Source organism: Shewanella sp. NKUCC06_TVS, from assembly GCF_019345515.1.
GTDB lineage: Bacteria > Pseudomonadota > Gammaproteobacteria > Enterobacterales > Shewanellaceae > Shewanella > Shewanella oncorhynchi.
This window is the reverse complement of record NZ_JAHKQX010000016.1, coordinates 57,672-154,417: the sequence shown is the minus strand read 5'-3', so window position 1 is coordinate 154,417 and position 96,746 is coordinate 57,672. Positions and strand designations below refer to the sequence as shown.

At 45.3% G+C, this 96,746-nt stretch carries 86 protein-coding genes, 1 rRNA gene and 1 other RNA gene (1 of these 88 only partly in view); 58 read left to right on the top strand and 30 right to left on the bottom strand.

Going from position 1 to position 96,746, the window contains the following annotated elements:
- Together rrf and KO531_RS17535 are read left to right on the top strand one after the other, a co-directional pair.
- A 5S ribosomal RNA gene (rrf, locus tag KO531_RS17540) occupies positions 1-85 on the top strand; the annotation flags it as partial.
- Positions 86-397: 312 nt separating this feature from the next.
- Positions 398-1,672 (top strand): CinA family nicotinamide mononucleotide deamidase-related protein, encoded by a 1,275-nt coding sequence (locus KO531_RS17535; protein ID WP_219251827.1) that lies wholly within the window; start codon positions 398-400, stop codon positions 1,670-1,672.
- Positions 1,673-1,763: 91 nt separating this feature from the next.
- Here KO531_RS17535 and KO531_RS17530 read toward each other — a convergent pair whose 3' ends face one another.
- Positions 1,764-2,309, bottom strand: a complete 546-nt coding sequence (locus tag KO531_RS17530; protein WP_219251826.1) for a DUF1439 domain-containing protein — start codon at positions 2,307-2,309, stop codon at positions 1,764-1,766.
- Positions 2,309-4,978 carry a phosphoenolpyruvate carboxylase gene (ppc, locus tag KO531_RS17525; RefSeq protein ID WP_219251825.1) on the bottom strand — a complete coding sequence of 890 codons (2,670 nt, stop codon included), beginning with the start codon at positions 4,976-4,978 and terminating at the stop codon, positions 2,309-2,311. Before ppc ends, KO531_RS17530 begins: the two co-directional genes overlap by 1 nt.
- Positions 4,979-5,608: 630 nt before the next feature.
- Between ppc and argC the strand changes: the two genes are divergently transcribed.
- The 5 genes from argC (at position 5,609) to argH (ending at position 11,095) form a co-directional block, all read left to right on the top strand.
- On the top strand, positions 5,609-6,589 hold the full coding sequence (gene argC, locus KO531_RS17520) for an N-acetyl-gamma-glutamyl-phosphate reductase (protein ID WP_219251824.1): 981 nt from the start codon (positions 5,609-5,611) through the stop codon (positions 6,587-6,589).
- 31 nt (positions 6,590-6,620) lie between these two features.
- Positions 6,621-7,403, top strand: a complete 783-nt coding sequence (argB, locus tag KO531_RS17515) for an acetylglutamate kinase (protein ID WP_106649098.1) — start codon at positions 6,621-6,623, stop codon at positions 7,401-7,403.
- A gap of 12 nt (positions 7,404-7,415) precedes the next feature.
- Complete coding sequence (locus KO531_RS17510) at positions 7,416-8,321, top strand: ornithine carbamoyltransferase (protein WP_219251823.1); 906 nt, start codon at positions 7,416-7,418, stop codon at positions 8,319-8,321.
- 59 nt (positions 8,322-8,380) lie between these two features.
- Positions 8,381-9,619: an argininosuccinate synthase gene (locus KO531_RS17505; protein ID WP_105250542.1), complete on the top strand. Its 1,239-nt coding sequence runs from the start codon at positions 8,381-8,383 to the stop codon at positions 9,617-9,619.
- A gap of 108 nt (positions 9,620-9,727) precedes the next feature.
- A complete protein-coding gene (gene argH, locus KO531_RS17500) occupies positions 9,728-11,095 on the top strand; it encodes an argininosuccinate lyase (protein ID WP_219251822.1) in 1,368 nt (455 codons plus the stop codon).
- A 100-nt stretch (positions 11,096-11,195) separates the two neighbouring features.
- On the opposite strand, the gene KO531_RS17495 is transcribed toward argH, so the two are convergent.
- On the bottom strand, positions 11,196-13,718 hold the full coding sequence (locus KO531_RS17495) for a PBP1A family penicillin-binding protein (RefSeq protein WP_219251821.1): 2,523 nt from the start codon (positions 13,716-13,718) through the stop codon (positions 11,196-11,198).
- 188 nt (positions 13,719-13,906) lie between these two features.
- Here KO531_RS17495 and KO531_RS17490 point away from each other — a divergent pair, with 188 nt between their 5' ends.
- From KO531_RS17490 to KO531_RS17450, 9 genes are all read left to right on the top strand, one after another.
- Positions 13,907-14,986: a pilus assembly protein PilM gene (locus KO531_RS17490; RefSeq protein WP_219251820.1), complete on the top strand. Its 1,080-nt coding sequence runs from the start codon at positions 13,907-13,909 to the stop codon at positions 14,984-14,986.
- A complete protein-coding gene (locus KO531_RS17485) occupies positions 14,974-15,558 on the top strand; it encodes a PilN domain-containing protein (protein WP_105250539.1) in 585 nt (194 codons plus the stop codon). The genes KO531_RS17490 and KO531_RS17485 overlap by 13 nt, the downstream gene beginning before the upstream one ends.
- On the top strand, positions 15,555-16,178 hold the full coding sequence (locus tag KO531_RS17480) for a type 4a pilus biogenesis protein PilO (RefSeq protein WP_219251819.1): 624 nt from the start codon (positions 15,555-15,557) through the stop codon (positions 16,176-16,178). Before KO531_RS17485 ends, KO531_RS17480 begins: the two co-directional genes overlap by 4 nt.
- Positions 16,178-16,693: a pilus assembly protein PilP gene (locus KO531_RS17475; RefSeq protein ID WP_105250537.1), complete on the top strand. Its 516-nt coding sequence runs from the start codon at positions 16,178-16,180 to the stop codon at positions 16,691-16,693. Before KO531_RS17480 ends, KO531_RS17475 begins: the two co-directional genes overlap by 1 nt.
- 21 nt (positions 16,694-16,714) lie before the next feature.
- Positions 16,715-18,766 carry a type IV pilus secretin PilQ family protein gene (locus KO531_RS17470; protein WP_113941458.1) on the top strand — a complete coding sequence of 684 codons (2,052 nt, stop codon included), beginning with the start codon at positions 16,715-16,717 and terminating at the stop codon, positions 18,764-18,766.
- 216 nt (positions 18,767-18,982) lie between these two features.
- Positions 18,983-19,498 (top strand): shikimate kinase AroK, encoded by a 516-nt coding sequence (aroK, locus tag KO531_RS17465; protein ID WP_006083542.1) that lies wholly within the window; start codon positions 18,983-18,985, stop codon positions 19,496-19,498.
- Between the two features lie 9 nt (positions 19,499-19,507).
- Complete coding sequence (aroB, locus tag KO531_RS17460) at positions 19,508-20,584, top strand: 3-dehydroquinate synthase (protein WP_113941457.1); 1,077 nt, start codon at positions 19,508-19,510, stop codon at positions 20,582-20,584.
- A gap of 18 nt (positions 20,585-20,602) precedes the next feature.
- Positions 20,603-22,039 carry an AAA family ATPase gene (locus KO531_RS17455; protein ID WP_219251818.1) on the top strand — a complete coding sequence of 479 codons (1,437 nt, stop codon included), beginning with the start codon at positions 20,603-20,605 and terminating at the stop codon, positions 22,037-22,039.
- Positions 22,040-22,087: 48 nt separating this feature from the next.
- Entirely contained in the window at positions 22,088-22,927 is an 840-nt protein-coding gene (locus KO531_RS17450) for a Dam family site-specific DNA-(adenine-N6)-methyltransferase (protein WP_131525404.1), read from the top strand.
- Between the two features lie 18 nt (positions 22,928-22,945).
- On the opposite strand, the gene KO531_RS17445 is transcribed toward KO531_RS17450, so the two are convergent.
- Both KO531_RS17445 and KO531_RS17440 read right to left on the bottom strand, forming a co-directional pair.
- On the bottom strand, positions 22,946-23,131 hold the full coding sequence (locus KO531_RS17445; RefSeq protein ID WP_219251817.1) for a DUF2970 domain-containing protein: 186 nt from the start codon (positions 23,129-23,131) through the stop codon (positions 22,946-22,948).
- Positions 23,131-23,496, bottom strand: a complete 366-nt coding sequence (locus tag KO531_RS17440; protein WP_105250531.1) for a hypothetical protein — start codon at positions 23,494-23,496, stop codon at positions 23,131-23,133. The genes KO531_RS17445 and KO531_RS17440 overlap by 1 nt, the downstream gene beginning before the upstream one ends.
- 276 nt (positions 23,497-23,772) lie before the next feature.
- Here KO531_RS17440 and rpe point away from each other — a divergent pair, with 276 nt between their 5' ends.
- The 3 genes from rpe (at position 23,773) to trpS (ending at position 26,195) form a co-directional block, all read left to right on the top strand.
- Positions 23,773-24,447, top strand: a complete 675-nt coding sequence (gene rpe / locus KO531_RS17435) for a ribulose-phosphate 3-epimerase (protein ID WP_012090481.1) — start codon at positions 23,773-23,775, stop codon at positions 24,445-24,447.
- Between the two features lie 2 nt (positions 24,448-24,449).
- On the top strand, positions 24,450-25,127 hold the full coding sequence (locus KO531_RS17430; RefSeq protein ID WP_219251816.1) for a phosphoglycolate phosphatase: 678 nt from the start codon (positions 24,450-24,452) through the stop codon (positions 25,125-25,127).
- A gap of 69 nt (positions 25,128-25,196) precedes the next feature.
- A complete protein-coding gene (gene trpS / locus KO531_RS17425) occupies positions 25,197-26,195 on the top strand; it encodes a tryptophan--tRNA ligase (protein ID WP_113941452.1) in 999 nt (332 codons plus the stop codon).
- Positions 26,196-26,256: 61 nt separating this feature from the next.
- On the opposite strand, the gene KO531_RS17420 is transcribed toward trpS, so the two are convergent.
- On the bottom strand, positions 26,257-27,129 hold the full coding sequence (locus tag KO531_RS17420) for a LysR substrate-binding domain-containing protein (RefSeq protein ID WP_219251815.1): 873 nt from the start codon (positions 27,127-27,129) through the stop codon (positions 26,257-26,259).
- Positions 27,130-27,249: 120 nt separating this feature from the next.
- Between KO531_RS17420 and KO531_RS17415 the strand changes: the two genes are divergently transcribed.
- On the top strand, positions 27,250-28,134 hold the full coding sequence (locus KO531_RS17415; protein ID WP_219251814.1) for a DMT family transporter: 885 nt from the start codon (positions 27,250-27,252) through the stop codon (positions 28,132-28,134).
- A gap of 75 nt (positions 28,135-28,209) precedes the next feature.
- Here KO531_RS17415 and dolP read toward each other — a convergent pair whose 3' ends face one another.
- From dolP to KO531_RS17395, 4 genes are all read right to left on the bottom strand, one after another.
- On the bottom strand, positions 28,210-28,776 hold the full coding sequence (gene dolP / locus KO531_RS17410) for a division/outer membrane stress-associated lipid-binding lipoprotein (protein ID WP_105250526.1): 567 nt from the start codon (positions 28,774-28,776) through the stop codon (positions 28,210-28,212).
- Positions 28,773-29,366 carry a phosphoheptose isomerase gene (locus KO531_RS17405; RefSeq protein ID WP_105250525.1) on the bottom strand — a complete coding sequence of 198 codons (594 nt, stop codon included), beginning with the start codon at positions 29,364-29,366 and terminating at the stop codon, positions 28,773-28,775. The genes dolP and KO531_RS17405 overlap by 4 nt, the downstream gene beginning before the upstream one ends.
- Before the next feature lie 94 nt (positions 29,367-29,460).
- Positions 29,461-29,787 (bottom strand): YraN family protein, encoded by a 327-nt coding sequence (locus KO531_RS17400; protein WP_219251813.1) that lies wholly within the window; start codon positions 29,785-29,787, stop codon positions 29,461-29,463.
- A complete protein-coding gene (locus KO531_RS17395) occupies positions 29,784-31,679 on the bottom strand; it encodes a penicillin-binding protein activator (protein ID WP_219251812.1) in 1,896 nt (631 codons plus the stop codon). Before KO531_RS17395 ends, KO531_RS17400 begins: the two co-directional genes overlap by 4 nt.
- 88 nt (positions 31,680-31,767) lie before the next feature.
- Between KO531_RS17395 and rsmI the strand changes: the two genes are divergently transcribed.
- From rsmI to KO531_RS17370, 5 genes are all read left to right on the top strand, one after another.
- Positions 31,768-32,610 carry a 16S rRNA (cytidine(1402)-2'-O)-methyltransferase gene (gene rsmI / locus KO531_RS17390; RefSeq protein ID WP_105250522.1) on the top strand — a complete coding sequence of 281 codons (843 nt, stop codon included), beginning with the start codon at positions 31,768-31,770 and terminating at the stop codon, positions 32,608-32,610.
- A 65-nt stretch (positions 32,611-32,675) separates the two neighbouring features.
- An RNA gene (gene rnpB, locus KO531_RS17385) (RNase P RNA component class A) lies at positions 32,676-33,027 on the top strand.
- A gap of 372 nt (positions 33,028-33,399) precedes the next feature.
- Positions 33,400-33,723 (top strand): DUF883 C-terminal domain-containing protein, encoded by a 324-nt coding sequence (locus tag KO531_RS17380; RefSeq protein WP_219251811.1) that lies wholly within the window; start codon positions 33,400-33,402, stop codon positions 33,721-33,723.
- A gap of 9 nt (positions 33,724-33,732) precedes the next feature.
- On the top strand, positions 33,733-34,236 hold the full coding sequence (locus KO531_RS17375; RefSeq protein ID WP_219251810.1) for a hypothetical protein: 504 nt from the start codon (positions 33,733-33,735) through the stop codon (positions 34,234-34,236).
- An 11-nt stretch (positions 34,237-34,247) separates the two neighbouring features.
- On the top strand, positions 34,248-34,502 hold the full coding sequence (locus KO531_RS17370) for a hypothetical protein (RefSeq protein ID WP_113941445.1): 255 nt from the start codon (positions 34,248-34,250) through the stop codon (positions 34,500-34,502).
- A 28-nt stretch (positions 34,503-34,530) separates the two neighbouring features.
- Here KO531_RS17370 and KO531_RS17365 read toward each other — a convergent pair whose 3' ends face one another.
- A complete protein-coding gene (locus KO531_RS17365; RefSeq protein WP_219251809.1) occupies positions 34,531-35,163 on the bottom strand; it encodes a TetR/AcrR family transcriptional regulator in 633 nt (210 codons plus the stop codon).
- Positions 35,164-35,401: 238 nt separating this feature from the next.
- Between KO531_RS17365 and KO531_RS17360 the strand changes: the two genes are divergently transcribed.
- Positions 35,402-36,106, top strand: a complete 705-nt coding sequence (locus tag KO531_RS17360; RefSeq protein WP_219251808.1) for a DJ-1/PfpI family protein — start codon at positions 35,402-35,404, stop codon at positions 36,104-36,106.
- Positions 36,107-36,171: 65 nt separating this feature from the next.
- Here the strand turns inward: KO531_RS17360 and KO531_RS17355 are convergent, their stop codons facing one another.
- Entirely contained in the window at positions 36,172-37,818 is a 1,647-nt protein-coding gene (locus KO531_RS17355) for a hypothetical protein (RefSeq protein WP_219251807.1), read from the bottom strand.
- A 191-nt stretch (positions 37,819-38,009) separates the two neighbouring features.
- Positions 38,010-39,230, bottom strand: coding sequence for a threonine/serine exporter family protein (locus KO531_RS17350; RefSeq protein ID WP_219251806.1), 1,221 nt, complete (start codon positions 39,228-39,230; stop codon positions 38,010-38,012).
- A gap of 157 nt (positions 39,231-39,387) precedes the next feature.
- On the opposite strand from KO531_RS17350, the gene KO531_RS17345 reads away from it, so the two are divergent.
- The 3 genes from KO531_RS17345 to gntR all read left to right on the top strand — a co-directional run bounded on the left by KO531_RS17345 (position 39,388) and on the right by gntR (position 43,673).
- The gene (locus tag KO531_RS17345) at positions 39,388-39,798 is read left to right on the top strand and encodes an MAPEG family protein (RefSeq protein WP_219251805.1); all 411 of its coding nucleotides are present in this window, start codon (positions 39,388-39,390) and stop codon (positions 39,796-39,798) included.
- A 215-nt stretch (positions 39,799-40,013) separates the two neighbouring features.
- A complete protein-coding gene (locus tag KO531_RS17340; RefSeq protein ID WP_219251804.1) occupies positions 40,014-42,452 on the top strand; it encodes a YgiQ family radical SAM protein in 2,439 nt (812 codons plus the stop codon).
- Between the two features lie 222 nt (positions 42,453-42,674).
- Positions 42,675-43,673, top strand: coding sequence for a gluconate operon transcriptional repressor GntR (gene gntR / locus KO531_RS17335; protein WP_219251803.1), 999 nt, complete (start codon positions 42,675-42,677; stop codon positions 43,671-43,673).
- A 53-nt stretch (positions 43,674-43,726) separates the two neighbouring features.
- Here gntR and gntU read toward each other — a convergent pair whose 3' ends face one another.
- Complete coding sequence (gene gntU / locus KO531_RS17330) at positions 43,727-45,070, bottom strand: gluconate transporter (RefSeq protein ID WP_105250511.1); 1,344 nt, start codon at positions 45,068-45,070, stop codon at positions 43,727-43,729.
- 85 nt (positions 45,071-45,155) lie between these two features.
- Between gntU and KO531_RS17325 the strand changes: the two genes are divergently transcribed.
- Positions 45,156-45,716 carry a gluconokinase gene (locus tag KO531_RS17325; protein WP_219251802.1) on the top strand — a complete coding sequence of 187 codons (561 nt, stop codon included), beginning with the start codon at positions 45,156-45,158 and terminating at the stop codon, positions 45,714-45,716.
- Positions 45,717-46,090: 374 nt separating this feature from the next.
- Here KO531_RS17325 and KO531_RS17320 read toward each other — a convergent pair whose 3' ends face one another.
- From KO531_RS17320 to speF, 3 genes are all read right to left on the bottom strand, one after another.
- Positions 46,091-47,245, bottom strand: coding sequence for a porin (locus tag KO531_RS17320; protein WP_219251801.1), 1,155 nt, complete (start codon positions 47,243-47,245; stop codon positions 46,091-46,093).
- Between the two features lie 124 nt (positions 47,246-47,369).
- Complete coding sequence (potE, locus tag KO531_RS17315) at positions 47,370-48,689, bottom strand: putrescine-ornithine antiporter (RefSeq protein WP_105250509.1); 1,320 nt, start codon at positions 48,687-48,689, stop codon at positions 47,370-47,372.
- Positions 48,690-48,775: 86 nt separating this feature from the next.
- The gene (gene speF / locus KO531_RS17310) at positions 48,776-50,938 is read right to left on the bottom strand and encodes an ornithine decarboxylase SpeF (RefSeq protein WP_105250508.1); all 2,163 of its coding nucleotides are present in this window, start codon (positions 50,936-50,938) and stop codon (positions 48,776-48,778) included.
- 908 nt (positions 50,939-51,846) lie between these two features.
- Here speF and KO531_RS17300 point away from each other — a divergent pair.
- The 10 genes from KO531_RS17300 to KO531_RS17255 all read left to right on the top strand — a co-directional run bounded on the left by KO531_RS17300 (position 51,847) and on the right by KO531_RS17255 (position 66,034).
- Positions 51,847-52,389: a YbhB/YbcL family Raf kinase inhibitor-like protein gene (locus KO531_RS17300; protein WP_131525388.1), complete on the top strand. Its 543-nt coding sequence runs from the start codon at positions 51,847-51,849 to the stop codon at positions 52,387-52,389.
- 24 nt (positions 52,390-52,413) lie between these two features.
- The gene (locus KO531_RS17295; protein ID WP_212600604.1) at positions 52,414-53,172 is read left to right on the top strand and encodes a helix-turn-helix transcriptional regulator; all 759 of its coding nucleotides are present in this window, start codon (positions 52,414-52,416) and stop codon (positions 53,170-53,172) included.
- A 49-nt stretch (positions 53,173-53,221) separates the two neighbouring features.
- On the top strand, positions 53,222-53,572 hold the full coding sequence (locus tag KO531_RS17290; protein ID WP_113941434.1) for a YkvA family protein: 351 nt from the start codon (positions 53,222-53,224) through the stop codon (positions 53,570-53,572).
- Between the two features lie 193 nt (positions 53,573-53,765).
- Positions 53,766-55,163, top strand: a complete 1,398-nt coding sequence (locus KO531_RS17285; protein ID WP_105250504.1) for a hypothetical protein — start codon at positions 53,766-53,768, stop codon at positions 55,161-55,163.
- 2 nt (positions 55,164-55,165) lie between these two features.
- Positions 55,166-56,203 carry an acyltransferase gene (locus KO531_RS17280; protein WP_113941433.1) on the top strand — a complete coding sequence of 346 codons (1,038 nt, stop codon included), beginning with the start codon at positions 55,166-55,168 and terminating at the stop codon, positions 56,201-56,203.
- A 96-nt stretch (positions 56,204-56,299) separates the two neighbouring features.
- On the top strand, positions 56,300-56,905 hold the full coding sequence (locus KO531_RS17275; RefSeq protein WP_219251800.1) for a hypothetical protein: 606 nt from the start codon (positions 56,300-56,302) through the stop codon (positions 56,903-56,905).
- A 567-nt stretch (positions 56,906-57,472) separates the two neighbouring features.
- Entirely contained in the window at positions 57,473-58,693 is a 1,221-nt protein-coding gene (locus tag KO531_RS17270) for an HDOD domain-containing protein (protein ID WP_219251799.1), read from the top strand.
- A 32-nt stretch (positions 58,694-58,725) separates the two neighbouring features.
- Positions 58,726-61,395, top strand: coding sequence for an ATP-binding protein (locus KO531_RS17265; protein WP_219251798.1), 2,670 nt, complete (start codon positions 58,726-58,728; stop codon positions 61,393-61,395).
- The gene (locus KO531_RS22600; protein ID WP_219251797.1) at positions 61,388-62,638 is read left to right on the top strand and encodes a response regulator; all 1,251 of its coding nucleotides are present in this window, start codon (positions 61,388-61,390) and stop codon (positions 62,636-62,638) included. Before KO531_RS17265 ends, KO531_RS22600 begins: the two co-directional genes overlap by 8 nt.
- Before the next feature lie 288 nt (positions 62,639-62,926).
- Complete coding sequence (locus tag KO531_RS17255; protein ID WP_219251796.1) at positions 62,927-66,034, top strand: EAL domain-containing protein; 3,108 nt, start codon at positions 62,927-62,929, stop codon at positions 66,032-66,034.
- A 158-nt stretch (positions 66,035-66,192) separates the two neighbouring features.
- Here the strand turns inward: KO531_RS17255 and arsH are convergent, their stop codons facing one another.
- From arsH to KO531_RS17240, 3 genes are all read right to left on the bottom strand, one after another.
- The gene (gene arsH / locus KO531_RS17250) at positions 66,193-66,894 is read right to left on the bottom strand and encodes an arsenical resistance protein ArsH (RefSeq protein ID WP_105253012.1); all 702 of its coding nucleotides are present in this window, start codon (positions 66,892-66,894) and stop codon (positions 66,193-66,195) included.
- 17 nt (positions 66,895-66,911) lie between these two features.
- The gene (gene arsC, locus KO531_RS17245) at positions 66,912-67,346 is read right to left on the bottom strand and encodes a glutaredoxin-dependent arsenate reductase (RefSeq protein WP_219251832.1); all 435 of its coding nucleotides are present in this window, start codon (positions 67,344-67,346) and stop codon (positions 66,912-66,914) included.
- A gap of 87 nt (positions 67,347-67,433) precedes the next feature.
- Positions 67,434-68,717 (bottom strand): arsenic transporter, encoded by a 1,284-nt coding sequence (locus tag KO531_RS17240; RefSeq protein ID WP_219251795.1) that lies wholly within the window; start codon positions 68,715-68,717, stop codon positions 67,434-67,436.
- Between the two features lie 357 nt (positions 68,718-69,074).
- On the opposite strand from KO531_RS17240, the gene KO531_RS17235 reads away from it, so the two are divergent.
- The 8 genes from KO531_RS17235 (at position 69,075) to KO531_RS17200 (ending at position 76,415) form a co-directional block, all read left to right on the top strand.
- Positions 69,075-69,422, top strand: a complete 348-nt coding sequence (locus tag KO531_RS17235) for a metalloregulator ArsR/SmtB family transcription factor (protein ID WP_105250495.1) — start codon at positions 69,075-69,077, stop codon at positions 69,420-69,422.
- Between the two features lie 90 nt (positions 69,423-69,512).
- Positions 69,513-70,511 carry a permease gene (locus KO531_RS17230; RefSeq protein ID WP_219251794.1) on the top strand — a complete coding sequence of 333 codons (999 nt, stop codon included), beginning with the start codon at positions 69,513-69,515 and terminating at the stop codon, positions 70,509-70,511.
- Between the two features lie 11 nt (positions 70,512-70,522).
- Complete coding sequence (locus tag KO531_RS17225; RefSeq protein WP_219251793.1) at positions 70,523-70,759, top strand: thioredoxin family protein; 237 nt, start codon at positions 70,523-70,525, stop codon at positions 70,757-70,759.
- 7 nt (positions 70,760-70,766) lie between these two features.
- The gene (locus tag KO531_RS17220; protein WP_219251792.1) at positions 70,767-71,258 is read left to right on the top strand and encodes a protein phosphatase; all 492 of its coding nucleotides are present in this window, start codon (positions 70,767-70,769) and stop codon (positions 71,256-71,258) included.
- 56 nt (positions 71,259-71,314) lie between these two features.
- Positions 71,315-72,325, top strand: coding sequence for an ArsJ-associated glyceraldehyde-3-phosphate dehydrogenase (locus KO531_RS17215; protein ID WP_219251791.1), 1,011 nt, complete (start codon positions 71,315-71,317; stop codon positions 72,323-72,325).
- 5 nt (positions 72,326-72,330) lie between these two features.
- Positions 72,331-73,581 (top strand): organoarsenical effux MFS transporter ArsJ, encoded by a 1,251-nt coding sequence (arsJ, locus tag KO531_RS17210; RefSeq protein WP_219251790.1) that lies wholly within the window; start codon positions 72,331-72,333, stop codon positions 73,579-73,581.
- Between the two features lie 456 nt (positions 73,582-74,037).
- Positions 74,038-75,528, top strand: coding sequence for a SulP family inorganic anion transporter (locus tag KO531_RS17205; protein ID WP_219251789.1), 1,491 nt, complete (start codon positions 74,038-74,040; stop codon positions 75,526-75,528).
- Positions 75,529-75,560: 32 nt separating this feature from the next.
- Positions 75,561-76,415, top strand: a complete 855-nt coding sequence (locus KO531_RS17200; RefSeq protein WP_219251788.1) for a universal stress protein — start codon at positions 75,561-75,563, stop codon at positions 76,413-76,415.
- A 147-nt stretch (positions 76,416-76,562) separates the two neighbouring features.
- On the opposite strand, the gene KO531_RS17195 is transcribed toward KO531_RS17200, so the two are convergent.
- The 4 genes from KO531_RS17195 to KO531_RS17180 all read right to left on the bottom strand — a co-directional run bounded on the left by KO531_RS17195 (position 76,563) and on the right by KO531_RS17180 (position 79,177).
- Entirely contained in the window at positions 76,563-77,147 is a 585-nt protein-coding gene (locus tag KO531_RS17195) for a YSC84-related protein (protein ID WP_219251787.1), read from the bottom strand.
- Positions 77,148-77,299: 152 nt separating this feature from the next.
- Positions 77,300-78,214, bottom strand: a complete 915-nt coding sequence (locus KO531_RS17190; protein WP_219251786.1) for a hypothetical protein — start codon at positions 78,212-78,214, stop codon at positions 77,300-77,302.
- 57 nt (positions 78,215-78,271) lie between these two features.
- On the bottom strand, positions 78,272-78,670 hold the full coding sequence (locus KO531_RS17185) for a nitrous oxide-stimulated promoter family protein (protein ID WP_071940633.1): 399 nt from the start codon (positions 78,668-78,670) through the stop codon (positions 78,272-78,274).
- A 147-nt stretch (positions 78,671-78,817) separates the two neighbouring features.
- Complete coding sequence (locus KO531_RS17180; RefSeq protein WP_006083495.1) at positions 78,818-79,177, bottom strand: DsrE family protein; 360 nt, start codon at positions 79,175-79,177, stop codon at positions 78,818-78,820.
- 273 nt (positions 79,178-79,450) lie between these two features.
- Between KO531_RS17180 and KO531_RS17175 the strand changes: the two genes are divergently transcribed.
- From KO531_RS17175 to KO531_RS17145, 7 genes are all read left to right on the top strand, one after another.
- On the top strand, positions 79,451-80,287 hold the full coding sequence (locus tag KO531_RS17175; RefSeq protein WP_198573246.1) for a hypothetical protein: 837 nt from the start codon (positions 79,451-79,453) through the stop codon (positions 80,285-80,287).
- A gap of 143 nt (positions 80,288-80,430) precedes the next feature.
- The gene (locus KO531_RS17170) at positions 80,431-80,742 is read left to right on the top strand and encodes a hypothetical protein (RefSeq protein ID WP_113941607.1); all 312 of its coding nucleotides are present in this window, start codon (positions 80,431-80,433) and stop codon (positions 80,740-80,742) included.
- Between the two features lie 9 nt (positions 80,743-80,751).
- Positions 80,752-82,206, top strand: coding sequence for a protein adenylyltransferase SelO (locus KO531_RS17165; RefSeq protein ID WP_219251785.1), 1,455 nt, complete (start codon positions 80,752-80,754; stop codon positions 82,204-82,206).
- Positions 82,207-82,219: 13 nt separating this feature from the next.
- Positions 82,220-82,552, top strand: a complete 333-nt coding sequence (locus KO531_RS17160) for a DUF3630 family protein (protein ID WP_219251784.1) — start codon at positions 82,220-82,222, stop codon at positions 82,550-82,552.
- Positions 82,553-82,554: 2 nt separating this feature from the next.
- A complete protein-coding gene (locus KO531_RS17155) occupies positions 82,555-83,577 on the top strand; it encodes a serine/threonine protein kinase (protein ID WP_219251783.1) in 1,023 nt (340 codons plus the stop codon).
- A 129-nt stretch (positions 83,578-83,706) separates the two neighbouring features.
- Positions 83,707-84,315, top strand: a complete 609-nt coding sequence (locus tag KO531_RS17150; RefSeq protein WP_131524948.1) for a thiol:disulfide interchange protein DsbA/DsbL — start codon at positions 83,707-83,709, stop codon at positions 84,313-84,315.
- A 505-nt stretch (positions 84,316-84,820) separates the two neighbouring features.
- Positions 84,821-85,033: a DUF1107 domain-containing protein gene (locus KO531_RS17145; protein WP_006083486.1), complete on the top strand. Its 213-nt coding sequence runs from the start codon at positions 84,821-84,823 to the stop codon at positions 85,031-85,033.
- On the opposite strand, the gene KO531_RS17140 is transcribed toward KO531_RS17145, so the two are convergent.
- Positions 85,030-85,251 carry a cell division protein ZapB gene (locus KO531_RS17140; protein ID WP_131524947.1) on the bottom strand — a complete coding sequence of 74 codons (222 nt, stop codon included), beginning with the start codon at positions 85,249-85,251 and terminating at the stop codon, positions 85,030-85,032. The two genes, KO531_RS17145 and KO531_RS17140, sit on opposite strands and share 4 nt — an antisense overlap.
- 179 nt (positions 85,252-85,430) lie before the next feature.
- Here KO531_RS17140 and KO531_RS17135 point away from each other — a divergent pair, with 179 nt between their 5' ends.
- Both KO531_RS17135 and KO531_RS17130 read left to right on the top strand, forming a co-directional pair.
- Positions 85,431-86,924 (top strand): Na+/H+ antiporter NhaC family protein, encoded by a 1,494-nt coding sequence (locus KO531_RS17135; protein ID WP_219251782.1) that lies wholly within the window; start codon positions 85,431-85,433, stop codon positions 86,922-86,924.
- Positions 86,925-87,005: 81 nt separating this feature from the next.
- A complete protein-coding gene (locus tag KO531_RS17130; RefSeq protein ID WP_173248029.1) occupies positions 87,006-87,359 on the top strand; it encodes a RidA family protein in 354 nt (117 codons plus the stop codon).
- 162 nt (positions 87,360-87,521) lie between these two features.
- On the opposite strand, the gene KO531_RS17125 is transcribed toward KO531_RS17130, so the two are convergent.
- Both KO531_RS17125 and KO531_RS17120 read right to left on the bottom strand, forming a co-directional pair.
- Entirely contained in the window at positions 87,522-87,863 is a 342-nt protein-coding gene (locus KO531_RS17125; protein ID WP_219251781.1) for a hypothetical protein, read from the bottom strand.
- Between the two features lies 1 nt (position 87,864).
- On the bottom strand, positions 87,865-88,140 hold the full coding sequence (locus KO531_RS17120) for a Rho-binding antiterminator (protein ID WP_219251780.1): 276 nt from the start codon (positions 88,138-88,140) through the stop codon (positions 87,865-87,867).
- A 230-nt stretch (positions 88,141-88,370) separates the two neighbouring features.
- Between KO531_RS17120 and KO531_RS17115 the strand changes: the two genes are divergently transcribed.
- On the top strand, positions 88,371-89,462 hold the full coding sequence (locus KO531_RS17115; RefSeq protein WP_131524942.1) for a branched-chain amino acid aminotransferase: 1,092 nt from the start codon (positions 88,371-88,373) through the stop codon (positions 89,460-89,462).
- Positions 89,463-89,534: 72 nt separating this feature from the next.
- On the opposite strand, the gene KO531_RS17110 is transcribed toward KO531_RS17115, so the two are convergent.
- The 3 genes from KO531_RS17110 to acnD form a co-directional block, all read right to left on the bottom strand.
- Positions 89,535-94,061 (bottom strand): EAL domain-containing protein, encoded by a 4,527-nt coding sequence (locus tag KO531_RS17110; RefSeq protein ID WP_219251831.1) that lies wholly within the window; start codon positions 94,059-94,061, stop codon positions 89,535-89,537.
- A 370-nt stretch (positions 94,062-94,431) separates the two neighbouring features.
- Complete coding sequence (gene prpF, locus KO531_RS17105) at positions 94,432-95,637, bottom strand: 2-methylaconitate cis-trans isomerase PrpF (RefSeq protein WP_219251779.1); 1,206 nt, start codon at positions 95,635-95,637, stop codon at positions 94,432-94,434.
- Between the two features lie 139 nt (positions 95,638-95,776).
- Positions 95,777-96,746, bottom strand: the 3' portion of a protein-coding gene (gene acnD / locus KO531_RS17100; RefSeq protein WP_219251778.1) for a Fe/S-dependent 2-methylisocitrate dehydratase AcnD. Its footprint extends 1,634 nt past the window's final position; only the last 970 of its 2,604 coding nucleotides appear in the window; its start codon lies beyond the right edge, outside the window — the gene reads right to left on this strand; it ends in the stop codon at positions 95,777-95,779.

Here is a 96,746-nt window from a genome sequence, read left to right as displayed (position 1 = left end):
ATCCCATCCCGAACTCAGAAGTGAAACGCAAACGCGCCGATGGTAGTGTGGGGTCTCCCCATGTGAGAGTAGGTCATCGCCAAGCGCCTAATTATCTCATTGAGATGTAACTAAGCCAGCTGAATAAGCTGGCTTTTTTGCGTCTGTAATTTGTGAAATCCAGCCTAGTGTCTATTTAATTAGTCAGTTTTCCTCCCATTTTTCTCTCCTTAACACATTCTTTCATTCTTCATGACATCAATAGTAAGTAATGGTTGTCGATTGTTTGTTCGTTTATTTTGTCAATGCTCCGATTTTGCTACAGCTATCTTAGTTTTCGATCGAGCCTAGCTATTGCTATTAGTTAAGCGGTTACTTACCTTATGTTTTAATTTATTGGGGTAGATAAGGATCTGAGATGAAGTTAGAGATGATTTGCACTGGGGAAGAGGTGTTGGCGGGACAGATTGTTGATACCAACGCCGCTTGGTTTGCCAGTACTATGATGGAGCATGGTGTCGAGATCCAGCGTCGAGTAACCGTCGGCGATCGCCTCGAGGATCTGATTGCGGTTTTCCAAGAACGTAGCTTACATGCCGATGTGATTCTCGTTAATGGTGGTCTCGGGCCGACGAGTGATGATATGTCTGCTTTAGCGATGGCGAAGGCGAAGGGCGAACCATTGGTTGAGAATGCGGAGTGGCGTGAGCGTTTAGAGGAGTGGTTTACCCGTAATAACCGTGAAATGCCTTTAAGTAATCTCAAGCAAGCTATGCTTCCAGCCTCAGCTGTGATGGTTGATAACCCAGTGGGAACCGCTTGTGGTTTTAGAGTTAAGCTTAACCGCGCTTGGTTATTCTTTACGCCTGGTGTGCCTTTTGAGCTGAAGCACATGGTTACAGAGCAGTTTGTGCCCTTTATTCGCGAAGAGTTTAACCTTGATGCTAAGGTCGCCTTAAAGAAACTATTGACCATAGGCCAAGGTGAGTCTGCTTTGGCAGATAAGTTAGAACCGCTAGAGCTGCCAGAAGGCATTACTATTGGTTACCGTTCTTCTATGCCGCATATTGAGATTAAGATTTTCGCCCGTGGCGAGAAAGCGATTGCGGTATTACCTCGCGTCGCTGGGCACATCAAAATGGTGCTGGGTACTGCGGTTGTCGCGGAAGATAAAGCCACCCTTGCCGAAGAAATTCATTATAAGTTACTTAACTCAGGCTTGACCTTAAGCGTTGCCGAGTCTTGCACTGGCGGCATGATCACCAGTCAGTTAGTTGATTTCCCTGGCAGTTCATCTTACTTACAGCACGGATTAGTGACTTACAGTAATGAATCTAAAGTGCGCGTGTTAGGTGTTAATCCTTCAACCTTAGATGATCATGGTGCAGTCTCTATTGCGACTGTGGAAGAAATGGCTAAGGGGGCAAGGCAAATTTTAGACAGTGATTATGCGCTGGCAACCAGTGGAATTGCGGGGCCCGATGGTGGCACAGATGAGAAACCTGTGGGGACTGTGGCGATCGCTTTAGCAACTCGCGGCGGTGTTTATAGTCAGATGATTAAACTACCGAGACGTTCACGGGATCTGGTACGCAGTTTAAGTGCTGCTGTGGCTTACGATATGCTAAGACGTGAGCTTTTAGCTGAAGCTGTGATCGTCGATTATCAGTCGATTGGGCGATTCAGTAAGTAACTCTTATACGGGTATATATCCATTTATGCCCGCCAACAAAAATGCTCCCGAGGGAGCATTTTAACTTCTACAGAGATACAAAAATGGCAGATTATTTAGTGAACTTAAGCACTAATTTGCCTGGGGCAACTTGAATGCTTTCGGTCATTTTTGCCATCAGTGCTTGGTTACTGTCCTTGGTATCTAGTACATACACAGGCTGGTTTTCTAAGAATTGCCTTAGATAACCCATCACCTGCGGCGTGGCACTGCTAATCGCTTTTTCAATATCCTTGGGCGTTGACTCCACTTTGACTAATTCGAGTTGGCGCAGATAGACACTGTGCGTTGCGGTGTCATACCAAGGCTTGGCTTCGAAAGTCGTAGTGAGTTTGGCACTCAATGGAAAGATCGGATTCTTAATTGATACTTGAGTTGCGGCACTTACGCTCATAGTGTCAGGTTTTGCACCTAGCTTGACACTGATGTCGTTAATGCGTACTTCTGCGCCAACTAATTGATTGCCTTGTTTAATCTCAAAATGGATCTCTTTACTGAGGTACTGCTCCATTTCATGCTCGCTGATACTGTACTGCGAGACGCAGCCGCCAAGCAGTACAGTCAGTCCCAAGCAAATCGTGCGGGAAAGTTTTTTCATTAACCAGTGTTTCTCATACCCGCGGCCACACCTGCAATAGTCAGCATTAGCGCTAATTGCACATGTTCAGACGCAGGAGTTTCGGTTGTTTCCTTACGTGTCCGCGCTAATAGCTCGGTTTGTAAGAAGTTTAATGGATCGATATACGGATTTCGCAGTTTAACTGATTCGCGATTCCACGGCGTATGCGCCATTAAGCTATCTGATTTTGTCAGTTCAAGCACGACTTTAATACCCAGATCTAAGCGTTGGCGCAAGGTTTCGCCTAAGTGATGCAATTCCTTAGGTACTAAACAGGTTTCGTAGTAGCGGGCTAAATTAGGTTCCGCCTTGGCGTAGACCATTTCCAGCATTGAAATGCGAGTGCTGAAGAAAGGCCATTCCCGTTCCATATCTTGCAGTAAGCCCATCTCACCGCGTTCACTGGCGGCTTGTAGTGCTTCACCTGCGCCGAGCCATGCAGGTAACATCAAGCGGTTTTGCGACCAAGCAAAAATCCATGGAATGGCTCGCAGACTTTCTATTCCACCATCGACACGACGTTTGGCTGGACGGCTGCCGAGTGGCAGTTTTCCTAATTCCACTTCTGGCGTTGCCGCGCGGAAATAAGCCACAAAATCAGGTTCATCACGCACTATACCACGGTAAGCACCCACTGATTCTTCAGCGATACGTTGCATGCAATTGCGCCATTCTTGCTTCGGCTCTGGCGGTGGTAATAGGGTTGCTTCCAATACGGCCGAGGTATACAGGGCCAAGCTTTGAACCGCGAGTTTTGGCAAGCCAAACTTGAAGCGGATCATTTCGCCCTGCTCAGTCACACGAATGCGGCCATCTACCGAACCAGGTGGTTGCGATAGGATTGCTTTGTGTGCAGGACCACCCCCGCGACCAATGCTGCCACCACGGCCATGGAATAGCGTAAGCTTGACGCCTGCTTGTTTACAGACCGCCACTAACTGCTCTTGAGCGTAATACTGAGCCCAAGCCGCCGCCATGACACCGGCATCTTTAGCTGAGTCAGAGTAGCCAATCATGACCTCTTGCATGCCTTTGGTATAGCCACGATACCAGTCGATATCGAGCAAATCGGTAATACAGGCCGCGGCGTTGTTTAAGTCACTTAAGGTTTCAAACAGCGGTACCACACGCATTGGGTGCGAACAGCCCGTTTCTTTGAGTAGCAGTAAAACCGTTAAGACATCCGATGGTTTACCCGCCATCGAAATCACATAGGATCCGAGTGCTTTAGCCGGATGTTTAGCAATCAAACGACAGGTATTAAGCACTTCGGCCACATCGGCCGAGGGTTGCCAGTTACTTGGGATCAGTGGACGACGGTTGCTGAGTTCGCGTAATAAGAAGGCTTGCTTCTCGGTTTCATCCCAATGGTTGAAATCACCCATGCCGAGATAGCGAGTTAACTCGGCGAGCACATCGCTGTGACGGCTGGCGTCTTGGCGAATGTCGAGCCTGAGCATATGAATGCCAAAGCAGGCGAGACGGCGGAGAATGTCGAGCAATAAACCGTTGGCAATTAAGCGCATACCGCAGTCGGTCAAACTCTTATAGAGCATTTCTAACGGTGCTTTGAGATCGCTTTCTTGCCAAATCAGGCTCGACTTATCGACTTCAGGATTGTGGCCTTCGATGCGCGCATTTAAATAATCTATGGTGTCACGCAGTCTTTGACGAATAGATCGCAGCACGTGGCGGTAAGGTTCGCAGCTGTTATTGGTATAAGCCTTTAACTCATCATTGGCTTCTTCCATCGACAGTTCGCCGACCAGCAGCACGATATCTTTTAAGAATAATCTGGCGGCGGCATGGCGGTTGCGATCGAGCACCTCTTGGGTGACCTTCGCGGTAACAAAGGGGTTGCCGTCGCGATCGCCGCCCATCCAGCTTGAAAAGCGCACTGGCGCTATATCAATCGGTAATTGCTGCCCTGTGCGTTGCTGCACCCGATCGTTAAGTTGTCTTAAGAAGTCAGGCACCGCATGCCAGAGTGACTCTTCAATGGTGGATAATCCCCAGCGAGCCTCATCTACTGGAGTTGGGCGCTCGCGGCGGATCTCATTGGTGTGCCATATTTGCGCGATTAATTGGCGTAGGCGCAGATTGATCTGTTGACGTTCTCTATCCGACAGTTGGTCGTTTTCTTGCTCTGTTAAGCAGTCGACAATGGCGGCGTATTTTTGGATCAGGGTGCGACGGGATATTTCAGTGGGGTGCGCTGTTAGCACCAGATCAATATCCAGTGTTTTTAGACAGTCGAGCATTTTAGCTTGGTCGACACGACCATTGAGCATGCGGCCTAGGAGTTGTTCCACTGGGTCTGGCACGCAGACAAGTTCGTCGCAATTACGACTGATAGTATGAAATTGCTCGGATAAGTTAGCTAAGTTAAGAAATTGGTTAAAAGCTTTTGCAAAAGGGACTAATTCTTCGTCTGGCAAAGCTGTCAGTAACTCGAGCATTTGCTCTCTGGCGGCTTGATCGCCTCGGCGTGAGTCTTTGGCAAGCTTACGGATCTGTTCAACCTTCTCAAGAAAAGAGTCCCCAAGATGGGTACGCATAGTATCACCAAGGATTTGGCCTAACATACTCACGTTCGATCTTAATGACGCATACATATCTGTCATATTGTCTGCCATGGTTACTGACATAGTTACTCCGAATAGAAAAACATGAAAATTCCGCTGTGCATTTAGCCCGTTAGCACAATACCTATCACTTGGGGCTATGGTCAACAGCAGAACTTATAACTTATACGACTGGCTTATCCGATATGCAACCAATCACGGTATTTGATGAAGAATATTCAATAGAAATGCGAAGTCACGCAATATTTTTTGATGATTAGTGCAAGTGAATATGAAGTGCATCATTTTATGCTTTGCAGACATGTATCTTAGCTGTTAATGAAAAGGACTGATTTTGACTCATGTTGACCCTGGATAACAGTGTTATTAACGAGTTAGCTGAATGGGAACTGTGTCTTCGATATCCTAATTTGAGCTTAAAAGATGAAAATAAATTAAAAATATATATTCACATATATTGCATAAGTAGATCTTTGTGGTAGTCTAGCCATCAGTTGAGATGAGTCACCCCCTGTGACCTGTAGAGTGAATATCATGATGCACAGTATTAGCCTGACAGTGAATAAAATAACAACCTATTACGATTTCCTGCGACGATAGTCTTGTCATCATTCATCATAGATATGCGCGGTTGCGTGTAAGCTATTCATCTACTCTTTAAGTTTCTTTGATTCGGTTAATAAGACAAAAAACATGAAAAATATCGCCATTATTGGTGCCAGTGGTTACACAGGCGCGCAACTGACCGCTTTAATCCATGCAGAAGCAGATCTGATGATTCAGGGTTTGTATGTTTCTGAAAACAGTTTAGATAAAGGTAAACCTTTAGCGGATTTGTATCCTAGCTACAGCCATATCGCATTAACGCTGTCGCCATTGTCCGATGAAGCTAAGGCAAAAATCGTTGCCGAAGCCGATGCTGTGGTGCTCGCGACTGAGCACTCGGTGAGCCTGCATTTAGCGGCTTGGTTTTATAGCCAAGGGTTAGCGGTATTCGATTTAAGCGGTGCCTATCGTTTCAGTGATGTGGCGCAATATCCGAAGTGGTATGGCTTTGAGCATGAATATCCTGAAGTTTTAGCCAAAGCCGTGTATGGCCTTGCCGAATGGAATGCTAAAGAAATCGCTGCGACTAAGATGATTGCCGTGCCAGGTTGTTACCCGACCGCATCATTGACAGCGTTAAAGCCGCTAGTGAGTTTACTGACATCGGCTTATCCGGTTATCAATGCCGTGAGCGGCGTAACAGGGGCGGGCCGTAAAGCGCAGTTACACACCAGTTTTTGTGAAGTGAGCCTGACACCTTACGGCGTATTAGGCCATAGACATCAACCCGAGATCGCAACTCAACTTGGCCAAGAAGTGATATTTACCCCGCACCTTGGCAACTTTAAGCGTGGCATTTTAGCGACCATTACTGTGCAGCTAAAACCAGACACTACGACTGCCGATGTGGCAGCGGCCTATAGCGTATATGACCAGGCGCCATTGGTAACCGTAAAGCACAATCAGTTCCCGAAAGTGGACGATGTGGTGCTGACACCTAACTGTCACTTAGGTTGGAAGTTTGATGAGAATAGTGGTTACTTAGTGGTAGCCAGTGCCATCGATAACTTGATGAAAGGTGCTGCCAGCCAAGCGCTGCAATGCATAAAGATTCATTTTAACCTTTAATTGTTCATCCTTATTTAAGAGAGTCGTCAAGATGTCTACAAACAACTCAGTATTAGTGCTTAAAGTGGGCGGCGCGCTGCTGCAATGTGAAATGGGGATGGCGCGATTGATGGATACGGCTGCGGCTATGTTAGCCAATGGTCAGCAAGTGTTGATGGTGCATGGCGGCGGCTGTCTGGTGGATGAGCAGCTAGCAGCGAATGGTATGGAAACCGTCAAGTTAGAAGGTTTGCGTGTGACTCCGCCCGAGCAAATGCCGATTATTGCCGGCGCACTTGCGGGGACTTCGAACAAAATTCTTCAAGGCGCAGCGACTAAGGCTGGCATTGTGAGTGTGGGCATGAGCCTCGCCGATGGCAATACTGTTTCGGCTAAGATTAAAGATGAGCGTTTAGGCCTAGTGGGCGAAGTCACGCCAAACGATGGCACTTATCTTAAGTTTATCCTCGCCCAAGGTTGGATGCCGATTTGTAGCTCTATCGCCATGATGGACGATGGCCAAATGCTTAACGTCAATGCTGATCAAGCTGCGACGGCCTTAGCCAAATTAGTGGGCGGCAAGTTAGTGCTACTGTCGGATGTTTCTGGGGTGCTCGATGGTAAAGGCCAGCTCATCCACAGTTTAAATGGCAAGCAGATAGCAGACCTTGTTAAGCAAGGTGTGATCGAAAAAGGAATGAAGGTCAAAGTTGAAGCTGCGCTCGAAGTCGCACAGTGGATGGGGCAGGCGGTACAAGTTGCCTCGTGGCGTGATGCAAGCCAATTAATCGCATTAGCAAAAGGTGAAGCCGTAGGAACACAAATCCAACCATAAGTGGAGTAGGTTATGAAGCATTTACTATCGATAAAAGACTTAACCCAGAAGCAGTTACAGGATCTAATTGCCTTGGCAAAAACGATTAAAGCCAATCCGGCTGAGTATCGTCATGCGCTGGATGGCAAGAGTGTGGTGATGTTATTTGAAAAGCCCTCACTCAGAACACGCGTTAGCTTTGATATCGGTATTAATAAGCTCGGGGGCCACTGTTTATACCTAGACCAGCAAAATGGTGAACTGGGAAAACGGGAATCGGTTGCTGACTTTGCTTCTAACCTGTCATGTTGGGCCGACGCAATTGTGGCGAGAACCTATTCACACACCACTATCGAACAATTAGCCGAGTTCGGCTCAGTGCCCGTGATCAATGCGCTGTCGGATCTTTATCATCCTTGCCAAGCCTTAGCTGACTTTTTAACACTGGCAGAGCAGTTTGAGGATGTCAGTAAAGCTAAATTAGCTTATGTTGGTGATGGTAATAATGTCACTAACTCGCTGATGTACTGTGCGGCTATTCTCGGTGCCACCATGACAGTGATCTGCCCAGCGGGTCACTTTCCTGATGGCTACGTAGTGGCAGAAGTGCAAGAGCTCGCCAAACGATATGGCGGCAAGATAGTGCTGACTTCAGATATCGATGCGATTGAAGGTCACGACGCTATTTATACTGATACTTGGATTTCAATGGGCGATCCAACGCCTTTGTCTGATATCAAAGCGAAGTTTGCACCATACCAAGTAAACAAAGCTTTGATGGCGAAAGCGGGCGCTAACTTCTTTATGCATTGTTTGCCCGCCCACCGTGGTGTAGAAGTAACAGATGAAGTGATGGACGGTGCAGGCTCCTTAATTCTGCAACAAGCCGAAAATCGGATGCATGCCCAAAATGCGGTACTGGTAACCTTATTTAGTTAAATTAACCCTGTTTAGCAGCCTGTTTTCTCCTTGAGAGAAACGAGTCATAGGAATTTAAGATGTCTATCGAGAACAAAAATACTGGCGTGAAAAAAGTGGTTTTAGCCTATTCAGGTGGTCTAGATACCTCGGCCATTATTCCTTGGTTAAAAGAAAACTACGATAACTGTGAAATCATCGCATTCTGCGCCGACGTTGGCCAAGGCGAAGAAGAGCTGGTTGGCTTGACTGAAAAAGCTTTAGCTTCAGGTGCTTCTGAATGTCATATCGTCGATCTAAAAGAAGAATTCGTTAAAGACTATATCTACCCAACGATTGCGAGCGGTGCGATTTACGAAGGCACTTATTTACTCGGTACGTCAATGGCGCGTCCTATTATTGCCAAAGCGCAGGTTGAAGTGGCTCGTAAAGTGGGCGCCGATGCTCTGTGTCACGGTTGTACCGGCAAAGGTAACGACCAAGTGCGTTTCGAAGGTTGCTTCGCCGCATTAGCACCTGATTTAAAAGTGATTGCCCCATGGCGTGAATGGACTATGCAGAGCCGTGAAGATCTACTGGCCTATTTAGCTGAACGTGACATCAAGACGTCAGCGTCAGCGACTAAAATCTATAGCCGTGATGCCAACGCTTTCCATATTTCCCATGAAGGTGGTGAGTTAGAAGATCCATGGAACGAGCCAAGCAAAGGCGTATGGACACTGACTGCCGATCCTGAAGATGCACCGAACAAGCCTGAATATGTGTCGCTAGAAGTAGAACATGGCCGTATCACTAAAGTGAATGGTGAAGCCCTAACGCCTTATGCTGCGCTGATGACATTAAACGCCATTGCTGCGCCACACGGTGTGGGTCGTATCGACATTACTGAAAACCGTTTAGTCGGCATGAAGTCTCGTGGCTGTTATGAAACACCCGGCGGCACTGTGATGTTCGCAGCACTACGTGCAATTGAAGAGCTTGTTCTCGACAAGACTAGCCGTAACTGGCGTGAGCAAGTTGCCGCACAAATGGCGCATTTAGTGTATGACGGCCGTTGGTTCACGCCACTGTGTAAGTCATTGCTGGCAGCATCTGAGTCACTGGCTGAATCAGTTAACGGTGAAGTTGTGGTTAAACTCTACAAAGGCCAAGCGAGCGCAGTGAAGAAACGTTCACCTAACAGCTTGTACTCTGAAGCGTTTGCGACTTTCGGTGAAGATCAAGTGTACGATCAAAAACATGCAGAAGGCTTTATCCGCCTGTACTCATTAGCGAGCCGCATCCGCGCACTCAACGCTAACGATGTAAAGTCTAAGTAAGAGGTCGTGTAAAAGGGCGCCTAGCGCCCTTTTTTGTTTTTAGGTTTTGATTGAGTTTTTGATTCAGATGAGTCGATTTTAAATAAGTAGTGAGTAAGGGGAGTTAGCATGGCTTTATGGGGTGGAAGATTTCAGGGCGAAACGAGCGCGCTATTCAAATTATTCAACGATTCGTTGCCTGTGGATTATCGCTTGTTCGAACAGGATGTGGTCGGCTCCATTGCTTGGGCGGATGCGATTGCCAGCGTGGGAATTATCTCGGCAACTGAATGCCGAGACTTGAAAAAAGCACTCAATGACTTGCTGGTGGAAGTGCAGGGCGATCCGGCGATTATTCTTGCCTCGGGCGCCGAAGATATTCACAGTTTCGTCGAGTCGGCTTTGATTGCCAAAGTGGGCGATCTCGGTAAGAAATTGCACACCGGTCGTAGCCGTAACGATCAAGTTGCCACCGATTTAAAGCTTTGGTGTCAATCCGAAGGCAAAGCATTACTCGCGCGCCTTCAAGGCTTACATGCTGAATTACTGGCGTTGGCTGAGCGTGAATTTGATGCGGTAATGCCGGGTTATACTCACTTGCAGCGCGCGCAACCTGTGACATTTGGCCACTGGTGTTTAGCGTATGTGGAAATGACTGAGCGGGATATCAGCCGTTTAGCCGATGCGTTAACCCGCGCGAATACCTGTCCATTAGGTTCTGGTGCCCTTGCGGGCACAGCTTATAAAATAGATAGACATGCACTGGCTGCTGCGCTGAATTTTGCCTCGCCAACGCTGAATAGCTTAGATAGTGTATCAGACAGAGATCACGTGGTAGAGCTTTGTTCAACCGCATCGATCAGCATGATGCACTTAAGCCGTATGGCTGAAGATTTGATTTTCTTTAACTCAGGTGAAGCGAACTTTATTTCCCTGAGTGATGAAGTGACCTCGGGTTCATCCCTGATGCCACAGAAGAAAAATCCAGACGCATTAGAGCTTATCCGTGGCAAAACCGGCCGGGTGTATGGCAGCTTAGTGGGCATTCTCACGACGATGAAAGCACTGCCTTTGGCGTACAACAAAGATATGCAGGAAGATAAAGAAGGCCTGTTTGACGTAGTTGATAGCTGGGCAATTTGCCTCGATATGGTGGCGTTAGTGTTGTCAGGTTTGAAGGTCAATCGTCCTAATGCACTGTTAGCCGCACAGCAAGGTTATGCAAATTCTACTGAGCTTGCGGATTATCTCGTGTCTAAAGGTATGCCTTTCCGTGAGGCGCACCATGTTGTGGGTGAAGTCGTGGTTGCTGCGATAGCGAAGCAAATTCCGCTCGAGGATTTCTCCTTGGCCGAATTAAAAACTTTTGCCGCTATCATTGAAGATGATGTCTATCCAAACCTGACTATTGAAGCTTGTTTAGCGAAACGCGACGTGCTCGGTGGTACTGCATTGCCACAAATTCAGCAGGCGATTGCGGCCAAGAAAGTTCGTTAAGCGAGTTATTCAAATCCACAATTCAAGCCAATAAAAAACGCGACATTAGGTCGCGTTTTTATTGGGCCACAATTAGTGGTAATGACTTTTTAGCATTTGTTTATTGGAATAAATCATCGGTTGGTGCATCGATGAATAAATTGTTTTCATCCTGAGTTTCGCTGATGTATTCCTTCGGCTCCGTACCTGAAATAAAGTACTCGAACGCACTGGTATAGTCGGTTTTTCGGGTAAGTTTACCCGTCGCTAAATCGATGCGTACCGAAACTATGCCTTCTGGCGGAATCGAGGTTGTCTCTGGTGTGCCTTGTAAGACACTGTTCATAAACTCGTTCCAGCCCGGACCTGCTGTTTTCGCTCCCGCTTCGGCGCCAGTTATCTGATCTTTTTCGCCGTTTGCATTCCATGCGGTTCTGCCCAGTTGGCGACCGTGATCGTCGAAACCGACCCAGAAAGTGCTAGTGATGACTGGGCTAAAACCACTGAACCAAGTGTCGCGCGATTCGTTGGTTGTACCCGTTTTACCTGCAATATCATGGCGCTTAATCAATTTTGCCGCGCGCCAAGCCGTACCTTGCCAACCCGTGCCTTTACTCCAATCGCCCCCACCCCAGATCACGCTCTTCAGTGCTTCGGTAATGAGGAATGCCGTTTGCTCTGAAATAATTTGCGGAGCGTAGCGACCGGTTTGATTGAAACACTGCGCAACAGGTGCACTACGCTCAGCACCAGAGTCTCCACTTACGCTGAACGCTATAGAGTCGCTCGGTGTAACTGGTTGGCTAGGCTTACAGGCCAATGTAGGGTTCGCTTTTTCGATAACATTGCCGTAAGCATCTTCTACGCGATCAATATAGAAAGGTTCGAGTAAGAAACCGCCGTTAGCAAATACGTTAAATGCAGTAACTACTTGCAATGGCGTGACTGAAGACGAACCTAATGCAATCGATTCGTTGCGAGGTAAGTCGTTAGGATCAAAACCAAATTCAACGAGTTGAGCAATGGTTTCGTCGAGTCCGACATGACGCATTGCACGCACAGACATAACGTTAATAGATTGCGCTAAACCCACACGTAAACGAGTGGGGCCGCCATAGATATCGGGTGAGTTTTTAGGGCGCCATGCTGTGCCTTGGCTGATATCGGGTTTATTAATTGGCGCATTGTCTATGAGGGTCGCTAAGGTAAAGCCTTTCTCTAATGCTGCGGCATAGATGAAAGGTTTTATATTCGAACCTAATTGACGCTTCGCTTGAGTCACTCGGTTGTATTGGCTTTGGCTAAAGCTATAACCACCAACTAAAGTGCGAATAGCACCATTTTTGGGGTCGAGTGATACTGTTGCGCTGGCGACTTCTGGTACTTGCGATAGTTGCAAATATTGGCCGTTATCACGGATCCAAATACGCTCGCCGACCTTGAGTATGTCAGAAGCTGATTTCGGTACACTACTTTGACGCTTATCAGTAATAAACTTACGTGCCCACTTCAATCCATCCCAAGTAATAACTTTAGTTTCGCCCTTGGCGGTCATTATACTGGCTTGCTGATCTGCAATGCTGATGACTGCGGCGGGTTGCAATTCTTGTACTGAAGCAATCTTGGCTAGTTCAGTTTTGATTTGAGCAGATTCAGGTTTTTCGTCCGTCCACAACACGGCAGCAGGACCACGGTAGCCATGGCGTTCATCATAGGCATAGACGTTATTACGCAGTGCCTGTTGAGCTTTAAGTTGTAGATCCGATGAGATAGTCGTATAGACGTTGTAGCCATTGGTATAGGCCTCTTCTTCACCGTACTTCTGTACCATGTAATCCCGAGCCATTTCAGAAATGTAAGGGGCATACAGATCAATTTCAGCGCCATGATATCTGGCCACCAATGGCTCTTGTAGTGCCATTTGGTATTCGGTTTGGCTGATGTAGCCGACTTCATTCATCCGCATGAGGACGACATTACGGCGAGCCAATGCACGCGAAGGTGACGTGATTGGATTGAGTGTAGAGGGCGCCTTGGGTAGGCCTGCAATAACGGCCAGTTCAGATAAGCTGAGTTCCTGCACGTTTTTACCGAAATACACTTGCGCAGCAGCCCCAACACCGTAGGCCCGTTGGCCTAAGTAAATGCGGTTTACGTAGAGCTCTAAAATTTCATCTTTGGTGAGTAACTCTTCAATATGATAGGAGATAAAAATCTCCTTCACTTTACGAATAATAGTCTTATCTCGGGTTAAGAAGAAGTTACGTGCGACCTGCATGGTAATCGTACTCGCACCTTGCTTTTTCTCACCAGTGGTCAACATCACTAATGCGGCGCGAAGCACGCCAACAGGGTCTATACCACCATGTTCATAAAAGCGGGCATCTTCGGTTGCGATAAACGCCTGTAGCAGAGGTTTTGGCACTTCGTCTAACGTTAGTGGAATGCGACGTTTCTCACCGAATTGAGAAATAAGTTTGCCGTCACTACTGTAAATACGTAAAGGTGTTTGAAGTTGCACATTTTTTAGTGTTGAAACATCCGGTAAATCCGGCAAAACATAAAAGTATGCTGCCACAATGGCGCCTACGCCCAAAAGGGCTAGACTGAATAGTGCTATAACAATACGTTTTAACCACTTCACCAAAATTTATCCTAATGTTCTGTTAAGTGCGACAGTATATAAGGCGCACACGTCTTGGTGAAGTAAAAACGTGAGACTCACAAAATAGCATTTGTAAAATGATGAAACATTCGATACAAGTAAGTATAACAAGTTGATTTTGTGCTAATCTCTTTTACTGAAATATAAATAAAAAAGTGACAATGGATATGCTTTCAAATTTATGGAAGCGTCAGGCTCCGCAGATGGTGGGAATCGATATCGGTTCCCATGAAGTTAAGGCCATTTTGTTGAGTAAGACTGCTGACGGATACAAAATATTGAGTCATGCCGCGGTACCCATTAAGAAGGGGGCCGTTAACGATCATGATATTCGTGATGCTGATGCCGTTGTTGAATGCCTTAAGCAAATAAAACGTAGCCTGCCTAAATCCGTTAAATATGCCGCTGTTTCTGTTTCGGGTTCTGCTGTGATGACGAAAGTGATCTACATGGATGCCTCTCTTAGTGAGGAAGAAATGGAGGCACAGATAGAAATTGAAGCCGATAACCTTATTCCGTATTCACTCGATGAAGTTAGCATAGATTTTGAAACGCTAAACGTAAACAGTACCGATCCTACTAAAGTTGATGTGCTGTTGAGCGCATGCCGCACTGACAATATTGATGTCAGAGTCGATGCGCTGGATAGCGTGGAACTTGAGGCTAAAGTGGTGGATGTTGAAGGTTACGCTCTAGGTAGAGCTGCAGAGTTAATTCTGGCCCAGCTTCCAGAAGGAGCGAAACATAAAGCCGTCGCTATGGTTGATATCGGCGCGAATATGACGACTTTCTCTGTGGTTGAATCGGGTGAGACGACTTTTATTCGTGAGCAAGCTTTCGGTGGTGAGCAATTTACTCAGTCAATATTATCCTTCTATGGCATGTCTTATGATCAAGCTGAGAAAGCAAAGATTGAAGGCGACTTACCCCGAAATTATATGTTTGAAGTTTTGTCACCTTTTCAAACTCAGCTATTACAACAAATAAAACGTACGCTGCAGATTTATTGCACTTCCAGCGGTAAAGATAAAGTCGACTACCTCGTATTATGCGGTGGAACATCTAAATTAGAAGGTATGGCTAATTTACTGACGAATGAATTGGGTGTTTATACTATTATCGCCGATCCTTTTCAAGGGTGTTTGCATGCCGATGAGTCGGTTAAAAGTGCGCTGCAACCTACAATCAGCAAATATATGGTTGCTTGTGGCTTAGCATTGAGGAGTTACGGTCAATGGCGAACATAAACCTACTCCCTTGGCGAGAAGAGGCGAGAGAAAAACAAAAGCGCGACTATATTGGTATTTTAGCGGCAGTATTTTTAGCGTCGGCGATTTTAGTCTATGTCGCAGTATCTTTATTAGATGTTATGACCGATGAGCAAAAAGCACGTAACGCTTATTTGCAATCGGAAATCAGTCTGCTTGAAACACAAATTTCTGAGATCAAGAAAATTACAGAACGTAAGAAAGACATTGAGCGGCGTACAGAAATTATTCTTAATCTACAGCAATCCCGTAATTTGCCTACTCACGTGTTAGATGAGCTGGTTCGAATAGTACCTCCAGGAATATATCTGTCTAGCCTAGAGAAAAAGGGCAGTTTATTGCTGATTGAAGGGCGTAGTGAATCGAACAATAACGTCGCCAACATGATGCGAAAGGTGAAAACTTCCGAATGGTTAACCGATCCTAATATGCAGTCGATCGTGACCCAAAATGAAGAGTTACGGCAATTACAGCGTTTTAGTTTGAGAGTCACTATTAAAGGCGCGAGTGTAGATGAGCCTGAGAAAATGACAAAAGGAGCGAGTAAATGAAACTCGATCTAAGTCAATTTAATGATATCGACTTTGAAAATATTGGTGGTTGGCCAAATCAAGTTAAAACTTTTTTCGCGATCCTTTTAGCACTCAGTGTTTTTGCTGCGGGATATTTTTTGGTCGTCTCCGATTCAGTAGATATTTATACCGCAGAGCAAGATAAAGAAGTGCAGCTCAGAGATGATTTCAAGAATAAGTATCAACTTGCGGCAAATTTAAAACTTTACCGAGAGCAGCTAGCGACGATGGAAGTGCAGTTTGCAGAGTTACTGAAGATGCTGCCCTCTGAAAATGAAATGCCAGGTTTGCTAGACGATTTAACTTTTGTGGCAACGGATGCAGGACTCAAAATTAATAGTTTGAATTGGGAGGCCGAAATCCAGCGGGATTTCTATATTGAGTTTCCAATTAAAATGTCTGTGACGGGAGATTACCATCAGCTAGGTAGTATGGTGAGTGGTGTCGCTAAGCTGCCGCGTATCGTTAGCCTCCATGATTTCACCATTAAGCGAGATGAAGCCGGCAACTTAGCAATGGATATCTTAGCCAAGACATACCGCTTTAAAGAAGGGGCTGAATTACCGCCTGAAAAACCTGCTAATAAGGGGAAGAAATAATGAAATTCTTACCTTTGTTAGCCTTGAGTCTTTTTTTAATGGGTTGTGTTGGCGATCGTAGTGATTTAGAGCTATTTGTTACTACAACCAAAGCGCAACACGTTGCTCATATCCCGCCCTTGAAAGAGCCGCCAAGATTTGAGCACTTTGCCTATCAAGCCGAGTTAATGCGTAGCCCTTTTGTACCACCTTCGCGTGAGTTAACGGAAGAAGTTGTTGATACCAGCAAAGATTGTTTACAACCGGACTTAAAGCGTCGAAAAGGACGATTAGAAACTTATCCTTTAGATAATTTAAAAATGCGTGGCACCTTAAGTGAAGCCGATACAACTTGGGCGTTAGTTGAAACAAATGACGGCAGTGTTTATCGGATGGGCGTTGGTGAGTATTTAGGTCTGTTTAATGGACGCATTTCTAAAGTTACTTCACAAAATGTCGAAGTAGTAGAATTAATTCCAGATGGTTCAGGTTGTTGGTCCGAAAGGACGAGCAATTTAGAACTTTCTGGAGAATAACGAGCGAAGGATGAGGGAATAATGAAATCTTCTGCCGCGATAAAAGTCCCGTTAATTTCTTCAGGCTTAATCAAGTCTGTTATTGGGATCGCATTGGTATTTGGAATTTTGCCATCGAGTTATGCTGCAAACCGATTAATGGATGTTAAGTACCATGCCTTGGTTGACCACCAGTTAGAGCTAGAGTTGGTATTTGAAGAAGCGGTCACTCCGCCAGTTATTGACTCTAATGCCTCGCCTGCAGAGCTCGTATTAACCTTTGATAATAGTATTTCTGGTTTATCTAAGGATCGCTTACCCATTAATCAAGTCGGTGTAACTGACATGATGACTGAGCAGCAAGATACTCGTCTTAAAGTCACCTTAGGTATGTCCAAAGTGAAACCTTACCAAGGTTCAGTCATGGGTAACTCATATCGACTCACTATTAATGATGAGGTTGCAGGCGCTCAGACTCAGGCAGAAAATCCCTTCGTTAACAGCATTAAAAATATCGATTTTCGTCGTAATGAAAATGGTGGCGGTGAGTTATTAGTCTATTTGAATAACCGCTCGGTTGCCGTTAACGTTGAGCAAGTGGGCGCTAAACTCGAAGTTAAGTTATATAACACTGATATTAATAGTGATCTGCTTTATGTTATGGATGTGAAAGATTTTTCAACACCAGTAAAAAGCTTCGAGACATTTAAAGAAGATCTAACAACGCGCATTTTAGTTGATATTGCTGGGGAATATGAGTTCAGTTATAAGCAAGAGGATAATCTCTTTAGACTCTCGATGAATAAAGTTGAGAGAGTTGCCGCCAAGAAAGATGTTAAAAAATACAATGGCCGTACTTTGTCGCTTAACTTTCAAAATATCCCTGTACGTACTGTTTTGCAGATCATTGCTGACTATAACAATTTTAACTTAGTCACGAGTGATACTGTTGAAGGCAACATCACCTTGAGATTGGATGATGTGCCCTGGGACCAAGCATTAGATTTGATTCTACAAACCAAAGGCCTAGATAAACGTATCGAAGGCAACATCTTAATGGTGGCACCGAGCGAAGAGTTGGCTATTCGTGAAAGCCAAAATCTCAAAAATAGGCAAGAAGTTAAAGAGCTAGCACCTTTGTATTCTGAGTACTTGCAAATTAACTATGCCAAAGCGATCGATATTGCTGAGCTCCTTAAAAGTGCAGATTCTAGTTTACTCTCGCCACGCGGCTCAGTCGCGGTCGATGAACGTACCAACACAGTACTCGTGAAAGATACGGCAGAAACGATTGAGAACATCCATCGTTTAGTCGAAGTACTCGATATCCCTATTCGTCAAGTACTGATCGAGTCACGTATGGTAACGGTCAAAGATGATGTCTCTGAAGACTTAGGCATACGTTGGGGCGTAACGGATCAGCAGGGCAGTAAGGGAACCTCAGGTACATTAGAAGGTGCTCAGAGTATTGCCAACGGCATCATTCCAACTCCTGACCAACGTTTGAACGTTAATTTGCCTGCGGCAGTGACCAATCCAACAAGTATCGCATTCCACGTTGCTAAGTTGGCAGATGGTACTATTCTTGATTTGGAATTGAGTGCGTTAGAGCAAGAAAATAAAGGTGAAATTATCGCCAGCCCTCGTATTACCACCTCTAACCAAAAGGCGGCTTATATTGAGCAGGGTGTGGAGATCCCTTATGTGCAGTCGACTTCAAGCGGTGCAACCTCGGTCACTTTTAAGAAAGCCGTGTTGTCCTTGCGAGTTACACCACAAATTACACCTGATAACCGCGTTATTTTAGATTTGGAAATCACCCAAGACTCTCAGGGCAAGACGGTTGACACACCAACGGGCCCCGCTGTCGCCATCGATACCCAGCGTATTGGCACTCAAGTGCTAGTTGATAACGGTGAAACCATAGTCCTTGGTGGTATTTATCAGCAAAACTTGATCAGCCGTGTGAGTAAAGTCCCTATTCTCGGTGACATTCCCTTAGTCGGTTTCCTGTTTAGGAACACAACAGACAAAAATGAGCGCCAAGAGCTACTTATTTTCGTAACCCCCAAAATAGTCGGTGAGAAGATCTAAGCACTTGCTATGTATCGACTAAAGCCAGCAGTGATTGCTGGCTTTATTATTACTGGAATACAATTCTTTGCATAAATAGCGCACATGGCTTGCCATAGTAGACCCTAAGCTGAGATAATCCTCGGTCAAGTCTCATAAGAGCAAGGTAACATATAGGTCGGCTTGATGTTGAGTCGATATAGGCATACTTTTCAATAAGATTCAGACGTACAAGAAATGGCTGAAAAACGTAATATTTTTCTGGTAGGCCCTATGGGCGCAGGTAAAAGCACAATTGGTCGCCATCTGGCGCAAATGCTGCATTTAGAATTCCACGATTCGGATCAAGAGATTGAACAACGCACAGGCGCTGATATTGCTTGGGTGTTTGACGTCGAAGGTGAAGAAGGCTTCCGTCGTCGTGAAGCTCAGGTTATTGCTGATTTGTCTGAGAAACAAGGTATCGTCCTTGCCACCGGTGGTGGTTCAGTACAAAGCAAAGATATCCGTAATCATCTGTCTGCTCGTGGCATTGTGGTTTACCTGGAAACCACTATCGACAAACAGGTCGCTCGTACTCAAAGAGACAAGCGACGCCCATTATTGCAAGTGGATGATCCTCGAGAAGTGTTGGAGAATCTTGCAGAGATCCGTAATCCATTGTACGAAGAAATTGCCGATGTGATTGTCAAAACCGATGATCAAAGCGCAAAGATCGTCGCAAATCAGATCATTGAGCAATTAGGTTTTTAGGCAGAATTTATGAAGCAAATTCAGGTTGATTTAGGTGTACGTAGTTATCCCATTTACATTGGCCAGAATTTGATGAGTGATGGCGAGACTTTGTCTCGCTACCTGCTTAAAAAACGTATTCTTATCGTCACCAATGAAACTGTCGCGCCTTTGTATCTTAAACAGATACAAGAGACGATGGCTTCGTTTGGTGAGGTAGAGAGTGTTATCCTTCCTGATGGCGAACAATTCAAAGACTTAGCACATCTAGATACTATTTTTACTGCATTGCTGCAGCAAAACTATGGTCGAGATTCTGTGCTGGTGGCTTTGGGTGGTGGCGTGATTGGTGATATGACGGGCTTTGCCGCGGCATGTTATCAACGTGGGATCGATTTTATTCAAATTCCGACAACTTTATTGTCGCAGGTGGATTCTTCCGTCGGCGGTAAAACGGCTGTTAACCATCCTCTTGGTAAAAACATGATTGGGGCCTTTTATCAGCCACAAATCGTGCTTATCGATACTTTATGTTTACATACGCTTCCAGCGCGCGAGTTTGCGGCGGGAATGGCGGAAGTCATCAAGTATGGCATCATGTGGGATGCTGATTTTTTTCAATGGCTTGAAGATAATGTAACGGCGCTAAAAACCTTAGATGCCGAAGCATTAGTTTATGCTATCTCTCGTTGCTGTGAGATTAAAGCCGATGTGGTTAGCCAAGATGAAACTGAGCAGGGCGTGCGTGCTTTGTTGAATCTGGGTCATACCTTTGGTCACGCGATTGAAGCCGAAATGGGCTACGGTAATTGGCTGCATGGTGAAGCCGTGTCAGCTGGCACAGTCCTTGCTGCTAAAACAGCTAAGGCACTGGGGCTTATCGATGAGTCAATCGTTTGTCGTATCATACAGTTACTACAAGCTTTTGATCTTCCAGTGAGTGCGCCGGAATCTATGGATTTCGACAGTTTCATTCAACATATGCGACGCGATAAAAAAGTTTTAGGCGGTCAGATTCGACTGGTGCTCCCAACGGCAATAGGCCGCGCGGATGTGTTTAGTCAAGTCACAGAATCTACCCTTGAACAGGTTATTCGCTGCGCATAAAAACTGTGTGGTGGGCGAGTGACGTTTCAGGGTTCTGTCTTGCTTCCTTCTCAGGAAGCCCTCATACAAAGAATGCATCATGTTGCCAGTTATAGCGATCAGCTGCTGGTGCTTTCTGGTGTCAGCGGTTCAGGAAAAACGACCTTAGTTACCGGATTAGCGACCGATTTTGACGAGTCAAATGCGGCATTTGTGATTTGTCCTATGCATGCAGATAACGCTGAGATACGCCGCAAAATTCTAGTCCAGCTAATTTCATCCCCTATTTTTGACGACGACATTCCCCTCGCCGATACCCTGTTGCGGCTTGCGAGCACGCAAACTAAACCCCTACATATCATTATCGATGATGCGCATTTATTGCCTAAGGCGCTCTGGGCTGAGTGTATTATTCTCAATCAGATCCAGTGTGCGGGTAAGAATATTGCCGTCACGCTCACGGTTCCACCGGCATTCTTAGCGGACCTATTGCCACAATTACCCGAGCAATTGCGGCGGCAAATATTGCCTATCAGTATTGAGCCGTTAACCATGCCAGAGCGTGAAGCTTTGTATCAAACATTGCTGAGATACAGCGATCAAAACCCTTTTACGCCAAGGGAAATCGTACGCAGTCAGCTTGAGAAGCAAACGGGTACGCCGCAAGAAGTGGTCAATCTGTTAGATAAAGCCTTGCATAGCCCGCAAGAGAAAACATCTTCTTGGATGAAATATAAAGCTGTGATGGTGACAGCTGTGAGCATGTTGTTAGCGCTAGGTATTTGGCTTGGTGTTACTCAACCATTTTCTGAAGAGCAAGCCCTAGAGACTGCGACTTTTCCTGCGATAGATTCACCCGCTTTCTTGTCCTATGGGCAAAAAATCTTAGCCCCCTATTTTGCTCTGCGCGCTGAACAATTAAAGTTTGCCACCGTAACCGTGAAAGTTAACGAACTAGATACATCCAAAGCCAAAACAGAACAGGCTGTCGATCCATTAAGTGAATTCCATGGTGAGGCACCACATCCTGAGCCTGATGATGCAGCCTTAGTGATCGTTGGTGAAGTGAGTAGCAAGTCTTTTGGTGGTGATGAGCCAACTGTGGATGCAGAACCTCAAGCTAAAACGGTAGATGTTCAGTCCCCAGCGCCAGAGGCTGCAAAGGTTGATAAAACAGTTTTGGAACCGCAAAAGCCACTCAAAGGTTATACCGTACAAATAGCGAGTGTTGCTCAGTTAGAGACCTTGCGTTCGACATTAAAGAGTCTTGAGAATGTCGAGGGCGTTCGAGTCGCAAAGTATAAACAGCGGTGGGTTGTCCTCGTTGGTCACTATAGCAGTAGCAAATTGGCTTCGAATGCGGCGGCTCAATTGGTTAAGGAGTATCGTTTTGAGCAACCTTGGGTCAGAAAATGGGCCGATTTGAAAGATTATCAAGTAGAAGAAAGTCTCTCAAATCGTGAAATTTCAGAATAAACAGAGTACAATCATGACCTTTATTTTTGTCGGCATTCATCAAGTTAAATGATAAAAAAACACAGAGCCTTCCTTAAGTGGGCTGGCGGTAAATTTAAATTGGTGGATGATTTAGCCAGTTATTTACCCGCAGGAGACCGTTTGGTCGAGCCGTTTGTGGGTGCAGGATCCGTTTTCTTGAATACGGATTATCCTAGCTACCTGCTCTGTGACATTAATCAGGACTTGATCGAGTTATATCAGATAGTGAAGCATCAACCAGAAGCATACATTGCCGCAGCTAAAGCATTGTTTGTCGACGAGATGAATCAAAAGGAAGCTTACTATCAGGTGCGGACCGACTTTAATAAATGTCGCGACCCTTTCCAGCGTTCTGTGTATTTTCTTTATTTAAATCGCCATGGTTTTAATGGCTTATGCCGTTATAACCGTAAGGGTGGCTTCAATGTGCCCTTTGGCTCCTATAAAAAACCTTATTTCCCCGAAAAGGAAATCTGGGCCTTTTCTGAAAAAGCGCAACGTGCTGAGTTTAAATGCATTGGTTACGAAAAAGCCTTTGAGCAGACACGCAGTGGCGATGTTATCTATTGCGATCCACCTTACGCACCGTTATCTACTACATCCAGTTTCACGACATATGTTGGTGCAGGTTTTAGTTTAGACGATCAAGCACTGCTGGCTCGTCATTCGCGCCATACCGCGTTAGAGCGTGGTATTCCGGTATTGATTAGTAATCACGATATTCCATTAACTCGCGAGTTATATCGCGGCGCGCATTTAGCGAAAATTCAAGTGCAACGCAACATTAGCCAAAATGGCAGTGGTCGTAACAAAGTGGATGAGTTGATGGCGCTATATGATGAAAACTACGATCCAAAAGACGACTAGTTTCAACATAAATAACGTTTAGCTAAGCACTTGTCCTACGAGAAACATCAGACTTGCCACTAGGATGACAGTTAACACAATGCCCATCACTATATAGGGCAATGGGGAACTGGTTTGAAAATCTTTTTTACGATTTTCGCTAGTTTGTACCCCGAAAAAGGCGGCAACGGTACTGTGGAATACTTGCCAAATGCGGCTAAGCATTAATAGGCGAGATGCGACGTAGTGGGCTTGAGATCATCCATAGGTTTATCTTGATGACCATGTAATAGTTCAAGTAGATCGACAAAGTGGAACTGACTCGAACGGTTTTTACCTGTAAGCCACGTTTTCCAGCTTAAGGTTTGTGCTTGATCGGCGCAGCGATTATTAGGGTGACTACTGGGCAGTGCATTGTTGTAACGAGTGTCATTGCTACAAGCGCAAGATGCAGTTTCGGTATTTTCCGTAAGTTTTTCAACGCCAAAAGCTAGCGTGGCCACTACAACTGCAGTAAATGCCAACATCATAGATGACTTAAATGTCACCGACCTAACATAGTGTGAAAACTGACTAAACCGCTCCATCATAACGCTTCCTTTGGAATGAACCAGCACTGCGCCTCGAGTATAACAAACTCGCTTAGTTTATGAACAAAAAATTATCAATTCCAGCCAAAATGCTCGGAAATATTAGCTTATTTTACCGAATCTAAGCCCCAATTTACTGCGATAGCTGCAGAGTGTGCTGCTTTACTGACATAGGCATAGCGGATCAATTGCCAGAAATGTGGCTTTAGCTATAGAGGCTTAGCTTGGCTCAGGGTAAAATAAGGCACTTTTTATCCAAATAGCAGCGAGTGTTTTATGCGTCCATTCTTGATTGCTCCATCAATTTTATCTGCCGATTTTGCCCGTTTGGGTGACGATGTAAAAGCTGTGTTAGATGCGGGAACCGACGTAGTACATTTTGATGTGATGGATAATCACTATGTTCCTAACTTAACGATTGGCCCTATGGTGTGCCAAGCACTGCGTAACTATGGGATTACCGCTGATATTGATGTGCATTTGATGGTTAAGCCAGTTGATCGTATCGTGCCTGATTTTGCTAAAGCGGGCGCGTCTATTATTACTTTCCACCCTGAAGCCTCTGAGCACGTCGATCGCACTCTTCAGCTCATCAAAGAGTGCGGTTGTAAGGCGGGTCTCGTGTTTAATCCTGCGACACCACTGCATTATCTTGACCATGTGATGGATAAACTCGACGTGATCCTATTGATGTCAGTGAACCCTGGTTTTGGTGGTCAATCCTTTATTCCATCAACCTTAGATAAGCTGCGCCAAGTGCGTGCGCGTATTGATGCCAGTGGTTTTGATATTCGTTTAGAAGTCGATGGCGGCGTTAAGGTCGACAATATCGCCGAAATCGCGGCCGCCGGTGCGGACATGTTTGTTGCGGGCTCGGCTATTTTCGGCAAGCCCGATTATAAGGCCGTTGTTGATGAGATGCGTGCCGAACTTGCTAAAGTTGGGGCATAGCCATGTGGGATAAGATTAAAGCGATTGCGTTTGATCTAGATGGCACGCTGATTGACAGTGTGCCGGATCTAACCGTTGCTACGCAGGAAGCCTTGACTGAGTTAGGTTTGAAGAGCTGCTCTGAAGCGCAAGTTCGTACTTGGGTCGGTAACGGTGCAGAGATGTTGATGCGCCGTGCTATGAGTCATGCTTTGGGAACGGATGTTGAGCAATCAACCCTTGATGCGGCTATGCCGATTTTTATGCATCATTACCAAGAGAATCTTGAAAAGCACAGTGCGCTGTATAGCGACGTGCATCAAGTGCTGCAAACTTTGTTTGATGCAGGCTTTAAGTTAGCGGTTGTCACCAATAAACCCTATCGTTTTACCATGCCATTACTCAATGCCTTTGGGATTAACGACTTTTTCAGCTTAGTGTTAGGTGGCGATACCTTAGCGAAGATGAAGCCTGACCCTTTGCCGCTGCAGCATTTATTGCATGAGTGGCAATTGGAGAAAACTGAGTTATTGATGGTCGGCGATTCTAAAAACGACATTTTAGCGGCGAAAGCGGCTGGGATAGCGTCAATCGGCTTGACCTACGGCTACAACTACGGTGAAGATATTGGGCTCAGTGGCCCAGATGCCGTATGTGGGCAATTTAGTGAGATTCTGAACTGGGTAAAACCTACCAAGTAATGGGGGTTACCTGTTCTTTAGTCGATTTTTTTTAGTCTTTTTATATATAGATAGTGGAGCAATGACGTAATGACCAAACCCATAGTACTCAGCGGTGCACAGCCGTCCGGCGAATTAACCATAGGTAACTACATGGGTGCATTGCGTCAATGGGTTGCGATGCAAGATAGCCACGACTGCCTGTATTGTGTAGTTGATTTGCATGCCATTACCGTGCGCCAAGATCCTAAAGCGTTGCGCGAAGCGTGTTTAGATACCTTAGCCCTGTATTTGGCCTGTGGCGTCGATCCTAAAAAGAGTACAGTGTTTATCCAGTCACAGGTGCCACAACATACGCAATTGGGTTGGGCATTAAACTGCTATACCCAAATGGGCGAGTTGAGCCGCATGACTCAGTTTAAAGATAAATCACAAAAGCACGCTAACAACATCAACGTGGGTTTATTTGGCTACCCAGTGTTGATGGCGGCGGATATTCTGATTTATCAAGCGAACGAAATCCCCGTTGGTCAAGATCAGAAGCAACACCTTGAGTTAACGCGTGATATCGCTACTCGTTTTAACAATGCCTATGGTGATACTTTCACCATTCCTGAGCCGTTTATTCCTGAGCTTGGCGCTAAAGTTATGTCACTGCAGGAGCCGCTAAAGAAGATGTCTAAGTCAGACGATAACCGTAATAACGTTATCGGCCTGCTAGAAGATCCGAAATCAGTGCTGAAGAAGCTGAAAAAAGCCATGACAGACAGTGATGAGCCGCCAGTCGTGCGTTTTGATGTGGATAATAAACCGGGTGTTTCTAACCTGCTGAGTCTCATGTCGGGTGTGACAGGGCAAAGCATTGCGAGCCTAGAAGCCGAGTTTGAAGGCAAGATGTATGGCCATTTGAAAGGTGCAGCAGGTGAAGCGGTTGTGAGCATGTTAGAGCCACTACAAGAGCGTTACCGCGCGATTCGTAGCGATCGCGCATACTTAGACCAAGTGATGAAAGCTGGTGCACAGAGTGCGCAGGCGCGCGCCGAAGTGACCCTGAAGAAAGTGTATGAGAAGATTGGTTTGTTAGTGTAATCAATCGGTCGATAAATTAAGCCGACGTTCGCGTCGGCTTTTTTGTGCCTGTAAATTCATCCTAAGCCTGTGATTTTAGCCAAGATGAGAAAGCGGCAATCGCAGGTTCTGATAAACGGCGTTGCTTACAAAAGAAGGTAAATTCAAATCCGGTATGCACATCGGGAAGATTCAAGGCGACTAAACGCCCCGTTATGATATCGCCAGCCACCATAAAGTCCGGCGCTAGGGCTAAGCCTTGGCCAGCAATCGCCGCTTCAATCGCCATTACAATATGACTAAATACATGCTGTTGTTCGTTATCGAGTGGTATTTGGTGCGCCGATGACCACTTGTGCCAGTCAAGCCCTAATGGTCCTTCATCAACCACCAGCAGGGCTTGTTGCTGGAAATTACTCAGGCTTATGTCGCGCCATTTAAGGTAAAAACTGGGGCTGCATACAGGAATTAAACGCTCTTTGTGCAGTAACTGTTGCCAATAGCCACGTTGATTTAGCTTACCGGCAATGAAGATATCCGCGGTACTGGTGCTTAGATCAGGATCTTGGGTGATCATCTCGAGGCGTATTTTCACGCTCGGATATTGGCGGCGAAAATCGGCGAGTCTTGGGATTAACCATTTTACTGAAAATGAGCTGTAAACGGCTAGGCACAGCTGCTGATTGGGCGTATCGCGCACTTTCAAATTGAGGTCGCTTAACTCGTTGAATATCCGCTCTAACTCTAGAAATAGTCCGTGCCCTTTAGGCGTTAACTGCAGTTTACGCCCCTGACGGTCGAACAGTTGCTCGCCAAAATACTCTTCTAATACTCGTACTTGGTGCGACACTGCACTTTGGGTGATGCACAGTTCATCGGCGGCCTTAGAAAAATGCTGCTGTCTGGCGGCAGCTTCAAACACTTGTAGAGCGCGTAATGGCGGGAGCTTTCTCATTATTTTCAATATCTAAAGGCTTTAGTATGAATTTAATTCATCTAGCATGAGAAAGCATCATTTCAGCTTAAGTTTTGCGAGGATTATCATGCCGCCATTGAGATTTATGGATGTTAAAAAATGCAACGCCCAGTTGTTATTGGTTTGATTTTATTGATAGTAGGTAACCTATTCAGTGCCTTCTATGATGTGTCGATCAAGTGGTTACCGGACGATGCGAGTGCCTCGACTTTCCTCCTTGTCAGGCAAATCTCTTCAGTATTTATGTTGTTGCCAGTGTGGCTGTATTCGCAGCGTCCGATGACGACACATATCTCAGTTCACCTTTGGCGTGCCAACATAGGCTCAGTTGGCGCGCTTTTTTTAATTATAGGCTTAATGGCATTGCCGCTCGCGACAGTTAGCTCATTGTTTTATTCCGCACCGCTAATGATTATTTTGATGGGGTATTTCTTCCTGAGCGAGAGGATCACCGCTGCTCAGACAATCTGTACTGGCTTAGGTTTTGTCGGCATCTTGATTATCCTGCGACCGAGTGAAATGAACTGGTACGGCATTGCTGTACTGTTTTCTGCTTTTACTTTTGCAGTGAATCAGTTAGCACTTAAAAAAGTGCCCCATGCTGAGCATCCTGTGCTAACGCTAATGCTATATAACTTACTGGGTATTCCGGCAACGTTAGTGATTGCAGCGTTTCAGGGTATTGAGGGTTTGAGTTGGGAGCTGGTGGGCGTGGCCTTGCTGAGCAACGCATTTTTATTGGTTTATCACTGGTTTTGTGTGCTGGCTTACCGCAAGGCACAGGCGAGTGATATCGCGATTGCGGAATACACAGGCTTGTTGTTTATTGTCTTTTTAGGCTGGTTGTTGTTCGATGAATGGTTGGATAACTTAAGTTGGCTCGGTGCAGCCTTAATCGTATTGCCTTCGTTGTTTTTACCTTGGTTAGGATCGATCCTATCAAAATCGGCACCTAAGATAGCGGATACACTCACGGGAAAATAACAGCGAGGGTTTAAGCCTAAGTGGGCGAGTTGGCTCACCACTTAGGCTTAAGTTTTAAATAGATAAACTGCAAAATTACTTAGCATACTCAAATACTTTCACCACTTTACGCACGCCAGCAGTATTACGGGCGATATCAACAGCTAAGTCTGCTTGTGAGCGATGAATCACCCCCAGCAGGAAGACTTCACCATTTTCAGTGATGACTTTAATGCGAGTCACATCCAAATCTTTTTCGTTCAGCATGCGGCCCTTCACTTTGGTTGTAACCCAAGTGTCATTGCTGCGGGTGGTGAAAGAGGTTGGATTGCCAATGCGGATTTGATTATGTATTTTGCCGCCGAGCTTAAGATCTTGTACGACCTTGATGGCTTTATCCCTTAACGTAGAGTTAGGGGCTTGGCCTATCATAAGTACATTGCCATTGACGGATACACCCGTGATATTCGTTTGTTTTTTAAGATCTTCTTGCTCTAGCAGTGCGCTGGTGATCTTAAAATCAGTATTGGTATCATCAAGCTGAGTCTTAACAGTACGTTCGTCGTTGGCCATCATAGCGCCACTGACTGCGCCCACCATAACGGCACCAGCGCAGCCTTGAAGCAGCAAGCAAACCATTAACAGCGGGGCAGCGTGTCTCATTGCTGCTCGTCCTGTGGGAAGAGGGTGCGGTCAATATTGTCACACAGGCAATGGATCACCAGTAAGTGCACTTCTTGGATACGTGCAGTGACATTTGAAGGTACGCGGATTTCCACATCGTTCACGCTCAGTAGGCCAGCCATAGCGCCGCCATCTTTACCTGTTAGCGCTACGATAGTCATGTCGCGGCTTAATGCGGCTTCAATGGCTTTAATCACGTTACCTGAGTTGCCACTGGTCGAGATTGCTAGCAGAATGTCGCCCGGTTGACCTAAGGCAAAAATCTGTTTTGAGAAAATCTCATCATAGCTATAGTCGTTGGCGATAGCTGTGATGGTTGAAGTATCGGTAGACAGAGCGATGGCCGGTAAGGGTGGACGTTCAATCTCGTAGCGGTTTAGCAGTTCTGCTGAGAAATGTTGCGCATCGCCAGCACTGCCGCCGTTACCGCAAGCAAGGATTTTATTGCCACCCAAAAGACAGTGCACCATCATCTCGGCCGCTTTGGCGATGGATTCTGGCAGTGCTTCGGCTGCATCGATTTTTGTCTGGATAGATTCAGTAAAGCTGTCTTTAATGCGTTCTAACATGGATAAATCCTTTCAGGATAAAGTGTTGCTATCATGCCATATTTCCACAAGCGTGTTGAGGCACAGACGTTAAAATAATTTTCACTATTGGCACTTAAAAGGCATCGACTAGCCAATGAATTTGATCGGCTTCCATGGCGATGACATCGAAACGACAGGGCACATCGAGTCTATTGAGTTGTAAATAGTGGCTAGCCGCTTTGCGAATTCGCGAAATCTGCGCGCTGCTTAGGGCCTGTAATGCGCCGCCATATTGATTTGCCGAACGATACTTCACTTCGACAAATACCCAATAGCTTTTATGGCGCATGATTAAATCAATTTCCCCAAACGGATAGCGGACATTACGTTCGACAAAAGTTAAGCCTTGTTGTTCAAGGTAACGTTGGGCTTGCGATTCTGCCTGCTGTCCGAGTGTCATAACTGGCGGAAGCTACCTCTTTCATAACGTCCCCAGCTTAATTGGCGGTTGACTATTCCATCTGGACTGACAGATAAAGCACCACTGCGACCATTGAATTGATAACCTGTGAATGAGCGCATTTGCGCTAAACGGCCGATCAAATCCATTGCATCATAACCCATAACAAACAAACGTTTCTGACTGTTATTCCAGCCCGAAAATAGTGTGTTGACCATCAGATTTTCTTCGCCGTTTTGCATTAGCCAAGGTGCGTCGCTTAGGGTCAGGTTATTTAAATCCTGCGCCGTTTGTGTGCTTTCATTTTCAACTCGGCTGCGGCTTGAGGTATATAAAGGCACAGGTTGTGTGAAAACGCTAAAGTTTACGTCGATAAAGGCCTTGAGCAGGGTTAGATCCTGTGGCGTTGAAATCATATAAATGGCATCAATATCTTGGCGTGAACGGAAGTCGGCTTGTACTGAATTGCCTAACAACTCTTTAATACGGGCGATCCGCTCTTGGCTATCGCGCACTCCAAGGGCATCTTGTACTGTGGTGCGCATTTTATCACCGCCATCGAAGTAGTGAACTTCGACAGGGTTATCGCTCTTCTTTTTCCATGCTTGAATAAAGCTTTCGGCCATGCGTTTGCCAAGGGCATCGTTACTGGCGAGCAGTAACGGCATAGTTACGCCATCTTGATATAAATGCTCCGCCGCATCGGCCGCCTCTTGTGCGGGAGATAATGCAAAGTAGAACTTATTCGGATCGGGGGTGAACTTATCTACTTGATTTAAATATAGTTGTGGCACAGGCGTAGCAGGTGCTGTATTGGCCGTTTTGTCTGGGTTAGCAGTATTAGTCACCGCATTAGTGGCGGCAGTGTTTGCCGCATTGCTCACTTGCAGTTGTTCAATTTCAGTAGGCAATAATGGGCCAATAATAAATTCGGCTCCCGCAGTTAGCGCCTGTTGGTAAGCGCTGGCAGCATCGTTTGCCGTGTCATAAAAGTTGACTGCGACTTGGTCATTTTGCTTGGCCATGTAACTGGCTAATATGCCTTGGCGAATTGCATTGGCAGCGTTAGCTCTTGGGCCCGTCAGCGGCAACAGCACAGCAATGTTTTTTGGCGTAAATGGCTTAGCGTTTAAGGCTCTGTCAAGATCGGCGGGTAGCTTAGCCGCTGCAGGATGATAAGGATTTTGTTTCTGCCATTCGCCTAAGTAGCGTACTAACTGTGTCGGATCGACAGCATAATGCTTCGCGATATAAGCCAATTGCAACCAACCCGTAAATACAGGAGTCTTAGCATCTTGGGTAAAGGCTTTTAAGGTTTGTTCGTGCATTGGCTGCAGCACTTGCCAAATCGCGTTATTCACCTCGTTGGCTTGGGCGGGGGGCAAGTAAGTCGTCAGTAAACTCAGTTCACGCACTTGCTCAATAGGCTGTTTATTCAATTGATATAAATGCGCCTTGAATTGGTGATAAGCCGTCATCTGCCAGCTTGGCAAACTCCAATTGCTTGGATAATTCAGAACTTTAAGTGCATCACTATAGGTGGACGTGTGTTCAAGCACGCGCGCGGTCAAGTATTTATGTTCGGCCAAAAATGTTGGGCTCTGATTCAAGCTTGGCTGTATCGATTTTAGTAGCTTCTGCGCCGCTGCGTAGTCGTTGGCATTGATGTAGGCATGGGCTGCGAGCAGCAGATTAGTATCGCGCTGCTGCGGATCTTTGCTATTGGCGGCTTGTGCCAAATACACATTGGCCGACAAAGGTGCGGATGCTAAAGAGGTGGCCACTGTGGGTGCAGTTCCGGTCGAGGTGGGCGTTGAAGTGCCACAACCCGCCAAGATTACCGATAAAATGGCCACGGAAACGAACTTAGTTGTATTCAGGCTTTTTAACACTGGGCTTCACTCTGGTAAGATGCAGCCTCTAGTTTAACCTTCTCTCGCGCTTGACGAAAGTCTTGGCACTGTCATTACAGAGGTATATATGGACCAAAGCGTCGCACTCTACATAGTTCCTACTCCCATAGGTAATTTGGGCGATATGAGCTCACGGGCAATAGAGGTGCTGAATCAGGTTTCATTGATCGCCTGTGAAGATACTCGCCACAGCGGTAAGTTATTGAGCCACTTTGGTATTACCACAAAAACTACGGCGTTGCATGATCATAACGAGCGCGCTCGTGCCCAGTGGATTGTCGATCAGCTTGCAGCTGGGCTGTCGATTGCATTAATTTCAGATGCGGGTACCCCGTTGATTTCCGATCCGGGTTATCACTTGGTCTCCCATGTGCGCCAATCTGGGTTTAATGTGATCCCCTTGCCCGGCCCTTGCGCGGCGATTACCGCCCTGAGCGCCTCGGGTTTGCCATCGGACCGTTTTTCTTTCGAAGGTTTTCTGCCCTCTAAAGAAAAAGCCCGCGCTGATAAGTTATTGGCACTGAAAGAAGATCCGCGCACGCTGATATTTTATGAATCACCCCATCGCATCGAGCACAGTCTAACGACTATGGTTGAAGTACTTGGTGGCGAACGCCATGTCGTCATGGCGCGTGAAGTAACCAAAACCTTCGAAACTTTTTTATCTGGTCCTGTCTCAGAGGTGCTTGCCACCGTAAGTACTGACCCGAATCAGCAGAAGGGTGAAATCGTGCTTATGGTGCATGGCTACCATTTGAGTGATGACGAAGCGATTCCCACCGTCGCCATTAATACGCTTAAACTCTTATGTGAGGAATTGCCATTGAAGAAAGCTGCAGCAATTGCCGCGCAAATTCATGGACTTAAAAAGAACGCTCTGTACAAATACGGCCTAGAGTCTGATTTATAAGCGCTAAAACGGTTACGAGCGGATTATCTGTGGTGCATCAGGGTGGCTTAGGCTATAATCCGCGCCGAGTTGGCCAGACAGTCGCCGCGTTCGCAAGAACGGGGAGGAAAGTCCGGGCTCCAAAGAGCGGGGTGCCAGGTAACGCCTGGGCGGTGCGAACCGACGACAAGTGCAACAGAGAGTAGACCGCCTGCCTGATTTATCAGGTCGGTAAGGGTGAAAGGGTGCGGTAAGAGCGCACCGTGCGGCTAGCAATAGTTCGTAGCAAGGTAAACTCCACCCGGAGCAAGACCAAATAGGGTTCCGTATGGCGTGGCTCGCGTTGGAACCGGGTAGGTCGCTTGAGCCTGTGAGCGATTGCAGGCCTAGATGAATGACTGTCCAAGACAGGACCCGGCTTATCGGCCAACTCACCTCATTCAACAAAAAGCCCGTTTGTCGTAATGACAAACGGGCTTTTTGTTTTTTAATTTATACAGTAATGATAAATTTTATTTGATTAACTCATTAAAAAATCAGAGTTATCTCGTTCTCCCGTCCCTTCAGTCTATCGCTTATTTAGCTTTCAGTTTAGCCGCCATTACAGCTATTTTTAGTCCTTCTTCGTCGCAGGTAAAAATTACTCAATGCAGGTAACATCTACCGTTAACTGAGAGAGTTAATAGAAACAAAGTAGTTATAACCTTTTGTTTTTATGCGTTTATATTGTTTGGTATAGCCATTGCATTGGTTTGTACGCAAAGTGCAGCATCTTGTTGCATTGCACAGTGTTCACCAAGGAGGCTTTCTATGGCCAGTTCAAAAAGCGTAGCAGAACAAACTAACAGTAAAGATAGCGGTGCTTTAAATTCACCCACAACAGCGAAAGCAACTGAAGTGACGCACCATGCTGTTGATGTAGTAGCAGAGAAAGCCGCAGTTGCAGAAGACACTTTGCGTAAAACGGCAGCTAGCTCGCAGGAAACACTGGCGCACAAGCAAGAGGAAATCAAACAGCAACTGCAAAGCTCTTACAGTAAAACCCGTGAGTTGGCAGCGCAAAATCCATTGGCCACAGCTGGGATTGCCTTTGCCGCTGGCGTGGTATTAACGGCTTTATTGCGCCGTCGCTAAGGTGGATTTATGCAAAACCGTGCAAGGTCAGAGGCGCCAGAACAAAGGCCCGTCCAGCATAGTACGCAAACCGCCAAAACTGGGCAGACAGCATCAGCTGCTGCCCAGCATAAAGTTATTGATCAGGCAATGGAGCAACTGGCTGAAATAGCTGTTCTTAGCAGTTCAGTGAAGCAAGCCTATCTCGAGCAGTTGAAGTTGGCCGGGAAAATAGCAACGGCAGAATGGCGGTTAACAGGGCGTAGCCTGATTATTGCTGCGGCTTTAGTCGTCTGTTTTGGTACTGGCATTACGTTATTCTGGGGCAGTATTTTATTGCTGTTGGGCTATACGCTGTTTCAATTGAGCGGTTCGTTATTGGCCACAGTGAGCGCTTTGGTGGTGCTACAGTTTGTTTTATTGCTTTGGTGTTGGCGTAGTCTTGGCTATGTGCTGTCACAAACTGGCTTTTCGAAGACTTGGCAGCAATTACAGCTTTTGCTCTCGACTCGAGAGTCGGAACATCAAAAATAGGAGGTGCGAGTATGCTAATTCAACAGTTACTTAAAAAACAGCAGTTGAAGCTGACTGTGCTGACGGAACAAGGCCAGTTGCAGCATGATTTGTTACTGATGAGGAAACGACAATTAGCGCAAAGCAGTCGTGATTTTATAGGATCGACGCCAGGTTTAATCGTCAGTTTTAGCCTTGGCTGTCTGTTTCAAATGCGCCACAACAGCACTGTAAAACTACTCCGTAGCACTTTTGGCTTGCGTTGGATTACCAAACTCATCGCTTGAGAATGATGTAAATGCCGTGATTTCTACCTTAATGATTTCCATTGGTGCAGGTATGGGTTTCGCTGCTATTAGTTGTCGTCAATGCCGCTACAATTATGCCTCGAGTCAGTAAGTGTAAGTATTTTGCTTGTTGTGTAGGACAAGGTGTGGGACTGGCGATAAGTTGTTGAATTTGGCTTAAATAAAGAGCTGCTATGCTATGGGCTAATGTGTAGCTTGGAATAATAAATTCGTCAGTGTTGAAGGTGTTGATCAATTTATTTTCGATATGTTGCACAAGTTTAGTTTGTAATTGTTTAGTTGCTGCATCGAGGTCGCTACCTAGTCTAAATGACATGGAACGGCGAAACATGCTGTTTCGGCTAAAAGTAATAAGCAGTTTTTCCAATGAGGGTGGTGTGTTAGTTGAAAGCCAGTCTTCGGTTGACCGTAGATCTTCAAAGATATTTTCAAAAATATTTTGATGTAGTGCAATAAGAATATCCAACTTGCGTTTGAAGTAGCGATAAAACGTCGTGCGCCCGACATCGGCTTTGTGCGCAATATCTGCCACTGCAATATCACGATAATCTTGTTGTTTAAGCATTTCCTTGAAAACGTGGAGAACCTTGAGCATCGCTCGTGGGCTTTGTTCTATGCGCATGTGGGGCTTGGTGTGCATACTGGATTTTGCTCCAAATTCAATTCAGGCTTTTGATTATACATTAGCCTCAATGGCTCTTGTGTTGTGATTTTTGCTTAAGTGGAACAGATAGGCTCAGGTGTACCATTTGAAACATTCGGGCGAGTTTGTGCCTGATGGTTGGGAATAATGGGCTTTATAGTGACGGTCATAGGGTTAACTGCAACGACAGTGTTACCTGAAATATGAAATTGTCACTACCGATGGAGAATCTGTGATGAGTGAAAATATTGAAGCGGCTCAAAGTGATCAAACAAATAATCCAATCAAGCACAAATTAAGAGTAGGTATTTTCCTTTATCCCGGCATGACGATGCTCGATGCCTATGGGCCACTACAGTTTTTAGCCTTTGTGCCATCTTTTGAAACCTTCACTTTTGCGAAAACCAGCATGCTATTACCCTGTGATGCGGGCGTTAACTTACAACCTAATTACGATTTCGATAATTGTCCGCCGATAGATATCCTGTTAGTGCCTGGGAGCGCAAATCCTTTGGCGCAAATACAGGATGAGCAAGTCATTTCTTTCTTAAAACGCAAGGGGGAGCAAGCACAATACATTACATCTGTATGCACTGGTGCCTTGATTCTTGCGGCAACAGGTTTACTTAATGGTTATCGTACGACCACTCACTGGGCTTATGCTTCAGTGTTGGCACAATATCCTCAAATTACTTTTGAAAATAAACGTATTGTGATTGACCGTAATCGGATCAGTGGCGGCGGTATTACTGCAGGGCTCGATTTTGCTTTGGCACTCATTGCCAATATAGAGGGTGAACAACAGGCTAAAACACTGCAGTTATTGTTTGAATATGATCCTAAACCTCCCTTTAATTGTGGTTCTCCCTTATTGGCAGACGCTTCTTTGGTACAGAGGGTTGAGCAGGAGGTTAGGCAGATAGCGTCAGGATTATTTTAGGCCACAAGGCGTCAAGGATTGTCTTAAAAAGTACATAGTTCATACGATTATTATGTACCTTAGGTTTAAAAACTGCTTTTCACTAGGAATCGCCATTCCCAGCTGTTTACTGACTCGCCGCCCGTATAAGGGAGTGAAAAATCAATATGGGCTACGTTGCCATAGCTGGATCGAGAGGAATAAATCCGCGCGCCTATGCCTATGCTACCCAGTGGACCGCTGACTTCGTTATTCTCGGCGAGTTGACCGCCGGAGGCTTGACCCAGATCGGCAAAGACTGCCCAGCCTAATTCAGCCAGTTGGTATAAGTTGATATTGGGGTAATTGCGTATCTCGGCGGTCAGTAACCACTGATTATCCCCTTGTTGGTATTCGTTTGGATAACCGCGCACGCCAGTTTCATCCCCTAATCCTTTTGTTAGATCCAGATAAGTGTTCTGTGAAAGGCTAGCCCAAGCTTTGCCATAAGCCGTCCACTTAGGATGAATTTGATAGAAGTATTCGGCTTGAATATCAAACTTATAAGTATCTTTTTGGGTGGTGCCGATAGTGCTTGTTCCCCCCATTTCTAACAGCCACAGTTGATCGTTAAACTTATACCCGCCAGTGCTTTGCCAGTTAACGTGGTAGCCTAAGGGATTATTATCACCTATATCATTGGTTTCTATACCGAATTGCAAATAGTGATGCCAACCTAAGTTAAAGTCTTCATTGTTGGTGATCAGGTGAACATTATTCAGTACGTGGAAATCATCTTCGATAAACTCGTAGGCGACCCAAGGGTACATAAAGTCCCTGTCTTGAGGGAGCATGGAAGTAGGATAGCGCTCAGAATGGATAAACTCGTGCTTGTCTTGGGTGACACCAGTAATAAAGCGAGAAAGGTGCTGACTGTTTTTATTAATTAACCAGCCGTATTGCAGATTGAGATAGTCGACTGTGTGTGTGAACTCATTCACCTCTTGCCCATTTTGTCTGAGGGTATCTGTACGGTTATCGTCTAAAAACTCCGCCGAATACATGGTACTCGTATTGAGGGAATAGAAGGGTTTACTCACATAAACGTGTTTAGCTTGGCCGTCGCTATTGTCGTAGAACTCAGCGGCAACTGTGCCGTGTTCAATAATGCTGAGCGGCGCTTCAAAAGCAAATTTATAGCCATTCCGAGATTCATTGGATTGATATTTAAGTCGAGTGCGGATCCCAGTTCCAAGCAAGTTGTCTTCTTTGAGCCCGAAGGAGTAACGGGTGTCGCCACCTGAACTACTCAAACTCGCTGTCGGTAATAATGACCAATTATCCCAGGTCTCCACCACCACGGACTCAACGGATGGATCGACATCGGCTTGGGGATCTTTTTCTGCGATATAAATTTTGGCGTCGCGAATGTAAGGGACTGCGCGTAACAGGCGTTGGGATTCGTCGAGATCTTTCTGGGTGACAGTATCATTTTCGCTGAAAGTTAAATTATCGAGTACCACGTATTCTTTGGTGTTGATATGCAGAGAGTTAGCCCAGCGGTGAATGAAAAAAGCATCGGGATCTGACTCATCAAAAATGGGGTTGTTGACCACCACAATCTTGCTGACTTTTTGTTTTGTTTGATCTTGGTTTGCGGGATCGGCGAGCTTAGCCTCTTCTGCTTGGGCAACCCTGATTAGGTTGCCAACACAACAAGATAGGATGCATGCATACTGAAAAAATTTCTGCATAAAAGGCCACTCCCATGAAATCGACGACTGCAGCGAAAACAATTTCACGTTGCAATTCACAATTTAATAACACATGGAAAACGAGTGTTAGTCAAGGAAACATTTTAATAAGTTTCTTATTTTACTTAAGGTTAGCTTGAGATTATCTTGAGGTAGCGGCTGGGCGCGGGCTCCAGCCGGATTAGCGATTGTTACAGTGTACGCCTAGGTGGGACAGCGACGTTAGCAAAGATGAGCCCCGCAATCAGCGACATAAAAATCAAAAAGATTTGCGAGCCTATGTGCGACTGATTGAGCATGGTCTCACCTGAGATCAGTGCATTGAGTCCGATATAGGTTTTACTGCCGGGGACTAAGATCACTATTCCCTGCAACAGGGCGATGGAGGCAGGCGCCTTCATCCAGCGGGCGAAGAGATTAGAATAAATTCCTACTGCCAAGGCACCAAAGAAGATCCCCACCGAATCACCAAAATAATGTCCGCCGAGCATGGCTGAGAAAAACGCCACTATCCCAGCCAATACGCCCCAAGGCGAATCTTGCATCCGTGCTTTGAAGATAAAAACCAGCGCCATAGATAGAATCGGAACCGCCGACCATATCGCCCAGCGAGGTAAACCCTCAGGTTCTATGTGAATCGCTTCGCCGAACATAGCTTTACCGATTGCCATGCCGAGCACTGCGCCAAAGTACAGCTTAAATAATTGCATGCTCGCATCCATGATGCGCGCCGTGCCAGAAATTAAATCCCGTGCGGCGAGTTCAGCTAAACCTAAGGTTAAGGCTAAGCCGGGAATAAAAATAATAATGGAGGAGAGGATTACTACTGGGATATTAATATTTGGATCGATACGCGCTATGCCACAGGCTGCGATTGCGCAAAGGATAGTGGCGAAGGGTTCGAGCACTTCGGCCATGCGGGCCGAGCGTTCGGCACGATATACCAAGCCATAGACGAATAAGCCTAATAATCCTGACCAAAATACATCGTTCCAACCCGTGCCCATCAGCATAGCGAAAGCGGCGGCAGAAGTTCCAAAAGAAAAGCAAGTTAATACAGGGCCATAGGGATTGGGTTTATTGGCGATTTCTTCTAAGCGATCTAAGGCCTCGGCCAAAGTGCGTTTACCTGAGGTTAACTCATCGACCAATTCATCGGTGCGGGCGAGTGAACCTAAATCGAGTTCACCGGGCTTAACGCGAGCTGCATGGTTATATTCTTGATCGGTATCATGTTGCAAAACGAAGGTCATCGACGTCGGAGAAATAAGGAAATAGCCTTCGATACCTAAGGTGCGAGCAACGGTTTGTAAGTGGGTTTCTAGACGATAAGCGGGTGTGCCAAACTTATGCAAGGCTTTGCCTAGCTTTATGATAAATCTACGTTTTTCGATAAAATCGTCGTTATCCAATCGGGGTATTCACTGTATAAAAAGTTGTAGGGAATGACGCGCGCATATTAACCTATCTTGTCTATAAAAGGTTAATGGCTTTTAACCTTAATACAAATAAATTGCTGATTTTTTGCAGCTCGGGCTATAGTCAGCTTTTTGATAAGGGGAAATAGGCATGTCTTTGATGGTAACGGGTCTTTACGCTAGCCTCACAGGGCTATTAATTGTCGCTTTGGCTTATCGAGTAGTGAAATTAAGGCGAGGTCAGAAAATCGGCCTAGGGGATGGTGGTAACAGCGCCTTAGCTTTGGCTAATCGAGTGCATGTTAACCTGATCGAAAATGCGCCTATCGTATTGATTTTAATGCTGGTGGCCGAAGCGGGTGGCTTGTCTGCATTTTATTTACACTGTTTTGGGACTGTGTGGATAGTGGCGCGCTTACTTCATGCTATTGGCTTAACTCAAGGCCAAGGTGGTTACCATTTTGGTCGTTTTTGGGGCGTATTGCTCACTTGGCTAGTGATTATCAGTTTGGCGTTGGTGAATTTGCTGCATTTTGCTCAAGGTTTAGGAAAGGGTCTCTAGGCCCGCAGGTTTGGGCGGTCAATTCCGCCCTAAGCCATATCCATAGCGGATTTAGGGGTATTACGCTTCCGGCTCAAATACCCCTGAAAATGCCTCGAGTGGTGTTTTTTTAATCTCATCTATCCTCCATTCCCTGCTATACTCCGCGTCCCTAAATTGGCGTAACTTATTTTCGTGGCGCCTTTATTTGACATTACGTTTTCGGGTCACAATCCATGCAAGTTGAATCCACACTCTTTAGTCATCCCAAGTATTGGGCCACGGGCGACAGCACTGCGCCTTTCTTACCGATGTCTCGCAAGGAGATGGATAAGCTTGGTTGGGATAGCTGTGACATCATCATAGTCACAGGCGACGCTTATGTGGATCACCCAAGCTTTGGCATGGCGGTGATCGGCCGTATGTTAGAGGCTCAGGGTTACCGAGTTGGGATTATTTCCCAGCCAGATTGGTCGAGCAAAGACGCCTTTATGCAATTGGGCCGCCCGAATCTGTTTTTTGGCGTCACCGCCGGTAACATGGATTCGATGATCAACCGTTACACTGCCGACCGTCGTTTACGCTCCGACGATGCTTATACTGCGGGGGATATTGGTGGTAAGCGCCCAGATCGCGCCGTGACTGTGTACACCCAGCGTTGTAAAGAAGCCTTTAAAGATGTGCCTGTGATTATTGGTGGTATCGAAGCCAGTTTACGCCGCATCGCCCATTACGATTATTGGTCGGACAAAGTGCGTCGCAGTGTGATTTTCGATGCCAAGGCCGACATTTTGATGTACGGCAACGCCGAGCGTCCTTTAGTCGAAGTGGCACGCCGCTTAGCTGCCGGTGAACCGATAAGCTCGTTGCACGATGTGCGTGGCACAGCCGTTATCCGTAAAGAGCCGCTGCCCGAATGGCGCGGTATGGACTCGCGCAAGATTGACCAACTGCACAAGATAGAGCCGCTGCCGAATCCTTACGGCGCCGATGATGTGGGTTGTGCTAACTTGTCCGGCCCGTCGGATGTGAAGATATTCGATAACGAAGCCCCTAAGCCTATTAGCGTTCAACCGCCTAAACCTAAGCCATGGGATAAAACCTATGTGCTGCTGCCAGCGTTTGAAAAAGTGTCCGAAGACAAATATTTATATGCCCATGCTTCACGGATTTTGCACCAAGAGCAAAACCCAGGTTGTGCCCGTGCGTTATTTCAACCCCATGGCGACCGCGCCGTTTGGGTGAATCCGCCCGCATGGCCGCTCAATACCGATGAGATGGATGCGGTATTCGATTTACCCTATCAGCGCATTCCTCATCCTATCTATGGCAAGGAAAAAATCCCTGCCTACGACATGATCAAGACGTCTATCAACATCATGCGTGGTTGCTTTGGTGGCTGTTCTTTCTGCTCGATTACCGAGCATGAAGGCCGAATCATTCAGAGTCGTTCACAAGAGTCGATTGTTAAAGAAATCAAAGATATTCAGGAAAAAGTGCCAGGCTTTACTGGGGTTATTTCCGATTTAGGCGGCCCAACCGCCAACATGTATCGTTTAGGTTGTACCAGCGAAAAGGCTGAAAAAACCTGTCGTCGTTTATCCTGTGTGTTTCCATCGATTTGCGGCCACTTAGGCACAGATCATAAACATACAATCGACTTGTATCGCGCTGCGCGTGCGGTACCTGGCATCAAGAAAGTATTGATTGCCTCTGGCGTGCGTTACGACTTGGCGATCGAAGATCCAGCTTATGTGAAAGAGTTAGTGCAGCATCACGTTGGTGGCTACTTAAAAATCGCCCCTGAGCATACCGAAGAAGGTCCGCTCAGCAAGATGATGAAGCCCGGCATGGGCGCCTATGATAAGTTTAAAGAATTGTTCGACAAGTTTTCTAAGGAAGCGGGCAAAGAGCAGTTCCTGATCCCTTACTTTATTTCGGCGCATCCAGGCACGACCGACGAAGACATGGTGAACTTAGCGTTGTGGTTGAAGGAGCGTAAGTTCAAGCTCGACCAAGTACAGAACTTTTATCCGTCACCGATGGCGAATGCGACTACGATTTATCATACCGAGTTAAACTCGCTGAAAAACGTCAAGCACACCAGCGAAGTGGTATCTGTGCCGAAGAAAGGGCGTCAACGTCGCTTGCACAAGGCATTGCTGCGTTATCACGATCCTGCAGGTTGGCCATTGATCCGTGAAGGCTTAACTGCCATGGGGCGTGAAGACTTGATCGGTAATAGTCCGCATCAGTTAGTTCCGCCAGAAGGTCGAAATGAACGCGGACCTAAGTGGATGAAAGATGCTAACCAAGGCCAAAAAGCCTTTACGCGCTTCTCGGGTAATCAATTTGATGACCGCAAGGGCGATGGCAAATCTAAAAGTCCGGCTAAAGGCGGTGCGCAAGCTCAGGTTGGTGCTGAGTCAAAACCAGCCGCTAAAGGCGGGAAACCCGCAGCGAATGGCGCTAAACCAACTGGTGCTAAGCCAACTGACTCTAAACCAACTGGCTCTAAACCTAGTGGAGCCCATTCGAGCCGTCCGGGAGCGAAAGCGCCCTTCGGCCAGTCTGGTTTTAAGGCCGGAGGCGCTCAGGCTAAAGGTGGAAACCCATCAAAAACGGGTGGTAAACCTGCAGGAAAGCCCTCTCAGGGTCGCCAACAGGCTAAGTAACACTTTTCGCCATCACAAATAATGTTCAAAGGCCGCTCCAGATATGAGTTTGGAGTGGCCTAGCTAGCATGGTCATGCCGCTAAAATAGTCCTCAACTGGTATCGCTGGGCGAACTATTATAAGATCCCTGTCTGATGTTTATGTCTACTATTTGTTTATATTCGATATTTTAGCTATACATCTCACCCATATCCGCGGTTCGTTAACTAACATTAGATATTATGAATAAAAAGCGTAGACCCAGTCTTCAAGACGTTGCCGATCAAGTTGGGGTCACCAAAATGACGGTGAGTCGCTATTTAAAAAATCCAACAAGGGTGGCGCAAAGCACTCAAGAGAAGATTGCTGTCGCACTAGAAACCTTAGGTTATATTCCTAATCGCGCGCCGGAAATTTTAGCGCAAGCAACCAGTCGCGCCATTGGCGTGTTAGTGCCTTCGTTAACCAACCAAGTATTTGCTGAAGTGCTGCGCGGTATCGAGAATGTGACCGGCAAACGCGGTTATCAAACCATGCTGGCTCACTACGGGTATCAGGCTGAATTAGAAGAAGAGCGGGTGGCATCACTGCTCTCTTACAATATCGATGGCTTACTCTTGTCCGAAAGTTACCACACGCCGCGTACCGTGCGAATGATTGAAACGGCGGGCATTCCGGTCATCGAAATGATGGATAGCGTGTCGCCTTCGATTCAACAGTGTGTCGGTTTCGACAACTCTGCCGCCGCTTACGAAATGGTTAAGGCCATGATTGCACAAGGCTATCGCCACATTGCTTACCTAGGCGCGCGCATGGATATTCGTACTCAGCTTAAGATGCGAGGCTACGAGTTAGCGATGCAGGAGGCTCAGCTCACACCTTTGGCTATGACCACAAATGAGGCCTCGTCGTTTTCCTTGGGGGCGTCGTTATTGCAACAAACATTAGCGAAATATCCCTATGTGGATAGTTTTTTCTGCACCAACGATGATTTAGCGGCGGGGGTGATATTTGAGTGTCAAAGACAAGGCATCAAGATCCCTGAACAAATTGGCGTTGCAGGGTTTCATGGCCATGATATTGGCCAATCTATGACGCCAAAATTGGCGAGCATTATTACGCCGAGAAAAGAGATTGGTCGAATTGCTGCTACTGAGCTATTAGACAGGTTAAATGGCAAAGAGAGAGCAGAATCGGTTATCGATCTGGGCTATCGTATTGATTTAGGGGAAACACTGTAGACTTCCCCTCGTTCTTTCGCTTAACGACTTATGTTTGTCATCACAGGTTATCGTTAGAGAAACGCAGAGATGATGACTGCGACTATGCCGCCCGTCGTACCTATAATGGTCTCCATCACAGTCCACGTTTGCAGCGTTTGTTTTTCTGATAATCCAAGAAAACGGTTAGCGAGCCAGAAGCCTGAGTCATTAACGTGCGAGAGCACAATCGAACCTCCGCCAATGGCAATCGTAATTGCCGCCAATTGAGCACCATCTAAGTTTAGTGGTTCAAGTATTGGGATGATAAGGCCGCAAGCCGTTAACATGGCCACGGTTGCCGACCCTTGGATCACGCGCACCGACGCCGACAAAATAAATGCCAGTATTACAATCGGTAATCCCGAACCTGCCAACATATTGCCTAATGCATCGCCGACACCTGAGTCAATCAGCACTTGCTTAAACACGCCGCCAGCACCGGTGACGAGAATAATGATCCCAGCAGGTTGGAGCGCACTGCTACAGATTTCCATGATGCGCTCATTGGGAATATTGCGTCTAACGCCCAGTACATAGAATGCGATTAAACATGCTAGCAAAATGGCGGTGAATGGATGACCTATCAAGGCGAGCCAATTATGCAGGTCGGATTTTTCATCAATAAAGCGTGACACCACCGTCTTTAAACCGATAAGCAGCAGTGGGAACACCACAATACTGATTGATAGCGCGAATGAGGGGATTGGTCCGCCTTCTCGTTCACCTTTTTCCTGCTGCTCGTGGGCAGGCAGCTCAACATGGACTTTTTGGGAGATGAGGCTGGCAAAGAGTGGGCCGCCTAGAATCATCGCCGGAATCGATGCCAATAAACCGAAGACTATCATGTAGCCAAAGTCGGCATTGAGCTGGGAAGCGACCAAAATAGGCCCTGGTGCAGGGATGAGAAATGCCTGACAAGTGGCAATACCCGCGAGCAGTGAAATACCAATTTTAACGACGCTGCCGCCCCCTTTACGAACCACGGCAAAGGCGATGCCAATCAGCAGTACCACAGCAACATCGAAGAAGAGAGGTAATGCACAGATAAAGCCTGTAAAGGTCATGGCCCAGTGAGCTTTGTCGTTACCAAATTTATTCAGCAGTGTATGGGCTATCTGATCTAGCGCGCCAGTCTCTTCCATGACGCGACCAAACATGGCTCCCAAAGCGACCACCACCGCAACAAAGCCCAGTGTTCCCCCCATCCCTTGTTGAATCGTATTGGTAATATCAGCTGGGTTCATACCAGAGAAAAGGCCAGCAATTATCGACACCAGTATCAGTGATACCACTGCATGTAATCTCACTTTCATCACTAAGAACAGTAGCAGGGCAATTGAACCCAGCGCTGTCAGAATCAATGACATATCAGACATAAGAGGACTTTTCCTTGTTAGTTAAGTTGTCCACATTTTTGTAGGTTACCGGTAACATGTTACCCGTAATATGGTAGAGTGGGAAGTGACTAAATTCGAGAATTGGCATGAGGTTAACAAAGTGACTGAGAGAAAAAAAGGCAATAGCTATGTGTTCATGGGCGTCTCTAGTTGTGGCAAATCTTCAATTGGTGCCGCGGTCGCAGAGGCGTTAGAGACGAAATTTATTGATGGTGATGATCTGCATCCTAGAGCCAATATTATCAAGATGAAATCTGGCTCACCGCTCAATGATAGCGATCGTGCTCCTTGGCTTGAGCGCATCAACGATGCTGTGTATAGCATTGAGCAAAAGGGTGAAGAGGGGGTTATTGTCTGCTCTGCACTGCGTCGTCAGTATCGTGACTTAATCCGTCAGAACAACAGCAAGCTGGTGTTCATTCATCTATATGGAGATTTTGGATTAGTCAAAGAACGCATGTTTGCCAGAAAAGCCCACTTCATGCCGATTGAGCTACTCAAGAGTCAGTTCGACACGCTGGAAATGCCCGCGAATGATGAAGCTGACGTTATCCAAGTGAGCATAGATGGCACTTTCGAAGAAGTCGTACAACGCTGTATTAATGCGATAAAGGGCGAAGGGTAAGGTCAACGTTGGCCATTGAAGTCAAGCGTAAAGTCGTAATGCACATCGGCTTAAACCGCTCAATTTTTTAGAAAAAAAGCCACTCCAGAAACTAACTTGGAGTGGCGTAGAGATAATGGTAAGCCTGCGGTACCATCCAATGAGTGTTACGGCGAGCGTTTGTAGACGGAACGTGCGCCGCACCTCAGCCTCAAATAAGCCCACGCATATGAGCGATGACGCGAGCTGCCTATCCTGCTAAACATGATTTAACTCAACATGTGATTAGAACTGTCACTGAAGACTGTTACTCAAAATCGTCCTGCTTCATGCGACTAAGCAATGCCAAAGTAGAATGAGCGCTTTAGCAACCTTGGTTAATATCCCCTTGAGCCTTAAAAGAAGTAATTAATCCCGACTGCGAAGCTGTTGTCTTCCTGTGCTTCGAGTGCAGGATCATCCATATCACTGAAATCTAGCTTCATCTCGGCAAACATCACAGTGTCATTACTGTAGCGATAATGCAGCCCCAGCATGGTAAATTGGCGAGTCCATTGACCTTGGATGGGCCTAGCTGCATCTGTGTCTAAATCTAAATAACTGAGTACAACCATAGGCACAAATCCGTTGTCGAATTGATAGGCCGTCATCAACTCGGCACCAGTGGCGTTGTAGAGATCGCCGTTGACCAGTTCATTATTTTTACTTTTGTGAGCGTTAAAGCCCACATAGAGACCGTTGGCCTCACGTCCTTCGGCATAGTGATAGTAGTCACCATACATGGCACCAATGCCGACAATTTCATTGGTTTCATCGACTTGAGTATTGCCTAAGTGGCCTTCAAAATCACCGCGGTTAAAACCTGCGAGTAGCTTAAATTTATCGGTTACCACATAAGTGATACTGGCGCCGTAGCTGCTGTCAAAACTCAGTTCTGAGTTGGTCATCTCGCTACCGTCATCGTTTTTTAGGCTGACATCACCATTGGTTTTGGCGGCATATTGCAGGGCGATTTGTACTGGGCCTAAATTATTACGGTAAATGAAGGCGGAATCGGCACGGCCTGTACCTGTGAGGCTGCCATCACCGAAGGTGTAAGCGCCAACGCTGTAACCTGCAAATACGTTCGGTAAATCTGTCGTGCCTGCGACATCGTAGTAGGCGCCCCATTGTTTACCGAAACTCAGGTTGCCCCATGTATCATGGGACATGCCAACATAACCTAAGCGGTTATAGAGAAAATCATCGGTTTTTTCGGCGGCGAGTTTGCCCCCTTGCATCACTAGCCCATCGTCGCTGGAGACCATGTTGATCCCCCATTCTGTGGTAGCGAAAGCGGTCCAGCCATTTTTCTCGCTGCGCTCGAAGCTGAATCTTAGGCGTGACGAGTCGTCGATAACTGAAGTATCGTGGCTGTCATTTAATGCTGCAAACCCTAACCAACCCGTTAAATCTAAGGTGTTTTTTTGATCTTTATAGAGTTCAACCGCCTGACTGCTGGTGGCCGTTAATAGCATAGGTAACACTAAAGCGAGACAAGTCTTATTCATAAATCCCCCGATAATGAGCAAGTATTCTCCAGGGGATCATAGGCTTGGCCTATGATCCCTGAGTTATCGTTAGTCTTGATGTGGATGTTGGTATTAATTGTTTCCGATCATGCGTTAGCCGTATTTAGGCTGGACGTGTGTCGGCAACAGGCGCTTGGTTTGAGATCACGCCGAAAATAGTCCAACCGAAGAAGGTGGCTATGGCGCCAAGCATCACTGCAGTTTCGCCTGAGCTGTACAGAGCATAGAAGCTATATAACGCACCGATTACGGCGATCACGTTGGCAACGCGGGCTTTATTGATAGGCACTTTTTGCTGTCTTTGCATTATGCCAAGCGCGGCCATAGATAAGATATAAGGCACAATGTTGGTGACGACGGCGAGGTTAACGAGTGCTTCGAACTGCTTGCTCAGTGATGGGCTAATGGTCATCAGCGATAGTGCTGTTTGGATCGAGACGATAATAGTCATGCCCCAAATTGGCGCATCGGCTTTGCTGACTTTAGAGAAAATTTTAGGAAAAAATCCTTCATCGGCAGAGGCTTTAAACACTTGGGCAATAGTGAACTGCCAACCTAAGAGTGATCCAGTACAGGAGATAATGGCGCAGGCCATCACGATTTTACCGACTACTGGATTAAACATTTGTGCGAAGGCTAAGCCGAATGGCGCATTCGACATGGCAAGCTCGGCATTTGGCACAATACCGGCAATGACGTTAGTGGAGACAATATAAATCACTGCTGCACCTAAGGTACCGCCCATCACGGCGATAGGTACGTTTTTTTCTGGGTTATCGACGGCTTCTGAGTTTGCACAGGCCGATTCTAAACCGAGGAACGCCCACAAAGTCATAGCGATAGAGCCGCCTAACGCTTTGAAGAATGGCATATCATGCGGGTTCCATGCGCCTTTATAGAGGTCGATGTCAAACCAGAACCAACCAATTAAAGATACGCCAATCACTGGCAGAATAATCCCCCACACAGTCACGCTACTGACGCGGCCCGTGATGCGGGCACCACCGAAGTTAGCAATGGTTGCCAACCAAAGTACGCCAATGGTCGCAAGACAAATTGCCATCGGGCTTAAGTTAACTTCCAGCAACACGGCAGCGTAACCCACGGCAGAGATGGCAATCGCGACGTTGGCGATTAACAGTGAGACGGCATAGGTGTAGTTGGCCATAAAGTTGCCAGAACGGCCGAAGGCATACTCGGCATAACCGCCCATACCACCGGATTTTTTACTGAACATACCGCACTTAGCAAAAGCGAAGGCGAGGGCAGTTGACCCTGCTGCTGTTACTAACCAAGATAAAATGGAGATAGTACCGACTTGAGCTAATTGGGTTGGTAGCATAATAATGCCCGAACCCATCATGTTGACTATGGTGATAATAGTTAATTGGACGACGCCAATTTTATTTTCTGATTTACTCATACTAATAACCTAATTTAGGTGACTTATTATAGGAGGCATGAATTTGACTGCAGAGTGGGGTTAATAAACTCTGCAGTCAGTCTTCATTATTTATTTAGTACATAGCCCATTGCTTGAATTTTGCCGTCTGCGGTATTTTCGAGATAAACACCTTGCAGTTCTGGTGAGAATCCAGGTAATAGGTTGATGCCTTCTTCAAGGGCAAGGAAATAACGCTGAACAGAACCGCCCCATATTTCACCTGGCACCATACATAACACGCCTGGTGGGTAAGGTAGTGCGCCTTCTGCTGCAATTCTTCCTTCAATTTGCGAGAGTGGGACTAATTCTACTTTGCCACGAATAAACTCTAGGTTTGCTTCCTGCGGGTCCATCACTTTTGTGGGGAAATGCGCTTTACGGAACATTTCTTTCTGCAGTTGTTTTACGTCATGGCTGACATAAAGATTGTGCATTTCTTGGCAGAGTTGACGGATAGAATAGTCTTTATAACGGGCTTTATTGGCGTTATAAACGTTAGGTAATACTTCAGATAATGGCGCATCTTCATCGACTAATTTCTCAAAACGAGATATTTGTGATACCAGATGTTGCATCTTGGCCATATCTTCCGCAGGTGTCATCAGGAATAAAATCGAATTCAAGTCGCACTTCTCTGGAATAATATTATTTTCCCGTAAGAAGTTAGCCAGAATAGTCGCTGGAATACCAAATTCGGTATATTTGCCTGTTTCAGCATCTATGCCCGGTGTTGTTAATAAGAACTTACAAGGGTCAACAAAGTATTGGCCTTTTTCATAACCTTCGAAGGAGTGCCATTTCTGACCAGGTTCGAATTCGAAGAAGCGTAAGTCATCGGCCATTTGTTCGGTTTCATAGTCTTGCCATAGGCGGCCGTCGATCATTGTTGGCACGAATGGTTTGATATATTTACACTTTTTGAGCAATAGCTTACGTGCTTCGATACCCGCTTTTACCGCTTCGCGCCACAGATAACGACCGCTTGCGCCTTCATGCATTTTCGCATTTACATCTAGCGCCGCAAATAAAGGATAGAAGGGACTGGTAGAGGCATGCATCATAAAGGCGTTGTTGAAGCGTTTATGGTTGCAATATCTATCTTGGCCTTTGATATGTTTATCTTTTTTATGGATTTGCGAGGTTTGTGAGAAACCGGCCTGCTGTTTATGCACCGACTGAGTCACGATAATGCCTGGATCTTCAGCAGTCAGTTCGAGCAAGAGTGGTGAGCAGTCATTCATCATAGGGATGAACTGTTCATAACCCACCCAAGCCGAGTCGAATAAGACGTAGTCACAAAGATGGCCAATTTTATCAATCACTTGGCGAGCATTGTAGATGGTGCCGTCATAGGTGCCGAGTTGGATTATCGCCAAGCGGAACGGGCGTTTTTCATCGGCTCTTTCTGGCGCGACTTCACGAATTTGCTCTCTTAAATAGGACTCTTGGAAACAGTGGGCATCAATGCCACCAATAAATCCGAAGGGATTACGTGCCGTTTCTAAATAAACAGGTGTAGCACCTGCTTGAATTAATGCGCCATGGTGGTTTGATTTGTGATTATTGCGGTCGAATAACACGAGGTCGCCTTTCGCTAACAGCGCATTAGTCGCGACTTTATTTGATGACGAAGTGCCGTTAAGTACGAAATAGGTTTTATCGGCATTAAAAACTTTGGCAGCGTATTTCTGTGCTTCCAGTGGAGCGCCTTCATGGATCAGTAAATCACCCAGTTTCACGTCGGCATTACACATATCCGCACGGAAAATTGTTTCGCCAAAAAAGTCGAAGAATTGGCGACCCACTGGGTGTTTACGGAAGAATTGTCCGCCTTGGTGACCAGGACAAGCAAAGGTAGAGTTACCCATTTCGACGTATTTTTTTAACGTACCGAAGAAAGGTGGCAATAGCGCTTGTTCATATTTACTTATTGCAGTCTCAACCTGTTTTCCGTAGAAGTCAGTGTTATCACCGCAGAGTTCAAATACCCCTGTAATCGATGAGCAAACATCATCAGGGAAGGTTTCTTCACAGCAAACTGAAACGAAAATGGGCAGTTTCAATCCGGTGTTTTTAATCTTTTCAACAATACCATTTCTAACATCATCAACAGAGACTACAGCCGCGCCCACATCGCAAAAATCTGTGGTTAATACATTGACAACTTCTCTGTCGATATCGAAACAAGATCTAACAGATAAGCTAGCGGCTACTTTTAATGATTTCATAGTTAATTTCCCTTTTACTTTATAAAAAATAGATACAAGTGTGCCTATACCTAATTAAAAATATTAATGGTATGAAAATTAGATATAGCTATTCCGTGCGCAGATTAAATGTGGTTATGCCAATGTTACGAAATAAATATAAGTAGAAATATATTTATTGAGCGTATGAATAGCTTAGCCGCAGTAAAACTGCACTGATAAAAGAATGCTTTGATTAAGGTGTTAGATAATAAACCAAATTAAAACAGTACGATAAGTGTTTGCGCCTATTAGGGCAATAGCACTTTAGACCTGTTAATTGGCCTACTACCTACGCTAAGGTTAGCGGAGGAAGATAAAGGAGTGATCGAAATAGTCACGTTGACTAGGCATCATGATATGCCGTGTGCGCCTGATATGCGCCATAATTTTAGATTTCCTCTTCATATACGACTCCATTATGACTTAGAGAAAATGGTTAGGTTTTTATTACGTAATGAAGTTTATATGCGAGTTATAAATAAAATCATGACCTATGTCTTATTTTTAAATAATTAGCACGTCAATTTAACTTAATTTATCGATATTAAATTGAGTCAATCATGCTTAAGTATCTTTATCTAAATAATGAAAGTAAATATTGTCAGCATTATTTAAATAATTTTATTTGCATAAAATATCTTATTTCAAATATCTAATCTTAATTAAAAGGCTGCTGTAATCATCATTCTGATTTATACCGCATTGCATATTTGCATTGTTATGCAGATATTTTCGTTACAAAATCATCTTCCTGCTTGAAAAATGCAAAAATGATAACTTTTTTCTCACATTTGAGCATTTGGGGCAGAAAGTTGTCGTTTTAGGGCAGATGTTATTTTTTTGATTGACGTAAAGTGAGTCAGGTCGAACATGAATAGGAGATAGACATGAATAAAGGGTGGTTAGGGGCGAGTTTAGTGCTTGGGTTATTCGTTGGACAAGCAAGTGCTATGACATTAACGAGCAAAGATATGAGCGAGGGCAATAAACTGACATCGCAATTAGTGTTTAATGGCTTTGGTTGCCAAGGGGAAAATATTTCGCCGCAACTGACTTGGACTGAGGTGCCCACAGGAACTAAAGCATTTGCAGTGACAGCTTATGATCCTGATGCGCCAACGGGCAGCGGTTGGTGGCACTGGGCCGTATATAACTTACCCTTAGCGCAAACTTCGCTCGCACAAGGTGCGGGCTCGCATGTTGATGCACTGCCCAAAGGCGCCATTGCCTTGAAGAACGATTTTGGTACTACAAATTTTGGTGGCGCATGCCCGCCCCAAGGTCATGGCGTTCACAGGTATGAATTTACTGTGTGGGCATTACCCAGTGCTTTAGAATTGCCAAAGGACGCTAGCCCTGCCTTATTGGGCTTTATGCTCAGGGCACAAGCGCTCGGCAACGCCAAGTTGACTGCGGTATATAATCGATAATCCATTGATAATTAGGCTGGTGTCATGATCCGTATGTTTGAATATGATTCGAAGCAGGCACAATCTTTATCTCAAGTCCCTGTACATCAGCCGTCGATTATTCGGGTTATCTATGGTGAAAAGTCTCTGCTCTGGCAAGATGAATCTGTTTTAGTAGGCCAAGGGCAGTTACTGTTAATTCCTGCTGGTTCGCATATTAGTTTTGTTAATCGACCTTTTCTTGGGCGTTATCGGGCGGTGCAGTTATTACTCCCCCACGATTTACCCCAAGGTATTTTATCAAGCGCTACCGATTGGCGTGACCCTATGCCAGTCCAAAACGTATCACGCGCTGTGGACTTAGCTTGGAATGCGCTATTACAGAGTTTGACCTTGTCTCTGGCCGATCCTGTTCAACTGCATTATTTGGCCGCGTTACTGTTAAGTTTGCCGGATAAACGCAGTGTGAACTGGTTGTATGGTCACACCCAACGCAGCGTGACTCAAGCGGCCTTGGCCTTGATGAGTGTGAGTCCTTCGGCGTCATGGCAGCAGGAGGATATTGCCGACAAGTTACACATGAGCACGGCAAGCCTTAGGCGTAAATTGGCCTTAGAAGACACCAGTTTTAGGCAGTTACTGGTAGAAGTGCGGCTTTGTCATGGTTTAGCCATGTTGCAGAATTCGAGTGAGCCAGTATTACAAGTGGCTTTGGCCTGTGGTTATCAATCTGCGGAAAAGTTTTCCTTACGTTTTAAGCAACAATTTGGCCTGACCCCCGCGGCTTATCGTCGTACACTGTGAAGTGGCATTGGTGTATACCCAAACAACTTTAGGGTACTGGAGAAATATGATGGCGGATGAGCAATTTACTGACAGCGGATTTTGGAACAAGATCAAACTCTTTAGCCGTCAAGCAGGTAGAGAGGTCATCGAGCGGGCACTATGGCTTTATTATGCAGCGCAACAACCCAATACGCCTAAGTGGGCTAAGTCAGTCATCTACGGCGCGTTAGCGTATTTTATTTTGCCTTTAGATGCGATTCCCGATCTGACTCCTTTAGTTGGCTTTACCGATGATTTAGGTGCCCTTGCCGCTGCCCTGACTATGGTGACCCTATATATCGATGATGAAGTGAAATCCCTTGCGGCGGATAAACTCGCACTGTGGTTTGGAGATAAGCCGAGCGAACCTAAGACTTAAGCCTATTGCGAACGCAATCGCCTGAGTGATGCAAAATTGTGCTAAAAATATGATTTCATTAGGAGTCGTTGATTTGGTTTTGACTGAGATTTTCTGGGGTAAAAATATTTTTTTGCAAATGTTTCACTATTGCTTGATTGCGCTATATGCTAGCGCTGTTTTGTAAACCCCTTGTGTTTGTTTAGGCAGATAAATGAAAAATATTATGGTAGTGATCCTATGGCTTTTAGGTGTCTCTGCCGCTACCCCCGCGTTTGCCGATGAGGCCTCTCCGGAACAACTCGCCCGTCTTTACCTCGATTTTATGGCACAGAATAGTCGCCAGAGCGAAGCTTTGTGGCCCGGTTTTCGCCTTGAAGATAAAGTACACCTCTTTAGTTATGGTGGTAATGTCTGGCTTCGACAGCCTGGTGGCGAAATAATCCAAGATAACAGTGTGTTAGAGTCTGTCAATCTGCACTCGGGTCTATCGGTGAGTTTCGGCTTTCCACAATATAATGGCCAGCCAGGCGTATTGATCCAGCTCGAAGTGCCGAACATCCAATTTACTCGCGACACTAAGCCAACGGATTTAGCTTTTTTAATCTGGGCGAGCAATGGCTTGCATGAAGCCTTCCATTTTTATGCCCAATCCGAATGGCGAGTATTGGAAGACGGTAAGCGTTATGAGGGCGAGGTCTTTCCGCTCAACTTCGATGCTCGCTATTATCGCTTACAGTTATTTGATGCCTTAATGGCGGCGCTGGCACAACCCGAGCAACAGTCATTACACCTTAGCTATGCAGCCTATTGGTTGCAGCAATGGCGCCAAATTGCGCCGAATGAAGATCGAGTCGGTTACATCAATGATCTTGTTGAAGGCAGCGCTAAGTACGTGGAATTGGCCGCTGGTGCGCGTGTGTTGAGTCAAAATCAAACTTTACTTGGTTATCAGCAAATACTGACAAAATATGTGTATGACTATTATCAACAGCAGAAGATGTGGGTTGGTTGGACGGCTGAGGCGGCAAATATTGGCGCTCTGGCGGGCATATTGTTGGATAGCACTCAAGACCCTTATGTATGGAAAGAGTCGGTCATGTCGGGTATGTTGCCTGTGGATTTACTACTGAACCGCGTAAAGCCAGTATCCCCGCTAGACAAGAAAGACACTAAACAGAAGAAACAGTTGCAGGAGATGTTAGCGTATTACCCCGCAACTCAAGCAAAATTGTCTCAGTTGTTGTTGAATGTTCAGGATCCAAAAGTGCCGTTATTGGTTATGCCGAGCGTGAGCGATAGCAGCAGTTTTATCGATGTGGGTGACGTACGTTCTGGCTTTTATGTGGTGCCCTATCAAGAGGAAATGACTCAAGCTTATTTAGGGATGAGTGCGCAATTTAGTAACTTGTCAGTGAGTGGCAGTCCATTACTCGATGTTCCAGTACAAAATTTTTGTGAGGGCATTGAGGCGGCAACTCTGTTACCTTTAGCATTCCCCTTTCAGCGTGAGGGTCAGTATCTGGTATTCAACGAAGCGGAAGTCCATGGAACTATTAGGGTTTCTGCGAGTGTTGTTGATGGAAGAACCCTCTACTGTGCGATGAATTAATAATGAGAAAAAATCAGCTCGAATTTACCTACATGCGTGGCATTGCGATTATCTTTATCGTGCTTGGCCACAGTATTTACAACTCTGGTGAAGGTTTCCCGCTGTTGCTGGAAAATCTATTGCGTGGTGGCACGGCGTTATTTGTGTTTATCTCGGGATACTTTTTCCATCGCATTTTTTATAAGGATTTCGACTACAGCAAGTTTATGAAGAACAAAGTACAAAACGTACTTTATCCTTTTTTAGTTGTGTCATTGATAGGTCTATTTTGTTTGTGTTTGCGCTGGATATTTATGGAGCATCAGCCGCTCGATAATGTCTTGCTGAGTATTTTTTATACTGTGCGTAACGGTTACATTCTGTATCCGCACTGGTACATTCCCTTCATCATGGCGGTGTTTTTATTCTCGCCGATTTTTTTATGGTTTATCCGTTGCTCGCAGCAGATGCGTTGGACACTATTTGTACTGAGTTGTGTGGTAGCAATCCTATTGCATAGACCTATAGGTAACGTCAATTTCATTCACTCAGTCGTGTATTTTGTACCTTTCTACTTAATTGGTATTTTATATTCGCAAGATGAACATATTGTGACGCGCTTTGGCTCTATTTTCACCGCACTAGCGATGATTTTTTTAGTGGTGAGCTTAGTCGAACAAACTTACATAGTGCAGCATATTGGTAACTATCATAAGGCACCGTTTGAGTATAACGGTATCGATTGGCAGTTTATTCAGAAACTTTGTTTATGTGTATTAGTACTGAATTTCTGTGAATGGTTGTCGGGACGAAGTCGTTTGCCTTGGTTAGTCGAAGTCGCTGAGATGAGTTTTGCAATTTTCTTTATTCATCCACTCTTCGATATGCTATTTAACACGGCTGCAACCGTAATGCGTTTCCGCTTCCCACCAGGTTCTGCTGTGACTAGCGTGCTCTTTTCCGCTGGGATTTTCATTTTCATGATGGTAGGCAGTATTATGACGGCTCGCTTTATCAAAAAGCGTCTGGGTAATCGATCGCGTACTTATATCGGCTGGTAATCACTTTGGTTTATCATCACTAACACTAGGTGAAATTCAGTTTGAATTTATTTCCTAGTGTTAGGGTGTTTTCCATCTAAAAAAGTGGAGAACATAATGAATCCTAACATTACCCTACCGAGCCTTGGGCTTATCAGTTTGTCTTTTATCGCGTTGCCATCCATCGCCGCTCAAGTTGAGTCGCTATCCACCAAGACGCAGAATACTTTTTTCGCACAAATTGCGGCCCATTGTGGCCAAGCCTTTGCGGGAAAAGTGGTATCGGGTGATAGTGCCGATTCGGCCTTTAGCGGCAAGTCGTTAATTATGCACGTGCGTGAATGTAGCGACACTGAGCTCAAGATCCCGTTCCATGTGGGTGATGACCACTCGCGTACTTGGGTGCTGACTAAAACGCAGCAAGGGCTTAAGTTGAAGCACGACCATCGCCATCAGGATGGAAGTGAAGATGCTGTGACCATGTATGGCGGCGACACTATGAATGATGGGACAGTACAGAAACAGTCATTTCCCATTGATAGGGAATCAATCGATAACTTCGTCAAGAATGGACTAACTCAGTCGATTACCAATGTGTGGCACATGGAAATTACGCCAACGATTTTTAGTTACCAACTCACGCGAGAACAACGCAATTTTAAAGTCGATTTTGATCTTACCCAGCCAGTAGCATTACCACCCAAACCTTGGGGACACGACTAGTATTGTTATTAAGCTAGCTCAAAATGGTGTTCATCACCTGCTAATGTTGCCCGTTTATGTGGATAACGACACTACACGGGCTCAGCCTCGCATCAAATCCAGTCAAATCGTTGTGATATCCTCGCCAGCAAACCTTAGTGCGGTAAGTTCTTCGTCTAGTATCACTGCTATGTAATGACACCATTAACTGGCAATAAGCCAACAATTCCATTATGTCTAAAAGGATTAATAATAGATTTTTTCAGTTTTAAGTGTTCTTTTTATTCATTTTATTGTGTTGCGGAATACTAGAATTGCGGTTCATTTAATACTTAATTTTTATGGATAAACAAGATGGTTATACCTAAAAATAGGTATTTATGTCTTGAGGATAATTTTTTAAATATTCACCTAAATTAAACATAAATCTGAGATTTAAACCGGATTTAATCACTACTTCTGCTAATTTATAGTCTAGGCTAGAAAAGTGCAGTTGAAAGATGGTGCACCTAGGTCTAGACTGAAAAATTAAAGGACTGATTCACTAATGATTATAAAGTTAAGTGACCCAAAGGGAAGAGGTGAACTATGCGCTTTTATATGGCAAGACAGCCTATACTGAATAGAAATAAAAACGTTGTTGCTTATGAGTTGCTCTTTAGAAATAGCCGGGATAACTATTTCCCACAGGGTGTTACAGACAATGTTGCTACAGCTAAAGTGTTTGTAAATAGTTATTTAAGTATGGATCTAGAGGATTTAACCGAAGGGAAGCCAGCATTAATTAATTTTCCATCTCATTTCTTGCGAGACCATTTATTATACATGTTTCCATACAAAAATATTATTGTTGAGGTATTGGAAACTGTTAGCCCAAGCGAGGATAACTTTATTTTAATTAAAGAGTTATTTAACTTGGGTTATTATCTTGCTTTAGATGACTTTGTTTATTCTCCTGAGTGGGAACGTTTTTTTCCTTTTTTTAAACTTATAAAAATTGATATAATGTCAACGCCTTTAGATAGTGTTTCTCATCTGATACCTAAATTTAGAGAGTATAATTTAAAGTTACTTGCAGAGAAAGTTGAAACATTGGAAGAGTATAGGCTAGCTAAGTCACTCGGTTTTGATTGTTTTCAAGGTTATTATTTTTATAAGCCAGAACTCATAGAGGGGAGTGAAATAGGTGCTACACAACATTTTGTTATGTCTATTTACAATGAGGTTTTTAATTCTGATTTTAGTTATAAAAAACTTGAACATTATTTTTCTCAAGATTTAGATCTTACCTATAAATTACTAAGGTATGTCAATTCAAGTCAGTTTGAGCATGTGAATGAATTTACCTCAATTAAGCATACTATGATTTTTTTAGGTGAAAATAAACTTCGTAAGTTTGTAAGCCTCATTATTTTGGCTGAACTTAATCCCAATAAACCAGTTGTGTTAATTAATAACACTATAATCAGGGCTCGGTTATGTGAAGAGTTAATATCATTAATGGGATTTCCTTTGCTGAAAGAGTCAGCATTTTTGACTGGATTATTATCTACTTTAGATGCCATTTTAGATAAACCGATGAACAGAGCGATAGAGCCGCTTCCTCTTGAACAGCAAATAAAGCGTGCTTTACTTAATAATCATGGATACCTAGCTCATTGTTTACAACTTACTCTGGCGTATATGGAAGGTGATTGGGTTTCTGTCGATTATTTCATTGATAAGTATAATATTGATCCTGAGAGGCTCATCTCAGCGTGTGATAAAGTGTATAGCTGGTTTAATCAGTATAAAAATTCAGTTCAGTAGTAATGAATGCTAGTTTGCAATAAGGATATGCGATGATGAATGGTATTGATTTAGACTTGTTTGATTCTTGTGCATTTATGTTATCACCTGAGGGGGAGTGGTTAGGCGAGAATCAAATTTTCTCAAATAATAATTATTTAAAAAATGCCAAGAAAAAAATAATTCAGCATTTTGAAAAACTTAAACAGAATATCACGCCTAATGAATGCTTAATGATAGGAAGTAACTGTTTAAAGTTTAGCCTATTAAAGATGGTCAATAAAAATTTTATTGTGCTCTGTGTTGTAGAACATGATGCGCCAATAACAAAAAGTTTCGAGTATAGCCAATTTAGGTGTGAGAATCCTGCGGGTGATGACTCTAGATATCAGCAAATTGCTTCAGACGGTGTTCTTGTCATAAATGTTCTTGGCAATATTGATTTTATTGGTGGCGGGGTTAAATACTTTTTTCCATATTTACATTTTGATAATTATATTGGTAGGTCATTTTTTAGTTTAATTCAAGATATTGTTATCTATGAGATTGTTGGTGGAAATAATTATAGAATTATGAAGTGGTTTAGATATAAATGTGCAACTAATAAAAACATATGTCTATCTTTTAAAACTAAATCAGGGTTGTATTTTGAGTATAGAGATTTCTTCCTTGATGATGGAACTCGGTTTGGGTTAATTATAGATGAATCTAAACGATATGAGAAAGAAAAAGTATTAATAGAGAAATGTTCAGAGCTGGAACAATTGAATAGTTTTCAAAGTGATTTTATTGCCACTCTAGGTCACGAGATTAGAACACCATTAAATGCAGTGCTAGGCTTAATTGAGCTCAGTTTAGGTAATGTAAGGGCACAGGATAAGAAGTTATTATCTGTCGCATTCAGTACTTCAAAACAAGTTCTATTACTCATTAATAGTATGTTGGATTTTAAAAAGACAAATGAGAGTAGTGCAGATGTTAAAAATGACTCGGTAGATGTTAGGTTGTTAGGCGAATCTGTTGTTGATGCGTTTAGCCTTCAAGCAGATAAAAAAGACATTAATTTAGACTTTTTTATGCCATTGAATTTTAATCGCAGGGTTATTTGTGATGAAGTTAAACTAAATCAAGTTATCTATAATTTAATCTCCAATTCAATTAAGTTTTCCAATAAAATTGACTCGTCGATTCTATTAGACGTAGAAGTTCTGGAGCAGTCATTCGAAAATGTAAAACTAAAGTTTTCTGTTATTGATAATGGTATCGGTTTAACTGAAGAGGAACAATCAAAAGTGTTCGGTAAGTATGAGCAGGCATCATCAAATTCTTACCGTCAGTATGGTGGTGTTGGCTTAGGCCTATACATAAGTAAAAGTATATGTCGTTCAATGGGAAGTGACCTTCAGGTTATTAGTCGTATCGGTGATGGTAGCGTTTTCTATTTTGTTATTGATTTTGCTTTAGATAGTCACTTTACGGCACCTGATGTAAGCGGCTCCTATCGTTCTGATATTGATGCTTCAGTAACAGCATATACTAACAGTTCCATTTTTCACGAATCAGTTTCAAGATATTCCAAAGAGCTTGATTTCGAGTTGCTATATTTACCAAGTAATGAATTACTGGAATTTGAAACTGAAAGCTCAATACTTTTTATTGACTTGAATCAAAATGATATTATCTCAAAGAATGAATTTGTAACTAGTCTTTTTACAAGAAAAGAAAGAGTTGCAGAGTTGAGGAGAGTGTCACTTTCTAAGTCTAACTCCGACTACGAAGTGATTTCATATCCACCACTCAGAATTCAATCAGTAACTGATTTCGTTAATGTTAAAAATTATTTGAATATTATTGACGAGCAGGCTTCGGATAGTGCTGATTATATTAATATTAGTGTGTTAGTTATTGATGATTGTCAAGAAAACTTATTTGTCATCGAAAAGCAGTTATTATCTGTTGGAGTCATAGTTTCCTGTGTTCAAGATCCGATGCAAGCAATTGAGCTTTTTAAGACAAATAAATTTAATGTCGTTATTTCTGATGTGATAATGCCAACTATATCGGGCTCAGACCTCATTGGCGTCATTAGAGAAGTTGAAGGATATCGGGAATTAGCGCCATCGATTATTGTGATGTTGACCGCTGATCATGGCGACATATGTAAAGATGAATGTTTGCAGGCTGGAGCAAATCGCGTACTTGTAAAGCCTCTGACGTTGAATGATTTGATTGGCCTTTTAGATGAAGTAAAAGTCACTTTGTCAAATAATGCAAGTTTAAAAAAGTCTACAGTTAAAACTGATAATACTTCTTTTGATAATAGTTTTTTCTGTTGTGATGAAGCACCGCAGGAATTAGTAAATATCTTACAGATAGTCAACTTATCAGATATATATAACTTTATAGGTGAAGATATAAGCGATGAAGAATTATCTATTTTTTTAGAGCAATATTACAGTAATTTACTTGTTAAGCGTGAAGCATTAAGGTCTGCAATTGTGGATAATGATCTTCGTATTATTACTGCAATTAGCCATACCCTTAAAAGTAATTCTCTTTACATAGGAGCAAAAAAATTAAATTTATCTTGCCAAGAACTAGAGCGTGTTTCGCGTAACAATGCTATTGATTACAAAGTTATCTTAAAATGTTGGCAAGAGGTTGATGATGATTTATTTGCGTTAATTGAGTTTTTTATGCAAAGGAGTAATGCTAGTGGATAGAGTCAATTTTGAGCATATCGTTCTCTATACGAACGACCAAGATAATGATAGATTATTGATAAGTGTTCTAATTCGTCACTTTTCTCGTATTCATGTGATTAAAACGAATGCTGAGCTTGTTGAGCAAATCAAACAATCAACCCTAAAAGTGATTCTTGTTGCGGCTGAAACTTTACAAGAAACTTTACTTATTTATTACGAAGCCATAGAGGAATTGCAGGCTGTAGAAATATGTGAGCATGCTGTTGTTTCTCTTATTCCAAAACATCAAGAAAGAGAAGCGTACGAGGCTTATCGTAGTGGTGTGATTAATGATTATTTAATCGCTAGGCCAATGTATGAAGTACATAGGTCAATTATAATATGTACACATTTATTGCGGGAAATTGGGTTGAGAGGAAAATATAAAAAAGTAGAAGAGTTTGTAAATGTGCAAGATAACTACTCTTCGCATATCAAGGACATTGTCCTTAAAGGTGTTCAGCGCAAGAAGGATTTAGAACATAGCTTTGAATTAAGTTTGATTGAAATCGAGCAATCATTAGATAAGGCAGAAGCGCACCTTGCAAGTAATAGAACCGCTGAGTTAGATCTGGCTTCATTGAAGAAGATATTATCATTTATTCGTTCTAATGAAATTAGACCAGCTTTGTTGAAACTACAAAGTAAGGCGTTGCACTTACTTGAACTTGTTGTTACTGATGTATCAAATGTGGCGATGGTCGCAGAAGCCCCTTTGCCAGAACAGGAGCATATTGAGGTTAGCAACAAGGCAGCTCCAACCGTGCCAGATACTAAATACACGTTTAATCGATTGTATTCTGAGTCAAAAAATTCTCTTGTATCAGTTGAAGTTCCTATAGTACCAAAGATGTTAATTGTTGAGGATGATCACATTAGTTTGAATTTAACTATTATGCTTCTTAGAACGTATGCCATTGAACTTGATACATCATTGTCTGGACGTATGGCGTTAGATTTACTTTCTAAGAAAAAATATGACGTTATTTTAATGGACATAAATCTTCCTGATACTAATGGGTTTTATATTATTAACCACATTAATAAGTCTAATGGCATAAATGCAATTACGCCCATTGTTATGTTGACTGGGAATAAAAATAAGTCATCAGTTCAGCAGGCAATAGCTGCAGGAGCTAAAGGTTACATTATCAAACCACTATATAAGGATTCGATAATCAAGCTTTTTAGGAAGTATGATATTCCATTGCATTTGCGATAGTTCTATAGACAGGGGGTTCAATAGTGCTTGTATATTTTTAGTCTCACAGGTATGGGCCTATATCCTTACACGTAATATCTACCTTTTTAGGTATTTAAATTGTTGGGTTTTTATGTTGTACATTGTTCTTTGGGGTTTTTATTAGATTATACTGATGTTTTTTAAGTTATAGTCTTTAGCTTGAATATGATGTTCATCTGTGGAATGACCACCTATTGTTGGTTGGCGTTAGTGTCAATCATAGATCAAGGGAGTCGTTTTGATGGCGCTAGTTGTGATGGAGTTAGGATGGTTGACAATACTGTACATAATCATAAATCTCGGACTCAATATATTATTTTAGCTGTGGCTATTTATGCGCTTGCAGCGCTTGGATGGATCTTTTTATCCGATCAATTGTTGCTTGTATTTACGGACACTGAAACTGTGTTTCGTTTATCCCTCGCTAAAGGTTTTTTCTTTGTATTTACCAGTGCCTTTATCCTACTTTTTGTTCTGAATGCCGTTCCTGACCGTCATAATGCTCCATCGGGTAATTTGCTAGAAATAACCTTTGCTCGCTCTGTAGCGATAAGCAATATCTCATGGCTTAAATACATTGCGATATTGAGTTTTACGCTGATAACGCTATGGTTTGCCAATTCGCTTTCAGCTGAGCAGCACCAGCGCTTACTATTGCTGATTTTTATGTTGCCTATTTCATTAAGCGCTATTGGTGGCGGATTCGCCCCCGGATTAGTCGCGACATGTCTCTCTGTTCTGTGTGTCTATTATCTTCATCCAACCGCCAATAGTCTCGACAATATTCATTCGGTAGATTGGTTACAGCTTATTAGTCTAAGTGTTTACGGCATAGTGATCAGTGCACTGAGCGGCTATTTACGTGCCTCATTACAGAAATTGGATGTGAATCATCAACTGCTCGATTCTGTGGTTTCTCAAACAACCGATGGTATTTTTGTGAAGGATTTGGCGGGGCGTTATATCTTGGTCAACCAAGGTGCCGCTACCTTTGTCGGCAAGAGTATGAGTGACATATTGGGCAAAGATGACACTGATATTTTTGATGCTGACTCTATTGATATTATCCAAGAAAAAGATCGCACTGTATTAGTGTCCGCAATGGTCACTACACATAAAGAGTATTTACATATTCAGGGTGAAGCAGCCATTTTTCAAGTGACCAAAGGTCCTGTGTTTGACGCTCAAGGTGCAATTTGTGGCTTATTTGGAATAGCAAGGGATGTCACGACTCAAGAAAAAAATGCTGAACATTTACTCATTAGTGAGTTGGGATTAAAACAAGCACAACAATTATCAGGGATTGGCAGTTGGGAGTGGGATTTAGTTACTGATTCGCATACTTGGTCTGAACAGGTTTTTGTGATTTATGGCTTGCCATATAAAGAAGCCGCCCCTTCGATAGAACAAGTGCAGAAATTATTTACGCCTGAGAGTTGGGAAGCGTTAAGTACGCTGGTGATGCGATGTGTGCATACGGGAGAAGAGTATGAATGCGAAGCTGAGTTGCTAGAGCCTAATCGTGCCCATCGTTGGATTATGGCTAGGGGTCAAGCACAGCGTGATCCGCACGGTAAGATATTTAAATTGCACGGTACAGTGCAAGACATTACCCAGGCGCGACAGCTTCAACAACAACTAGCGGCTCAAACAGCACAATTGCAAAGGGTTATTCAAGGTTCTGAACAAGGATTCTGGGACTGGAATGCTGTTACTGGAGAAGTGCAAATCAGCCCAAGATTTGAAGCCATTTTGGGATATCAAGCTGGCGAGATGAAGTTGACGGTTAATAATTGGCGCCAATATGTGTATGTCGAAGATGTGCAAAATATAGAGCAACAGGTTCTACAGCATCTCATCCATAAAACAAGCAGTATAGAGTTGGAAGTGCGCTGCATTAAAAAGACTGGCGAGCTGTGCTGGATATTGTGTAAGGGGCGGGTCGTTGAAGAGGATAGTCAAGGTCGAGCGTTGATGATTTCGGGAACCCAAGCCGATATCACGTTATTAAAGACCCATGAGACTGAGTTAGATCGCGTGGCAAATTATGATGCACTTACAGGATTACCAAATCGTCGCTTACTTTTAGACCGTTTTCAGCAAATGATTGCCCATGTTCAACGTAATGGCAGTCTCTGTGCCGTGTGTTTTATGGACCTTGACGGGTTTAAGGTGATCAATGATCGTTATGGCCATGAGGTTGGTGACCAACTGTTGATCGCGATTGCAAATAATGTGTCTGTGGTGATTCGGCAGCAAGATACGTTGGCCCGGGTAGGAGGCGATGAGTTCGTTATCTTATTTGAGATGATGTCTGAGGAAGAATGTACTCAAGTACTATTACGAATACTGGCGGCGGTCGATCAGCCGATATTAATCGGTGATTTAAATCTTTGTTTAACGGCTTGTATTGGCGTGAGTTTGTATCCAGAGGATAACGTTGACCCCGACATTTTATTGCGCCATGCCGACCAAGCCATGTATATGGCAAAATCGGCAGGTAAGAATCGTTTCCAAATGTTTGATCCTGACATTGATCGTAACATTATTGCTCGGAGAACTTGGTTAGAAGAACTTAAGTCAGCTTTTGAACGTCATGAATTTGTGATGTTTTACCAACCAAAAGTGAATCTCGCTACCGGTAAAATTATTGGTGCGGAAGCCTTAATTCGTTGGCGTCATCCACTGCGAGGTATAGTCGGTCCGAGTGAGTTTTTACCGGATATTGCAGGCAGTGATCTTGAAATTGCTTTAGGTGAATGGGTTATCAATACTGCAGTAGCACAATGGCAGAATTGGCAACAGAGTGGTCGCCCGATAGCAGTAAGTATTAACGTAAGCGCTCGGCAGCTATTGGCTGAACACTTTAGCGCGTTCTTAAAATCGACGTTAATGCAATATCCCGATTTGACGGCCTCGGATCTAGAATTGGAAATTTTAGAGAGTGCCGCCATTGAAGATATGACATTGGCAATTGAGATCCTTCAGGAATGTAAGCGTTTGGGTGTCCATTTTTCCCTAGATGATTTTGGTACAGGTTATTCGTCGTTAACGTATTTACGCCAATTACCCATATCGACGATAAAAATTGATCAGAGTTTTGTGCGAGGTATGCTCGATAGCGAAGATGATTGGCGTATCGTGGAGGGTGTTATCCGCTTAGCGTCAGTATTTAATCTTAATGTGATTGCTGAAGGTGTTGAAACCATTGCCCATGGTAAAAGTTTAGCTGAATTGGGCTGCCAATTGTGCCAAGGCTACGGCATTGCTCGGCCTATGCCTGTAGAGGAGTTTGCTCTTTGGTACGATGAATGGCCATCGCAATATCAACAGATTAAACATGAATTCAAGCAAATGGACGAATTGCATCTTTAATAGCAAGTTACAGAGAGTTTTTAGCTGGCTTTAAGGATTTAGGTGCTCACTCGTGTATTTGGAATGGACTTATTTGGCGTGATGGTTCTTATCTGGAGCAAAAGTTGGCGCTGGGCTAATCTTTTGCTCCATAGTTCAGAATACTTTTAGTGTTTAATCTATATTTCTTTTTGATTTACTCGGGTTGATAGCTCTGAAGCGCTTTCTTTGCGTTCGCTATATCGGTTCGTGAGGAAATCAACATTGCCCCTCAGGAGTAAAGTGAACTTCATCAATTCCTCCATAACATCAACTACGCGATCGTAGTAAGGCGAAGGTTTCATTCGGCCTGCCTCGTCAAACTCTAACCAAGCTTTTGCGATTGAAGATTGGTTGGGTATGGTGAACATGCGCATCCATCGGCCCAATATTCGCATTTGGTTTAGTGTGTTGAAGGACTGTGAACCACCACTCACCTGCATTATTGCTAATGTCTTACCTTGTGAAGGCCGGACAGCACCTTCAGCCAAAGGGATCCAATCAATTTGAGCTTTCATAATACTGGTCATCGCACCGTGGCGTTCTGGTGAACACCACACCATGCCTTCGCACCAACGTACCATTTCTCTTAGTTCCATGACTTTGGGGTGACTGTCAGGCGCATCATCAGGAAGTGGGAGTCCAGAAGGGTTAAAAATACGCACCTCTGCGCCCATGTGTGTTAATAGTCGAGCGGCTTCTTCCGTCGTCAGTCGGCTATAGGAGCGTTCTCGTACTGAGCCATAAAGCATCAGTATTCTAGGCGGGTGGGTTAAAGGAGTTAGATTAAAACAGTCCATATCCATGTTATTAACCATTAATTCTTGTTTGAGCGCTGGCATATCGTGGTTTAGTGGTTTCATGTGCGAACTCTTTGTCCCTGTTCATTAATGATGATTTCGCCATCTTCTTTGGTGAAAGGGCCTTGTTGTGCTTTGGTCAAAATATCAAGCACTGTCTCAGACGGGCGACAGAGTTTTGTGCCTCGCGGCGTAACGACGATAGGACGGTTAATTAAAATGGGATAAGTCAGCATGAAGTTAATCAGTTCTTCATCATTAAATGTGTCTTCAGAAAGTCCTAGTCGTTCAAATGGTTCAACATTGTTGCGTAGCAATGAACGCACAGAGATTTTCATCTCATTAATTAACTTAAGTAATTCATTGCGGGAGGGCGGCGTTTCTAAGTAGTGGATGATTTGGGGTTCGACTCCACTATTACGGATCAACGCTAAAGTGTTGCGCGATGTACCACAGGCTGGATTGTGGTAAATCTTAATGCTGTCATCAATCATATTAGTCATAACATGTCTCTGATAAATAATCGCTTATAAATTTATCCATAGGCACTAAACAGATGCTCTAGTGCCCATGGACGAAGATTAGAAGGAGAGGCGCAGCGCCAGTGCCGCTAGGGTGACAAATAGCACAGGTAGCGTCATCACTATGCCGACGCGGAAATAATAACCCCAGGTAATATTAATATTTTTCTGCGCCAGTACATGCAGCCATAGCAGGGTTGCTAAACTGCCGATGGGGGTGATTTTAGGACCTAAATCGCTACCAATCACGTTAGCGTAAATCATGGCTTCTTTAATCACGCCAGTTGCATTGCTACCGTCTATCGACAGGGCGCCAATTAACACCGTTGGCATGTTGTTCATGATGGAGGATAAAAACGCGACCAAGAAGCCTGTGCCCATAGTGGCAGCCCAAAGCCCTTGTTCAGCCAAGCTATTTAATACGCTCGATAGGTAATCGGTTAAGCCTGCGTTGCGAAGACCATAAACCACTAGATACATGCCTAGTGAAAAGATCACTATCTGCCATGGCGCGCCGCGCAGTACCTTAGTGGTATCTATGGCATGGCCTTTTTTCGCGACAACAAACAGGATCAGGGCACCTACGGTAGCCACTAAACTCACGGGCACACCGAGCGGTTCTAAGCCAAAAAAGCCCACCAAGAGTAAGATTAATACGCCCCAACCGGTTTTAAAGGTGTTGAGGTCGCGAATGGCGGCCTTAGGTTCGCGTAGTTTTTGCAAGTCGTAGGTCGCGGGAATATCTTTGCGGAAAAACAGATGCAGCATGACTAAGGTGGCACTAATAGCTGCAATATCGACGGGCACCATCACAGAGGCGTATTCGTTAAAGCCTATGTTGAAGAAGTCCGCTGAAACAATATTGACTAGGTTAGAGACAATTAACGGCAAACTTGCGGTATCGGCAATAAAACCCGCCGCCATTACAAAGGCTAAGGTTGCTCCGGCGCTAAAGCCCAGAGCCAGTAACATCGCAATTACGATCGGGGTGAGGATCAGCGCCGCGCCATCATTGGCGAACAATGCGGCAACAGTAGCGCCGAGTAACACTATGTAAGTAAAGAGTAAACGGCCACGACCTTTGCCCCAACGGGCAACATGCAGCGCGGCCCATTCGAAAAATCCCGACTCATCTAATAATAAACTGATAATGATCACGGCAATAAAGGTGGCGGTCGCATTCCAGACAATATTCCATACCACAGGAATATCCCCTAAGTGCACCACACCCAGTAGTAGGGCCAATACGGCGCCCAAGGTAGCACTCCAACCTATGCCTAACCCCTTAGGTTGCCAAATTACTAACACTATGGTGAGAACAAAAATTGCCCCTGCTAACCACATACAAGCTCCTCAAAGAGTAGAGATTGTCTACCCTCAACCATAAAATAATGCCCTCACCTAACGATATTGTCGGTGGGTTTGAATGATTTTTTATATATGAATTTTCGTATGTATCTTAGTGTTGAACACTATACTCAAACACCATTTTGACTAATGCGTGAAACTTAAGGTGATCTTATATACGGATATTTACATATATGAAAATTCTTATATATTGTACAAGGTCTTTCCAAAAGATCCATAGCCATGAAAAACGAGTGTTGTTTCTTACCGCTCACAGCTTGCTGTTTGAATGAACCTTTAGGAAAGTTAACAAAAGGATCAAAATGTTTGTATTAGTTCAGTCTAAGGGCATCAATGATTAATCCAACCCAGTTTTTTAAATGTTTAGCCGATGAAACCCGCTTGCGTTGCATGATGTTGATCCAGCAAGAGGGGGAGCTCTGTGTCTGTGAATTGACCGAGGCATTGCAAGAGACCCAGCCTAAGATTTCGCGACATTTGGCCCAATTACGTAAATGCGGTTTATTAGTTGATCGCCGTCAGGGGCAATGGATTTTCTATCGTATCAATAATGACTTACCCGAATGGAGTCAGTTAGTGTTGAGTGAAGTTACCAACCAAAACACTGTATTCCTTGAAGAAAATATGCGTAATTTGTGCAAGATGGGCGGGCGTCCTGACCGTGCTAAAGCTTGCTGCTAGAAGGCTAGCAGCAAAAATTTAACCTCAAATATACGTTTTTTCATATGTTTACGTGTATAAAGTTTTGCTTAATATTAAGGTGGCGTAACAATGCTGCAAATATTTTCAGATTTAGCAAGCTGGTTAACTTTTGATTTGATGGGTTTAGAGCCCAATACTAAGCTCGCCGACGCCATCCATTTTTTTATTGAAGATACCACTAAGATTTTTGCGCTCCTGTTGCTGATGATTTATGGCATCGCTTTGGTGCGGGCCTCGCTCAATGTCGAGCGGGTTCGGGATTACTTGGCGGGTAAAAATCGTTTTGTCGGTTACTTTATGGGATCGGGTTTTGGCGCTGTTACCCCATTCTGCTCATGTTCGAGCATTCCTGTTTTTTTAGGTTTCACTTCCGCGGGGATCCCCGTTGGGATCACTATGGCATTTCTGATCACTTCGCCGTTAATTAATGAAGTCGCCGTACTGTTGCTTGTGAGTCTGCTTGGCTGGCAGTTCACTGTGATATACGTGCTGGTCGGCATGTCAGTGGGTATGTTGGCGGGGGCATTTTTGGACTCGATTCGCGCTGAGCGTTGGCTGCAGTCCTTTGCCGCCAAAGCACTCGAGCAAGGTCAGGCGCAAGCAAGTCACGATAATAACGAGGGTATGACATCAACATCCATGACGTTAACCGAGCGACATGAATTTGCGAAAGGCGAGACCCTAGAGATTTTTGGCAGAGTGTGGAAATGGGTCATTATTGGGGTTGGGCTTGGCGCCGCACTCCATGGATTTGTGCCTGACGGTTGGATCGAAGCCCACTTAGGCGATGGTCAATGGTGGTCAGTTCCTGCGGCGGTATTGATTGGTATTCCTCTGTATTCCAATGCCACAGGGGTTATCCCTATCATGGAGAGCCTTATCACTAATGGCTTGCCCGTAGGGACGACATTGGCATTTTGTATGTCTACGGTTGCCGCCAGTTTTCCCGAGTTCATTTTGCTCAAGCAGGTGATGCAATGGCGTTTGCTGGCCATCGTTTTTTCTATTTTATTGATTTCATTCACCTTAATCGGTTGGATCTTTAACGCTATAGGTCCCATTCTGTGAGAATTATAAAAATGTTAAACATCAAAGTATTAGGTAGTGGATGCGCTAAATGCACTAAAACCGCTGAGATCATTACGGCCATTGCCAATGAGAAGGGCATCAGTATTGCTCTAGTAAAGGAAACCAATCCAGAAGTCATCATGGGCTATAAGGTGATGAGTACACCCGCTGTGGTGATTGATGAGAAGCTAGTGCATTGGGGCTCCATTCCCCATAGAGCCATGATTGAATCTTGGTTAGTGCGGTAATACTTAAATGTCACATCCATTTGATATTTTGCCGCTAGAGAGTGGTGCTAGGTTGATTTTTACGCCTTGCCCAGGGACTAAATCTGTCCCTGTGACAGAGGCGGTGGCAAGCCTTAAAGCGGCGGGAACTGAGGTCATCATAACCTTAATGCCACTTGCCGAATTGCAAACATTTGGTGCTGCATTATTGCCCGATATTTGCCATGAAGCGGGGATCCGTTGGTTGCATTTACCTATAGAAGATGATGCGGCACCCGCAGAGGCATTCGAGCTCGGGTTTGCGCGACACAAAGCAGAACTGCTGGTATTGATGCAAACTCAATCCACAGTTGCCATTCATTGTCGCGGTGGTTCCGGTCGCACAGGATTAATGGCGGCAATCTTGCTGTTACTGGGGGGAGGCTCCTTGGCAGAAGTGATAACCCAAGTGCAATCCATTCGCCCTAATGCCTTAACCAATGTGCATCAGCGCGGTTATATCGAACAGATAACGCTTTAATATTAAACAAATAATATAAAACACCTAATATAAAACTGAGTGTGAAGGATGCAGGTATGACAATCAAAATCGGGATAAATGGCTTTGGCCGTATGGGACGTTTAGCACTGCGCGCCGCTTGGGGCTGGGATGAGGTTGAGTTTGTGCAGATTAATGATCCCGCAGGGGATGCGGCGACCTTAGCCCATTTGCTGACATTCGATTCTGTGCATGGCCGCTGGCAACATGAGGCGAGCAGCGATGGCGATGACATCATTATCGATGGCAAGCGTATTCGCTGTACTCGCAATAAAACCATCGGGGAAACTGATTGGTCCGCCTGTGATGTGGTGATTGAAGCTTCGGGTAAGATGAAAACCAAAGCAGTGCTACAAGCTTATTTAGATCAAGGCGTTAAACGCGTTGTTGTCACAGCGCCTGTTAAAGAAGAGGGTGTGTTAAACGTTGTCATGGGAGTGAATCATCAACTCTATGACAAAGCTATTCATCCTATTGTGACTGCGGCCTCCTGTACTACTAACTGTTTGGCGCCGATCGTTAAAGTGATCCACGAAAACCTCAGCATAGTGCATGGTTCCATGACAACCATTCATGATATTACCAACACTCAAACTATTTTAGATGCACCGCATAAAGATCTCCGCCGTGCGCGGGCCTGTGGTTTAAGCCTTATCCCTACGACAACAGGCTCAGCGACGGCCATTACCCATATTTTCCCTGAACTCAAAGGTAAGCTCAACGGCCATGCCGTGCGGGTGCCGCTTGCGAATGCCTCATTAACCGATTGCGTGTTCGAGGTGAGTCGCAAAACGACCGAAGCTGAAGTCAATCGCCTGTTAAAAGAAGCGGCAGACGGACCGCTAAAAGGCATTTTAGGTTATGAGGAACGTCCATTAGTCTCGGTCGATTATAAAACCGATCCGCGTTCGAGCATTATCGATGCGCTATCGACCATGATTATCAATGGCACTCAGGTCAAACTCTACGCTTGGTATGACAACGAGTGGGGTTATGCCAATCGCACCATCGAACTGGCCCGCATGGTCGGTCTGATGGATAAGGCATAGGCTTTATGGCTAAGCTGACAGGGTTCTTGTCTAACATATCACCCGAGATCCGCCAGTATTTGGTGGTCACAGGCAACTATTGGGCATTCACGCTTACCGATGGCGCATTACGTATGTTAGTGGTGCTCTATTTTTATGGCTTAGGTTATAGCCCGCTGCAAATTGCCATGCTATTCCTCTTCTATGAAATCTTTGGGGTGGTAACGAACTTAGTCGGCGGCTGGCTTGGGGCGCGTTTAGGCTTAAATAAGACCATGAATGTGGGCCTATTTATGCAGATTGTCGCCCTTAGCATGCTGCTTGTGCCTAGCGGTATGCTGACGGTTGCTTGGGTGATGGCGGCGCAGGCCTTGTCGGGTATCGCTAAAGATCTCAATAAGATGAGCGCTAAAAGCAGTATCAAGTTGTTGGTGCCTAGTGATGCTCAGGGTGAGCTGTATAAGTGGGTTGCCATGCTCACTGGATCCAAAAATGCGCTAAAGGGCGCGGGGTTCTTCTTGGGCGGCGCCTTACTGACCCTGTTTGGATTCCAGCAGGCCGTGTTAGGCATGGCGATTGGCCTATTACTGGTGTGGATTTTTAGTCTGTTAAGTTTGCTGCGCGATTTAGGTAAAGCTAAAAACAAACCTAAGTTCACGGAAATTTTCTCTAAGAGTCCGGCGGTAAACACGCTTTCTGCCGCACGCATGTTTTTGTTTGGTGCGCGGGATGTGTGGTTTGTGGTGGCTTTACCCGTTTATTTGGCCTCAGCCTTTGGTTGGGATCATTGGTATGTCGGCGGTTTTCTCGCACTCTGGGTGATAGGTTATGGCATAGTGCAAGGCTTCGCACCTCGCTTGACGGGGACAAAGTCGGCGGGCAAAAACAAGGTTCCCGATGGACGTAGCGCCTTAGGTTGGGCGGCGATATTGAGCATAGTGCCGGCAGGCATTGCGCTGGCGATAAGTTATGACTTCCATGCCGCGAATATACTGATTTGGGGATTGATGCTGTTTGGCGCCTTATTCGCGATCAACTCTTCATTACACAGCTATCTTATCGTCAGTTATGCGGATGAAGATGGCGTATCGTTAGATGTGGGTTTTTACTACATGGCTAATGCTATGGGGCGTTTGATCGGAACTGTGTTGTCTGGCTGGGTGTATCAAGTGTATGGCATGGCGGCTTGTCTGTGGATATCGGCGGCATTTATTGCGTTAGCGGCGCTTATCTCAATCAAACTACCTCGGCATAAAGCGATATCAGATGGTGCTTAATACTTATCTAAGCTATCCCTGAGTTGTTGCGGTTGTTTTTATTCAATACCCACCAAAGTATGGTGGGTATTTTAATCACTCTGATGTTAACTGAAGTTTTTTGATTTTGAGCAAACAACTCTCTATACTCCGGCCTGTTTTATACACGTCATTATGTCGCTATTCCCAATAGCACAACTATTTTTAATGCAGTCAAATTTGAGTTGGCTCATATAAGTGAGGTTATTTTTCGGTGATGAGCATTAAGCCGCATTAGTTTAATCCTTCCTTCTTGGATCGTTAAGATCCGTCCTTAGTTGCTACCGACTCGGTAGTTGTTTTGCAGTACCCCATAATCCCAATTGCATTCCGTCACCTTGACGCATAAGTACCTTATTGGCTATGCGCTGACATTTGAGTCAAGTGTTGATATTAGCTATTGGAAGATATGATTAAATTTCAATCAGAGTGAGTGACATGATACAAACCATGAAAAAAGAGTGGTTCTCCAACATACGCGGAGATCTGTTAGCCGGTATTGTGGTTGCACTGGCGTTAGTCCCTGAGGCGATTGCCTTTTCTATTATTGCAGGCGTCGATCCTAAAGTCGGCCTGTATGCTTCATTCTGTATCGCAGTGGTCATCGCGTTTACAGGTGGTCGTCCTGGAATGATCTCTGCCGCAACGGGTGCTATGGCGTTGTTGATGGTGACCTTAGTGAAGGAACACGGCCTCGAGTATTTACTCGCGGCGACCCTATTAACTGGTGTGCTGCAAATTGCCGCGGGTTACTTAAAGCTAGGAAGCTTGATGCGTTTCGTCTCCCGCTCTGTGGTGACAGGCTTTGTGAATGCGCTGGCGATTCTGATCTTTATGGCCCAGTTGCCCGAACTGACCAATGTGACTTGGCATGTGTATGCGATGACGATTGCAGGTCTTGGTATTATCTATTTATTCCCACTTATCCCTGTGATTGGTAAATCCTTACCTTCGCCTCTCGTGTGTATTGTCGGATTAACGCTTTTTGCGGTTTATATGGGGTTAGATATTCGTACTGTCGGTGACATGGGACAACTACCTGATACTTTGCCTATTTTCCTCTGGCCTGAAGTGCCATTGACCCTTGAAACTCTGATGATCATCTTCCCTTATTCGGCCGGCCTTGCCGTGGTGGGTTTGCTGGAATCTATGATGACAGCCACCATAGTTGATGACTTAACCGATACCCAAAGCGATAAAAACCGCGAGTGTAAGGGCCAAGGTATTGCCAATATCGGCGCGGGTTTAATGGGCGGTATGGCCGGTTGCGCTATGATTGGTCAGTCGATCATCAACGTTAAATCGGGTGGTCGCGGACGGTTATCGACCTTTTCAGCGGGGGTATTCCTACTCATATTGATTGTATTCCTCGGCGAATGGTTAAAGCTCATCCCTATGGCGGCACTGGTTGCCGTGATGATCATGGTGTCTATCGGTACTTTCTCTTGGGATTCAATTCGTAATCTTAAGCATCATCCAATATCAACCAACCTTGTGATGGTGGCGACCGTTGCTGTGGTGGTCGCTACCCATAACTTAGCTATGGGAGTATTTGTGGGGGTATTACTCGCGTCCCTGTTCTTTGCTAATAAAGTGGGCCGTTTTATGGTGGTTGAGAGTGTAACGGCTGCTGCCGACGCAGGTCGCCATTATCAAGTTATTGGGCAAGTCTTTTTTGCCTCGGCAGATAAGTTCAGTAATTCATTTGATTTTAGGGAAGTGGTTGATAAGGTGACTATCGACTTATCTCAAGCGCATTTTTGGGATATTACCGCGGTATCGGCCCTAGACAAGGTAGTGATTAAATTCCGTCGCGAGGGAACTGAAGTGGAGTTAATTGGCCTTAACCAAGCCAGTGCAACCATAGTCGATAAATTTGGGGGGCACGATAAGCCTGAAGACGTTGAAAATATGATGTCTGGTCACTAAGCCCTTAGCAACACAGGAAAAGGAAAATAACGATGACAAATGTGATTGCTTGTATCGACGGTTCAAAAGTGACACTCGCCGTATGTGATGCTAGTTGCTGGGCCGCTCAGCAACTGGATGCCTCAGTAATTCTATTGCATGTATTGGATAAGTCAGCCTATCCGATAGAGTCAAATCTGTCAGGAAATATTGGCCTAGGTACACGGGAGCACTTGCTCAATGAAATGGTTGAGCTCGAAGCGCGCCGAGGCAAGCTGGCACTCGAGCAGGGTAAGTATATGTTGCAAGATGCGCAAACGCGCATCGTGGAGGCACAACCCGCAGTCGTGGTTGAAACCTTGCAGCGTCACGGCGATTTAGTCGAAACTCTGTTAGAGCAAGAATCCCATGCCAGACTGGTGGTGATGGGCCGTCAAGGGGAGCAGCATCAAGACCAAGCGCAGGCCATTGGCAGCCATTTAGAAAATGTCATTCGCACGCTTAAGCAGCCTATTTTAGTGGTGATGGAAGAGTTTACTGCACCGAAGCGATTTATGATCGCCTATGATGGCAGCATTACTGCGAAAAAAGCCCTTAATCAAGTACTAACGAGTCCGCTCTTGAAAGGGCTCGAATGTCATTTAGTGATGGTGTCTGATGATCAATCGCTGGCGACAGCTGAACTGGCGTTGGTGACCGAATCTCTGATTGCGGCGGATTTCAATGTGGTTACCGCCGTTTGTCAGGGAGAAGTGCAAACGGCCCTTGAGATCTATCAACTTGAGCATCAAATCGATCTTATGGTGATGGGCGCCTATGGTCATTCGCGTATTCGGGAGTTTTTTGTGGGTAGTAATACCACAAGGATGATCAGTAAAAGCCATATCCCCTTATTATTACTTCGCTAAGTTAAATATGCATTTCAACTTATTTCGCTCAATTCTAATGACTTGGTTTTAGTTAGAACATCTGAGTCAGAAGCTTGAGGTAATCATTTAAGAAAAAACGGCGAGCATTTAGGCTCGCCGTTTGATATCACAGCCGAATGGCTCGTCTTAGTTAGCTTTAGGCTCAAAGCTAAAGGCTTGACCCGCAAGAGCGGCTTCAAACATTAAGCCGCCTTTTGCTGCGGTAAATACTGCCATACCGTTGATATAAGAGCCGCTTGCGGAGCGATTACCACCCGATTGGCCTGCGCCTGCTGAGTTGCCTGTGGTTCCTGCTTGAGCGCTTGCTCCCATGTTGATGGCAACTGCCGACGCTTGGGCGTCAAACTCGAAACTGCCGCTCGTGAAGGCTTCATAGGCTTTGGCATCTTTAAAAAAGATGATCTCGCTGTAGGCTTGTCCACCTAATTGAAAACCGATGGATAATTGAGTCAGACTCGAATCACCCATATAGGCACCGCCTTGGTAGACTCGGCCTTTGCCATAGGCTGCACCGATCCCAATTCCGCCTTTACCCACAGTTGGGAATAAAGCATAGCCATAGGCTGTGTCGAAAAATTTACTGGTTTCTTTCGCTTTTTGGAAATTGACTACTGCCTGATCGTAGCTTTCATCTGCATGTGCAGTTGGGGCAGCAAATAGGCTCACAATAAGGCATGTTGATGCCGCAATGGCTGTTAAAAATGATTTCATGGTAACGCCTCTTCAAGTCTTTAGTTGTTCCAGACTAGCCTTTATCGACACAAATGACAGCCAAAAGTGACATATGTGTCAGCTTAGGTTCAGTGTTCGACTTAATGGTTGGAGTGATATTGGTGGTGATGATTGGAGTGCAGTTTCGCCAATTAGTTCTTAGGTGGCGAAGAACCTTGGTTTTTTTCTGCATCGTCCTGCTGAATTTGATGCAAAAATTCATACTCCTCTGGGGTGAGAATATTTTCAATGACGAGTGGGCGTTGCTCTAGCTCTGGTTCGGCCATGCGGCCTTTTAAGTAGGCAGAGCGGGTGATTTGCTTTAGCCCATATACCGCCAGCATATACATGCTCAGTAGTAAGGTCAGCCTTGGCAATGCGTGGGAAAGTAGCGATAGATTATCACCAAGATAGAAAGGCAAAATCACCACAAATACGCGGATTAACCAATTCAACAACATGGCCAAGGTCAAGCTTATCAGCCAACGAAACCGAATGGTGCCGAGCGCCTCTTGGGTTTGAGTGACATCTCTTTGATTGCGTTTATGTCGACGAAACAACATCCACAGCGCGATAAAGTAAAAACAGGTTTGTACAGATAACAGCGCTGGGAGTAGAGCACCCCATTGGCTGATACTCATTTCTTTAAGCATCAGAGCTATGGGTTGCCACTCGTTAATGGGATGCGCAGTTAATCTTAGGGCAATATCTAAAATGGCGAAAACTAATGTTAATGCAGATGGCCAGTAATGCTTTGAAAACCCTAGCGGTTTATTGGTTGGTGCTAAACTGCGTTTGCAATATAGATAGAGCAAAGGCATGAGCAAAAAATAGATGGGGTTAATCAGATTGAATAGGATATGAATGGGAATTGGACTGTTATCGCGGTTCAACATACCCGTGAGGAAGTATAGAGCAATAAGACTTAAGAAAGCGGCGAGGAGTTTTTGGTTAGCGTCTGGGTGATAAAAATAGCGAATATAAATAGCTAACGCGAGGCAATGTACGCCTCCAAATAATGACAACCACCAGTAAGCTTGAGTGAAAAAACTATGAAACTCGTTCATATGCGATACCTCGAGCCCTGTTATATCAGGGAAATCGGCTCGGTAAAAGTATCGCCGTTAGTTTTTCTGTTGGCTTGCTATGCGCTGATGGCGATTTGAAGCCGCCTCGGGCACAACGCTGGGAACAGGAATGCGTTCTGCGAGTAAGTGCTTGATTGCACGAACGGGATGCGGTAATAACATCCGTGGACCAGAAAAGATCATGATCTCTTTGACGATTTGTTTCTGCGCAGGTTTGTAGCAATGCACTGGGCATTTATTACAGGTGGGTTTGTTTTGTCCGTAGGGGCAGCGATCTAGGCGTGTTGCGGCATAATCCAATAACTCAATGCAATCTGCACATAGGCTCGTCGCGTCTTGGCCTTGGTGTTTCGCCTTGCAATAAATCGTCACCATTGCGGCAATGGTTTGGTGTTCGTACAGGAGTTTGCCCGTAAGCAGTGTGGCTGTGCCCATTGGAATACCTTAGCTTGTCACTCGGATATCCCATCATAGGCAGTGAAATTGGCGCTGACAAAACGAAAGCACCAATTTATGAAGGTGCGCACAAAATGGGGCTTTAAATAATCCAACTATCCCTAATGTCACGCCTAAAAATAAACCTTAGATATGCATCACTTTGTCGGCAGCCAGTGTCCAGCGAGTTAAATCTTGCAGTGTGCCTATATGCGCACCTTCGATAATCATTTCCGCAGTGACGCCTCGCGCTTGAGCGCAGGTCTTGCAAAGTAGAATCGGAACTTGCTGTGCCGAGAGAATTTCAAACATCTGCTGCAGGTTGTAGCTTAAGTCCGGTGTGGTTTGATTTTTGAGTGCGCCAAACACGGCATCTGACATGAGAAAAAGTTTAAGATCGACCGCTTGCTCGTCCTGATCCTTCAGGGCTAATGCGATGCGTAAGCTATTAAATAGCTTTTCTGTTCCGTAGGGACTGGCATGGGCCACGATAAGAATACTTTGCATCAGGTTTTCCTTATGTTTGTTATAAGCAGGTGGATGGGGGGATTAGGGAACTCGATTGTGCCAGTCTAGCGCAATTGGCTATAACTATTTGAGCGCAAGATCGTATAAAAAGGCATAAATACTTGATTTGCACCGACACAATGGACTTTAATAGCGGTTAATCTCTGCTCAATTTTTAGCTAGACTCGGTTGCCATAGACACTGTCCTGATGGACGTTGGCAAACCCATTGACACGGCTTCTGATGAGAAGCGGCCATCAAAGGTGAACAAGAATGAAGATCTTAGTCGTATTTATACTGATTGCTGTCGGGGTGTTTTTATTCCTTCGCGCGCAGCGATTGGCGAAAGAAGAACAAGAGGCGATGAAACCCAAGTCGACCTCGGTAAAACCTGTAGTTCCCACCGAAGAGGCACCTATTTTCTCCGCTGCTGAGCCCGAGCGTGTAGAACCTGAGCCAGTTAAAAGGATTGAGGATACTGGCGTGGCTGAAGTAGAGCCCGTTATCGAAGTTGAAGCCGAATTAATGCCCCGTGAGACCGAAAGCCCTGCGAGCATTTCGGTGGCGCTAGACACAGATATTATCGAAGTCGATATACCTGCAGCCCATAACGAAGAGGCGGTGATCATTTTAGGCACTACGCCTACAGATGAACAAGCTGACACCCAAGATGACGCAGAGCCAGCATCGAACACACGTTCTGAGGTCGGTGCGCCAGGGGCTTGGGCGAATGTGACTTTAGTTCGGGCCTTTGAGGAGTATCAAGGAGCGACGTCAGCCAGTGCTCGCTATACCGCGCTGCAAAACATGATTGCTGAATGCTACAAACAGCGTAAATCGGCGGATTACCTCAACTATGGTGCTCAATTAGCGGAAGAGTATATTGCACTGTTCCAAGCGGCTAGCGCCGAGCAAGGCAAAGATACTGAGCTTAAATCTTCCGGTTTCCTGCATTTAGCCACCTTGCTAAATGATACCCAAGCCTTCGATGCCGCCATTGTCATCTGTCGTAAAGCACTCGAGCTTGGGCTGAGCGATGGCACTGTCACTGGCTTTGAGGGCCGAATCAACCGGATTGAGAAAGCACAGACTAAAGCAACCACGGCTTGATATGTTGTAGGGAGCGCTTAGCGGGTAAACCCTTAGTCGAAAAGCGGTTATTTCCCTCGTCTAAGCAGTGTAGAATCCCTGCTAACTGAATGCGCAAAAGGCGAACTAAGGTTCGCTTTTTTTATGGGCTTAATAGGGGAAAAATGAAACTAAGCTATGCCTTACCGAATGTCTTATTCGGGCTTGGATTATTGCTACTCAGTGGCTGTACTAAAACCCCAGAATGGACCCTATTTTATTATCCCGATGTGAGTGCCATTCCGGTGACACCTTTGCAGGCCGAAGATATTAATGGTTACTACGATACTCTAGAGCAATGCCAGAGCAAGGCTCATGGTATGCAACGTCTAAGTCGTTCTGGCGTGAGTGGTTTTGGCCTTGGATCTTATCAATGTGGGCACCTATGTGAGTTCGACGATAAGTCGGTGCTGGTTTGCAAGACCATGAGCCAATAGGTGGACAAGATGAAGTTTAAACAGGATTTTTTTACTCAGCTGCCTGAGTTTTACTCGCAAGTATATCCACAAGGGATAACTAAGCCTGAATGGCTGGCATGGAGTAATGACGCCGCGCAATTGATTGGCTTGAGCCAACCCACCGATGAGTTGTTATTGGGCTTATCTGGCAATGCGGCCGTCGATGGCGCGACCTACTATGCCCAAGTGTATAGCGGCCACCAATTTGGCGGTTACACGCCGCGCTTAGGGGATGGACGTTCGATCATTTTAGGTGAAGCGATTGGTCCACATGGCGCATGGGATGTCGCTCTTAAAGGCGGCGGTCCGACGCCTTATTCGCGCCGTGGTGATGGCCGTGCTGTGATGCGCTCCGCAGTGCGCGAGTTTTTAGTCTCTGAGGCGCTGCATCATCTGCATGTGCCGACGACCCGCGCCTTGGCTGTGATTGGCTCTGACTTGCCCGTATGGCGCGAGAGCCAAGAAACCGCAGCCATTACCGTACGTTTAGCCCGTAGCCATATTCGTTTCGGTCATTTCGAGTTTTTCTGCCACAGTGAGCGCGGCCGTGCCGATAAGCTGACTCAATTACTCAACTTCACTATTACTCAGCACTATCCCCATTTGAGTTGTGATGCCGCAGGTTATAAAGCGTGGTTTTTACAGGTAGTGCAAGATACCGCTAAGATGATTGCCCACTGGCAGGCGGTCGGTTTTGCCCATGGCGTGATGAACACAGACAATATGTCGATTCTAGGTGACAGTTTTGACTTCGGTCCCTTTGCGTTCCTCGATACATTCCAAGAAGACTTTATCTGTAATCATTCTGATCCCGAAGGTCGCTATGCCTTTGGTCAGCAGCCGGGCGTCGGTTTGTGGAACTTGCAACGTTTAGCGCAGGCGCTCACACCAGTGATCCCATCCGATGACTTAATTGCCATTCTTAATCAATACCAAGAGGCGCTAGTGCAGCCTTATTTGCGCTTGATGCGGGCAAAACTAGGTCTATCAGCAGTTGATGTTTCGTCGGTAGAGCAGGACAAACAGGATCTCGAACTTATAGGTCGATTTACTGTGCTGATGGAGAAAAATCAACTCGATTACACTCAGACTTGGCGTCAATTAGGCAAGTTAGATCCAACCAGCAAACACAGTGCGCTGCGGGATGACTTTATCGATGTCTGTCAGTTTGATGTTTGGTATCAAGCCTATCAACAGCGATTGGGCGTGGTGGCTGATATCCCAGCGTGGCAAACTGAGCGCAATAGTGTGAATCCCAAATATATTTTGCGTAACTATTTAGCCCAAGAGGCGATAATCGCAGTGGAAGAGGGTAATCTTGCGCCGCTGCATTTGCTGCAAAAAATCTTAACTCAGCCCTTTGCCGAACACGCAGAGCATGAAGACTTAGCCAAGCGTCCACCGGACTGGGGCCAAGGTTTGATCATGTCATGTAGTAGTTGATGGGATAACAAGCATGAAATTACCAAGCACACATTTAAAAGCCATAAGCTTAGATACCATTAGCTTAGATAGAAACGCCTTAAGTTTAGCGGTCAGTGCGGATATCGATTTTGATCGTTTCGCCGACTTTGCCGAACCCTTAGCCGCGGCGCTCGATTGCACTGTGCGCGAGCGTCAGTGGGGCGCCGACAGGCATCAATGGTTATTAGAATTTGAAGGCAGCCAGTTATGGCTCAATTATGAGTTTTACGGCAACATTTGCTGGCTCTCGACCGAACGAGAAGCCGATTTTGAGGTGCTGGAATACTTAGCCACTTTGCTGCTACCTCACCTAAGAGTGAACTGAATATGAGTCAGAATATGACGCCACCAGCCACGAGTTCTAGCGGCGCTGAGTTCCATTTTCAAGCCCTAACACCGGATTTGATCTTAGATGCGATCGAAAGTCTGGGCGTGTACCCGGAAACGGGCTTACTCGCGCTGAACAGTTACGAGAACCGCGTGTATCAGTTCCGTAGCGATGAAGGGCTGCGTTATGTGGTGAAGTTCTATCGCCCAGACCGTTGGAGCGATGTGCAGATCCAAGAGGAACATGATTATGCGCTCGCACTCGCGGCAGAAGATATCCCGATTGCCGTACCTGTAATTATCGAAGGCCATACGTTACACAAGTACCAAGGTTATCGATTTACCCTGTTTCCTTCCTTGGGTGGTCGCGCCTTCGAAGTCGATAATTTAGAGCAGCTGGAATTAGTGGGTCGGTTCATCGGTCGGATACACCAGTACGCGGCGCAAACGGTATTTGCTGAACGTGAACCGCTGAATCCGCAGATTTTAGGCGCCGAGCCGCTCGCGTGGTTAAAGCAATCTAATCTGGTGCCTAATAGCCTACGCTTGCCCTTCTTTACCGTATTAGAGCAGGTGCTGGCAAAGGCGAATGCGATTTGGGATCGCCAAGATTTTGCGGCCATTCGCTTACACGGCGATTTACACCCAGGCAATATTTTGTGGACGCCAGACGGTCCCGGATTCGTCGATTTAGACGATGCTCGCATGGGGCCAGCGATTCAAGATTTATGGATGATGCTAACCGGGGATAGAGCGCAGCAACTGATGCAGCTTGAGATTTTACTCGAAGCCTATGAAGAATTTTGTGAGTTTGATACAAGACAGTTAGCCTTGATTGAACCGTTGCGGGCGCTGCGTATGGTGCATTACAACGCGTGGATTGGCCGTCGCTGGGACGATCCGGCTTTCCCGATGAACTTCCCGTGGTTTGGGGATGAAAAGTATTGGGAACAGCAGATTTTGGCGTTCAAAGAGCAATTATTTGCCCTTAGCGAACCACCACTGAGCCTAGTGCCGTATTAGCATTGAGCAAAATATGATTTCACAGACGTATCTTGTGACATTAGATTGAACTCTTAAGCTTGAGTTACACTCAAAAAATGGAATATGTTAGTCTCCAGCCAATTTATCAAAATGATTTAAGGAATTTTCATGAAAAAAGTATTACTCATGGCCGCGGCTCTGTTAATGGCGCCACTGGCAGTATCGGCTGTGGAATACCAAGAAGGTGTGCATTACACAGTGATTAACGATGGCCCAGCAACTGCGAAGCCTGAGATTACTGAGTTTTTCTCTTTCTATTGTCCGCATTGTTTTACTTTCTCTAAAACCGTAGTGCCAAAAATTCTCACCGAGAAGCCAGAAGGCGTTGCGTTTAACCAAGCACACGTTGATTTTATCGGCAAAGAGATGGGGGTTGAAATGTCACGCGCATTTGCAGTCGCACATCAGTTAAACGTCGATGAGAAAATGGATGCGGCGTTATTCTCTGCTATTCATGAGAAGAAACAGCATTTTACTAATCGCGATGATGTTCGTGCTGTGTTTATTGCTAACGGTGTCGATGGTAAAACCTTCGATGCGGCTGCAGAGTCTTTCATGGTAAAGGCGCAAATGGCAAAGATGAAGCGTGATACTGAAAATGCTAAGCTGACGGGTGTACCTGCTCTGGTTGTTAACGGTAAGTACCGTGTTGAAACAGGGGCAATCAAATCCTACGACGAGCTGTTAGAAATTGCTTTCTACCTAGCAAAAAAATAGTTCGATAGGCGTTACCCGCACTGCTGTCATATGAGCGGATGATAATGCTGTATCGATTGCATGTTAAAGAGAGCCTAAGGGCTCTTTTTTATTGGGGCGGTTGGCAACAACAAGGCAAATAGCGCTTTGATAGGGAGTTTAACGTACTGAGTTAGGCCTCTGTAGGCTAGTCGTTTGAACTTATGGAATAAAGACGAGGCAAAAAATGGGCAAAAAAAACCGTACTTCTTGTAAAAGAAAGTACGGACTTGAGCCAGAGGACTCATTTTTACCCTGAGTAACGCTAATAATTTAGCAGAGTGTCAAAAAATTGGCAAGTGACATTATTATGGCGTTCTTCTTTTTTACTCACAGGGTGACATATTCATAGTTTAACTAAATCAAACGATTAAGTATTTTTGGCGATAAAAGATGAAAAATACCACTCTAACGATGAAACTCAAGTGGCAAAGCTTCTGTCAAACAACTGTAATCAATAACAACAAGAATGCTTGTAGGTGGTCATATGAGAGTTTTTCCTGTCTACGCACCTAAGCTTATCGTTAAGCACGCGCGTATTTTTCTCACTGGTGTTATTTGGGTTAAAGATTTAGGACGATTGGAATTTGAGAAGGGACGGTTTTTACTGCCAAGAAAAAGCCTGCCAAAAGTGAAGCAGGCTATTTTAGAATTGAACGAACTGATCGAAGCGCAGCATCATCAAACTAATGCAGTTTAGATTTCGCTGTTTAACAAGCCAACAAGGCCAGTCACTTTTTCGTTCCAAGAAGTGAGTTCTTCTTGTAGTTGCTGGTTTTGCTCATTCAATTGTTGATTGTGCTCACTCAGCGTAGACGCTTTTTGCTTCTCTTCTTCAAGCTCCATTTTTAGAAGCTCGATAGTTTCGAGTGCAGCCTGGATTTTGGTTTCCAGTTTGGACAGTAATTCAAGGCTCATCTGGAGAGTCCTATGGTTTCTGGATGGGACTGTGATTCTAGCAGTGCCTAGAACTTAAGGAATAGCGATTCTTGCCGTTTGGTTAAAAAACACCCTATTACTGGGTTCTAAATTAAGTTTTTTTGCATTTGTTATTAACTCGTTAGTATTCTTGGTTTTATTTTTTATCGGAATGGTCCATGTCGCCTAGTTTGCTCGCCATACTCCCGCTACTGTTGACCTTAACCTTAGCCCTATTTTTACGCCGCACGCTGGTGGCTTTAGGCGTAGGTATTGTCTCTGGTGCCCTATTAATCGCCCAATTTGATCCTCTGCAAGCTGGGTTGTATTTGCTTGATATCGGTGTAAAACAATTTTATGCCCAAGGTGCTTGGCAAGCTTGGCATCTCAATGTGCTGTTCGCCATGTTACTGCTCGGTAGCATGACGCAATTGTTAGCACGTGGTGGTGCCGTGGGTCAGTTTGGTGATTGGCTATATAGCCGTATTCGTACTGAACGTCAGGCGCGTCTTGGGGTCGTATTTCTTGGTTGGTTAGTGTTTATCGATGGGATTTTCAGTTGTCTTGCTGTCGGCCATGTATGTCAGCCGCTCAGCCAGCGTTATGGTATTCGCCATGAGCAGCTCGCCTATTTAGTTGATTCCAATGCTTCGCCTTTATGCGCGCTATTGCCTTTCTCCAGTTGGGGCCCCTATGTGATGGCGCTTATCGCGGGGATCAGCTTTTTGCCTGTGTCGCCGCTGGAAGCCTTTATTGAGGTAGCCTTATTTAACTTTTACGCCATAGTGACCTTAGGCTTGTCCGTGCTCGTCGCTTGGTATGGCGTAGGTTTTCACTCTTTTGTTGCTGCTACTGCTGTGGAATCCTCCAATACGGTCGAGGTTAAGGGAAATCCTTGGCTGCTCGCAATCCCTATGCTGACTCTGCTGTCTGCTTCAGTGGGATTAACTTTGTGGTCGGGGGCTCAGCAGGTCTCTTCTTGGGATGTATCACTTTGGCTTGCTAAGGCTGATATTGGCGCTTCTATGCGCGATGCTTGTTTGTTGGCAACCTTGGTCACTCTTGCCATGTTAGGCTTGTCTGGGCGACGTTTAACGGCGTTAGTGGGGGATTTGAGCCACGGAGTTCGCATGATCGCCTTCGCCATTGCGATTTTACTCTGCACTTGGATGATTGGCGCTGTGATCCAAGATCTTGGCGTCGCTAAATTATTGGCTGCTTGGGCTAAGGCTTATCTTTCCCCGCACCTGCTGGTTGCGGGAATGTTTTTACTCTGCGCGATAATGGCTTTTGCGACGGGTTCAAGCTGGGGAACATTTGCAATTATGATCCCTATTGGCGCAGAGATTGCCCATAACTTAGATCCTCATTTATTGTTACCTGTACTGAGCGCTGTGATGGCGGGGTCGGTTTTTGGCGACCACTGCTCGCCCATTTCAGATACCAGCGTGCTCAGTGCGACCAGCTCAGGTTGCGCTCCCCATGACCATGTGGTGACTCAGTTGCCCTTTGCTTTGATCGCGGCATGCGCAGCCTTAGTCGGATTTCAATTAGTCAATTTAGCCGTGGCGACGCCGTTAGTGTGGCTGGCCGTGGTGAGCTGTAGTCTAGGATTATTTGTCTTGATGGCACGTTTTTATTCACCTTTGCCCAGATTCGTGGCGCAGACATAAAGTCAGTTTATCGCTAAAATGGCCGATTCGGTTCTTGCTGAGCCATTTATTTAAGTGCATCTGATTTAAGAGATTATCAATATGAGTATTACCCGTTTAGATGTAGGTACCCGCATGAGCAGTATAGTGATCCATCAAGGTACTGTGTATCTGTGTGGTCAAGTGGCGAAGGACAAGTATCAAGGTATCACCGAGCAAACTGTCACTATGCTTGAGGAGGTCGATACCTTGTTAGCGCAGGCGGGAAGTTCGCGTGAGCATTTACTGTCAGCGACTATTTATCTGAAAGATATGGGTGATTATGATGCGATGAATGCGGTATGGGATGCTTGGGTGCCTAAAGGTCATGCGCCAGCCCGTGCTTGTGTGCAAGCCGCTATTGCCGAGCCAGAATATTTGGTTGAAGTCTCAGTGATTGCGGCGGTTGCGGTTTAAGCGCTAAGCTATTTTTCGTCCCGTTTAGAAGCCTGTTTCGATCCCTATTTCGAATCCTGTCACCGAGTGTCATGACTCGGTGAAGCTTTTCCGCAATACACCTCGCTAACTAAACCTGTATTGTTCAGCAGGTCCACTCTCTTCTAACAAAACCCTTTTGCTTTAACCTAATAAGTATTCCATTAAATGTGCAGGGACAAGCGGCGGATGATCCCCATATTGTTCTGAGAGTGCGGTGGCGATAGTCTCAATATCTTGTTGGGCTAAGCCTTGTTCGATAATGGCAAACGCCCAAGGAGCCTCGGTTTTGAGTTTGAGGAAATAAGGCGTTTCGACAAATTGTGCGAGTGAGTAAGCGGAGCCTCCTAAACCATGCCCCCAACCTTCGCTGACCTGAAAGGGTCTATCTAAATGTGCCATATCAAATTCAATGAGATGGGGGTATTGGCCGTTATGCCCACCGATCCAATGACCGATTTCAACCGATAAAATCATAGTTGCCATGTTATATCCTTTGCTTGGCCGCAATGAGTACTCGACCAAATTCAGCATTAGGCTCGAGGGGGGTGATGGCGGCGATATGGTCGAGTCTAAGGGATTGTTTAGTTTGTTGCAGTTGGATGATAAGCCACTCTGTTTTGTCGGCTCTTGTCTGCGTGGTGATGGCTTGACCTTGGCACTGGGTGCCATCAATAAGCTCAATGTTGAGTTGATAACCACGCAGACAGGCGAGTTCGAGATAGTCGTAGTGGGCGCAGGGGATCATTTTATAATCTGACATAGGATCATCTCATTGGAAGTTCGACCACTATTGTGGCAAAAATACTTGCCATTGGCATTATGTGTGACCCAATGCGGATTGTTTTATCCTGTCTCTGAGGCCGTGTGAAAAGTTGAACCAAGCGTGTTAGCGAGTTTTTTATTTGCTTAGACCTTTAGATATGCGCGCCCCTCTTGACTTTATTCCTGTCGCTCCCTAGTCTGCTTGTTCAGTAATCAAGGTGGTATGCGATGGAAATAACTTACAATTTAAAACCTGCGTCCGAGCGCCGTACTGAGCAATTCAAGCCCGAGGGGAATGTGGGCTTTGGTAGCCTCAGAACCGATCATATGTTTTTGATGGATTATCATGACGGACAATGGTGCGATCCGCGCATCGTTCCTTATGGACCATTTGAAATGGCACCGGGTGCAATGGCGTTGCATTATGGCCAGTCGATCTTCGAAGGCGCTAAAGCCTTTATGCATGAAGACGGCGAGATTTATACTTTCCGTATTAATAAGAATGCCGAGCGGATGAATCGCTCCGCCGATATCGTCTGTATTCCCAATATCGATGAACAAATGCAGATGGATGCGATCAATGCGTTGATCGATGTCGATCGCCTCTGGTTCCCGATGCAAGAAGGCGCGTGTCTGTATATTCGTCCTTTTATTTTTGCGACCGAAGACCGCCTCTCTGTGAGCCCAAGTTCGCGTTATACCTTCTGTGTTGTGTTAAGCCCAAGTGGCGCTTATTACGCGGCTGGCGTGAACAAAGGCATACGCTTACTGATCAGCAAAACTTTCCATCGTGCAGTATCGGGTGGCACTGGCGCCTCAAAAGCCGCGGGTAACTATGCTGCTTCGTTGCGTGCGGGTAAAGCAGCGGCAGCCTTTGGTGCATCGCAAGTGTTATATCTCGATTCAACCAATCAACAGATTGAAGAAGCGGGCGCGATGAACCATTTCCACATCTTAAAAGATGGCACTGTGATTATTCCAACCTTCACAGATACTATTTTGAAGTCGATCACCTCGCAATCCATTATGGAATTGGGAGAGATGCTCGGTTGTGAAGTGCGCCAAGAGACTGTCATGCTTGATAAATTTATCGCTGATATTGAATCTGGTGAAATTATCGAGGCGGGTGGTTTTGGGACGGCGGCTGTGGTTTCTGCTGTGGGCTCCTACATTTTTGAAGATGGCCATGTTGTCACTGTCGGTAATGGTGAAGTGGGCGAGCATGTTCAGCGCATCTATAAACTGTATACCGAAATCCAAAAGGGCCATATTAAAGGTCCTGAAGGCTGGGTTAAGCGTGTTGAACGTTTAGCAAAGTAAGGAATTTGTGGTGATGTTTAAAGGCTCCTAGGAGCCTTTTTTATTGGCTGTTTTTGTCGATAATGCCTTAAATCAAAGTGGCTGTGGCTTAGATTGATTTTTGAGTAAGGTTAAACAATCTTCGGCATTTAAGGGTTTACTCAGTAAAAAACCTTGTACTTGATCGCAACCTTGCATCGCCAAGAAGTTGAGCTGTTCTTGGGTCTCTACGCCCTCGGCGACGACATTCAGTTCTAAGCTGTGAGCGAGGGCAATAATGGCGCTGGTGATGGCGGCATCGTCGGGATCATTGGTGATGTCTCTGACGAACTCTCGATCAATTTTCAGCGTGTCTATCGGGAAGCGTTTGAGATAGCTTAGGCTCGAATAACCCGTACCAAAATCATCCACGGCTATGGTCAATCCTAGGGCCTTGAGTTTAGATAGGATGCTGACCGACTCCTGCGGATTGCCCATGATCATTGATTCAGTAAGCTCAAGCTCAAGAGATTGAGCCGGGAGACCTGATACGGCTAAAGCGACTTCGATGGTGGAGATAATGTCCGCCTTCAGTTGGCGAGCCGATAGGTTGACGGCAATAGTGATCCCGTTAAATCCTAAGCTATTCCATTCGGCTAATTGCTGGCAAGCATGATTGATCACCCAATGGCCAATTTGGGTGATGATGCCGGTTTCTTCCGCCAGCGGAATAAACTCGACGGGGGAAATGGGGCCAAGTTCAGTGTGATACCAACGTAAAAGTGCTTCCAGTCCTGTGAGTGAACCATCTCGTAAACAGAATTTAGGTTGATAAACCAAGCTGAGTTCTTTGCGTTGGATAGCTTCCTTTAAACCACTTTCGAGTTGTACATGACGGGTGGCGATTTCATTCAACTTAGAGGTATAAAACTGAAAGTTATTTCGACCTGATGATTTTGCGTGGTACATGGCGGTATCGGCAAATTTAATCAGTGAGTCGGCATTGTCCGCATCGTTAGGGTATAAGCTGATACCAATTGAGGTCGAGATGGTTAGCGTTTTATCGTCCAATAGGAAGGGCGTTTGGAATGCTCTGAGCACTTTTTCTGAGATCAGGGTTGCGGCTTTTGTTTTCGCAACACCTTCTAAAATAATAGTAAATTCATCGCCACCTAAGCGTGCGACAGTATCGCCATCACGCACTGCATTTTGCAGTCGTCTTGCCACGGCTTTCAGTAACAAATCCCCGACATGATGACCCATAGAGTCGTTGATATGTTTAAAGCGGTCGAGGTCTAAGAACAGCAAGGCAACGATATTATTCGCTCTGTGCGCTTGAGTAATCGCGTGGTTGAGCCTGTCTTGAAATAAAGTTCGGTTCGGTAAGCCAGTTAATGTGTCGAAGCTGGCGAGAAAACGCAGATCTTCTTCGGCTTTTTTCCGCTCTGTGATGTCGGTAAATACTGCAACGAAGTGACTGGTTTCACCTTTGATATCGATCACTTGGTTGATTTCAAGCCAGACTAAAATGGCCTGACGTTGTTTATTGCGGATCCACAGTTCTCCGACCCAATGTTTGTGACGCAGTAGCTGTTGTTCAATTGTATTGAACAACTCCCGCTGTTGGCGACTAAAGGCTAAGTGAATGAAATGCCTGTCGGTTATTTGGCGTTCTGTGTACCCTGTAATGGCACAAAATGCTGGGTTGACCGAACGAATTCGATAATTTAATCCTCCCACTACAACGGCTTCGTTCATACTGTTGAGCACTTGTGATGACAGTACCAACTCGTTTTCAATCAGTTTGCGTGAGGTAATGTTGCGGTTGGTCCCTGTCATGCGGATCGGATTATCTAGGCTATCTTTTTCCACCACTTTACCGCGGTCTAAAATCCATACCCAATTACCGGGGGAGCGTTCGACTCGGTACTCTGCTTCGAAGAAAGGCGAACGACCTTGAAGGTGTTCGTTAAGCTCAAATTTGAATCTTTCTCTATCCTCTGAGTGCATGCTCTCATGGGCTATATTGCTGCTATTCCAATGGGGGACTGAAGAATCCATATTGGTACGATAGACGCGATTTTCTGGTATGTTCCAGTCCCACATGCCATCGCCAGAGGCCCAAAGTGCAAGTTTGAGTCGCTCCTCTGAGGCGCGGATACTGGTTTCAAATTCGCGCTGTTGCTGGCGTTTTCTTTTGCGCCAGATAATGATCCAAGCCAACAGCCATAGAGAGAGCAAGCTATAGAGGGCGTAGGCGAACTGAGTTCGATAGAAGGGCGCTTGTACATGAAGATCGACAGAAAGGGCGTAGTCACCTTGAGAGTTGTATTGCAGCCCATGGCGAACATGCAGTTGGTAGTGACCAGGATTAATATTGGTAAAGGTAATTTCATTACCTGTGGGGAGCTCATGCCACTCGTTATCAAATCCCTCAAGAAAATAGCTGAAGCGGTTTTTACCCGTATAGCTGAAATCCAATGAGGTCACCTCAAAACTGATCAGCTGATCGCTATAGTCCATTACTATGCTAGGTGGATGGCTCAAATCGAGAATAGTGTGCCCTTTACCCGCAATACTATAGCCAGTGAGTGCGACTTTAACATCGGGTCGTTGATCTGGAATTGACTTTGGATTGAAACGATTTATGCCATTAATACCACCAAACCAGAGATCGCCATCGCTGTATTCAAGTTTTACGCCACCGTTAAACTCCAGTGCTTGTAGCCCTTCTTGCTCGTTAAATATGATGACACGATTGGTTTTAGGATTGAGCTTTCCTATCCCCGCATTACTACTAAACCAAATGTTGTGTTCTTGATCCTCGAGTAAGGCATAGATGGTATCACTTGGTAATCCCTGATTGCGGGTATAGTGGCTAAAACCTGCATCGGCCTCTTGGGACGGTAGCTTGCTGATCCCACCATGGGTGGCAAACCATACCTCGCCCGACTTTGTGACTAAAATATCGCGGACACGGTTGTTGATCAGGCTGTTTTTGTCTGAGGATTGATGGAAGTAGGATTTACCTGTGCCTGTTTTCATATCCAGCTTAAGGAGGCCATCGAGTGTACCTATCCATAGCGTATCTTTGTGTGTTCTGAGGATTAAAAACTGGTTTTGTGCCGGATAGAAATTATCAATATGTGCCAATGAGATAAAAGTAAATTCATCGGTATCTATCGCCTTACGGTAGAGAGCATTGGTTGTTGCCACCCAGAGGCGACCTTGCTCATCAATATCTAAACTACGGATATAATTGGTTTCTGAGCCTTGATCAGTACGTTCTGTCACCTTGAGTAACTGGAAGTGGCCATCTAGCGCCAGTCGACCTAGCCCATAGTTAGTGGCAAACCAAAGCACGCCATTTTTGTCTTGGTCGATATCTCGCAGGGTAAGATTCAAGTTGCGTTGATGCATCCCTAAGGCATTAGCAAAGAGTTCCGTGTAGTGTTCATATTTCCCATTGGCCAACATGCGTTTAAGCCCAGCACCTTCGGTGCCTATCCATAGCGCATTATCTTGGCTGCGGAACAAGGTGCGAATGTTATTACTTTGTTGCGACAGGTTGGGGATGGATTCGTAAATATGCTGAAAATATTGACGACGGGTATTAATTTTATCTAGACCAGAATAACTGGCACCTAACCATAAATTGCCAAAGGGATCTTGCAGTAAGCTCAGCATGTTATTTTCACTGATACTGTTGGTACGCTTAGGATCATACCTGTGGTAGGTCGCAGTAAATGCCTTATCGTTTCTCTCGAGTTGAATGAGACCAGCTTCTGGCCCAACAACCCAAAAGTCACCCTGCTCAGTTTGGATAAAATCTTTAATGTAAGGCACATTATCGTCTGTCTGCCAGAGGATTTCGCCCTGTTGTGACGCTAAGTTGTAATGCCATAATTGCCCACCCAGAGCTAAGGTGATCGCATTAGCGGAATGTGCCCTAATTTGATGTGCAGTGAGATTCTGCGGGACATTTAAGCGAGTGATAGTATTGGCACTGACAGCAAAGGTGCCGCTATCTTGTGTTCCTGCCAGCAGGTAAGTGTCTTCAACATTGGCTAAGCTGGTGATGTGGGGTTGAACACTATTACCTAAGTTCACTTGGGTAATGCGTTTGGTTTTGGTCGATAGGGAAAATAGTCCTGCTTTAGTACCAATCCAGAGTGTATTGCCTACAACGCTGAGTTTGGTTGTGCGTGGATCGGTAAGCCCTTGTTCTTGGCCAAAGTGTTCAAAGGTCCCTGTGCTCAAATCGAGTCGATTTACCCCTTGGCTGAAAGTCGAAACCCAGATATTACCTTCTGAGTCTTGAATAATGTCAGAGACATAGCTCTCAGAAATACTCCTCGGATCATTGGGTGAATGGGGGAAAATATTGAAGCTGTGACCGTTATAAGCATGCAAACCATCTTGAGTGCCAATCCATAACATACCTGCATTATCCATAAATAGGCTAGTAATCGTATTTTGGGTAAGGCCATCTTCACTGCGAATATGTTCAAATTTAAGCTGTGTGGAAGCCGCGCTCAATGGTTGAGCTAATCCATTGCACGAGATCCCCCACAAACTTAGGATAAAAAGCGTACTTAACATTAGCTTGTGGATTAGTTGACTCAAATTTTCCCCTACCAAAAACGGACCCATCCTGATTAGGTTTCTATTTAGTTTAGTTCTTAGCCTAGACCTTACATGCCATTTTGCTGTAAAAATGCGACTTAAATTGCTGACTTGGTTTAAAAATAACCAAAATCGATGGGCGTGATTCTGTAATAGATCATGCAATATATTAACTGTACCGTTTTACTGCCAATATTCTTTTTATGACGAGTTTGTATTCTGGCGTTTTTGCTAAAGGATCTTAGCATTGTTTCAGGTATGTCAACATATCATGCTAAGACAAATACGGGCGAAGCAGATTAAAATGATGGGCGAGAATAGAAAAAAGACCTTGCCGGAAGGGGGAGAAGCAAGGTCTTTGGTTGAACTGTTTACTTAGATAAAATTACGCAGCGGGCACCCGCACAAAACCTTCCATCAGTACGCGGGCGCTGCGGCTCATAATGGCTTTGACGACCGTCCATTCTCCATTCACTAAGTTTGCTTCAGCACCAACACGCAAGGTGCCAGAGGGATGACCGAAACGTACCGCATCTATTTTGTCTTTGGTGTCTCCGCCTGCGGCTAAGTTGACTAAGGTGCCGGGAATTGCCGCCGCCGTACCAATCGCAACGGCAGCCGTGCCCATCATAGCGTGGTGCAGTTTGCCCATAGACAAGGCGCGTACCAGTAGGTCAATTTCATCTGCATTGACGGTTTTACCGCTCGATGACACATAGGCTTTAGGCTTAGCGACAAAGGCGATCTTAGGCGTATGTTGGCGTGCAACAGCTTCATCAATATGTGAAATCAAGCCCATACGCACGGCGCCATAGGCGCGAATGGTTTCAAATTTAGCCAGGGCGGCATTGTCACTATTAATATCATCTTGTAGCTCAGTGCCAGTGTAGCCTAAGTCTTCTGCGTTGATAAAAATGGTGGGAATGCCCGCGTTGATCATAGTAGCGTTAAAGCTGCCAATGCCCGGCACTTCTAGCACATCGACAAGATTGCCCGTAGGGAACATGCTGCCACCGCCGCCATCTTCGTCCGCAGCTGGGTTCATAAATTCGATTTGCACTTCGGCGGCAGGAAAGGTTACACCATCGAGCTCAAAATCACCGGTTTCTTGCACTTCACCATGGGTGATTGGCACATGGGCGATAATCGTTTTGCCTATGTTGGCTTGCCATATTCGGACTGTGCAGATGCCATTGTGTGGAATGCGGGCCGTATCAATTAGGCCATTACTGATGGCAAAGGCACCGACGGCGGCAGTTAAGTTGCCACAGTTACCGCTCCAATCGACAAAGGGTTTATCGATGGCCACTTGGCCGAAGAGGTAATCGACATCGTGATCGGTTTGGGTGCTAGGGGAGAGAATCACGGTTTTGCTGGTGCTCGAGGTTGCTCCGCCCATGCCATCGATTTGTTTACCGTAAGCGTCTGGGCTGCCTATCACTCGCAGTAACAAGGCATCACGGGCGGCACCTGCAACTTGTGCGGCCTTAGGTAAATCCTGCAGACGGAAAAACACGCCCTTGCTGGTGCCGCCGCGCATATAAGTCGCGGCGACTTTGATTTGTGGCGCGTGGATTGTTGAAGCATTCATTTATTAACTCCAAAAGGACTCCCAATGGAGTCCAAATGAGCGCCAGTAACTTAATGGTGAAGTCGCTGGCGCTCGGTTTCGCTAGCTGATATTTAAGCGTCGTATCTAACCAGACTCGAGCGTCGATTCAAATGTCGACTCAAGCCTGATTTGATTCAAGAAAGTCCTGTGCGAAGCGTTGCAATACGCCGCCCGCCTCGTAGATAGACACTTCTTCGGCGGTATCGAGACGACACGTCACCGGTACTTCGATGCGCTCACCGTTTTTACGGGTGATAACGACAGTTAAGTCCGCTCTTGGCGCTGGCGTGCCTAGGACATCGAACACTTCTGTGCCGTCTATACCGTAGGTGGCGCGGTTGTCGCCCGCTTTAAATTCCAGCGGCAACACGCCCATACCGACTAAGTTAGTGCGATGAATGCGCTCGAAACCTTCGGCAACAATGGCCTCAACGCCCGCTAAACGCACGCCTTTGGCAGCCCAGTCGCGGGACGAACCTTGGCCGTAATCTGCGCCCGCTATGATGATCAGCGGCTGCTTACGTTCCATATAGGTTTCAATCGCTTCCCACATACGGGTCACTTGACCTTCTGGCTCGATACGCGTCAGTGAACCTTGTTGCACTTTACCGTCAACGATTGCCATCTCGTTTTTAAGTTTAGGGTTGGCAAAGGTCGCACGTTGGGCGGTTAAGTGATCGCCCCTGTGGGTGGCGTAGGAGTTAAAGTCTTCCTCCGGCAAGCCCATTTTGTGCAGATATTCGCCCGCGGCGCTGTCCATCATAATGGCGTTAGAGGGCGATAAATGGTCGGTGGTGATGTTGTCACCCAGTACCGCCAGTGGTCGCATATCCTTGAGTGCGCGTTCACCCGCCAATGCGCCTTCCCAGTAAGGTGGGCGACGAATATAAGTAGATTGCGGACGCCAATCGTACAGCGGGCTGATTTTTTCGCCGTAATCGACGGCTAAATCGAACATGGGCTCGTACACTTTGCGGAACTGCTCAGGTTTAACACTGGTCGCAATGACGGCATCGATTTCTTCATCCGATGGCCAAATGTCGATAAGTTTGACAGGGTTGCCGTCTTTATCTAATCCCAACACATCC

Bases quoted from the DNA above. Each gene is read 5' to 3' on its own strand.
- KO531_RS17535 (WP_219251827.1), top strand. From the start codon at position 398: ATGAAGTTAGAGATGATTTGCACTGGGGAAGAGGTGTTGGCGGGACAG.
- KO531_RS17530 (WP_219251826.1), bottom strand. From the start codon at position 2,309: ATGAAAAAACTTTCCCGCACGATTTGCTTGGGACTGACTGTACTGCTT.
- ppc (WP_219251825.1), bottom strand. From the start codon at position 4,978: ATGTCAGTAACCATGGCAGACAATATGACAGATATGTATGCGTCATTA.
- argC (WP_219251824.1), top strand. From the start codon at position 5,609: ATGAAAAATATCGCCATTATTGGTGCCAGTGGTTACACAGGCGCGCAA.
- argB (WP_106649098.1), top strand. From the start codon at position 6,621: ATGTCTACAAACAACTCAGTATTAGTGCTTAAAGTGGGCGGCGCGCTG.
- KO531_RS17510 (WP_219251823.1), top strand. From the start codon at position 7,416: ATGAAGCATTTACTATCGATAAAAGACTTAACCCAGAAGCAGTTACAG.
- KO531_RS17505 (WP_105250542.1), top strand. From the start codon at position 8,381: ATGTCTATCGAGAACAAAAATACTGGCGTGAAAAAAGTGGTTTTAGCC.
- argH (WP_219251822.1), top strand. From the start codon at position 9,728: ATGGCTTTATGGGGTGGAAGATTTCAGGGCGAAACGAGCGCGCTATTC.
- KO531_RS17490 (WP_219251820.1), top strand. From the start codon at position 13,907: ATGCTTTCAAATTTATGGAAGCGTCAGGCTCCGCAGATGGTGGGAATC.
- KO531_RS17485 (WP_105250539.1), top strand. From the start codon at position 14,974: ATGGCGAACATAAACCTACTCCCTTGGCGAGAAGAGGCGAGAGAAAAA.
- KO531_RS17480 (WP_219251819.1), top strand. From the start codon at position 15,555: ATGAAACTCGATCTAAGTCAATTTAATGATATCGACTTTGAAAATATT.
- KO531_RS17475 (WP_105250537.1), top strand. From the start codon at position 16,178: ATGAAATTCTTACCTTTGTTAGCCTTGAGTCTTTTTTTAATGGGTTGT.
- KO531_RS17470 (WP_113941458.1), top strand. From the start codon at position 16,715: ATGAAATCTTCTGCCGCGATAAAAGTCCCGTTAATTTCTTCAGGCTTA.
- aroK (WP_006083542.1), top strand. From the start codon at position 18,983: ATGGCTGAAAAACGTAATATTTTTCTGGTAGGCCCTATGGGCGCAGGT.
- aroB (WP_113941457.1), top strand. From the start codon at position 19,508: ATGAAGCAAATTCAGGTTGATTTAGGTGTACGTAGTTATCCCATTTAC.
- KO531_RS17450 (WP_131525404.1), top strand. From the start codon at position 22,088: ATGATAAAAAAACACAGAGCCTTCCTTAAGTGGGCTGGCGGTAAATTT.
- KO531_RS17445 (WP_219251817.1), bottom strand. From the start codon at position 23,131: ATGCTTAGCCGCATTTGGCAAGTATTCCACAGTACCGTTGCCGCCTTT.
- KO531_RS17440 (WP_105250531.1), bottom strand. From the start codon at position 23,496: ATGATGGAGCGGTTTAGTCAGTTTTCACACTATGTTAGGTCGGTGACA.
- rpe (WP_012090481.1), top strand. From the start codon at position 23,773: ATGCGTCCATTCTTGATTGCTCCATCAATTTTATCTGCCGATTTTGCC.
- KO531_RS17430 (WP_219251816.1), top strand. From the start codon at position 24,450: ATGTGGGATAAGATTAAAGCGATTGCGTTTGATCTAGATGGCACGCTG.
- trpS (WP_113941452.1), top strand. From the start codon at position 25,197: ATGACCAAACCCATAGTACTCAGCGGTGCACAGCCGTCCGGCGAATTA.
- KO531_RS17420 (WP_219251815.1), bottom strand. From the start codon at position 27,129: ATGAGAAAGCTCCCGCCATTACGCGCTCTACAAGTGTTTGAAGCTGCC.
- KO531_RS17415 (WP_219251814.1), top strand. From the start codon at position 27,250: ATGCAACGCCCAGTTGTTATTGGTTTGATTTTATTGATAGTAGGTAAC.
- dolP (WP_105250526.1), bottom strand. From the start codon at position 28,776: ATGAGACACGCTGCCCCGCTGTTAATGGTTTGCTTGCTGCTTCAAGGC.
- KO531_RS17405 (WP_105250525.1), bottom strand. From the start codon at position 29,366: ATGTTAGAACGCATTAAAGACAGCTTTACTGAATCTATCCAGACAAAA.
- KO531_RS17400 (WP_219251813.1), bottom strand. From the start codon at position 29,787: ATGACACTCGGACAGCAGGCAGAATCGCAAGCCCAACGTTACCTTGAA.
- rsmI (WP_105250522.1), top strand. From the start codon at position 31,768: ATGGACCAAAGCGTCGCACTCTACATAGTTCCTACTCCCATAGGTAAT.
- KO531_RS17380 (WP_219251811.1), top strand. From the start codon at position 33,400: ATGGCCAGTTCAAAAAGCGTAGCAGAACAAACTAACAGTAAAGATAGC.
- KO531_RS17375 (WP_219251810.1), top strand. From the start codon at position 33,733: ATGCAAAACCGTGCAAGGTCAGAGGCGCCAGAACAAAGGCCCGTCCAG.
- KO531_RS17370 (WP_113941445.1), top strand. From the start codon at position 34,248: ATGCTAATTCAACAGTTACTTAAAAAACAGCAGTTGAAGCTGACTGTG.
- KO531_RS17365 (WP_219251809.1), bottom strand. From the start codon at position 35,163: ATGCACACCAAGCCCCACATGCGCATAGAACAAAGCCCACGAGCGATG.
- KO531_RS17360 (WP_219251808.1), top strand. From the start codon at position 35,402: ATGAGTGAAAATATTGAAGCGGCTCAAAGTGATCAAACAAATAATCCA.
- KO531_RS17355 (WP_219251807.1), bottom strand. From the start codon at position 37,818: ATGCAGAAATTTTTTCAGTATGCATGCATCCTATCTTGTTGTGTTGGC.
- KO531_RS17345 (WP_219251805.1), top strand. From the start codon at position 39,388: ATGTCTTTGATGGTAACGGGTCTTTACGCTAGCCTCACAGGGCTATTA.
- KO531_RS17340 (WP_219251804.1), top strand. From the start codon at position 40,014: ATGCAAGTTGAATCCACACTCTTTAGTCATCCCAAGTATTGGGCCACG.
- gntR (WP_219251803.1), top strand. From the start codon at position 42,675: ATGAATAAAAAGCGTAGACCCAGTCTTCAAGACGTTGCCGATCAAGTT.
- gntU (WP_105250511.1), bottom strand. From the start codon at position 45,070: ATGTCTGATATGTCATTGATTCTGACAGCGCTGGGTTCAATTGCCCTG.
- KO531_RS17320 (WP_219251801.1), bottom strand. From the start codon at position 47,245: ATGAATAAGACTTGTCTCGCTTTAGTGTTACCTATGCTATTAACGGCC.
- potE (WP_105250509.1), bottom strand. From the start codon at position 48,689: ATGAGTAAATCAGAAAATAAAATTGGCGTCGTCCAATTAACTATTATC.
- speF (WP_105250508.1), bottom strand. From the start codon at position 50,938: ATGAAATCATTAAAAGTAGCCGCTAGCTTATCTGTTAGATCTTGTTTC.
- KO531_RS17300 (WP_131525388.1), top strand. From the start codon at position 51,847: ATGAATAAAGGGTGGTTAGGGGCGAGTTTAGTGCTTGGGTTATTCGTT.
- KO531_RS17295 (WP_212600604.1), top strand. From the start codon at position 52,414: ATGATCCGTATGTTTGAATATGATTCGAAGCAGGCACAATCTTTATCT.
- KO531_RS17290 (WP_113941434.1), top strand. From the start codon at position 53,222: ATGGCGGATGAGCAATTTACTGACAGCGGATTTTGGAACAAGATCAAA.
- KO531_RS17285 (WP_105250504.1), top strand. From the start codon at position 53,766: ATGAAAAATATTATGGTAGTGATCCTATGGCTTTTAGGTGTCTCTGCC.
- KO531_RS17280 (WP_113941433.1), top strand. From the start codon at position 55,166: ATGAGAAAAAATCAGCTCGAATTTACCTACATGCGTGGCATTGCGATT.
- KO531_RS17275 (WP_219251800.1), top strand. From the start codon at position 56,300: ATGAATCCTAACATTACCCTACCGAGCCTTGGGCTTATCAGTTTGTCT.
- KO531_RS17270 (WP_219251799.1), top strand. From the start codon at position 57,473: ATGCGCTTTTATATGGCAAGACAGCCTATACTGAATAGAAATAAAAAC.
- KO531_RS17265 (WP_219251798.1), top strand. From the start codon at position 58,726: ATGATGAATGGTATTGATTTAGACTTGTTTGATTCTTGTGCATTTATG.
- KO531_RS17255 (WP_219251796.1), top strand. From the start codon at position 62,927: ATGGTTGACAATACTGTACATAATCATAAATCTCGGACTCAATATATT.
- arsH (WP_105253012.1), bottom strand. From the start codon at position 66,894: ATGCCAGCGCTCAAACAAGAATTAATGGTTAATAACATGGATATGGAC.
- arsC (WP_219251832.1), bottom strand. From the start codon at position 67,346: ATGATTGATGACAGCATTAAGATTTACCACAATCCAGCCTGTGGTACA.
- KO531_RS17240 (WP_219251795.1), bottom strand. From the start codon at position 68,717: ATGTGGTTAGCAGGGGCAATTTTTGTTCTCACCATAGTGTTAGTAATT.
- KO531_RS17235 (WP_105250495.1), top strand. From the start codon at position 69,075: ATGATTAATCCAACCCAGTTTTTTAAATGTTTAGCCGATGAAACCCGC.
- KO531_RS17230 (WP_219251794.1), top strand. From the start codon at position 69,513: ATGCTGCAAATATTTTCAGATTTAGCAAGCTGGTTAACTTTTGATTTG.
- KO531_RS17225 (WP_219251793.1), top strand. From the start codon at position 70,523: ATGTTAAACATCAAAGTATTAGGTAGTGGATGCGCTAAATGCACTAAA.
- KO531_RS17220 (WP_219251792.1), top strand. From the start codon at position 70,767: ATGTCACATCCATTTGATATTTTGCCGCTAGAGAGTGGTGCTAGGTTG.
- KO531_RS17215 (WP_219251791.1), top strand. From the start codon at position 71,315: ATGACAATCAAAATCGGGATAAATGGCTTTGGCCGTATGGGACGTTTA.
- arsJ (WP_219251790.1), top strand. From the start codon at position 72,331: ATGGCTAAGCTGACAGGGTTCTTGTCTAACATATCACCCGAGATCCGC.
- KO531_RS17205 (WP_219251789.1), top strand. From the start codon at position 74,038: ATGATACAAACCATGAAAAAAGAGTGGTTCTCCAACATACGCGGAGAT.
- KO531_RS17200 (WP_219251788.1), top strand. From the start codon at position 75,561: ATGACAAATGTGATTGCTTGTATCGACGGTTCAAAAGTGACACTCGCC.
- KO531_RS17195 (WP_219251787.1), bottom strand. From the start codon at position 77,147: ATGAAATCATTTTTAACAGCCATTGCGGCATCAACATGCCTTATTGTG.
- KO531_RS17190 (WP_219251786.1), bottom strand. From the start codon at position 78,214: ATGAACGAGTTTCATAGTTTTTTCACTCAAGCTTACTGGTGGTTGTCA.
- KO531_RS17185 (WP_071940633.1), bottom strand. From the start codon at position 78,670: ATGGGCACAGCCACACTGCTTACGGGCAAACTCCTGTACGAACACCAA.
- KO531_RS17180 (WP_006083495.1), bottom strand. From the start codon at position 79,177: ATGCAAAGTATTCTTATCGTGGCCCATGCCAGTCCCTACGGAACAGAA.
- KO531_RS17175 (WP_198573246.1), top strand. From the start codon at position 79,451: ATGAAGATCTTAGTCGTATTTATACTGATTGCTGTCGGGGTGTTTTTA.
- KO531_RS17170 (WP_113941607.1), top strand. From the start codon at position 80,431: ATGAAACTAAGCTATGCCTTACCGAATGTCTTATTCGGGCTTGGATTA.
- KO531_RS17165 (WP_219251785.1), top strand. From the start codon at position 80,752: ATGAAGTTTAAACAGGATTTTTTTACTCAGCTGCCTGAGTTTTACTCG.
- KO531_RS17160 (WP_219251784.1), top strand. From the start codon at position 82,220: ATGAAATTACCAAGCACACATTTAAAAGCCATAAGCTTAGATACCATT.
- KO531_RS17155 (WP_219251783.1), top strand. From the start codon at position 82,555: ATGAGTCAGAATATGACGCCACCAGCCACGAGTTCTAGCGGCGCTGAG.
- KO531_RS17150 (WP_131524948.1), top strand. From the start codon at position 83,707: ATGAAAAAAGTATTACTCATGGCCGCGGCTCTGTTAATGGCGCCACTG.
- KO531_RS17145 (WP_006083486.1), top strand. From the start codon at position 84,821: ATGAGAGTTTTTCCTGTCTACGCACCTAAGCTTATCGTTAAGCACGCG.
- KO531_RS17140 (WP_131524947.1), bottom strand. From the start codon at position 85,251: ATGAGCCTTGAATTACTGTCCAAACTGGAAACCAAAATCCAGGCTGCA.
- KO531_RS17135 (WP_219251782.1), top strand. From the start codon at position 85,431: ATGTCGCCTAGTTTGCTCGCCATACTCCCGCTACTGTTGACCTTAACC.
- KO531_RS17130 (WP_173248029.1), top strand. From the start codon at position 87,006: ATGAGTATTACCCGTTTAGATGTAGGTACCCGCATGAGCAGTATAGTG.
- KO531_RS17125 (WP_219251781.1), bottom strand. From the start codon at position 87,863: ATGGCAACTATGATTTTATCGGTTGAAATCGGTCATTGGATCGGTGGG.
- KO531_RS17120 (WP_219251780.1), bottom strand. From the start codon at position 88,140: ATGTCAGATTATAAAATGATCCCCTGCGCCCACTACGACTATCTCGAA.
- KO531_RS17115 (WP_131524942.1), top strand. From the start codon at position 88,371: ATGGAAATAACTTACAATTTAAAACCTGCGTCCGAGCGCCGTACTGAG.
- prpF (WP_219251779.1), bottom strand. From the start codon at position 95,637: ATGAATGCTTCAACAATCCACGCGCCACAAATCAAAGTCGCCGCGACT.